The 115,343-nt window shown below is 57.5% G+C and carries 81 protein-coding genes and 1 riboswitch (2 of these 82 only partly in view); of the genes, 47 read left to right on the forward strand and 34 right to left on the reverse strand.

Annotated features, from left to right (window positions below; genetic code table 11):
* A protein-coding gene (locus tag OHL20_RS18570; protein WP_263384653.1) for a SpoIIE family protein phosphatase crosses the window boundary here: on the reverse strand, positions 1–1,933 show its 5' portion. Its footprint begins 656 nt before the window's first position; 1,933 of the gene's 2,589 nt are visible here — the first part of the coding sequence; its start codon is at positions 1,931–1,933; its stop codon lies beyond the left edge, outside the window.
* Between the two features lie 44 nt (positions 1,934–1,977).
* Here OHL20_RS18570 and OHL20_RS25285 point away from each other — a divergent pair, with 44 nt between their 5' ends.
* On the forward strand, positions 1,978–2,064 hold the full coding sequence (locus OHL20_RS25285; protein WP_396272585.1) for a DUF3738 domain-containing protein: 87 nt from the start codon (positions 1,978–1,980) through the stop codon (positions 2,062–2,064).
* 301 nt (positions 2,065–2,365) lie between these two features.
* Complete coding sequence (locus tag OHL20_RS18575; RefSeq protein WP_263384654.1) at positions 2,366–3,331, forward strand: TIGR03435 family protein; 966 nt, start codon at positions 2,366–2,368, stop codon at positions 3,329–3,331.
* Positions 3,332–3,427: 96 nt separating this feature from the next.
* Here the strand turns inward: OHL20_RS18575 and OHL20_RS18580 are convergent, their stop codons facing one another.
* Positions 3,428–4,201, reverse strand: a complete 774-nt coding sequence (locus OHL20_RS18580; RefSeq protein ID WP_263384655.1) for a TIGR03435 family protein — start codon at positions 4,199–4,201, stop codon at positions 3,428–3,430.
* Positions 4,202–4,554: 353 nt separating this feature from the next.
* Here OHL20_RS18580 and OHL20_RS18585 point away from each other — a divergent pair, with 353 nt between their 5' ends.
* The 5 genes from OHL20_RS18585 to OHL20_RS18605 all read left to right on the forward strand — a co-directional run bounded on the left by OHL20_RS18585 (position 4,555) and on the right by OHL20_RS18605 (position 12,778).
* Positions 4,555–5,688, forward strand: a complete 1,134-nt coding sequence (locus OHL20_RS18585) for a TIGR03435 family protein (protein WP_263384656.1) — start codon at positions 4,555–4,557, stop codon at positions 5,686–5,688.
* A 63-nt stretch (positions 5,689–5,751) separates the two neighbouring features.
* On the forward strand, positions 5,752–6,615 hold the full coding sequence (locus tag OHL20_RS18590; protein WP_263384657.1) for a TIGR03435 family protein: 864 nt from the start codon (positions 5,752–5,754) through the stop codon (positions 6,613–6,615).
* 109 nt (positions 6,616–6,724) lie between these two features.
* The gene (locus OHL20_RS18595) at positions 6,725–7,543 is read left to right on the forward strand and encodes a TIGR03435 family protein (protein WP_263385047.1); all 819 of its coding nucleotides are present in this window, start codon (positions 6,725–6,727) and stop codon (positions 7,541–7,543) included.
* Positions 7,544–7,625: 82 nt separating this feature from the next.
* Positions 7,626–10,634, forward strand: a complete 3,009-nt coding sequence (locus OHL20_RS18600; RefSeq protein ID WP_263384658.1) for a carboxypeptidase regulatory-like domain-containing protein — start codon at positions 7,626–7,628, stop codon at positions 10,632–10,634.
* Positions 10,635–10,636: 2 nt separating this feature from the next.
* On the forward strand, positions 10,637–12,778 hold the full coding sequence (locus OHL20_RS18605; RefSeq protein WP_263384659.1) for a VWA domain-containing protein: 2,142 nt from the start codon (positions 10,637–10,639) through the stop codon (positions 12,776–12,778).
* An 867-nt stretch (positions 12,779–13,645) separates the two neighbouring features.
* Here the strand turns inward: OHL20_RS18605 and OHL20_RS18610 are convergent.
* Positions 13,646–14,473, reverse strand: coding sequence for an oxidoreductase (locus OHL20_RS18610; RefSeq protein WP_263384660.1), 828 nt, complete (start codon positions 14,471–14,473; stop codon positions 13,646–13,648).
* 139 nt (positions 14,474–14,612) lie between these two features.
* Between OHL20_RS18610 and OHL20_RS18615 the strand changes: the two genes are divergently transcribed.
* From OHL20_RS18615 to OHL20_RS18635, 5 genes are all read left to right on the forward strand, one after another.
* On the forward strand, positions 14,613–15,497 hold the full coding sequence (locus tag OHL20_RS18615) for an AraC family transcriptional regulator (RefSeq protein WP_263384661.1): 885 nt from the start codon (positions 14,613–14,615) through the stop codon (positions 15,495–15,497).
* Positions 15,498–15,666: 169 nt separating this feature from the next.
* Positions 15,667–15,948: a PDDEXK nuclease domain-containing protein gene (locus OHL20_RS18620; protein WP_263385048.1), complete on the forward strand. Its 282-nt coding sequence runs from the start codon at positions 15,667–15,669 to the stop codon at positions 15,946–15,948.
* 167 nt (positions 15,949–16,115) lie between these two features.
* Complete coding sequence (locus OHL20_RS18625; RefSeq protein ID WP_263384662.1) at positions 16,116–16,655, forward strand: hypothetical protein; 540 nt, start codon at positions 16,116–16,118, stop codon at positions 16,653–16,655.
* Between the two features lie 697 nt (positions 16,656–17,352).
* Positions 17,353–20,667, forward strand: coding sequence for a carboxypeptidase regulatory-like domain-containing protein (locus tag OHL20_RS18630; RefSeq protein WP_263384663.1), 3,315 nt, complete (start codon positions 17,353–17,355; stop codon positions 20,665–20,667).
* A gap of 74 nt (positions 20,668–20,741) precedes the next feature.
* Positions 20,742–22,283, forward strand: a complete 1,542-nt coding sequence (locus tag OHL20_RS18635) for a M81 family metallopeptidase (RefSeq protein WP_263384664.1) — start codon at positions 20,742–20,744, stop codon at positions 22,281–22,283.
* Positions 22,284–22,883: 600 nt separating this feature from the next.
* Here the strand turns inward: OHL20_RS18635 and OHL20_RS18640 are convergent.
* On the reverse strand, positions 22,884–23,516 hold the full coding sequence (locus OHL20_RS18640) for a TetR/AcrR family transcriptional regulator (protein WP_263384665.1): 633 nt from the start codon (positions 23,514–23,516) through the stop codon (positions 22,884–22,886).
* Positions 23,517–23,633: 117 nt separating this feature from the next.
* Between OHL20_RS18640 and OHL20_RS18645 the strand changes: the two genes are divergently transcribed.
* Positions 23,634–24,467, forward strand: a complete 834-nt coding sequence (locus OHL20_RS18645) for an SDR family NAD(P)-dependent oxidoreductase (protein ID WP_263384666.1) — start codon at positions 23,634–23,636, stop codon at positions 24,465–24,467.
* Between the two features lie 1,290 nt (positions 24,468–25,757).
* Here the strand turns inward: OHL20_RS18645 and OHL20_RS18650 are convergent.
* Entirely contained in the window at positions 25,758–26,546 is a 789-nt protein-coding gene (locus OHL20_RS18650; protein ID WP_263384667.1) for a TIGR03435 family protein, read from the reverse strand.
* A 1,112-nt stretch (positions 26,547–27,658) separates the two neighbouring features.
* Here OHL20_RS18650 and OHL20_RS18655 point away from each other — a divergent pair.
* Positions 27,659–31,354, forward strand: a complete 3,696-nt coding sequence (locus OHL20_RS18655) for a carboxypeptidase-like regulatory domain-containing protein (protein WP_263384668.1) — start codon at positions 27,659–27,661, stop codon at positions 31,352–31,354.
* Positions 31,355–31,965: 611 nt separating this feature from the next.
* On the forward strand, positions 31,966–32,619 hold the full coding sequence (locus tag OHL20_RS18660) for a helix-turn-helix domain-containing protein (protein WP_263384669.1): 654 nt from the start codon (positions 31,966–31,968) through the stop codon (positions 32,617–32,619).
* A gap of 6 nt (positions 32,620–32,625) precedes the next feature.
* Here the strand turns inward: OHL20_RS18660 and OHL20_RS18665 are convergent, their stop codons facing one another.
* The 3 genes from OHL20_RS18665 to OHL20_RS18675 form a co-directional block, all read right to left on the reverse strand.
* Complete coding sequence (locus OHL20_RS18665; RefSeq protein WP_263384670.1) at positions 32,626–37,179, reverse strand: glucoamylase family protein; 4,554 nt, start codon at positions 37,177–37,179, stop codon at positions 32,626–32,628.
* A 64-nt stretch (positions 37,180–37,243) separates the two neighbouring features.
* The gene (locus OHL20_RS18670; RefSeq protein ID WP_263384671.1) at positions 37,244–39,070 is read right to left on the reverse strand and encodes an ABC transporter ATP-binding protein; all 1,827 of its coding nucleotides are present in this window, start codon (positions 39,068–39,070) and stop codon (positions 37,244–37,246) included.
* Positions 39,071–39,184: 114 nt separating this feature from the next.
* The gene (locus OHL20_RS18675; protein ID WP_263384672.1) at positions 39,185–39,952 is read right to left on the reverse strand and encodes a class I SAM-dependent methyltransferase; all 768 of its coding nucleotides are present in this window, start codon (positions 39,950–39,952) and stop codon (positions 39,185–39,187) included.
* A gap of 185 nt (positions 39,953–40,137) precedes the next feature.
* Here OHL20_RS18675 and OHL20_RS18680 point away from each other — a divergent pair, with 185 nt between their 5' ends.
* The 7 genes from OHL20_RS18680 (at position 40,138) to OHL20_RS18710 (ending at position 49,282) form a co-directional block, all read left to right on the forward strand.
* On the forward strand, positions 40,138–41,613 hold the full coding sequence (locus OHL20_RS18680; protein ID WP_263384673.1) for a M28 family peptidase: 1,476 nt from the start codon (positions 40,138–40,140) through the stop codon (positions 41,611–41,613).
* Positions 41,614–41,641: 28 nt separating this feature from the next.
* Positions 41,642–43,039, forward strand: coding sequence for a dipeptidase (locus OHL20_RS18685; RefSeq protein WP_263384674.1), 1,398 nt, complete (start codon positions 41,642–41,644; stop codon positions 43,037–43,039).
* On the forward strand, positions 43,039–43,686 hold the full coding sequence (gene mobA, locus OHL20_RS18690; RefSeq protein WP_263384675.1) for a molybdenum cofactor guanylyltransferase: 648 nt from the start codon (positions 43,039–43,041) through the stop codon (positions 43,684–43,686). The genes OHL20_RS18685 and mobA overlap by 1 nt, the downstream gene beginning before the upstream one ends.
* Before the next feature lie 199 nt (positions 43,687–43,885).
* Entirely contained in the window at positions 43,886–44,698 is an 813-nt protein-coding gene (locus tag OHL20_RS18695; protein ID WP_396272437.1) for an ABC transporter ATP-binding protein, read from the forward strand.
* Positions 44,699–44,980: 282 nt separating this feature from the next.
* A complete protein-coding gene (locus tag OHL20_RS18700) occupies positions 44,981–46,495 on the forward strand; it encodes a sugar transferase (protein WP_263384676.1) in 1,515 nt (504 codons plus the stop codon).
* Between the two features lie 16 nt (positions 46,496–46,511).
* Complete coding sequence (locus OHL20_RS18705) at positions 46,512–48,167, forward strand: NAD+ synthase (protein ID WP_263384677.1); 1,656 nt, start codon at positions 46,512–46,514, stop codon at positions 48,165–48,167.
* Positions 48,168–48,220: 53 nt separating this feature from the next.
* On the forward strand, positions 48,221–49,282 hold the full coding sequence (locus OHL20_RS18710) for a DsbA family protein (protein WP_263384678.1): 1,062 nt from the start codon (positions 48,221–48,223) through the stop codon (positions 49,280–49,282).
* 162 nt (positions 49,283–49,444) lie between these two features.
* On the opposite strand, the gene OHL20_RS18715 is transcribed toward OHL20_RS18710, so the two are convergent.
* Both OHL20_RS18715 and OHL20_RS18720 read right to left on the reverse strand, forming a co-directional pair.
* Positions 49,445–50,164 (reverse strand): alpha/beta hydrolase, encoded by a 720-nt coding sequence (locus OHL20_RS18715; RefSeq protein WP_263385050.1) that lies wholly within the window; start codon positions 50,162–50,164, stop codon positions 49,445–49,447.
* 504 nt (positions 50,165–50,668) lie between these two features.
* Positions 50,669–51,388, reverse strand: a complete 720-nt coding sequence (locus tag OHL20_RS18720; RefSeq protein WP_263384679.1) for an FG-GAP repeat domain-containing protein — start codon at positions 51,386–51,388, stop codon at positions 50,669–50,671.
* Between the two features lie 817 nt (positions 51,389–52,205).
* Between OHL20_RS18720 and OHL20_RS18725 the strand changes: the two genes are divergently transcribed.
* Entirely contained in the window at positions 52,206–52,856 is a 651-nt protein-coding gene (locus OHL20_RS18725) for a CatA-like O-acetyltransferase (RefSeq protein WP_263384680.1), read from the forward strand.
* 204 nt (positions 52,857–53,060) lie between these two features.
* Here the strand turns inward: OHL20_RS18725 and OHL20_RS18730 are convergent, their stop codons facing one another.
* Positions 53,061–54,368: an NCS2 family permease gene (locus OHL20_RS18730; RefSeq protein WP_263384681.1), complete on the reverse strand. Its 1,308-nt coding sequence runs from the start codon at positions 54,366–54,368 to the stop codon at positions 53,061–53,063.
* A 66-nt stretch (positions 54,369–54,434) separates the two neighbouring features.
* Here OHL20_RS18730 and OHL20_RS18735 point away from each other — a divergent pair, with 66 nt between their 5' ends.
* From OHL20_RS18735 to OHL20_RS18755, 5 genes are all read left to right on the forward strand, one after another.
* Positions 54,435–54,968, forward strand: a complete 534-nt coding sequence (locus tag OHL20_RS18735; protein WP_317890971.1) for a sugar O-acetyltransferase — start codon at positions 54,435–54,437, stop codon at positions 54,966–54,968.
* Positions 54,965–55,471, forward strand: a complete 507-nt coding sequence (locus OHL20_RS18740; RefSeq protein ID WP_263384682.1) for a cupin domain-containing protein — start codon at positions 54,965–54,967, stop codon at positions 55,469–55,471. Before OHL20_RS18735 ends, OHL20_RS18740 begins: the two co-directional genes overlap by 4 nt.
* Positions 55,472–55,724: 253 nt before the next feature.
* Complete coding sequence (locus OHL20_RS18745) at positions 55,725–57,080, forward strand: hypothetical protein (protein WP_263384683.1); 1,356 nt, start codon at positions 55,725–55,727, stop codon at positions 57,078–57,080.
* Between the two features lie 109 nt (positions 57,081–57,189).
* Positions 57,190–58,959, forward strand: coding sequence for a hypothetical protein (locus OHL20_RS18750; protein WP_263384684.1), 1,770 nt, complete (start codon positions 57,190–57,192; stop codon positions 58,957–58,959).
* Positions 58,960–59,055: 96 nt separating this feature from the next.
* Complete coding sequence (locus tag OHL20_RS18755; protein ID WP_263384685.1) at positions 59,056–60,204, forward strand: acyltransferase family protein; 1,149 nt, start codon at positions 59,056–59,058, stop codon at positions 60,202–60,204.
* Positions 60,205–60,866: 662 nt separating this feature from the next.
* Here OHL20_RS18755 and OHL20_RS18760 read toward each other — a convergent pair.
* On the reverse strand, positions 60,867–62,468 hold the full coding sequence (locus OHL20_RS18760) for a tetratricopeptide repeat protein (protein WP_263384686.1): 1,602 nt from the start codon (positions 62,466–62,468) through the stop codon (positions 60,867–60,869).
* A 96-nt stretch (positions 62,469–62,564) separates the two neighbouring features.
* Here OHL20_RS18760 and OHL20_RS18765 point away from each other — a divergent pair, with 96 nt between their 5' ends.
* Complete coding sequence (locus OHL20_RS18765; protein ID WP_263384687.1) at positions 62,565–63,563, forward strand: tetratricopeptide repeat protein; 999 nt, start codon at positions 62,565–62,567, stop codon at positions 63,561–63,563.
* Positions 63,564–63,653: 90 nt separating this feature from the next.
* Here OHL20_RS18765 and OHL20_RS18770 read toward each other — a convergent pair whose 3' ends face one another.
* Positions 63,654–67,247: a TonB-dependent receptor gene (locus OHL20_RS18770; protein WP_263384688.1), complete on the reverse strand. Its 3,594-nt coding sequence runs from the start codon at positions 67,245–67,247 to the stop codon at positions 63,654–63,656.
* Positions 67,248–67,605: 358 nt separating this feature from the next.
* Here OHL20_RS18770 and OHL20_RS18775 point away from each other — a divergent pair, with 358 nt between their 5' ends.
* Positions 67,606–69,315, forward strand: coding sequence for a CRTAC1 family protein (locus tag OHL20_RS18775; RefSeq protein WP_263384689.1), 1,710 nt, complete (start codon positions 67,606–67,608; stop codon positions 69,313–69,315).
* Between the two features lie 19 nt (positions 69,316–69,334).
* Here OHL20_RS18775 and OHL20_RS18780 read toward each other — a convergent pair whose 3' ends face one another.
* Both OHL20_RS18780 and OHL20_RS18785 read right to left on the reverse strand, forming a co-directional pair.
* Positions 69,335–70,198 carry a 3-keto-disaccharide hydrolase gene (locus OHL20_RS18780; RefSeq protein WP_263384690.1) on the reverse strand — a complete coding sequence of 288 codons (864 nt, stop codon included), beginning with the start codon at positions 70,196–70,198 and terminating at the stop codon, positions 69,335–69,337.
* 235 nt (positions 70,199–70,433) lie between these two features.
* Entirely contained in the window at positions 70,434–70,832 is a 399-nt protein-coding gene (locus OHL20_RS18785) for an MGMT family protein (protein ID WP_263384691.1), read from the reverse strand.
* Positions 70,833–71,169: 337 nt separating this feature from the next.
* Between OHL20_RS18785 and OHL20_RS18790 the strand changes: the two genes are divergently transcribed.
* Complete coding sequence (locus OHL20_RS18790) at positions 71,170–74,256, forward strand: TonB-dependent receptor (protein ID WP_263385052.1); 3,087 nt, start codon at positions 71,170–71,172, stop codon at positions 74,254–74,256.
* Positions 74,257–74,328: 72 nt separating this feature from the next.
* Here OHL20_RS18790 and OHL20_RS18795 read toward each other — a convergent pair whose 3' ends face one another.
* The 5 genes from OHL20_RS18795 to OHL20_RS18815 all read right to left on the reverse strand — a co-directional run bounded on the left by OHL20_RS18795 (position 74,329) and on the right by OHL20_RS18815 (position 80,397).
* The gene (locus OHL20_RS18795) at positions 74,329–75,138 is read right to left on the reverse strand and encodes a 3-keto-disaccharide hydrolase (protein ID WP_263384692.1); all 810 of its coding nucleotides are present in this window, start codon (positions 75,136–75,138) and stop codon (positions 74,329–74,331) included.
* A gap of 150 nt (positions 75,139–75,288) precedes the next feature.
* Entirely contained in the window at positions 75,289–75,699 is a 411-nt protein-coding gene (locus tag OHL20_RS18800; RefSeq protein WP_263384693.1) for a hypothetical protein, read from the reverse strand.
* 87 nt (positions 75,700–75,786) lie between these two features.
* On the reverse strand, positions 75,787–76,845 hold the full coding sequence (locus OHL20_RS18805; protein ID WP_263384694.1) for a LacI family DNA-binding transcriptional regulator: 1,059 nt from the start codon (positions 76,843–76,845) through the stop codon (positions 75,787–75,789).
* 58 nt (positions 76,846–76,903) lie between these two features.
* Positions 76,904–78,904 carry a PAS domain-containing sensor histidine kinase gene (locus OHL20_RS18810; protein ID WP_263384695.1) on the reverse strand — a complete coding sequence of 667 codons (2,001 nt, stop codon included), beginning with the start codon at positions 78,902–78,904 and terminating at the stop codon, positions 76,904–76,906.
* Between the two features lie 23 nt (positions 78,905–78,927).
* Positions 78,928–80,397 carry an ATPase domain-containing protein gene (locus OHL20_RS18815; protein ID WP_263384696.1) on the reverse strand — a complete coding sequence of 490 codons (1,470 nt, stop codon included), beginning with the start codon at positions 80,395–80,397 and terminating at the stop codon, positions 78,928–78,930.
* Between the two features lie 167 nt (positions 80,398–80,564).
* Here OHL20_RS18815 and OHL20_RS18820 point away from each other — a divergent pair, with 167 nt between their 5' ends.
* Together OHL20_RS18820 and OHL20_RS18825 are read left to right on the forward strand one after the other, a co-directional pair.
* Complete coding sequence (locus OHL20_RS18820; protein WP_317890972.1) at positions 80,565–82,541, forward strand: YjhG/YagF family D-xylonate dehydratase; 1,977 nt, start codon at positions 80,565–80,567, stop codon at positions 82,539–82,541.
* 97 nt (positions 82,542–82,638) lie between these two features.
* A complete protein-coding gene (locus OHL20_RS18825) occupies positions 82,639–83,478 on the forward strand; it encodes a fumarylacetoacetate hydrolase family protein (protein ID WP_263384697.1) in 840 nt (279 codons plus the stop codon).
* A gap of 49 nt (positions 83,479–83,527) precedes the next feature.
* Here OHL20_RS18825 and OHL20_RS18830 read toward each other — a convergent pair whose 3' ends face one another.
* Positions 83,528–84,346: a hypothetical protein gene (locus tag OHL20_RS18830; RefSeq protein ID WP_263384698.1), complete on the reverse strand. Its 819-nt coding sequence runs from the start codon at positions 84,344–84,346 to the stop codon at positions 83,528–83,530.
* Positions 84,347–84,466: 120 nt separating this feature from the next.
* On the reverse strand, positions 84,467–85,213 hold the full coding sequence (locus OHL20_RS18835; protein WP_263384699.1) for a Crp/Fnr family transcriptional regulator: 747 nt from the start codon (positions 85,211–85,213) through the stop codon (positions 84,467–84,469).
* Between the two features lie 122 nt (positions 85,214–85,335).
* Between OHL20_RS18835 and OHL20_RS18840 the strand changes: the two genes are divergently transcribed.
* The 6 genes from OHL20_RS18840 to OHL20_RS18865 all read left to right on the forward strand — a co-directional run bounded on the left by OHL20_RS18840 (position 85,336) and on the right by OHL20_RS18865 (position 94,270).
* Positions 85,336–86,721 carry a phytoene desaturase family protein gene (locus tag OHL20_RS18840; RefSeq protein WP_263384700.1) on the forward strand — a complete coding sequence of 462 codons (1,386 nt, stop codon included), beginning with the start codon at positions 85,336–85,338 and terminating at the stop codon, positions 86,719–86,721.
* Entirely contained in the window at positions 86,718–87,602 is an 885-nt protein-coding gene (locus tag OHL20_RS18845; protein WP_396272445.1) for an NAD-dependent epimerase/dehydratase family protein, read from the forward strand. The genes OHL20_RS18840 and OHL20_RS18845 overlap by 4 nt, the downstream gene beginning before the upstream one ends.
* 195 nt (positions 87,603–87,797) lie before the next feature.
* On the forward strand, positions 87,798–91,259 hold the full coding sequence (locus tag OHL20_RS18850) for a TonB-dependent receptor (RefSeq protein ID WP_263384702.1): 3,462 nt from the start codon (positions 87,798–87,800) through the stop codon (positions 91,257–91,259).
* 90 nt (positions 91,260–91,349) lie between these two features.
* Entirely contained in the window at positions 91,350–92,369 is a 1,020-nt protein-coding gene (locus OHL20_RS18855; RefSeq protein WP_263384703.1) for an acetamidase/formamidase family protein, read from the forward strand.
* A 148-nt stretch (positions 92,370–92,517) separates the two neighbouring features.
* Positions 92,518–93,615 (forward strand): PAS domain-containing sensor histidine kinase, encoded by a 1,098-nt coding sequence (locus OHL20_RS18860; protein WP_263384704.1) that lies wholly within the window; start codon positions 92,518–92,520, stop codon positions 93,613–93,615.
* On the forward strand, positions 93,608–94,270 hold the full coding sequence (locus OHL20_RS18865; RefSeq protein ID WP_263384705.1) for a response regulator: 663 nt from the start codon (positions 93,608–93,610) through the stop codon (positions 94,268–94,270). The genes OHL20_RS18860 and OHL20_RS18865 overlap by 8 nt, the downstream gene beginning before the upstream one ends.
* Before the next feature lie 43 nt (positions 94,271–94,313).
* Here the strand turns inward: OHL20_RS18865 and OHL20_RS18870 are convergent, their stop codons facing one another.
* Positions 94,314–95,654 carry an alpha-amylase domain-containing protein gene (locus OHL20_RS18870; RefSeq protein WP_263384706.1) on the reverse strand — a complete coding sequence of 447 codons (1,341 nt, stop codon included), beginning with the start codon at positions 95,652–95,654 and terminating at the stop codon, positions 94,314–94,316.
* 197 nt (positions 95,655–95,851) lie between these two features.
* On the opposite strand from OHL20_RS18870, the gene OHL20_RS18875 reads away from it, so the two are divergent.
* On the forward strand, positions 95,852–96,757 hold the full coding sequence (locus OHL20_RS18875) for a DMT family transporter (protein ID WP_263384707.1): 906 nt from the start codon (positions 95,852–95,854) through the stop codon (positions 96,755–96,757).
* Between the two features lie 71 nt (positions 96,758–96,828).
* Positions 96,829–97,239 (forward strand): hypothetical protein, encoded by a 411-nt coding sequence (locus OHL20_RS18880; RefSeq protein WP_263384708.1) that lies wholly within the window; start codon positions 96,829–96,831, stop codon positions 97,237–97,239.
* A 2-nt stretch (positions 97,240–97,241) separates the two neighbouring features.
* Here the strand turns inward: OHL20_RS18880 and OHL20_RS18885 are convergent, their stop codons facing one another.
* Positions 97,242–97,520, reverse strand: coding sequence for a hypothetical protein (locus OHL20_RS18885; RefSeq protein WP_263384709.1), 279 nt, complete (start codon positions 97,518–97,520; stop codon positions 97,242–97,244).
* Positions 97,521–97,546: 26 nt separating this feature from the next.
* Positions 97,547–98,335 carry a dienelactone hydrolase family protein gene (locus tag OHL20_RS18890; RefSeq protein WP_263384710.1) on the reverse strand — a complete coding sequence of 263 codons (789 nt, stop codon included), beginning with the start codon at positions 98,333–98,335 and terminating at the stop codon, positions 97,547–97,549.
* A gap of 161 nt (positions 98,336–98,496) precedes the next feature.
* On the opposite strand from OHL20_RS18890, the gene OHL20_RS18895 reads away from it, so the two are divergent.
* Entirely contained in the window at positions 98,497–99,324 is an 828-nt protein-coding gene (locus OHL20_RS18895; protein ID WP_263384711.1) for an SCO family protein, read from the forward strand.
* 9 nt (positions 99,325–99,333) lie between these two features.
* On the opposite strand, the gene OHL20_RS18900 is transcribed toward OHL20_RS18895, so the two are convergent.
* The 3 genes from OHL20_RS18900 to uvrB form a co-directional block, all read right to left on the reverse strand.
* Complete coding sequence (locus OHL20_RS18900) at positions 99,334–99,972, reverse strand: YdcF family protein (protein ID WP_263384712.1); 639 nt, start codon at positions 99,970–99,972, stop codon at positions 99,334–99,336.
* Between the two features lie 59 nt (positions 99,973–100,031).
* Positions 100,032–101,015: a DUF3300 domain-containing protein gene (locus tag OHL20_RS18905; protein ID WP_263384713.1), complete on the reverse strand. Its 984-nt coding sequence runs from the start codon at positions 101,013–101,015 to the stop codon at positions 100,032–100,034.
* A gap of 120 nt (positions 101,016–101,135) precedes the next feature.
* On the reverse strand, positions 101,136–103,124 hold the full coding sequence (gene uvrB, locus OHL20_RS18910) for an excinuclease ABC subunit UvrB (RefSeq protein WP_317890973.1): 1,989 nt from the start codon (positions 103,122–103,124) through the stop codon (positions 101,136–101,138).
* 30 nt (positions 103,125–103,154) lie between these two features.
* Between uvrB and OHL20_RS18915 the strand changes: the two genes are divergently transcribed.
* Entirely contained in the window at positions 103,155–103,742 is a 588-nt protein-coding gene (locus OHL20_RS18915) for a histidine phosphatase family protein (RefSeq protein WP_263384714.1), read from the forward strand.
* A 123-nt stretch (positions 103,743–103,865) separates the two neighbouring features.
* Positions 103,866–105,974, forward strand: coding sequence for a TonB-dependent receptor plug domain-containing protein (locus OHL20_RS18920; protein WP_263384715.1), 2,109 nt, complete (start codon positions 103,866–103,868; stop codon positions 105,972–105,974).
* A gap of 11 nt (positions 105,975–105,985) precedes the next feature.
* Here OHL20_RS18920 and OHL20_RS18925 read toward each other — a convergent pair whose 3' ends face one another.
* From OHL20_RS18925 to OHL20_RS18950, 6 genes are all read right to left on the reverse strand, one after another.
* A complete protein-coding gene (locus OHL20_RS18925; RefSeq protein WP_263384716.1) occupies positions 105,986–107,260 on the reverse strand; it encodes a voltage-gated chloride channel family protein in 1,275 nt (424 codons plus the stop codon).
* Positions 107,261–107,274: 14 nt separating this feature from the next.
* A riboswitch (Fluoride riboswitch) is annotated at positions 107,275–107,343 on the reverse strand.
* 5 nt (positions 107,344–107,348) lie between these two features.
* Entirely contained in the window at positions 107,349–108,047 is a 699-nt protein-coding gene (locus OHL20_RS18930; protein WP_263384717.1) for an HAD family hydrolase, read from the reverse strand.
* Positions 108,048–108,092: 45 nt separating this feature from the next.
* Positions 108,093–108,773, reverse strand: coding sequence for a hypothetical protein (locus tag OHL20_RS18935; RefSeq protein ID WP_263384718.1), 681 nt, complete (start codon positions 108,771–108,773; stop codon positions 108,093–108,095).
* Positions 108,774–109,257: 484 nt separating this feature from the next.
* Positions 109,258–110,109 (reverse strand): DUF4097 family beta strand repeat-containing protein, encoded by an 852-nt coding sequence (locus OHL20_RS18940; protein WP_263384719.1) that lies wholly within the window; start codon positions 110,107–110,109, stop codon positions 109,258–109,260.
* A gap of 103 nt (positions 110,110–110,212) precedes the next feature.
* Complete coding sequence (locus OHL20_RS18945) at positions 110,213–111,421, reverse strand: efflux RND transporter periplasmic adaptor subunit (protein WP_263384720.1); 1,209 nt, start codon at positions 111,419–111,421, stop codon at positions 110,213–110,215.
* A 107-nt stretch (positions 111,422–111,528) separates the two neighbouring features.
* Positions 111,529–112,104 carry an elongation factor P gene (locus OHL20_RS18950; protein ID WP_263384721.1) on the reverse strand — a complete coding sequence of 192 codons (576 nt, stop codon included), beginning with the start codon at positions 112,102–112,104 and terminating at the stop codon, positions 111,529–111,531.
* Between the two features lie 179 nt (positions 112,105–112,283).
* Between OHL20_RS18950 and OHL20_RS18955 the strand changes: the two genes are divergently transcribed.
* The 3 genes from OHL20_RS18955 to dnaE all read left to right on the forward strand — a co-directional run.
* A complete protein-coding gene (locus tag OHL20_RS18955; RefSeq protein WP_263384722.1) occupies positions 112,284–112,748 on the forward strand; it encodes an SRPBCC domain-containing protein in 465 nt (154 codons plus the stop codon).
* Positions 112,749–112,844: 96 nt separating this feature from the next.
* Positions 112,845–114,332: a SulP family inorganic anion transporter gene (locus tag OHL20_RS18960; RefSeq protein WP_263384723.1), complete on the forward strand. Its 1,488-nt coding sequence runs from the start codon at positions 112,845–112,847 to the stop codon at positions 114,330–114,332.
* A 62-nt stretch (positions 114,333–114,394) separates the two neighbouring features.
* Positions 114,395–115,343, forward strand: partial view of a DNA polymerase III subunit alpha gene (gene dnaE, locus OHL20_RS18965; RefSeq protein WP_263384724.1) — the start only. It continues 2,597 nt past the right edge of the window; the window shows 949 of its 3,546 coding nt (coding positions 1–949); it begins with the start codon at positions 114,395–114,397; its stop codon lies off the right edge, out of view.

Consider the following 115,343-nt stretch of genomic DNA (forward strand, 5'->3'; position numbering starts at 1 on the left):
TGACACCCGGAATGGCCGGAATGATCTGGGGAAAGAGCCGCTGCTGGACCTCGCGGGCGATCTCGATCTCGCGATTCATGCGCTCACGCTGCGAGGCCTGGCTTGCAAGGGTCTGAACGAGTTCGGCGACTTCGAGGGTCAGGCCAGTCTGGGCGGCAACGGATTGCAGGATGCGAAGGTCGGTGGGAGTGTAGGCCTCCTCTGACCTCTTCGAACCGAGCGCGAGCAGACCGAGCAGACGCGTGCGCCCCGACAAGGGGAGCAGGAGTTCGACGCTGATCTGGCGGAGGAGCGCCTGCTCGCCGGCATCAGCCTCGGTGAACCATTCTTCAGGACGATCGCGGTAGAGGGTTGCGGGTTGATTCGTTCGTTCGAGATTCAGAATAGTCGCGGACTGCGGAGTGAAGGAGACTCCGCCGTCGAGATCCATGCCAAAGGATTGCTGGAGGTAGAAGGTGTTGGTGCCGCGGAGCATGATGGCGATCTGCGGGACATGCAGGACCTCCGAGATGCGTCGGAGGACGGTGTCGACGAGTGCATCTTTATCGGTGAGCTGACGGACCTGCTCAGAGAGTTCGCTGAGCACGATTTCGCTGTTGTAGGCCTCGCGGAAGAACCTGCGATCAAGCCAGCGTTGCAGGCGATGGCTAAGGCCGTCGCGCCGTAGAAAGACTTGAAAGAGCGCACCGATGCAGACTGCCAGGAGAACGAAGGTGAGGACCTGATGTTGTTTGCGCTGCATCATCGGGAAGATGAAGTGGATGATGACGAAGGCAACGACTGCGATTTCGATGACGAGGATTGTGGCGCGGGCGAGGAGATATTTGGTGCCCATGCGGAGGAGGATGCGGACGTCCATGGCGCGCTGGACGATGAGGACGTAGGCGAGGGTTAAGGGAAAGAAGGAGTCGAAGGGAATGATCGCGACGAACCAGTTTCCGTGATGCGGGTCGAAGCCGAAGAGGGGTGCGATGGCAAAGATGAGGAGCAGGGGACCGAGAGTGAGGGCGCTCCCGATAGCCAGAACTCGCAGGCGTCGACGTGCGTCTGCGGTCGAGGCTGTGCGGAGCTTATCGATCAGCGCGACGAGGAACAGAATGACGCAGACAATCTCCAGACTGGCCGTTACGTGGTCAGCCAAGACCTGAAGTGACATCAGTGGTCGGATGAGGTTGACGGAGAGAATCTGTCCTGCGTTGAAACCGATTTCGAGAAGAGAGACGCAGAGGCCCACCGCTAAAATCAAGTATTTGAACCAAGGAAAGCGCAGGTCGGCTCGCCAGCGTTCGGGAAAGAGGAAGCCGAACCAGAGAAAGGCGGGAAAGGCTGCGGACTGGATGATGCTGTTCCAAAGAAAGAGGAGCAGGTACCAGGGATGTGGCCAGAATCTCCAGTCGAGATTACCGTAGAGGGTCTCAGGCAAGGTAAGGAGCAGGAGGGCAAGCCAGGCGTTGAGATCGCGCGGAAGGGCGGCAACGATCCAGTATCCGGCAAACAGACTAAGCAGAGGCACGCCCAGAATGGCGATAAGAAAGGTGAGCAACTTGCCGATCGTCCAGTCCGGACCTTCGCGGGGGGCTAGCTGAAGATGGGCAGTTCGCGTGGTCCCGGAGGGTGATCGGACAGAAACTTCAATGGTCTGGCCTGGACTGGAGCGTTGGAGCAGGTCATGGATCTGGGCGTACCCAGTAAACGGAGTGCCGTCTAATGCGATCAGGAAGTCACCCTCGGAGAGGCCACCAGCCTTCGCTTCTTTATCGAGCCTCTGGAGGGTCTGCCCGTCATCGCGGAAGTTGAACGGATCGTTTGCGTAGCGTCCGGCGTGGAAGAACTCTTCGCGTAGAGCGATGGTTCCTGTGATGTAGTACGTCATGCTGATCGCGGCAAAGACGATGAGCAGAACGTACGAACCTAACCTGGACTTGCTCTTCATGGGTCCCGAATCCTCGTACTTACTTTACGGTACAGAACTAGTCCATGGGTGACTTCAAACGGGCACTGCAAAACTTCCTCGACCGGCCGGTCGTAGACAAAACGGGGCTTGCGGGTCAGTTTGATTTTTGATCTAAGCTTTATGCCTCATGAGAACGTGTTTGGTGGGCGGGTTCACCTGCCGACAGTGGACTCGGGTGCGACGGCGCCTGAGCTTTATACGGCGATGTAGGAGCAACTTGAGCTGAAGCTGAGCCCATTTATAGGACAAGTGTAAGTGCTGGGTGATCGATCATATCGAGCGACCTTCGCCGAACTAATTATTCTGAAACGATTCTGGCAATGCCAGATCAAATGTCCCGAAAAGGTGAGATGTAAAGGTCCACTTCTTCGGTCCTTCATTGCGCTATTCTTCACCTCTGAGTTCATTTCCATGTGCCGAACCTTCGTCATCCTCTGCATTCTTGCTTTCGCCTCTGCTTTCGCCCAGAGCTCGCCTAGCCGTGCGTCGCCTGCCTTCGACGTCGCTTCAGTTCGGCCCAGCAAGCTGAACTCCCCGGCGCACAGCAACGTTCCTCTCGACGCCGGTAACGTGTACGCATTGATTGGCCCAGACGAAACGCGGAGCGCCGCTGGCGGATTGTTCATCGCGACCCACCAAGCGTTATGGCGTTACATCACGTTTGCATACAAGCTTTCCGGGACACAGGAGCTTGCTCTTCGCTTCAATATGTTTTCCGGTGCACCAAAGTCCGGCGCGCCCTTCTGGGTTACTGGCTCCTTCGACGCTGCGCCGGAATACTTTGACATTTCGGCGCGCGCACCGGCCGATACGTCCATGGACCAGATGCGTCTCATGATGCAGGCTCTGCTTGCCGACCGCTTCCATTTGACGATCCACAATCTCTCCGCCAACACTCCTGTCTTTGCACTTGTTCTTGCGAAACCCGGCTTTACCGGCCCCAATCTTCAGCCTCATTCCTCCTTCGACACTTGCGGTGTCCCTACTCCCGATCTGCCGCCTCATAACGCCGCGGCCTTTGTCATGGGCGAACTTCCGCCCGTCTGTGGCGTCATCGCACACGTCGCGTCCTCCGCCCCCGGCCCGCATTACGGTGGCCGCGCCGTTCCGCTCTCCCTATTGGTTACCTCAATCCCGACGATGACTGGACTCGCTGCGATGCCTCGGCCCGTCGTCGATCAGACCAACCTCTCAGGACTTTACGACTTCACGTTGAACTGGATGCACGACCTCACCGGGGAAGAAGGTGCTGTCGCTGACAACGCAGCCAATTTTCGCACCGCTCTCAAGATCCAACTCGGCTTGGAACTCAAACCGTCCCATGCCCCCATCGGCTTTCTCATCATCGACCACGTCGAGCGACCCTCGGAAAATTAGACGGGGAGAATGATGCGTCCGGCGGACGCCGCGGCTTGTCGCCGCAAGCGGATTGATGCTTACTTCTGGACTAGAGCACCGAAGACGATGAGTTGACTAGTTCGACGTAGGTGTCTCATCGACATGGTCAATGACCAGCGTATCCACACTGACCTTTTCGGGCTTGAGTCTCAGTCCGAGTTGTTCTTCGAGGGCCGTAAAGAACGATGGAAGATCTGTGTCTGTGCTGCTGTCAGGCGCGTAAGTGAGGTCGACGTTGAACGTACCTGAAAGACCGGTGTGGTCGACGACTGGAGTGTGCTCCACAAGGGCGAGAAGGCCGGCAAGTCCACTGAGAGTCACACCGCGTCCCTGGACACGGCCCGACGAGATGAAGTTCTGCGAGGGCTCACCCGCTTTCTGTCCCTGCGTCACGGAGTCCGCAGCGACAGCGTGCAACTTCGGTCCATTCTTACTTACAAACAAACCGTAGCCGGAGAGCTCACGCTTGCCTGGATGCACTTTGAGGTGGAACCGCTCGTTAAGCAGTTGCTGCATCATCGGACGAACCGAGTCTGGTGTTAGTGGGCTTCCGTCTGCGGCCGTCGCACGAAGGTCATAGTAGGCGTCGACCGCACCGTCACCACCGTCGATGTAGTTGAGTTTGTACGCCATCTGGATCAAGATACGCAATGGAACACAGGTGAGCTCGTACTGTGAGCCACCAGGTGGCAGCATGCTGAAGCACCCTGGCGTCAGATGCGAAGGTCGAATGGATGCGGCCCCGAATGCAGGCTGTGGTGGGGCAGCAAGCTGCTGGGCCTGAGCCGCTCTCCAGATGAGCCCTGCGACCATCACGATCTGCAACGAACTAAGAATACATTTGCGCATTGAATTCCAAGGCAGAGAAACGCTGATGAGGCGCCGTTCGCTCACAGAAGGTCGCGAGTCCCGACTGCTCTCCATCATCGTACCGACCCGCTGGTTAGTTTTCCAGTGGCTCTCCTGCGTTTCAGGACAATCGCTTCGCCTGTGCCTTTTCCAGATTCCCGTTTTCAGCTAGATGCACGGGATCACACGAACAGGATTGACGGGAGAACTATCTTTGATCCATTTTCATATTCTTCGCTTACTTTTTCAGGTAGCTCGTTGTCCAAGCGACATAGCCAGCACATGCGACTCATCTTTTCGGTTCTGGAAGGATTCTGTCACGGGACGAGAAGAAACTTTAAGGAGATATGTCGATGAAGAAAGTTATACTTTGCCTCCTTGCTTGTGTCGTGTTGCTGGGGGCGGCCCTACAAGCACAGGATATCGTCGGTAACTGGCAAGGGATACTGAAGGCAGAGAAAGATCTGCGTGTCATTCTGATCATTGCAAAGGACAATGGAAAGCTAAAAGCCACGATGTACAGCATCGATCAGGGTTCGATGGCTTTAGGGGCTTCTGCGGTGACACTGGATGGTGCGACCCTGAGGTACAAAGTAGACATGATCGGCGGCAGCTACGAAGGAAAACTCAGTGCGGATGGGAAGGTCCTGACAGGAACATGGTCGCAGGGAGCGACACCGCAGGCAATAGTTCTGGCACGCACTACGAAGGAGACAGCCTGGGAGATCCCAACACCTCCTCCTCCTGCCAAGCTGATGGCGGCGGATGCAGATCCGTCCTTTGAAGTCGCTACGATCAAGCCAAATAATACGGGCGCTACAAGCATGCAGCAGCTCACGCTTAATGGACGTGACTTTCAGACCCGCGCCTCGTCTCTCGCAGACCTGATTGCCTTCTCCTATGAGGTTCAGGCAAAACAGATTGTCGGTGGTCCCGACTGGATCTTCAAGGATCGTTTCGACGTTGCGGGTGTGCCAGATCAGGAGGGCGCACCCAACCCACAGCAGGTGAGGACGATGATTCGCAAGCTGTTGGCCGAGCGATTTAAGCTTACCTTCCACAAAGACAAGCGAGAGATGTCGGCGTTCGTCGTCTCAGCCAGCAAGGGAATGGAGAAGCTAACGCCAACCCAGATGAATGGATCGCTTCCTGGAATCGGTATGAGACCCGCGACTGGTGGAATGACGCTAATGGTGCGCAACGGCACGATCGGAGACTTCACCGGCTTTCTGCAGACCCTTGTGCTGGACCGACCTGTCGTGGACAGGACCGGCCTAAAGAGCAAATTTGATTTCAGTGTCACCTTCCTGCCTGATGAAACCCAATTCAATGGTCACTCTCCGGTCGCAAAGCTGGCTGATGGCGTTGAACCGGCTCCAAGCCTGATCGAAGCGCTGTCGCAGCAGGTTGGGCTAAAGATGATCGCGGAGAAAACCGCTGTCGAGGTCATCGCGATCGACCATGTGGAGCAGTCATCTGCAAACTAGGTGTAGCCAACACCGCGCTCTTTGATAGCAATGCGCGCTTACCGCAGCAACGAGGCTTTCAGTATGACCGCTTCTTTTCGTCGCATGATATTTCTTGTTGCTGTTCTTGCGTTGGCTCTCCCACTTGCACGTGCGCAGGATATGCCCATCATGGTGGACACGTCACCGAAGTCAACTATTCCTGATGCCAGTCTGCCACAGTATGACGTGACCTCCGTCAAAGAGCATCCGTCGGGCGAGCAGATGATGCGCATCATGAACAAGCCCGATGGCTTTAGCTGTACCAATATCCCCCTTAAGAGTCTGGTTGCCAACGCGTACGGTATCCGCCAGGATTTGATTTCTGGTGGCCCCAGTTGGGTGGGTTCTACCGGCTTTGACGTTGAAGCGAAGGTTGCTGGTGCCGATGTGGAGGCCTTCAAAAAGCTTACTCCGCGGCAACGCAGTGGACTACTTCAAGCATTGTTAGCGGATCGATTCAAATTGAAGATTCATTCCGAGACGAAGGTTCTTCCTTTGTATGACATGGTCATCGCGAAAGGCGGCCTGAAGCTTAAGGCGTCGGCACCGGTCGAGGCTTCGGCGGAAGCAGTGAAGGACCCGGAGGCGGCCAGGCATCGTGGCATGATGACGATGGGGCCCGGTATGTTCAAAGGAGAGGGCATCTCCATCCAGGCCGTGGGCAATCAGTTCTCCTACATCATCCACTACACGGTAATCGATAAAACAGGTCTTACGGGAACATATGATGTGAATTTGAAGTTCAGTCCTGACGATGCCGGGCCTCCGACAGGCGACACCTCTGCCGAGTCCAGCCCTACGATCTTTACGGCAGTGCAGGAGCAACTCGGACTGAAGCTGAATGCGACGAAGGGTCCGGTCGAGACCCTGATCATCGACCATGCAGAACAGCCTTCCTCAAACTGAAACGGAATAGAGACTTCAATCGAATTATTTCGTCTTATAGCTATAAGACTGCATTCATGAGGCTTCCGCTTTGAGAGTGAAGACGTTTCGAACCATGCGCACCGGTGGAATGTTGTTGTTAGCAGGAATAGTGCACCTTACGTTCTTTCATGATCCGCTGCGAGGACAGAACTCATCCGCTCCCATAGTTGTTGGCCGCGATGTACCCACCGCGACGCCTGCCTTTGATGTCGTATCGATCAAGCCGAATAACACAGGCAGCGGAAATGTCAGTACCCGTACGAGCGATGGTCACTTCGATGCCTCGAACGTTTCCCTGAGGATGTTGATCCTGAATGTTTATGACCTCAAGGAGAACCAGCTTACCGGATTGCCTCACTGGGCCGAATCCGATCGCTTCGATATCAAGGCTAAGATCTCGGAGCCCGATTCAGCAGTGATGAAGCATTTAACGCGGGAGCAACGGCAGGGGATGCTGGAGGTCATTCTGCTCGATCATTTCCAATTGAAGTTCCATCATGAACTAAAGACGCTGCCCGTATACGAGATGGTTCTGGTCAAAGATGGTCCGAAGTTCAAGGAAACAGCCGCAGCGGAGATGGCCAGCGAAACCGGAGTCAACGGTGTACGTGCGGGTAGTATAAGCATCCACAATACTCAACTCTATGCCACAGGTGTACCCCTATCCGATCTGGCTGCACAGCTCTCCGGTCAACTCCATCGCATCGTGATCGACAAAACAGGGCTAAACGGCAAATATAACCTGTCGCTCGCGTGGACACCGGACGATACACCTCCCGGACAGGAGTCAACAGCGCCCACGCTCTTCACGGCGCTCCAAGAGCAGCTGGGCTTGAGGCTGCAGTCAACTAAAGCTGATGTCAAAATGTTTGTTGTTGATTCAGCCTCGCTGCCCGGTGACAATTGATCATTCCATACGAAGACCAAATTGTTGTGAATACCTCGACGCTGGTTGGTTTAGCCTTTCCTCCTCGGAGACTGAGAACATAATGATAGATATGTTCTTGGGGTTGCGAGTCAGCAGGCATCTCCGTTCTGCCTTCCTGCTTACATGGTTTGCCATATGCGGGTCTGCTTACGCGTCTGAACAACACGGCCAGGTGACATTCAACGAGCTTCCTGTTCCAGGTGCAACCATTACGGCGACACAAGGGACGAAAAAGGTTAGTACCGTCTCCGATCAGGATGGCTACTACAGCTTCGCCGATCTTGCCGACGGCACATGGAAGCTCGATGTCACGATGTCGTTCTTCGCTGCGCTCGGTCAAGAAGTTACAGTCGCACCTCATACGGCCGGCATCAAGTGGGAGCTCAAAATGCTTACGCTTGATCAGGTGATCGCACAGACGAAGATCATGAAGGCCGAGGCACCGGCGGTGCTTCCGCCTGCTCCAATCAACGCTGAAAAACCAGCCGCTAAATCGGGTGAAACTGAAGCGATGAAGGCACCCGAAGAGCCACCGGCCTCAAACGATGGCTTCCTCGTCAACGGCAGTGTGAACAACGCAGCCACCTCTCAGTTCACGCTGGCGCAGGGCTTCGGAAATACCCGCAAAGGGAGCAGGAGCCTCTATAACGGTGATCTTGGTGTCATCTATGACAACTCTGCGCTGGACGCGCGACCTTATTCGCTTACCGGCCTCGATACGCCAAAGTCCTCATACAGTACGGTGACCGGGATTGCGACCTTGGGCGGGCCCATCCGCATCCCGCACCTGCTGCCCCGCGGACCCAACTTCTTTATCGGGTACCAGTGGACACGCAATCGCTCCGCGGCCACCGAATCCGGTTTGGTGCCTACGCTCGGGCAGCGCAATACCGCTCCGATCGATGCGGTGGCACAGGCACTGCTCGCTCTCTATCCACAGCCGAATCTTAGCGGCAATGCGAACTACAACTACCAGACTGCGATTCTCAACAACTCCCATCAGGATGCCCTCCAGTCCAGGCTCGATAAGAGCGTCGGTCGCCAAGACGAGTTCTTCGGCGGCTTCGCTTTTCAAAGTATACGAGCAGACAGCTCGAGCCTCTTCGGTTTTCGAGACACAAGCGGAACCCTGGGCCTGAACGCAAACGCGAGCTGGCAGCATCGCATGAACCATGGTGTATATACCACCGTCGGTTACAAATTCAGTCGCCTGCGCACACTCATCACGCCGTACTTCGCTGGCAGCACTAACGTCGGAGGCAATGCGGGAGTTTTGGGAATGAGTCAGGCCCCAACCGATTGGGGCCCGCCGACGCTCATTTTTTCGAGCGGCATTGCTACCCTTACCGATGCGCAAAGCGCTTTCAATCGAAACCGCACCGAAGCGGTCTCACCGTCTCTCCGCTATTACCGTGGGCGTCATAACATCACGCTGGGTGGGGATTTTCGCAGGCAGGAGTTCAACTACCTGACACAGCAGGATCCACGCGGAACTTTCACCTTTACGGGGGCTGCCAAGGGTTCGGACTTCGCAGACTTCGCCAGCGGTACACCCGATACCAGTTCGATCGCTTACGGTAACGCCGACAAATATCTCCGTCAATCCGTCTATGACGCCTACATCACGGATGACTGGCGACTCCGGCCGGAGTTGACCATCAACATCGGGGTTCGCTGGGAGTATGGTGCACCGATCACGGAACTGAAAGACCGACTCGTCAATCTCGACGTCGCTCCCCACTTCACAGCCGTGACCCCGGTACTCGCCAGTGACCCCGTGGGGGCGCTTACAGGAGAATATTATCCAGACTCTCTGCTGCGGCCTGATCGCAATGCAGTCGAGCCTCGCCTCGGCATTTCATGGCGTCCCATTCCCGGTTCTTCGCTGGTGGCGCGCGGGGGCTATGGCGTCTACGCGGACACCTCCGTCTACCAAGCTACTGCCCTTCAGCTCGCGCAGCAGTCTCCTCTGTCCAATACACTGCAGGCACAGAACAACAGCTCCTGCCCACTCACCTTGGTTACCGGACTTCGCCGTCAGACATGCACTGCCACGACGCCCAACACCTTTGCGGTCGATCCTAATTTTCGTGTCGGCTATGCCCAGACGTGGCAACTTTCGCTACAGCGCGATCTGCCCGCAGCACTCCAGATGACCGCCACCTATCTCGGGGTGAAAGGAACTCGTGGTGTGCAGGAGTTTCTTCCGAACACGTATCCTCTTGGGGGAGTCAACCCTTGCCCCTCCTGTCCGTCAGGCTTCGTCTATAAGACATCAAACGGCAATTCGACGCGTGAGGCTGGCAGTCTGCAACTTCGCCGCCGTCTCCGCAGCGGCTTGACGGCATCCATGCTCTACACCTATTCGAAGTCACTTGACAACGACTCCACGCTCGGCGGACAAGGTGCCACTGTATCGACGTCATCGACGCAAAGCACGTCGAGCGCTGCTGCCCAAAGCTCGCCAGAGGCGAGTGTCGCTCAGAACTGGCTTGATCTACGAGCCGAGCGCGGTCGCTCCACCTTCGACCAGCGCCATCTGCTTACAACTACATTTCAATACAGCACCGGCATGGGTATAGGCGGAGGCACACTGCTCGGCGGTTGGCGCGGCCGCTTCTATAAGGACTGGACGGTCGGGGGTCAGATCGTCGCGGGTAGCGGTTTGCCAGAGAACCCTGTATATCTTGCGGCAACTAACGGCAGCGGCGTAACCGGCAATCTTCGTCCCGACCGCACCTCGACTTCGATCTACTCCGCAGGTGGAGGCCGCTTCCTCAATGCCGCGGCGTACACCGCACCACAGCCAGGGCAGTGGGGAGATGCAGGCCGCAACTCCATCACCGGACCTGGCTCGCTGACCTTCAACGCGTCGCTCGCACGCACCTTCCGGATCGTCAAGAGTTACAACCTCGACGTCCGTGTCGACGCAACCAACCTGCTCAATCATGCCGTATTCAGCAGCTATAACACCACCATCAATCCGTCGCTTGTCAGTCCGGTCTTCGGTCTTCCAACATCGACCAATCCCATGCGCAGCCTGCAGACAACCGCGAGGTTGAGATTTTGACGATGCGCTCATTCTTGCAGCTTCTTACTCTTGTCTGTCTCGGCAGCGCCTCCTGCATTGCCCAAACCATCGGGCAAAATAAAGCGCCTGGCTCCTCTGACACCCTGACGCTCTCCGTGCGTACCCAGCTTGTCGTCGAAGCGGTCACCGTCAGGGACAAGGACGGCAAACCAGTGGAGGGGCTGACAGCGAACGACTTCACCTTGACTGAAAATGGCATACCGCAGAAGATTCGTTTCTGTGAGCATCAATCCCTGCCGAGCACTGCTGAGCCCCTGCCCGCGGCAACACCCAAGGAGGAAAGCCTCACCATCTACAAGCGCCTTACCCGGACACAGCTTGCACCCGAAGCTGCCGAGAACCTGCGGTATAAGGATCGCCGACTGCTCGCACTCTACTTTGATATGAGTGCCATGCCACCAGGGGACCAGCTTCGCGCGTTGAGCGCCGCCGAAAAGTTCATCAGGACCCAGATGACCTCGGTCGATCTCGTCTCCATCCTGCGGTATCAGGGTGGCTCCGTCGATGTGCTTCAGGATTTTTCGGCCGATCGTAATCGCCTCCTCAGCATTCTCGAGACGCTTGTCATCGGCGAGGGGCAAGGTTCGGTGGACTCGATCGACGATGCAAGCAGTGCTGATACCGGCGCTGCGTTTGGCCAAGACGATAGTGAGTTCAATGTCTTCAACACCGATCGCCAACTCTCCGCTCTGCAGACTGCAGCCGGCATGCTGGGTGGCCTGAACGAAAAGAAGTCGCTCATCTACTTTGCAAGTGGGCTGCGGCTGAGCGGCACAGACAACCAGGCCCAACTCCACGCGACGGTCGATGCTGCCATCCGCGCCGGCGTCTCTTTCTGGCCGATTGATGCACGCGGCCTTGTCGCGGCAGCTCCTCTGGGGGATGCGACACAAGGCTCACCTGGCAATCAGGGAATGTACTCCGGCACGGCGGCACAGGCCAACACCGCTAACTTTCAGCAGTCGCAGGATACCCTCTTCTCGCTCGCCGGGGACACTGGGGGCAAGGCCCTGCTCGACTACAACGACCTCACGCGAGGCATCGTTAACGCTCAGCAGGCCATCTCCGATTACTACATCCTCGAGTACTACGCCACCAATGCAACACTCGATGGCCGTTTCCGCAAAATCAAAGTCACCGTCAATAAACCGGCGGATGCAAAGCTGGATTTTCGTCAGGGCTATTACGCTGGCAAGGAGTTCGGAAAATTCAACGTCGCCGACAAGGAGCGCCAACTCGAAGATGCTCTTATGCTCGAAGATCCCATCACGGAACTTACCGTTGCCATGGAGATCAATTACTTTCAGCTCAACCGCGCCGAATACTTTGTCCCAATTGTCGTCAAGATCCCCGGCCGCGAGTTGGCCCTCGCGAAGAAAGGTGGTGCCGAGCACACGCTGATTGACTTCGTTGGAGAGATTAAGGACATCTACGGCGGGAACACAGTAAGCAACGTTCGTGACAATGTAAATATTAAACTAACCGACGCTACTGCGGCCGAGCTGGCGAATCGCCCCATTGAGTACGAGTCAGGCTTTACGCTGCTCCCCGGGAAATACACAATCAAGTTCCTTGCCCGCGACAACGAAACGGGTCGTATCGGAACCTACCAAACGAACTTCGTCATTCCAAATCTAAACCGGGAGACGCAGCGTGTACCTGTGAGCTCCGTCGTTCTGAGCGGTCAACGCGTTGATCTCAAGGATGCGTTATACGACGCAATGAAAGGGAAGGACGCAGCGAAAGCGGCTGCGGTCAACCCTCTGATAGTGGACGGCAGAAAACTTATTCCAAGCGTGACGCGAGTATTTAATAAAGGGCGTGAACTCTATGTCTATCTGCAGGCCTACGAAGAGGGAACAGGTCAAGCTGCTGCCACCTCCAAGCCGATCGTTGCCTACGTCAGCTTCTATCGTGATCACGTGAAAGTCTTCGAGACACAGCCGTTAGCAATCACATCAGCGGCAACCGCAAAGCTTGCCACGACCCCGTTAAGCTTCAACATTGCTGTCTCGCAACTGCCGCCCGGCGAATACGACTGCCAGGTGACGATACTCGATCCTACAAGTGGCAAGGCCACCTTCTGGAATGCACCGTTGAAGTTCGTGCAGCAGCATCCCTAAGTGAGCGCAAGAGCGTTCTTCAATCGAAGGAACAGCACACTCTCAGTTCTCCGTAGGCGCTTCGAGGTGGTCGATTACTACTACCGGAGATGCGCTTTACCCCTAATCAGCTTCAATCCCAGTTTTCTCGCAACGCCGAAAACAACCCTGGATACGGCGCATTTGTTTTGGGTAGCTGCTCAATCCGGTAGCCGTTGGCCCTGAAAACATTCGTCGTGTACGCAGGAACTTCATCGTGAAGAGGAGGTCCCAGCAGGAGACATTCTGATTTGCGAAGATAATCTCACGATGTTCAGCAAGAATTTGTCCCAAATCGAGGACTTCAACGAACGGCGCGGGGAGCTTCGTCACCGTTATAAAATTTGGTCCCGGGCAATCATGAGTGCTTCCTTGAATCGAACCCTGCACGGCGATCACTTCTCGACAATGCTAACGTGCTGATCGACGAGGGCATTGAGATCGAGAGCTGCGACATCGAGTACGGGAGTTGCCTTCAATTAAGCTTCATGCTTTTGGCCACGTTCATGGGGCCACGGTCTTGTCGAGCAGGACGATGTTACATTCGCTAATGTCGCGCTCAGGGGGCTTCTTGGCGATCTTGAGCACGTTCCAAAGGGTGTTGCGAATGCCAAGCAAGAGAATCTAATATTTGATCATTCCTCCGGATACCCGGAGCGGGGTAAAACTAAGATCAGGAAATGACTTGGCTTGTGCAGCTATCGGTTATATTCGCGCCTTGACGAATGGGTCCTTATGGACGCTTTTGTGTCCAGGGCCTCTTCCCGCCAGTTGAAATTGATAAACCTGAAGCAGCAGCGGCCACACCCGTTCGCCCCTCGCGGGAAAGATGCGACCGCGTCCCGCAAGTTAGAAGTCAGTTGATACCGACACAGACGTCCAGTGCTGCGTCTCTGTCGTATCGCGAGCAATACGGTCATGCATTCTCTCCACTGCGTCGCTGCCCATCAGCAGATGTGCTGGCTGCTTCTCCGCCGCCACCAACTGCAATAACGCTTCCGCCAGCTTTCTGGGGTCACCCTCCTGCGTCTGGTGCTTCCCGTCCAGCCACGCGCGCATCTGTTTCACGCCGCTTTCATACTCCGGCAACTTCGCGTCGACATACTGCGCCGAACTGCTACCCAGAAACTCCGTGCGGAAGAAACCCGGTTCCACGCATGTGACCTGAATGCCCAGCGGTTCCAACTCCATCGACATCGACTCCGACCATCCTGCCAGCGCAAACTTGCTGCTGCAGTACAGCGAACTCAGGCCGAATCCCTGCAGGCCCGCAATGGACGAGATGTTGAAGATACGTCCGCTCTTCTTCCTGCGCATCCCCGGCAACACCGCACGAGTTACATGCATGGCACCGAACAGGTTCACATTAAACTGATTCGTCACGTCATCGACACTCGCCTCTTCAAACGGTCCGAAGTGCCCATAGCCTGCGTTGTTCACCAGGACATCAACCGTTCGAAATTTGGCTATCGCCGCATTCACGGCTGCCTCTGCATCGACCGACTTCGTCACGTCCAGATTCAGCGCCAGAAGATTCTCCTGCTCGCCCAACGCCTTCATCACTGCGCTGGCGTCGCGTGCGGTTGCGACTACCTTCTGCCCTGCGGCTAATGCGGCCTTTGCGATCTCGAGACCCAACCCTCGGCTGCTTCCTGTAACAAACCAAACTTTGCTCATTTCCATCTCCTCCTTGAACGTCTTACAAGAAGATAAGCTGCAAAACCGGGCAACCGGTAGAACGATCCGGGCTACACATTGCCTGATCCGCTCAAAGTTTCTGAGTCGACTTCGCTCTCAAGTAGTCTCAAAGAGACGAATGCAGGAACTTGCAGCCATCCTCGCGCGCCATGCGACCGACAACGTGATATCCACGTCGGTCCCTGGCCTTACGCTCTACCACTTCAGCCGCCGCCAATCCGCGAGCATGCCGCTCATTTACACACCGATGGTCTGTGTCATGGCCCAGGGAGAAAAGCACGTCGCACTCGGCAACCGCATCTTCCGCTATGCAGCGAATGACTATCTCATCTCTTCGCTCGACCTGCCGGTGACAGGCACGATCCTCCGCTCGTCTGAAAAACATCCATACCTCTCTTTCAGTCTTGCGATTGAGCAAGTTGCGCTCTCAGAGATGGTTCTGAACCTACCCGCGCTCTCGGCGGCAGAGCCCGCCTGTGCCCTCGCTATCGGCAAGGTCGACGCACCGCTTTACGATGCCTTCCTTCGTCTCGTCCGCCTCCTCGACGAACCAGCGATGATCGCCACGCTCGCGCCTCTGATCACGCGCGAAATCTTCTACCGGTTACTGCGCGGACAGCACGGCTCCATGCTTCGCCAGCCCTTTGCGGACAGCGGTCGCACCGCGCAGATCGCCAATGCCATCCGCTGGATTCGCAGTCACTTCGACGAACCTTTTTCATCGGAGACACTGGCAGAGGCCGTGCACATGAGCATCCCCTCGCTCAACCGTCACTTCCGCGCCGTGACCGCTATGAGTCCGTTGCAATACCAGAAGCACATCCGCCTGCAGGAGGCCCGTCGGCTCCTCATTGCTGAAGGGCAGGATGCAGCCACAGCAGCCTTCAACGTCGGCTACGCCTCGCCTTCCCAATTCAGCCGCGAATACGTGCGCGCCTTCGGTGCGCCACCCCGCGCCGACGCAGAGCGCCTCCGCTATGCCCCGGTCTCCGCGGTCGCCTGATGATGCACAAAGAGGGGACCCGACGGGTGTCGGCTTGAACTGGTCCTCTAAGCAAGTAGAAGAGGACGGCTGAAACAGTAGTGATCCCCCTAGAAGGGTGTGTATCTGTCGGTTGAAATACCGTTGCGAGAAAGCTTTGAGCCTCGAATGAATACTCGTTCTCGACTTGGTGTTCTACAACTTTCTCCTAAAACGCTTTGTCCTCTTCGATATCAAAATCAGAGACGCCGATGCACCAGGATATCGGTCAAATGGACATGATGTTCTCATGATGGATGACCTGAAGCGGGGTTCCGATGACAACCCTACGGTGGGATCATCCGTGTGCCAGAAAGACGCTTCCATGGGCCAATATTCAGTTCTGCAGGAGAATGAGCTGCTCTTTGCGAGCCGCTACGAGCCGGTGCTTCTGTCCGAGAATGAATTGAGGGCGGAACTGGGGCGAGAGTGAGCACAGTTTCGCAAGTGGAAACTCCTGACGCTGCAAAGAGCCGCGGATCGTCAGATCGACCTACGCAGGGTAAGGACGTTATTATGCGTCGAAGACGCCAGAAACTCCATGGCCTCGGGCACGTCTATTACCTAGCATCACAGCCGCCTACTGTCTTGGAGAGAAACATGCCTCCCCGCTTACCGAAACTCCTCGCCAGCTTCTTTCTAATAGCCAGTCTCGCCGCCTCCGCCCAGATCATTCGGCTCGGTGCGCCGAAGAAGAGCTCTGCCGACGTCGGCGTGAACACTGTCCAGGCTCCCGTGCCAACCCCACTGCTCAACGGGAAAAAAGCATTCATCTCCTACGAACTCGGCGACGTCACCGCCTTCCCCGATGCCTATAGCGGAGGCCCAGAACGCGCCTACGGAGAGTTCTACTCCGCCATGAAGACTTGGAACCGCTACAATCTCGTCGCCGATCCCAACGAGGCCGACGTGGTATTTGCCGTCCGCTTCGTAGACCCACCAAACACCGTCCCTCAGATTCGCATCGGCGTGGCCGATGCCAAGACACACATCACTCTCTGGGGCTTCGTCGAACAAGTCGACTTCAAATTTCGCAAGAAGAACCGTGACGCCGCCTTCACCGACTCAGTCAAGCTCCTAGTTACCGACATCCAGACCCTGATTGGCCAGGACGCCACACCTCAGCCCGCGAATCCGTAGTGAAGTTCTCTCGACAGTTCTATTTCGAAAAGAACGCTTGAATGACCAGCCAGCACGCGCCGAAGCTCCAAGTGTAATGCTGTCGGTAATCTGATTGTTGTTTTGGTCGCAAAGCAGCGTAAGTTCTTGAGAGCGTTTTGGCTTAACTACACCTGCCTCCAAAAGTGTCACCACTGGTGACACAAAGATATTCGGAAGCACTAAGCATCTTCAAAGACGCCTATGCTATTGAATTTCTGGGTCTTCGTCCAGAGCATCCTGAAGCCGATCTGCACCAAGGCTTGCTCGGCAAACTGGAGGATTTCCTAATCGAGTTGGCCGTGACTTCTGCTTCGTAGGCTGAGAATATCCGCTCCAGGTCGGTGAAAGAGATTCCGTTCTGAATCTCGATCGAAACTCCGAAGGCTTCACGAACAGCCCAGCATCGGTGTATTGCTTGCGCTAGCAAGAATGACGAGGTGGTTGCGTTCGCGCTAAGCTTCACAACTTCTATCTTCAGAAACCCTACGACAGATAATTCCTCAAATCACAGCCCAAGAGAGAAATCAGTAGCTTCTACTCATTCACTTACCCATAGACTTCATGGAACAGATGAACTGGTTAGATGGTGCGCTACACTAACAATCAAACTCATACAAAGCATTGGGCAGATCAGGACGCTGAGCCAGCATTCATTAAATTGAAGTAAGGAGAATCTATGACTGTAAAGCCATTTACCTCGCTTCTGGACAGACATGTCGCACGATCCAAGCGAACACTTTCTCTTTCATCCCGCTGCAACCTGGGAGCCTTTCTTCGCGGGGCCGTTCTCACGGGGACGCTTCTGGCAAATACCTTTGCTGTTATTCCCGCTTATGCTCAGGCAACAACTGGCGACGTTGTGGGCACAGTAATGGATGCGTCTGGCTTGGTCGTCTCCCATGCGACTGTGGAGCTGACGAACCTTGACACCCAGGAGAAGCGCACTGTCGTCACGGACGATTCCGGTCAGTACACCTTTAGCTTGTTAAAACCAAATCGATATTCGATCATGGTCACACGCGCCGGATTCAAGAAGTCGACCATCGATTCGTTCTCCCTTGCGGCCGGCGACCGCGCTCGCGAAAACTCCAGCCTGCAGGTCGGCTCAGAGGATCAAGTCGTCGAGGTAGAAGCACACGCGCCGGCGCTTCAGTCTGACAGCTCCGTGGTGTCGACGACCATCACCGATAAAGCGACCCAGGATCTTCCGCTGAATGGTCGTAACTACATTAACCTCGTCCAGGTCGTGCCCGGTGCAACGGAGGGGCTTAATAATGGCCTCGCCAGCGGCAACCGTCCAGACGATCGCCGCCAGACCTCCTCGGTTTCCATCAATGGTCAAGCAGATGTGATTAACAACCAACTCATCGATGGCATGGACAACAACGAACGTGTGATTGGGTCGATTGGCGTTCGGCCATCGGTTGAATCCATCCAGGAGGTCAGCGTCCAGACGAACACCTTCACGGCAGAGGTAGGTCGGTCTGCAGGCGCGATCATCAACGTCATTACGAAGTCCGGCACCAACGGCTTTCATGGATCTGCCTATGAGTTTTTCCGGAATACGGTGCTCGATGCGAACCCTTATAAGTTTGGCGCAGCCATCCCACGACCCAAGTGGAACCAGAATCAGTTTGGCGGAAGTCTCGGGGGCCCTATCCAACGTGATAAGACCTTCTTCTTCGGAGACTATGAGGGCTTCCGTCTAGTCAGGGGACAGAACCCCACTCAGACTACTGTTCCGACTGCCTTCGAACGAGCAAACCCCGGCAATTTTACAGACAATCCGGCCATCCCGGTTGCCGGACGGAACGTGAGTCCGGCGCTCTTCGACAAGGTAGGGCAGCAGTACTTTAATCTCTTCCCCTTACCGACGAGCTCTGCGCTCACAAACAACTACACCGTTGCTCCGGGCTATACACAGAACGCCACAACGGTCGATGCCCGTGTCGACCGTCGCCTCGCTAACTCTGACCTGCTGTTTGCGCGCTACACCTACAACGCTGTAAGCACGAATATTGGCGGTCTCTTTCCAACGGTCACCGCAGGAGGTCTTCCAGTCTCTCCCGGCGGCAACCAGGGAAGCTATCCAGGCGCGGCCTTCAGCAACGCGCACCAGGCGCAGCTGGATTACATCCACACCTTCACGCCCAACACGCTGCTCGAACTCAAGGCTGGCTATACGCTGCTGCATACCGCGCAAAACCCTATTGGCTTCGGACAGGGCGTCAATACCGCCTTCGGTCAACCCAATATCAACATCAGCGACAGGACGCAGGAACTGGCGCCGGTCACCATCAGCCAGGGAGCCAATCTCGGCTTTCACCCTCCGATCATCTACCTGGAAAATACATGGCAGTATCTCGGAACCCTCAACTGGAATCATGGAAAGCACAACTTCAAATTTGGTGGCGGGATCATCCGTCGGCAGGACACTTCCACGCAGACCGATTCGGCTGCCGGCACATGGACCTTCAACACGTTCTCCGATCTGCTGACCGGAACGTTTACGAACGCGTCGCGCAATGCAATTCTGATCGCACCGCACAATCGCAGCTGGGAGCCGCATGCCTTCGTTCAGGATGACTGGCACGTCGCGTCGAGCCTCACCCTCAATCTTGGTATTCGCTGGGACTACTACCAGCCCTACACTGAGACTCGCAATCAACTCTCAAATTTCGATACCGACACCGGCACAATCGTCGTCGCAGGAACGTCCGGCGTCAACAAGTATGGCAACGTCCAGCCGGACTACACAAACATCGCACCCCGCGTAGGGTTCGCTTACAGCGTGATGCCGAAGACGGTGGTTCGCGGAGGCTTCGGCATGACCTACGCACCCGAGAATCTGACCTCCGGTTCTGCGCTGGTGAACCAGCCCTTCACCGGCTCCTACGGCCCATGCTCCACGGTCTTTGCTGTGGGTACGTCGACGGGTTGCGATCCAGCCTTTGCCCACTTTGCCGCGGGACTACCGCTGCCTACGCCACGCAGCGCAACGAACCCCTCGGGCTCAGTCAGCGCAGCGCTCGATCCTCACTTCAAATCAACGTATCTCGAACAATTCAACCTGACCGCCGAGCGTGAGTTCGGTGCCACCGTGATCAGTCTCACCTATGTCGGCGAACTTGGACGCAGGATGGCCTACTATCTGCCTGATGCCAACACCTTTGCTGCAAATACAGGCGTCGTCGGTGGCTCGGGTCTGCGCCTCTACGCCGCCACATCGCCGAACGTGACCGCCGTGCCGCTCTTCACCGCGAAGGGAATTGGGTCGTACAACGGGCTGCAGTTCGTCGCCAAACGCCGTCTGACGAAGGGACTTGACCTGTCCTTCAACTACACCTTTGCGCACGGGCTCGACGACTCCGAGGCCATCAGCAACGATGGCGGCGACGGCTTTGGATCCGTTCCTTCGCAAGTGTCGACACTCGAGTACGGAAACTCAAACCTCGATGTCACGCACCGCTTTTCGGGAACCTTCAATTACGCTCTGCCATTTGGCAGCAGCCTGACTGGTTTCAAAGGCATTCTCGCCAAAGGTTGGCAGACCAACGGCCTCGTCTCCTGGAACACGGGCCTGCCGTTCTCTGTGACCAACCTCAACAATGTCGGAGGCACCCGGCCCGGCACGACAAACTCCGATCGCCCCAACCAGATCGCCGGTTTGAAGGTCAGCCATCCCTCCGTAACCCAGTGGTTCAACACGGCTGCATTCCATGCGCAGACCGCGGGCACTGTCGGCAACGAACATCGTGACCAGGTGCGCGGACCCGGTCTACAGCGTGTCGATCTCTCCCTCTTCAAGACGTTCCCCATTACGGAACGCTTCAACTTCGAGTTCCGGACGGAAGCCTTCAACGTACTCAACACGGCACAGTTTGCCTTTCCGAACGCTCAGCTTGGAAATGCTGCAATCGGCACCATCACCAGCACGGCAAACTCCTACAACCCGCGTGTGGTGCAGTTCGCCGGCAAACTGCGCTTCTAACGAATGCCCAAGGGCAGATCCGTACGCCGGGTCTGCCCTCTCCTCCTAGGATATACCGCGGAGTCTTACCCATCATGCGTAGACGATCTTTTCTCAGGACTGCATCAGCCGCTGCTCTGCTCGCCCCGGCATCGCTTCGTAGCTACGCAGTCGGTCTTACAGGAGCGAACACTCCGCGCATTGCCTTCGGCGGCATCGGCATCGAGTGTAGTACCTACAGCCGCATACGGGCTCGCATGGAAGACTTCACCATCCTCAAAGGTCCGGCGCTGTCCGATTCGAAGCGCTTTGCCTTCATGAAAAACTATCCCGTGCCCTTTATCCCGACAGTCGTTGCCACAGCTGTACCCGGAGGTCCAGTCGACAAGGCAACCTACGACAGCATCAAGGCCGATTTTCTGGGACAGCTGCGTGCGCTCCTTCCACTCGACGGTCTCTTCCTCCCCATGCACGGTGCCATGTTCGTCGACGGCATGCAGGATGCCGAAGGCGACTGGATGGAGGCAGCCCGCAAGGTCGTTGGACCGGACTGCCTGATGTCCGCCTCGTACGACCTGCACGGCAACGTCAGTCAGCGTGTTATCGACAATCTCGATATGTTCTCCGCCTTTCGCACCGCGCCGCACATTGACTATGAAGCGACCATGCAGCGAGCCTGCGCCATGCTCCTTCATTGTCTCGATCAGCACATTCGCCCGACGCTCGTATGGGCTCCCATCCCGGTGCTCATGCCGGGTGAACGCAGCAGCACGCAGTGGGAACCCGCCAAGCGACTCTGGGCAGAGGTGCCGAAGCGGAACGAAGAGCCCGGCATCCTCGACGTCTCCCTGCTCGTCGGCTATGTGTGGGCCGATGAGCCTCGCTCGACCGCTTGCGCCGTAGTTACAGGCACAGCGGTCGTCACGGAGAAGAAGATCGCTATCGATCTGGCGCAGCAGTATTGGAACGCCCGCAGAGAATTTAAGTTCGGCACGGAGACGGGGACCATCGATGAATGCATTGAGCGCGCCATGAAGGCGAAGGCGCACCCAGCCATCATCGCCGATTCAGGTGACAACCCGACTGGTGGCGGCAACAGCGACCAGTCGGAAGTCCTCGCCCGTCTACTGCACTTCGGTGCGCAGAATGTGGTTTTTGCGGGTATTACCGACAAGCCCGCGACCGATGCCTGTTACAGCGCTGGAGTCGGCGCGACGATTCCACTTTCGATCGGTGCGACCCTTGACCCTCTTGGCAGCAAGCCTGTCCACGCGACTGCTAAGGTTATATTTTTGCTCACAGCACCGACAGAGCGCCAACGCGAGGCGGTCGTGCAGATTGAAGGAGTGACGCTTGTCCTCTGCGCTCAGCGAAGGCCTTACCATGACATGGTGGATTTTACCCGCCTGGGTCTTCAGCCCACCTCCTACAAAATCATCGTTGTGAAATCAGGGTACCTTTCCCCAGAGCTGGCACCAATTGCGAATCCGAGTCTAATGGCTTTGTCAGACGGTGCTATCAATCAGGACATCGTTCATCTGCCGAAGAATAAGTTTCGTAAACCTTCATATCCCTTTGTCGAGGATCTCACCTTCAACCCTCAGGTGTTTACCTCTGCGCGTGCGCCTCAAAGCTAGAAAGACGGGCGAGTAAGTTCGATCGCTCCGAGCAGGCTTGTGAAGAGGGTCTCTCGTTTTGCCGACCGCCAATTATCTGCGAAAAGGTTGAGTGCTGTTTGCTTCAGTTGGTCTGGCAAATAGAGTGTTGTGGCTTTTGGATACTAGCCCGATCGCTGTTCTGACGTCAGCGCTTACGCTATTTATCTCCTACATATTTACACTCAATCACTCTCAAGCAAGATCTATAGCTCCTCACGGTTCTCGTTGGTCCCCTGCGCGCGGTCCGTAAGGAAGTCATCTGGAAATCTGTCCTCGTCGATTGCACTGAAGTTCACGCCTGCCACCGGGCGACTCGGAAAGGATCAGGTCACCATTTCGGGACCACGACGAATTCCTGCCTCTTTCGCAATCTTGGAAGTCGGAGCGCTTAGTCCCTGCGTAGCGATGATCCGAGTTGCTGCCAACAGGAGAGCAATCCGTTTCTCGTCAGTTCGCGGTCTTGACATTCCTAGAGCATGTTGGAAAGCGTCTGGTCAGTCAACTATTGGTGTCCGGAACCTCCTTGAACTTAGCGCAATTCCGGTCGGAGAACCGTGCCTGCAACCGAGAGGCCGACTCTTAGGTACTGATACCTTTCTCACCCGTCGCTCCGTAACGGAGACCATCCACCAGAAGCGCGACTATTCTGCGTGCATAAGCGGGCTCTTTGTCGTGGGATACCCTGCACAGGTTGGCGACAGCATGCAGCAGCTCTTCGGCATCAACACCAGAGCGCACCGCGCCCGCCGCAATCGCAGCATCCAGCAGACCCGTCAATGCAGGAAGTAGGCGTGTATTGAAAAGACGCGGGAGAGCACTGTAGGCCGGGTCGCCGGAGTGTAGCGCCGCTGCGAGCCCACGTTTGGTGGCAATGAAATCTACAAAGCGCTGCATCCAGCGGGCTAACGCGTCACCCGGCTCGTATTGGCTCGACAATTCAAGCGCAGCATCCGCACAGGCATCCACTCTGCTTTGAAATACCGCCTTGATAAGGTCTGAGCGCTGCGGAAAATGACGGTAGACCGTTCCGAGACCGACACCTGCGCGTTCCGCTATCGTTCGGACTGGAGCGTCGACGCCCGCTTCCTGAAACACCTCCTCGGCCGCTATGAGGAGTGAAGTCATTTTGCGCTGTGCGTCAGCACGCAGTGGGCGAGGCGCCTGGGGCTCGGGATTCTTCTCAGTCGCGAGCGAGATGGTGGTGTTTTTCATGGAGGGCCATTTGCAATCGGAACTATGTTCCGTTTATTATATGGAACATGGTTCCGGCTACACCGAAAGTCTATCAGATGCAGTCTGGACGAAGCGATCTAGAAATGGAGAAGTACATTGGCAGATAAAGTTTGGTTTATTACGGGTACTTCCAAGGGATTCGGACGTGTTTGGGCAGAAGCCGCACTAAAGCGTGGTGATAAGGTCGCCGCAACCGCACGTACGTTGGAGAGCGTCACTGATCTGCAAGAGAAGTACGGCGTAAACGTTCTGACGTTAGAGCTCGACGTGACGAAGCCGGATCAGGTAAAGAGAGCAGTGGCGGATGCACACGCTCACTTCGGAAGACTCGATGTGGTGGTCAACAATGCCGGCTATCCTTTGCTCGCCGCGATCGAAGAGGCGAGCGCGGAGGATATTCGAGCTCTCTATGAGACCAATGTTATTGGCACGGTTTCCGTGATCCAAGCAGTCTTGCCCTTGTTGCGAGAGCAAGGGAGCGGCCACATCATTGGTATCTCAAGCACGCTTGGTCATGTGACGATGCCACTGATCGGCTACTACTGTTCGTCGAAGTGGGCATTCGAAGCGATTCACGAGAGTCTGGCGATGGAGGTAAAGCCTTTCGGAATTACAGTGACAATCGTAGAACCGGGGGCCTATGCCACCGAGTTCGGCGGTCCATCGTCCGGAAAGACTGCTGCGAAACTCGACATCTATGCAGATATGAAGGAGAAAATATTTGAGGGTTTGAAGACTATGGAACGAGGCAATCCCGCCGCCACGCCGGACGCTATGTTCAAGTTAGTGGATGCTCAGAACCCGCCGCTCCGCTTGTTTCTTGGCAGCCATAATCTGTCGCAGGTACGTGCAGCCTATGCTGACCGGCTAGCGACATGGGATGCGTGGCAGTCAGTGGCAGACTCTGCTCAAAGCATCTCGAAGGAATAAAGTGGAATGAGCAAACCGACCAGGTGCCGCAACTTGGTAGGATTCATCCTGATAAACGCACTTCTCGTCAGCCACGGAAACTGACGAGAAGTTGACTTTTCGAGGGTTGACTCATGGCGTCTGAATTTGGAGGTTGTTCTAGTCGGGAGATGGCTGATTGAAATGATCGCAAGACTGACGATCTTGTCATCCATGACACTGAAGTAGCTTGTCAGAATCAGCTCTGCAGGGAGGCTGGTCCTGTCATATGTGCTGTCGTAGGTACCAATGAGAATCGTGTCACCGTAGTGATCAAGTACCCCTCGTACGTCAATGGTTAGTTGGTCGCCGATCACCTCCTCTGCACCCAACCTTGGATAGCGTCAATGTCGGCGATGTGCCGACAGTTGTCACTGGTATACGCGTCCTTGGAGAAAGTGGCCATGATCTCATCGTTGTCATGCGCGTTCATGGCCTTAACGTCTGCGGCGAGGCCGCCTTCATCTCGATTGACATATTAGGTTCCTCCTTCCGAGGTATGACCACCATCGGAGCTGGCGCAAAGGGAGAGTCAAGACACAATCGAGCATTTGACACTCCACTAGGGGGAGACTCGAGGCTCTAGGTATTTTAGAATCACTCGCAAGTGAGAGATGATGAAGAACCTGATGAAGGTGGGCCATCCAACCTGACAGGCCAGATACACCTTTTGACCAAGACGGTTTGCCTTGGACCTCGCGACTTCGCTGGGATTACTCCTATTTCGGGTCGCCGCGATCTTATTTCTCCTCGCCCTGCTGCTCCGAATTTACTTGAGCCTTTGGCTCGTCTCTAAGGGGCGGTCGGCAATATCGCTCACTATGTACCTGATATTGGCCGCGATCTGTGTGCCGCTTTTCTTCTCAGAGTTCACTGCGCATGGCACGCTCTCCAGAGTCGGTGACGGGCTGAGCGCCTTGATCGTCGTTTTGTGGCTCGTGGCTGCGTTTACGCTTAGACGGGCTTGATGCTCTACTACTCCGAGCGCGAAGGAATCCGTTCCCACTCAAGCCTGCTCTAATCGCGGTCTTTGCACCTTGGTTCGTTGGTGCACAACTAAGAGCGGATTTTCCGTTGGACGACTCGGGCAAGCTTGCGCTGGGGTAATGATACTGATGGTCTGAGCAGCGAATTGAACACTTCCTCGAACATCGGGTTTTCGGCAACTACGGTTCTATTTTTCCGCAAACCCGTTTCCAGGAACTACGGTTTAACATGGTGTCTCACGGTGGAGAGGATAGTGTGAGCGTGATGCAGTGCAACATACGGACCCTAATCTACTCGCGGGTTCATGGCCTCATCTACTATCATCGTCGACACCCTACCCCGCGTCGCCTCAAGCTTCAGGCCTAGTTGTTCTTGAATCGCAGTAAACAGCGGCGGATTCTGTGCGTCGTCCGGAGCCTTCGGCACCTCGCCTCCATACTGCGTTTGATCCTGCGCGAACTTCAAATTGAAATCGTACTTCACGGTGAGACCCGTCCGGTTCACCGTAGGCCTGTCCAATGTCGCCCGCTGCAGCATCGCAACAAAGTCGTCCATCGTGACGCTATGCGCCGGAACCTCGATCCGGTCCGGATACACCACTCCAATAATCTTTGGTGGGTCGTCCGGAATCGCTGCGACCTTCAACTTTGCGCCGCCCTTTGCCACGCTCAGCGCATAAATTGCCATCTCCTGGTCTTGACGATGAAACTTCAGTCCGAACCTCTCCAACAGCAGCGCCCGCAGCATCTGCGTTTGTTCCAGCCGCGTCGGCGCAACCTCTCCCGGCGTTATCGCTTCGATGGTAAAGTGTCGTGAGTCCATCCACTGTGGTCCGCCCGAAATTGTTCGCGGATTCATGTCATATCCCAGGGCTATCAGGGCTTTCAGCGTAAAGTTTGTCGCTACCCATCGGTGCGTCCCATCCATCCGGAAAAATCGTCCGGACTTCGCATCCGGATCTACGGGCTTCACCGTCGCCACTTCAAACGCGTCGAACACTTGTGTATTGCTCGGCTCCTGCCCAGCCGCGGCCAGAGAGCATCCAATCACAACCATCGCGAAGAACCGCCTCATAACCCACCTTAGCGCCATTATCCCACCGATCCATGTCGAATCGCATCGCATCCGGAGGTAACGGATCGCTGACGGGCCCGCAGTATTCGGCTCTTTTTGGACGCTGACCGAACCAACTTCCTGCAAAGTCGGTTTATCGGAAAATTGGGTAGTTATTGTCGAAATCACCGTTTTCAGGGAACTGCCGTATCGGAACTAGCTTTGGCATTCAGAAGGTCTGGCAGAGGGCCGATGTATCCATCGTATTCATTGGCGGCTTCTAGAGTGTCGTTCACGCCTATCGGGTCCCATTCGGACGTGAGAATCCGCCGAGTTGCCTCCCGCTCCTCTCGCGACTGCTCTGTGTCGCCCATACTGATCATTCTCGCAAAGCGACGTTCCCGCAAAGTCGTTGGCGGCACCATCTGTGCGATAGAACCGCATCATTCCCCTTGGATCGCTCATTCCGCCAAGGATCAGGCAATCTGCGCCGAGCGCGTCACCAAGATCTGTGAGTTCTCCACTCGCATGCTCCATACAGGCGAAACGCTTGTAGAAGAGGGGTGCAATCTCAAACCGCCTGGATCGGCATATCGCTGATTGCAAAGGCGGCAGTCGGTGGAAGGGCTAAACAGCGAGTGCGGAAAGAATGTGCCAGATCAAGCTCGTCGCTTCTTCTCGAAGGGAAGCACAACCCCTTCAATTCCGCTCCAGTTTCTACGTCCCGCAAAATCAGCTATCCGGCAATGCAAGGCGCGTGCCAGTCATTCGGAACGCCTCGGCCATCGATGACCCTTCGGCAAACAGGTTTCAGGCAGGACGTTGTCACTGTTCTTTCATCCACACTAGGAACATAGGCTTTGAGCTTCCGTCGTCAAAGCGATTCAACTCCGTCAACCGTGGCACAAACGCGTGAATAAGTCCATTCATCGCCACAAAGAGGTTATTCATCCTCAACGGAAACATTTCTCCTTAGGTTGACGTCTAGCATGAACAAGACAAGAAACGTACAAGCCTAGGGCGCGAGCGAGGTTTGCTGGCTGTTGCTAAGGATAACGAAGCCACATTAATCATGTCGCAGCGAAGAAACAATCGTTTGCGGCAGTGTCACCTATTTTCTAAGAGGAGCCATCATGCGCAGAAGTCTTCGAGGAATTATGCTTTTTGCCGCACTGTTTGTCGTACCTGCGATTATTTACGCGCAAACCACGGCAAGCGTGAACGGTACCATCTCCGACCCATCGGATGCAGTCATTCCTGGCGCCATAATCCTTCTGGCGAACGCCTCCACCGGTGTCCATTACGAGGTCAAGTCGGATGCGGCGGGTTCCTATCGCTTCGCGAATGTTCCTCCGGGCCCGGGCTATTCAATGCAGTTCAGCGCTCAGGGCTTCTCTCCGCTTAAAGTCAATGACATCTATGTAAACGTTGCAAATTCGCGTTTGCAAAATGCGAAGCTGAGCCCAGGAACCGCAACGGTTGAAGTGCAGGTCGTCGATACGTCAGACGTGACGCTCAACACGACCGACGGCAGCGTCGGCAACAACTTCCAGATATCGAAGTTGCAGGACCTTCCCGTGTATGACCGCAGTTCGCCGGGCGTGCTGTTTACCTTGCAGCCCGGCATCACATCGAGCGGCGCAACCACCGGCGCACGTACCGACCAGAACAATGTGACGGTCGATGGCCTGGACGTAAACGACGCCTATAACGGCGGTTTTGCCATCATCACCAGCGGTGCCCCGGTCGACTCGATCCAGGAGTTCCGAGGCACCACCGCCGGGTTCACTGCGGCCAACGGCCCTGGAAGCGGCGGACAGTTCCAGCTCGTAACCCGCAGCGGCACAAACCAGTGGCACGGCAACATCAACGAGTATCACCGCGACAACTCCACCACGGCGAACAACTGGTTTAATGCCAATGCCGGCGTTCCGCAGCCGGAGCTGGTCCAGAACCAGTTCGGCGGTTCCGTCGGCGGCCCAATTCTGCACGACAAGCTTTTCTTCTTCTTCAACTTTCTGGGCTCGCGTATCGCCCAGCAGTCAGCGCAAGAGCGTACTGTTCCTCTGCCCTCGTTCGCTGCGGGCACTATCTCTTACATGAACAACAACCCGGGCTGCACCGACGCTACTCGGCAGAACACTACCCCCAACTGCGTCTCCTCACTCTCGCCCGCACAGGTACGGCAGATGGACCCGGCTGGCGTGGGAGAAAGTCCGCAGATCCTGGCCCTGTTCAAGAACCGCTACCCGGCACCAAACGATCTCACCTCGGGTGACGGGCTAAACAGTGCTGGCTTCCGCTTCAATTCGCCTGTGCCAGACAATCACACCGTCTATACCGGACGTGTCGACTATGGCTTGACCTCGAAGATCAAGATCTTCGGCATCGGCAACGTCTCACGTGAAAACCAGGTAACCGGCGCACAGCAGTTTCCCGGCGATGCGCCATCACAACAGTTCGTCGACCGCAGCTATCGGTATGCAGCCGGCATGAACTGGGAGATCAGCCAGTCGAAGTTCAACCAACTTACCTACGGAAGCGTCGTCGCGGACTATAACTACGCTCAACCCTCCAATCCCGAAGGACTCTACCAGATCGGCTTTGGTAATGGATTCACGCCCACGCTCGTTGACAATCCTTACTCCAGCCCCTCGGGCTCATCGAATCGCCATGTGGTCACCTCACAAGTGAATGACAACTTCACCTGGAACCTGGGAAACCACCAGATGCAACTGGGCGGCTACTTCAAGTGGATTCACTTCATGGTGGACACGACGAGTGGGTATGACGGGTACAGCATTGGTCTCGGCGGCCACATCTTCAGCACGCCTGGTCTCGAGCCTGCGAACATCCTGCCGTCGGATAGCACGGCATCGGAGTACTACGACAATGCCTTTGTCTCTTCGCTAGGGCGTGTTGCGAGCACCAGCGGCACCTTCAACTATGACGCTGGCGGCAACGTGCTGGCGCAGCCTTCTTCCTCAGCTCGCAAATGGCTCGACTTCCAGACGCAGCCTTACATCAGCGATAGCTGGAAGATCAAGCCGAATCTCACGATCAATGCTGGGTTGAACTACCAGTTCTTTACCGTTCCTTACGAGACGCAGGGGCTTGAAACTATTCAGACAACCGGTTTCGACGAGTACTTCGCAGCACGCGAGGCGCAGAGTGCTGCCGGCGCGAGTGGAAATTCTGCCGTGCCGTTTGTAACGTACGTGCTTGGGGGCAAGAAGAACAACGGTCCTGGCTTCTACAAGTCGAACCTCCATGACTTCGCTCCCCACGTCGGCTTTGCCTATAGCCCAAGCTTCGATTCATCCACTGTCTTCAACGGCAGCGCGAGCATGGTGTATGACCGCACCGTTATCAACGCGATTCTCAATCAGCAGATTCAGTTCTCCTACCTGTTTCAGCAGAATGTCACGAATCAGAATGGCAATAACTCGGATGCTACCGGTTCCGTCGGAACCGATCCGCGCATTGCCAGTGCACCGACCGTAACGGCTCCGGCTACACCCAAGACTCCCTTTCAACCCTGGGTCACCGCCGGTGTTCCCGTGGGTCTGCAGGGAGGTCAATTCAACACGACGGTCGATCCAAACCTCAAGACGCCGTATTCCATCCTGCTCAGCTTTGGGATGCAGCACCAATTCCAAGGGTCTATGGTGCTCAAGGTCAACTATGTTGGTCGCCTCGGCCGCAGGCTGTTGGCGCAGGCCGACGCAGCCCAGCTTATCGACTTTACGGATGCTGCATCGCAACAGACGATGAACCAGGCAATGCAGAACATCGAGCGTGAAGTTCGCGCCGGAAGGGACCCGGCAAACCTGCCTGCGGAACCATGGTTCGAGCATCAGCTGCCTTCTGGTTATAACGGTAAGCTGCCAAATAAGACCTCGGCTGCCGCTTCCTCTAACCCTAACCTGGTCGAGATTGGCGACTTTGCCGATTTCATCCAGGCGCTCTCTCCCAACCTCCAACCTAACGTGGGAATGTCCGCCCAGTTCGGCGAAAATACCATTTTCACCAACAAGGGCTTCTCGAGCTATAACGGCCTGCTCGTCACGCTGCAAAAGAACCTCAGCCATGGCATACAGTTCGACGTGAACTACACCTGGTCGCATTCTATCGACAATACCTCGGAGGTTGCGGCCGACGGTGCGGCCAGCGGATACGGGTTTGTCTGCGATGCCGTGCATCCGCGCGAGTGCCGTGGCAACTCTGACTTCGACACCAAACACTACCTCACCAGCGACTTCACTTACTCACTGCCCCTTGGTCGCGGAAAAGCCTTCTTCGGTACTCTGCCGCGGGTAGCCGACGAGCTGATCGGTGGCTGGAGCGTGAGCGGTATTCCATCGTGGCACAGTGGTCAGGCGTGGTCGCCGCTCTCGAATGCCTTCGTCGCCGGGTTCTCAAACGATGCGCCGGCAATCTTCAATGGCGATACACATGCCGTCAGGCGTGGCATCCATAAGGAACCCAACGGTTCGGTAAGCGTCTTCGCTGATCCTGCTGCAGCAGTTGCAGCGTTCTCCGGGCCGGTGGGTCTTACTATCGGAAGTCGCAACATTCTCCGTGGACCCCAGTACTTCAACATGGATGCGGGACTGGCGAAGACGTTCGCGCTGATCCCGGACAGGAACGTTAATTTCAAGTTCCGGGCAGACGCATTCAACGTCCTCAACCATCCCAACTTTGACGATCTCGATTATGGAAGCTATGGCGGGAATGACAACATTACTGCTACAACCAACTTCGGCCAACTGACGGCCACGAATGGAAATCCTCGCGTGCTGCAACTCTCAGGCCGTATCGAGTTCTAGGCTTCTTCCTGATCAACCAATCAAAGGCTGCGAGGAACCTCGCGGCCTTTTTTCTCGCAACGATTGCGAATGGGAGAGCATGGAGGCACAAAATGCCCAAGCCAGGAACTATTGTGAGAGGTCGACGCTATTCCTCGTGACGTTATCCTCCTTGCACTGAGTTCAGAGGGTTTAGGAGCGTTCAGATTGGCGAGCGAAATCGCAGCCAATCCTCCGAAGAATGGAACGAATTGATTCCCAGGAGGCGCCTTCTAGCAACGAAAACCGACCTTCGCCATGGAAACTTCACGCTATGGCAGCGAAATCCTTTTCAGGGCGACCCTCTCACAACACTATCTCGTTATATCTGCCCTGAATGCGGAACGCCCATCATTCCCCGGTACAGCCGGTCAGAGTGGACGCCGCAGCTTCATGGAGGCTGGTATTTCATCGGAATTTTGAACGGAGGCTATAAAGTCTTGAGGAAGGCGATGCCGTGCGATCGATGTCCTGTTCAGCAGACGGAAGAATACACGCCATTTTTCAAAGACTGAGTTTGTCTTAGCAGGTGCCAGAGTAGGTGACATCGCCTTTTCGTGGAGATCTTCACTCTTATGTAGTGAGGACCTTGAATGATGACCGACGAACTCACTACGATGAACGAAACAGATATGGCGGTACCGATTGAAGAGGTTAATGCCGACTCTGTCGAACAGATGATTGAGTCGAACTCAGTCGGCGCTCGCATTAAGCAACTGAGGCTCAAGCGGTCGATGGGGTTGGTGGAGCTAGGCGTCAAGACAGGCTTGTCAGCCAGCTTCCTGTCCCAATTAGAGACAGGCCGTGTTGTGCCAACCCTGCGCAATCTTGCACGCCTTGGCCTGGTGTTCAATAAGGATCTTTCGTACTTTTTTCAGCCGGATCAGCACAGTTTTTTCAGGGTCCAGCGGAAGAAGGACCGTGTTCGTATCCCGCAGCCAAGAGCGGCCAACCCGTCGCACCTTGCGGAGAGTTTTGGCATCCTTGTGCCAGACCGGAGCCTTGGGCCATGTATCGCGGAGTTCTTTCCGAACCGGGACGTGAATCCGTTCCGCCCTCAGATGTACCAAGGGCACGAGATGGTCTACCTCGTTTCAGGATCTTTGGAGATAGAGTTTGGGAGTCGTCGAGACACGCTCCATGCCGGAGATGTTGCCTATTTGGATGCCAGCACGGCGCGCGTCTTCCGCTGTGCCGGGGACGAGTCAGCAAAAGCGCTGATTATCAGTGTTCCGCTTCGGGTCTGACATCGGCTAGACAGCTTCCACAGTGTCTGGTTCGACCGCGTGAGGGTCTTTCTGGGGAGGAACCTTTGCGAGTGCCTTCAGCGTGTCTTTACTGACCGGCTTCTCGTGGAGGAGGAGCTCGGCGGCGCGGACGCGTGGGTTGGCATGGAACCATCGCTGAACGATGTTGTCGCGCAAGAGGTTGAGCAAGGCTAGCAGACTCATTCCCTGATGGTGGGCCATCCATGAGCGAACGAGCTGCGGTTCGCGCCCTTCCATGTAGTCGGCTGCTTCGTAGAAGCCGTAGGCTCCCAGCCAATCAAGTGAGGCCATCTTGCGAAGGTTGGCAAGGGCGTCTCGGCGAAGGAGTGGTAGCGCGAGGAAGGATGCATACGGGGCGATGACGGGGCCGTCCTCTGCGCCATACTTCAAGGCAAGGGCCGGGATGCCGAAGGCTTGGTAGCCATAACGTCCCAGAGAGTCGGTTTTGGCGAAGCCGGATTCCGAGATTCCCCAAGGTATGTTGCCTCGCTTCAGTGAGCGGACGTGATCCCTCTGAATGCGGACGGCTGACTCGAGCGAGCGCGAGATGAGGGTGTTGGGAAAGGTCTGCATCCAGAGCGAGGGCATCAGGTACTCAAACATGGTGCCCGTCCAGGAGAGCAGGGCAGCGCGACCATTGACGAGGACGTGTGAGCGATCAAGACGAAACCAGGATCGCTGTGGGATGTCACCCTTGGCTACAGCCAGGAAGCTGGCGATCCGGGCCTCGGAAGAGAGCAGGTCGTAGCAGGCCGAATGAACCTCGCCTTTCGGTCCGTCATAACCGATCGAGAGGAGTTGGCGGGACTCGTTGAAGAGGAAGCCATACTCCATGACGTCGGCGAAGTAGTACGCCTTTGCGGCGACTGATTCCATGTCGGCTTGGAGCTTGGCGAGGTTATCCTGTGCGGAGGCTAGCAGTGTCCGCAGGGTCGCAACAAGGGAACGGATGGATGAGCCGTCGGTGAGTAATCGGTCGGCTTCGATGAGCCGGGTATCGAGCGAGCGAGCGTACGTAACGGCGTCGAGTAATGTGGGGATTTCGTCGTCCTCGGAGTTGCGGACGATGAGCTTCGGCAGTTCGAAGACCTCTGCAAACTGCGGCAGCAGCCAGGGCGCGTAGTCGTGAATGAAGCCTTCCAGTTTCGCGTGACGGCGCGCTGCTTCAAGGGTGATCCAATCCGCATCTCCCTCGGGAGCTGGCGAGGTCTGCTCAAGCAGGAGCTTGACGCGTGACCGCATGTCCGTTGTGCTGCGATGTCTCTGGTGAATATCGTGGGCGCTGCTTGACCTGCCCGAGGTGGTAGCGAGCATCTGCTCTATGCCGGCGAAGGAATCGCATGAAAGGATTGGTCGCTTGAGAAGATCGAGTGCGCCAGTATGGAGCGTGTAGAGGGAGGCGGCGAGGTTGCCGCTATCGACCGCCGAGACAGTGAAAGGCGGAACGGCCTTGAGGGTCTCGATGTCGTACCAGTTATAGATGTGGCCGCGCACCTTCTCCAGACCGTCGTAGGTGTTGAGCGTGCCGAGCGAGGCTTCGGCAAATTCGGGCAGGGTGAGGAAGCCGAACTCGTACGCTGCCTGGCGGGCGTTGAAGAGCATGCCAAGGTTGGTTGGCGAAAGCTTGCGGACTTGCAGCGTACCCTTTTCCTCAACATTGTCCGGAATGAGCCAGTGATTTTTGGCGTCGCCGAACTCGGCAAAGTAGCGCCAGATGAGCAGCGCCTGTTGCCGGAGAAAGAGAGTATCGGAGGCGGAGAGCGGGCCTTCGGTGCGACGCGGTGATGAATCGAGCCAAAGCACAAGCAGAGGAGCGATGGCCCAGATGACAAGCACCGGTGCCGCGGGCACTAGTGTGTGGAGGAGATCGTGCCGGTGCGTGAGGAAAAGGCCCGCAGCGATGAGTATGGCTACGATTGGCGAGAGTTGGAGATAGAGGTCGAGCGATGTCGTGGTCTTGCCGGATTCGGCTTGCGCCGCCGTCTCCCACTCGAGGAGATACTTGCCAGAGAGAAGTCGGCGCGCGGTGGAGCGAACGATGGCGTCGACTGAGAGCAGCATCTGGTGTGGCAGGAAGGCAAGATTGATGAGTGAGAAGCCGAGCGAGGCCCAGAGGGTTGAGAGACCATCCTGCGCGGTGCCGACGCTGGCTTTGAGCAGAGCGCGACCAAGCGCGAAGCCGAACTGGACGAGGCTTGGCAGGAGCAGCAGCAGGAGGACAGCTACGGTCCAGTAGCGAGCTCCGCCGGGAAGGAAGAACCATCCGAAGACCAGGAGCAGAAAGGTGATGGGCTCAACGAGCGAGCGACGCAGGTTGTCGAAGATCTTCCATCGCGAGATGGTGCTGATGGGGTTCTGAACGAGGTGGCCGGACTCGTCAGGAACGCGACTGAAGAGCCATTGAGCAATCTGCCAGTCGCCGCGGACCCAGCGATGCTTGCGGCGAGCGTGGGCGGCGTAGCGCGATGGATAGTCGTCGATCACTTCAACGTCTGTGACGAGGCCGGCTCGAACGTAGGCTCCCTCGATGAGGTCGTGCGAGAGGAGGGCGTTCTTGGGGAAGCGGCGGTTCAGCACCTCGTGAAGGATGCTGACCTCGTAGATGCCCTTGCCGGTGAAGATGCCTTCGCCGAAGAGGTCCTGGTAGACGTCGGAAACGGCCCGCGTGTAGATATCGAAGCCGGTCTCGCCGGAGTAGATGGCAGCGAGGCGAGATCGCGAGGCCGAGTCGACGCTGACCCCTACGCGCGGCTGGAGAATGCCGTAGCCGTGCGTGACGACGCGGAGCTTCGGATCGATGATGCCCTGATTTAGAGGATGAGCGAGGGTGCCGATCATCCGGGCCGCGGTGCTGCGGGGTAGCTGTGTGTCGGAGTCAAGCGTGATGACGTAACGGATGTTGTCGAGCACAGCAATCGGACCGGCCTTGACTGGAAAGCTGTCAAAATCGCGCAGGATCAGATTGTTCAGATCGAGGAGCTTACCGCGCTTACGCTCCCAGCCCATCCATACGCCCTGCCGTGAGTTGAAGACGCGATAGCGATGCAGCAGAAGGAAAGCGCCGCCACGCTGGCCGCTGTACTTCGCGTTCAGATCGTTGACGTACCGCGTCGCCAGAAGAACGAGAGGATGCTGGTCTTCGGCGGCGGGCTTGGCGACGCTGTCCGGCATGTCGGTAAGAAGGCCGAAGTGCAGGTTTGGATCCTGGTTCGAGAGATAGCGTGCTTCAAGTTCTTCGAAGAGTTCGCGAACCTGCTTTTCGCTGAGGAGGAGCGTAGGTACGACGACAAGCGAGGTCGCCTCGGTGGGAATGGACTTTGAAAAATCGAGCTTAGGCAGCGCCTCAGCATGAAGCAGGGCCGAGACGCTGCTGTTGACCAGATCCACAGCACCTTGCGTCACAGGGAGCAGGGCGAGCAGAAGAGCCCCAATGACAGGCCAAAATGCATTGTGCGGAATGAGAGCGACAATCAAAGCAGCGATCAGGAAGATGGAGAGGAAGAAGATGCCGAGGATGTAGACATCCTCATTGTTCTCGCGGAGGAAGGACCGGAACCGCTCGAGCGGTGGGGCGTGGTAGCCGATGCGCTGGCGGAGACGCGGCAGGCCCTCGGCGAAGAGATAGAAGCCGATGTGACGCTGGCGGAAGTGACGCCGTGGGTCCGCATCGGGGGTCTCAGCGGAGATTTGAGCCATCGCGAGTGCGGCTTGTGCGGTCTCGAGTTCGCTCATGTCAGCGTGCTTCGCCAACTCGGCGATCCGCAGGTGATAGGTGTTGCGAGTCTCCTCTTCCATGCGGTCGAAGACGCCGGCGGGATCCTGCCGAAGAGTTGCGTCGAAGGGAATGAGGGGCTCGAGGACGGTTCGCCACTCGTACTGATTGAGGCGGCGGAGGCTGTGAAGCGGGGCGGAGAAAGGGGACTGCTCGATCGGCGGAAGCGGACCTGCGGCGAAGGCCTCGTCAGCTCGGTCAAGGATGAACTCCAATAGCGCAATCTTGAGGGCCACCGGCAAAACAGCGATCTCCTGCAGGAGCAATGCGTCGTGTCTCTCAATCTGTCTTACGTAGAGTGTGAGGGACCCGGCGGACCAAATGCCTTTTGCAGCAGCGAGGTAGCCCTCGGCGAGCGCCATGATGCGGGGAATGTCGCTGGTCGCGGAGGGTATGCGCACATGGGGCAGGCGAAGAAAGGTTGGAGTGGCGGTCTTCGCTGACGTTAGGACGGAGTCCATCATGCGCGTGCTCTCAAGCAGTTCGAGTTGCGGCGTCAACTCCTTCAGGGAGGTGTTACGACGGCAGACGCGAAGGCGGAGTTCGAGGCGTGTGGCAAGGTCTTTGAGGCGTTGCGGAAGGCTTGTGGTTTTTCCATCCGAGGGCAGCAACTCCCATTGGACGATAAGCGCTTCTGCGTGATGGCGCAGATGATCGTCGGTGACAGAAGGTTTTTCGGGCAGGCCTTCCGTAGGAATCTGGACCGGGGGTGGTGCCTGGTGGCCGGAGTTTTCAGCCGTACCGTGATCTGGGGCAAACGAGGCCATGAACGCTTTTCCTTTCTATTCCGATGCTGCGAAGCTGGTACTTTGTCGCAGTGTGGAGTTGCGTTTATCGGTAGCTGGCAGCCTGCATCTCGAACATTCCTGCGTAGACGCCTGCGCGCTCCATAAGTTGCAGGTGATTGCCCTCTTCGATGAGGCGGCCTCCGGCGAGGACGACGATGCGGTCAGCCATCCGGACGGTGGAGAATCGGTGCGAGATCAGGAGAGCCATCTTGCCTTCAGTGAGTTCGGCGAAACGCTCGAAGACCTCGAGTTCGCTGCGAGCGTCGAGGGCGGCGGTCGGCTCATCGAGGATGAGGAGGTCGGCGTCCCGGAGATAGGCCCGGGCGAGCGCAATCTTCTGCCATTCGCCACCGGAGAGTTCGACGCCTCCCTCAAAGCGACGGCCGAGAACCTGGTCATAGCCGCCAGCAAGCTTCGCAACGACGGTGTCGGCGAGGCTCTTGTGGGCGGCCGATTCGATGTCGGCCTGCTGGTGAGGCTGGTCGACACGACCCACGGCGATATTTTCCCGGGCGGTCATCTCGAAGCGCATGAAGTCCTGGAAGATGACCCCGATGTGCCGGTGCAGATCCTCGAGGGAGTACTCGCGGAGATCAACTCCGTCGAGCAGAATACGTCCTTCTGTCGGGTCGTAGAGCCGGGTGATCAGCTTGACGACGGTTGTCTTGCCCTGGCCATTCTCGCCAATAAGGGCAATGCGTTCGCCGGGATGCAGGTGAAAGTTGAAGTTGCTGAGAACGGTTCGGTTGGTACCGGGGTAGGTGAACGATACGTTCTGAAACTCGAAGCCGAGTTTGATTGGCTCGGGCGCCTTCAGACCATTTGGCTTCGAGCGCACGGTCGGTTCCATCTCGAAAAACGCGAGGAGATCCGTGAGGAAGAGCGCCTGATCCGCGATACCGGATGCGGTGGAAAAGACCTGCTGGAGATTTGAACTTGCCTGCTGGATGGCCGCAGTGAGGAAGCTGAACTGGCCAAGGTCGTATCCGCTGTTGAGCGTGCGCCAAATGACGTAGACATAGGCGCCGTAGTAGCCCAGCGTTCCGATGATGCCGAGCAGACCGCCGACGATCAGTTTTGAGCGGGAAAGGGCTACATCTTCTACGTAGATCTGGTCGGCAAGCGCCTGAAAGCGGTCGGTGAAGAATTTGTTCAGGCCAAAGAGCTTGACCTCCTTCGCGCCCTCGCGGCTGCCGGCGACCTGGCGAAGGTAGTCCATGGTGCGTTTGGCGGTGGTCTGGCGGAAGTTCTTTGCGTAACCCAGAAAGGCGTAGTGGGTCTCTCCAAGGAACGACGGGATAACGCCGAGAGCAAGCAGAAGGATCAACCACGGCGATGCCCAGGCGAGTGCGACAGAAAAAACCAGCGTGGTGATGACCTGCTGGAAGAGTCGGCCCATCTGCTGGATCATGGCGAGCCGGTCAGTCGCCTGAACACGAGCACGCTCGAGCCGATCGTAGAAGACCGGATTCTCGTAGGTGGTCAGATCGAGCCGGGCTGCCTGCTCCATGACCCGCACGCTGACGTGCTGGGTGTAGCGATTGGCAAGGAGCGAGTCCGAGTAGTCGATCGCACGGGTGATGAGGCCGAGGCCTACGTTGAGGACTACTTCAGCAGCGACCAGCTTCCAAAAGAGCGGATCAAGGGGCTGATGACGGAGGACCCCCGCAATATCCTGAATGATGAGGGCTGCGACCTTCGCGATACCGTACGGAAGTACCGCAACAACAATGCGAAGGATGAGGCCCCAAGTCACAACGGAGGGTCCGGACTCCCAGAGGATGTACAGCACAGGGGGCATATTGCGGAGGGCGCGGAGCCGCTCCCGCCATGGGCTTTCCTGCTGTACCTCGGCTTTTTCTTCGGTCATTCGGCCTATCTGAACGGAACAAGATTTGGTGGTCTGCTTATGTGATGCCGAGATACCACCTCTTGTTGGATAGTACGGGAGATTAGAGTGCCAGCCCCCACATCGTCCTCAGATTCATCGAGTTGCGTGGAAGCGCAGACGGACGTAGTCGGCGGTCCATTCATCGTGGAGGTCGGCCAGGATGGGCCGAAGCAGAGCGACTGTCCGCTCGACGGCGAGAGCACGGTCTGCTGCTGGAAGGAGGTCGAGGATGCCGTTGCGGAAGGTATTAAGCCAGATCGCCATGCCATCCGCACCACCGGCCAGTGGGGTCGGGCGAGGAATGAGTTCGAGCGACTGGACCGTGAAGCCCGCTTGCTCCAGAAGATGGCGGTAATGAGCCGGAGAGGGAAAGAAGGAGGCTGCGGCGGTCTCGGCGTCGATGCCGAAGGGTTCAAGGACGGCCTGAAGTGCAGTACGGATGGCGGCGATGTTTCCCTGGCCACCCATCTCGGCGACGAATCGGCCACCCGGTCGCAAGGCACGGTGGACGCCATCGAGGACGGCTGTCGCGTCAGTGATCCAGTGAAGAGCAGCGTTCGAGAAGACGGCATCAAATTCGGCTTCATAAGGAAGAGCCGTGGCGCTCTGATGGTCGACATTGAGTCCGCGAGCGCGAGCGGCTGCGACCATCGTGGGCGATGCGTCGACTCCGGTGACGATCGCGCCAGTTGCCGCCAGCCTCTCCGTGAGCGCGCCATCGCCGCAGCCGAGATCGAGGATATGCTCTCTGGGCTGCGGAGCAAGGAGTTCGAAGACTCCACCGGCCATGTTGGCGACGAAGCGGCCATGGGCGGCATAGGCAGTGGTGTTCCAGGTTTGACCGATGGTAGAAGTGGACATGGATGATTGTGGCTTGCGCCGAGTCATATAGCGAACAGGATAAGAAGTTCTAACGCCGGGATAAGACCCGGTGGCTATGCAGGTGGGAGTCGATTAGGATGGGCAGGTCTGGATCAGTGTGTTTGGCACCAGCCAGACTCCCGAAAGGCTGCCCAATGCAAGTAGAGGTGGCAAGGAGAACGTGCATGTCGAAGTTCTGGAACGGTCGTGATGCAATCGCGCAGGTGAGCCTGTCTGTTGTCTTGCTGGTGCAGGCTGGCTCCCTGATGGCGCAGTTGCCGTCTTTCAAGATTCCCGGTACGAAGAAGAAGCCGGACGCGAAGGCCGGGCCGCAGTTTCCGGCATGGACGGTAAAGCCGGAGTGGGTCAAGGCGCATGAGCAATTCCTCGCGAGCGACGCGCTTGCGGGTCGAGGCAGCGCAACGCGGGATGAAGAGATTGCGGCCACCTATGTGGTGTCGGAGTTCATGCAGTATGGCCTCACCCCCGCCCCTGGCTCGCAGGGCTTTCTGCAAAGTATTGACGTTGTTGCGCCGACGCTCGACGGCAAGGCATCGCTTGCGGCTGGCGGCGTGGTTCTGACGGAGGGCGACGACATGCAGGTGCTGTACTCGACAGGCACGAGTGTGTCCGGTTCCTTGCAACGCATCCCGGCATCTGAGGTGGGCAAGACAAAGGGGAAAAAGGATGCGGTCGTCGTCCTCACGGGTGCTCCCCTAAGCGGAGAGACGCTCCAGGGTGTGATTGGCACGCTCTTCAAAGAGGGTGTGGGCTTCGTGCTGGTGCCGAAGAGCGAAGCGACGCAGAAGTTCTTTGATCAAATCGGTGGTAAGACGCGGGTGCCGGTTAAGCTGAAGGACGATGAGAGCGCCGCTCATGGAACAACGCTGGCGTCGGTCAGCGAAGCGGCGATGAAGGGTCTGGATACCGTTCGTGAGGGTGCGAAGGTCACGCTGACCATTCATGCGGAGATCAAGCCTCGGCAGACCTTCAATGCGATCGGCTTTCTGGCGGGCAGCGATCCATCGAGTGGAACGATCCTGCTGACCGCTCATCTCGATCATCTCGGTGTGGGGGCGGCTGTCAATGGCGATGCGATCTACAACGGCGCGAATGATGACGCGGCGGGGACGACCGCCGTTCTGGAACTGGCGCATGTACTGGCTGCAGGGCCGAAGCTGAAGCGCAGCATCCTCTTCGTCTGCTACGGCAGTGAGGAGTCGGGTGAGTTGGGGTCCGAGTATTTTGGCAAACATCCACCGGTCCCGCTCAAGGATCTGGTGGCCAATCTGGAGTTCGAGATGATTGGCAATCAGGACCCCAAGATGCCGCCGGGAACCTTATTGCTGACGGGCTTTGATCGCTCCAACCTGGGTTCCACGTTGAAGGAGCATGGCGCAAAGGTCGGGCCCGATCCTTATCCGGAGCAGCACTTCTTCGAGCGGTCGGATAACTACCAGTTGGCGCTCGAGGGCGTTGTTGCTCATACGGCTGCCGGGTGGGGCACGCCGCTGACCTACCACCAGCCGAACGACGATCTGGCTCATCTGGACATCAACTTTATGACGGCGGCGATTCAGTCGCTGATCGATCCGCTGCGATGGCTGGCGACGAATGAATTCAAGCCAGCCTGGTTTCCGGGAATGCAGCCAAAGCGATAATGCGGTTTAGACGTTGGAGAAGAGGACTATGGGTCAGGTAGAAGCTGCAGTTGAATTTGCTCATGCGCAAGGGCCGCGGTTCGTTGAGGAGTTGAAGGCGCTGTTGCGGATTCCTTCGGTCTCGACCTTGCCGGAGCACGCGGGCGATGTGCGGAAGGCGGCGGAGTTCTGCGCGGAAGAACTGAAGCGCATCGGCATGGACAACATCCGTCTGATCGAAACTGCGACCGCGGAGCGAACGGGTGGACATCCGCTGGTCTATGCGGATCACCTCCACGCGGAGGGTAAGCCAACCGTACTGTGCTATGGCCACTATGACGTTCAGCCTGCGGAGCCGCTCGACGAATGGAAGTCGCCGCCGTTTGAACCGACCGAACGGGATGGAAATCTCTACGCGCGTGGCGCGGTGGATGACAAGGGGCAGATGTGGATGCACATCAAGGCGCTGGAATCACTGCTGGTTGCAGGAGGCGGCAAATTGCCGGTCAACGTCCGCGTGATTCTTGAAGGCGAAGAAGAGGTCGGTGGAGAGGGAATCGCCAGCTACCTGCGGGATCATGGCGAGGCGCTTAAGGCAGATGTAGCGCTGGTATCGGATACGGAGATGTTTGCACCAGAGCTTCCGACGTTGTGCGTTGGCTTGCGCGGGATGATCTATACAGAGATCGAGGCTCGTGGCGCGAGGACGGACCTGCACTCGGGCATGTACGGTGGCGCCGCCCCGAATCCGTTTATCGCCCTGGCACAGGTGATTGCGAAGCTCAAGGATGAGGATGGCAAGATCCTGATTCCTGGCTTCTACGACACGGTTCAGGTGCCGACCGCCGATGAGTTGAAGGCTTGGACGCAACTGCCGTTCGATGAGGAGCACTATCGTGCGACCGAGGTTGGTTCTGTTGCGCTGACCGGGGAGCCGGGGTACAGCGTCATGGAACGGACATGGGCGCGACCGACCCTCGACGTCCACGGAATGCCCGGCGGCTTTATCGGTACAGGCGCGAAGACGGTCATTCCCGCCAAGGCTACGGCAAAGGTTAGCCTGCGGTTGGTGCCCGATATGACGCCGGCCGAGAGCTTTGGTCAATACAAGGCATTTGTGGAGTCAATTACGCCGAAGGGAATTGAACTTGAGGTACGGCTCATCCACTCCGGCGACCCCATCGTGGTGAGTACCGACAACGCGTATGTGCGGGCGGCGGTGGCGGCGATGCGGGAGGTCTTTGGGAAGGAGACCGTCTTTGTGCGAGGCGGGGGATCGATCCCGGTCGTCGGCGACTTTGTGCGCAACCTCAAGATTCCGACGGTTCTGATGGGCTTCGGGTTGCCGGACGACAATCTGCATGCCCCGAATGAGAAGTTCCACCTGGCGAACTTCCACAGGGGTATCGAATCGATCGTACGGTTCCTGGTTGGCGTGGGAGTGTGATGGCACCGCTTGCGATCAGCGGGTATGTCCTTGCTGGCGGGAAGAGCTCCCGGATGGGGCGGGATAAAGCACTTCTCGAGTTGGACGGGCATCCGCTCGTGGAGCATGCGGTCCGCAAGCTGCGAACATTCTGCAGCGACGTTCACATTCTGAGTAGCCAGCCAGAGCTCGAAATCTTCGCACCACTGGTAGCCGATATCCACCCCGGTTGTGGCCCGCTCGGAGGAATCGAGACCGCGCTGCTCCACGCCACGCACGCGTGGAGCATCTTCCTTCCGGTCGATATGCCCTTTCTCGAAGCAGACTACCTTGCACAATGGGCAGCGGGGGTGATCGCCGCACGCGATGCACGCCTGGCCTTGTTTACAGTCGGAACAAGACCGCAGCCAACGCTCTGCATGTTGCATCGAGAGCTGACGCCCTTTGTGGCAAGCGCCATGGCTCGAGGCGAATTCAAGCTGAATCCAGTGCTTGAGGGGGCAGCGCAGAGTCTCGTTACGGACAAGCGGCTAACTATTGATACGGTTTTTCTCAATCGGCAGGTGCCTGAGGGGGACATGTTCACGAATCTCAATACGCCGGAGGAGTTTGCTCTGGGGCGGCAGCGTTGGAAGGCCGAAACGCTCCCGACCGGTAGTGCATCATAAGAGGTATAGACAGCAAAAGATTTGAGGCAAGCGGATGAGCGAGCAGGACGACGCACTCAATGGATCATCGAGGACGGGCACGGTGAATGAGTATTCGCGCGAGCCGGAGTCGCAGAGAGCCAGGGCTGATTCGTCTGAGGCATCTTCGCCCCTGATGGCAGACGTCTCCGAAGAGGTGGCGCCTGCGATTGAGGAGTTTATGGAGCAGGCTGCCCAGCAGAACGAGGCAGCTGCGGACGAAATCCCGGACGTCAAAAACAAGCCGGGTTCATATATTTCCTTCGAAAACGTTTCAAAGGCCTTTGGCGACTTCGTTGTGCTCGAAGACGTCAGTTTTTGCGTCAACCCGGGCGAAACGCTGTGCATCCTGGGCAGGAGCGGCGTCGGTAAATCTGTATCGCTCCAGATGTTATTAGGCTTCCTGAAGCCGGACGCTGGAATGATCCGCGTCGCGGGTGAGAATATCTGCGGTTTCAGCGAGCCACAGTTGCAGGCAATCCGCCGCAAAGTGACCATGGTGTTCCAGAATGGAGCGCTCTTTGATTCAATCTCCGTTGGCGAAAACGTCGCTTTCCCCTTAAGAGAGCGGGGGGAGTTGGGCGAGGAACAGATCTTCCAAGTCGTGCGGGGTCTCCTGGAGATGGTTGGCGTCGCCGGAATGGATCATCTCCTGCCGTCCGATCTCTCAACAGGAATGAAGCGTTCTGTGGCGATTGCGCGGGCCTTGGCAGCCCAGCCGGAAGCTATTCTCTATGACGAGCCCACGACGATGGTCGATCCGCTGATGGCACACCTCCTCGGAGATCTCATCGAACGGCTCAAACAGCAGCTTCATCTCACGAGCATCGTCGTAACCCACGATATGAGATTCGCGAAGAAACTGGCGGATCGAGTTGTGTTCCTCCACCAGGGAAAGGCGCGCTTTTTTGGAACGATGGCAGAGATGGAGCAAAGCGATGACGAGGTGCTGAAAGAATTCTTAGCGCTGGACGAATTAGTGTTACCGAAGTAACCTATGCTTAGTGGCTAAAGTTAGCAAAGTGGTATCTTGCTGGTTGACAGAAGCACCGTAGAATAAGTGTTCAAGCAATACTCAGTGCTATCAACAACTTGTCACCGTTCTTTCAGGTCGTTGCTTCAATTTCTGCTGCGACTTGTGCTGCGCCAGAGCGACGCGCACCTGAGATTTCCATGTAGGTCTGCGGCTTTTTTCCCAATGTCGTGTTTGATCGAACATCACGAATGTTGTGAGACGACAAAATCGGTTGGGACTGTTTGAAAGAGGCTTTTGCTTATGGCAACACCGGACTACCTGCAGCAGGTGATTGTTTCTGGAAGGCGCCGTACGGCGGGCAGCGGTAAACGCAGTTCTGCGATGTTTGGCATCTTCCGTCGGCCTTCGGTCACCAGCCTTGTGTGGGCTTCTATCGATCTGATGACCGCTTTGCTGGCCAGCATCATCGCATTTCGTATCCGCATCGCCATGCCGTCCTTTGTTGAAGGTGTTAAGACTTCACACCACCTGTTTCCCAGTTCTCCGCATGTCTTGATCTCGTACATGGGTTGGTATGCGATCTGCCTTATTTTCTTCTCGCGGTCGTACGGTCTCTATGGACCGATACAGAACCGAGGAGGTTTGCACGAACAACGAATGACTCTGCAGGCGTCTTTAGTTGCAGGACTCCTATTGTGCGGAACGCTCTATCTGTCGCGCGGCCTGATCATGTCGCGAGCGGTCGTCATTATGACCGTCCTGCTGAGTGCGCTGCTGCTATGTGGCCGAAGAGCGATCTGGCGAAGGATGGTCTATAGCCGCTATCGCGAAGGTCTTGAGACACGAAACATCCTGATCGTGGGAGCAGGGCGGGTTGCACACGCGCTACGTAACCACCTCGAATCGTTGCGCCACATGGGTTTCAGATTCAAGGGTTTTGTAGCGCTTACCGAGCGTGAGGCGGAGTCGGGAGATGCGGATGTCATCGGCGATGTGCGGAACTGCCTTTCGCTGGCGAGATCCCTTTTTGTGGATGAAATCTTCTTCTCGGTTCCAGCCGATAAGAAGCTTGTTATTAGTCTGGTCGAAGGTGCACGTGCTGCAGGTATCGACGTTCGCGTTGTACCCGATCTTTACGACGGGCTGGCGTGGAACGCTCCGATCGAGTACATCGGCCAGTTCCCAACCATTCCCCTGCACCGCCGAGATTTTCCGCTCGGATCATTCCTCTTCAAGCGCATTCTTGATATCTCGTTGTCGACCTTTGCTCTGTTGGCTGCATCGCCGATTATGCTCGCAATTGCAATTGCGATTCGGATGGATGGCCCGGGGCCGATCTTCTACCGTGCTCAGCGAATCGGGCGCAAGGGTCGAACATTTACCTGCTTCAAGTTCCGGACTATGGTGACGAACGCAGATAAGCTCAAAGCCGATCTTGAGCACATGAATGAGCGGGCAGGCGTGCTCTTCAAGATTGCTGACGATCCGCGCGTGACCAAGATTGGCAAGATGCTGCGCAAGTATTCGCTGGACGAACTGCCGCAGTTCTACAACGTGCTTCGCGGCGATATGAGCGTAGTCGGACCGCGACCTCCGATCGCCTCCGAGGTCGAGCAGTATGATCTGGCTCACCTCCGCCGGCTCGATGTGCTGCCGGGAATTACTGGGCTGTGGCAGGTTGAAGCGCGGCAGGATCCATCGTTCGATAGCTACATCTCACTTGACTCTGCTTATGTCGAGAACTGGACGTTGTGGTTGGATTTGAAGATCTTGGCGCGAACGATCGGTGTCGTGTTCAGCGGGACAGGCTCGTAGACGATAAACTAGTGCTGTGAAGATTGCACTGGCTCAGATTAACCCGACGGTGGGGGATTTCACCGGCAACACAGCGAAGATTCTTGCGTATGCTCGGCGAGCTGCCGAGGGTGGCGCTGCGCTAGCGGTGTTTCCTGAGCTGTCAGTCTGTGGTTATCCCCCGGCTGACTTTCTCGAAAAGACTGCGTTCATCGCTCGGGCGGAGCAGGCGGTGAGGGAGCTTGCCGCCTGGACGAGCGACTCCGGCGTGGCGATTCTTTGCGGAACCGTGATGCGAGCGACGGGGATGGAAGGGAAGCGGGTGCGCAACGTCGCAGTGCTGCTTCAGTGCGGCGTGATGAGCTTTGTTCAGCAGAAGGCGCTGCTTCCGTTCTACGATGTCTTCGATGAGCAGCGATATTTTGAACCTGCGATGGAGCAGGCGCTGACTCTAGTGGGTGAGCAAACGCTGGCGATCACGATCTGCGAGGATGCCTGGAACGATAAGGGCTTCTGGCCGCAGCGCTTCTATCCTCTCGACCCGGTTGAACGGCTGATGGCTGGTTGGAACGCTGACGGGCCGCGGGTCATTCTGAACATCTCGGCGTCGCCCTACTGGCAGGAGAAGCGGCAGGTTCGCGAGGAGATGCTTGCGGCGCTGGCGCGGCGTCATGGCGCGATGGTCGCGATGGTGAATCAGGTTGGCGGGAACGACAGCCTGATCTTCGATGGTTCGTCGCTGGTGATCGGAGCCGATGGAGAAGTGGTTGCGCGGGCTGCTTCGTTTGCTGAGGATCTGGTCTTCTTCAACACGACGGCTGCGTCAAGTCAGGCGGCTAATCTGGGGCAGGAGGTGGCGGCGACCTGGGATGCGCTTGTTCTGGGGACTCGGGATTATGTACGGAAGTGCGGGTTCTCGAAGGCGCTGATCGGGTTGAGCGGTGGCATCGATTCGGCGCTGGTAGCGGCGATTGCGGTGGAGGCGCTGGGTGCGGAGAACGTGATGGGTGTCGGGATGCCGAGCGAGTACTCGTCGCCTGGCTCGAAGGATGACGCGCGGGTGCTGGCGGAGGCACTTGGGATTCGACTGGAGATGCTGCCGATCCACGATGTCTTCGAGGCGTACCAGGCGACGCTTGAACCTCTGTTCGCGGGAACGCCGTTTGGTCTGGCGGAGGAGAACCTGCAGTCGCGGATCCGTGGCGGCCTGCTGATGGCGCTCTCGAACAAATTCGGAGCGCTGGTGCTGACGACCGGAAACAAGAGCGAGATGTCAACTGGATACTGCACCCTATATGGCGACATGGTCGGTGCGCTGGCAGTGATCGGCGACGTGATGAAGACGCGGGTGTATGCGCTGTCTGCTTATGCAAATCGCGAGCGCGAGGTGATTCCGCGAACCACGATCGACAAGGCTCCTTCGGCGGAGTTGCGGCCGGAGCAGAAGGACACCGATTCGCTGCCACCTTATGAGGTGCTTGACCCGATTCTTGAGGCTTATGTTGAACGGTATCTCTCTGCCGAGCAGATTGCGGCGGAGCAGAGCGTTGATGTTCGGCTTGTACGATCGGTGCTGCAGTTGGTGGAGCGAAGTGAGTACAAGCGGCAGCAGGCTGCTCCAGTGTTGAAGGTGACGCGAAAGTCGTTCGGCATGGGTCGACGATTTCCTATAGCGGTGAAGGTTCAGGTTTAATGAGTGCAGGTTCAATTGCTGTTCGCATGAGGCGGCAGCGGAAGGCAGGGTTCTTGATTCTCAAGCATGTGATTTCGAGTGCGGTTCTGGCGAGTTCTTTTCTTGGTACGGGCTTAGTGGCCCAGACGGCGGTTCCGAAGCCTGCTGCGCCTCCTGCAGCTCCTCTGCAGTTGCAGAAGATCGGCGAACAGGGCAAGGCGGTTGATCCGTTCCCGGCTACGAATCCCAAGTTCTTTACGGCTACGTCGCCGACGACCGAGACGGTGAATGCGTTTCTGAAGACACTCTGGGGCTACGACTCCAACCGCATCTGGCGCGTTGCAGCGATCCAGACGACGGCTGCTGCGGGCGTGAGCAAGGTCACGATCTTTGTGACTGAGAAGACGCCGAACGCCAAGATACAGACGACGTCATTCTTTGTGCTGCCTGACGGTAAGCACGCGATTGCGGACCAGTCAGGCGTTGTGAACTTCGGTGCAACGCCGTTTGCTGATCTGCGCAAGACACTGCAGGATCGCGCGGACGGACCGTCGCGCGGACCAGCAAGCAAGGAACTGCTGCTCGTAGAGTTCTCTGACTTGCAATGTCCGCACTGCAAAGAGGCACAGGGCACGATGGATCAGCTGGTCAAGGACTTCCCGAACGCACGTGTGGTGTACCAGAACTATCCGCTGGTCGACATTCATCCCTCGGCGTTTGTAGCTGCGGCTTACGGCGTTTGCGTCGCCAAGCAGAAGAACGATGCGTTCTTTCCCTTTGCGCAGGCTGTGTTCGACACGCAGGCTATGTTGACTCCTGAGGACACGAAGAAGACCCTTGATGCTGCAGTGACAACGGCCGGGCTCGACCCTGCTGCCATCGCTACCTGTGCGGCTACCCCAGCCACGAAGGACGAGGTCAACTCTTCGATCAAGCTGGCCCAGGACTCCGGGATCGACCAGACGCCAATGCTTTCGGTGAACGGACATGTGCTGCCACTCGGCGGCATACCATACGAAACCTTGAAGCAGATTGTGGCCTACCAGGCGGAACTCGATGGTGTGACCACAGGAGCCACGTTGACTGGAGTTCCGTCGCTCAAGCCACGAACCACTCCTCCACCGGCTAAGCCTTAGGTCCAGCTAAAGCATTGCATCTGCTGGACTTGCGGCTAATTTTTTCATTCTAAACAGAAAGGCCCAGCGTATCGCCGGGCCTTCTTCTAATTAGCTAAGCGTATTAGGCGCTACCTAATTCACTGGTCAGTCTCGGTCAGCGGCACTAATTCAGGTTGCGTGCTACTGCTGATGCAAAACCCCAATTGTGAGCATCCACTTTTCCACCAGTTCAGGCCATGCGGTTACGGGAAGCTTGGTGCGCCGCAAGCCGAAGGCATGGCCTCCCTGTGCGTAAAGGTGCATTTCGACTGGAACTCCAGCCTGTTTCAGACCTGCGTAATAGGCGAGGACTTGCTGGACGCCATCTACGTCGTCGTCCTCATTCTGGAGGAGAAAGGTGGGCGGCGTCTGCCGGGAAAGATGACTCTTTACATCTTGCTGCAGAGCCAAACTGTTCTCACGTGATGAAAGATGCCCAGGGTAGATCGCTATGGCGAAGTCCGGTCGGCAGCTTACATCGTCCGTTGCGTCCATGCGAGGGTAGATGCGTTTGTCGAAGTGGACGCTAGTAGCCGCTACAAGGTGACCGCCCGCAGAGAAGCCGATGACGCCGATCTTGCGCGGGTCGATGTGCCACTCAGCGGCATGACGCCGAGTCAGGCTGATCGTCCTTTGAGCGTCGTCCAGAGCTTGCGGAGCCTGGGGATATGCACCTGATTTCGGAAACTTTGACGAACCGGGGACGCGGTATTTCAAGAGCACACAAGTAATTCCTCTTGCTGTAAGCCAATCACAAACCTCAGTCCCTTCCAGATCCATCGCGAGGATCTGATATCCCCCTCCGGGGAAGACGATCACGGCTGCTCCAGTGTTACCGGTCTTTGGGGGATAGACGGTCATAGTCGGCACAGAAACGCGCTCCTCCGATGTCCAGGGTTTTCCGGCTACCAGATTAGAGTCAACGTTTACGGAGTACTCCGGACCGCCGTAAACGACAGGGTGGGGCGCGGCTCCGGGCCATATCGGGACTTGCTGGTGCCCCTGCGACGGTTGCCATGGCGGGAGGTGTTGTTGCGCGACTGCGGTCGCACTCAAAAGAGCAGACGCTATAGCACGCACGGCCAATCCGCGGAAGGAATGTGGCATGAGGTACCTCTGCGGCTCCCACCTATGGAAAGGTCCGGGCTGCTTTTCTTTATTGAGTTGTCATGAGCGACCTGAGAGGCGCCTACCATCCGAGGATAAGGGATTGCTGCGAAAGTGTGATTAATGAAGCTGGTTCGTGGCCTCTGATTCTGACTTCGTTCGGGAGAGGGGAACGAAGGCGCGGCACGGATCAGTGCGGATCGTCTGGACGCAGCGTCGCTTCGGAAATGACAGAAACTGCGGGTCCTTCGAATTCGCTTAGGTAACGCAGTGGGCGTTCGGGTCGCGGACGCGGCTTAGGAGAGGTGCGGGGGTGAAGGCTCCGGCACCGTTGCCGAGCATGACATCGAAGGTGTCGCCGTCGTCGCTGTCATAGACGATGGCTAGATCCAGGATGCCGTCGCCGTTGAAGTCGGCTGCAGCGACGTGGGGGCTGGTGCCCATCATCCGGAGGGGGGAGGACCATCCGGACTGGAACTTACCCGAGTTAGTGCCGAGGAGGATAGTGATGTTGCTGGCGTGTGCGTCGGAGACAGCGAGGTCGGGGATGCCGTCGTGGTTAAAGTCAGCTACGGCGATCGAGACGACGGAGTCGAAGTGAGCTATGTTGCCCGCGGGGGTAAGGTTTCCTGCGCCATCGCCGAGGAAGAGGGTGAGCGCGCCGTCCCCGTCTCCTACGATGAGATCGGTATTGCCGTCTTTATTGAAGTCACCAGCGACGATGTCGCGCGGTTCTGAGCCGAGGACAGCTTTTGCGGAGGCCTGCCTGAAGGTGCCGTTGGGCTGGCCCATCGAGACGAGGAGCTGGGACGGGGTCGCTTCGGCTCTGTCGGGGATGCCGTCGCGGTTCAGGTCGGCTGTGACGATGAGGTGTTTCTCTAGGTCGTCATCTGACTGGCCGTGGGCGGGAATGGCTGTCGCGAATACGAGGATGGCTGCGAGGGCTAAAAGCTTCGGGTTGGTATTGCGGGTGGCCATGTGTTTCCCCTGTTCGATAGGGTAATTCCTAGAGGGGATAGTTCGCCAGTTTGTCGTTGGACGGGGAGTAGGCTTGACGCCGATCTGAGGCACGCAAATTCTCTTCGTAAGTGACAGCGAGAGGATTACATTTCTGGCTCTTGAATCTTTCTTAGCTGGAGTGTTTGTAGGAGCAGCGAAGCATAGCGGCAAATATCCTCGTTAGTTGGAGTTGTCGTGGGTGATCGCAGCGCGTCTTAGTTTCCGAAAGCGTCGTTTTGCGGGAGGGTGATTTAGACCGGCATTTTGGCTGCGCCGATTTTCATGGCCATATGCCGCCATTGGGAGAAACCAGAGATGTTGCCCAAGCAATCCGCGAGGAAAGCGCACGCAGATCAATGAGCCGCTTACTGTCACAAGCGGCTACCATCGTGACCGCTGTCGCTCTACTGGACTTTGTATCGTGCCTAATTGCGGATTACTACCTCGGGGGCGATGCTGTAAACGGTAAGATCGTCGGTGACCGATATTACCTCTGGGGACCGTACCATGGAATCAAGACATTCCACGAAGTGAGCCATGCTGTGTTCACCTTTAGCCGTTGGCAAACTTATAGCCTGTTCATTCTTTGGCCGCTGATGTTTGTTCTGATAATCGCTTCTAAATGGATATCGAGACGCAGCGGATTCTGAGCTTTAGTCCGCCGTGTATGAAGTTCCCTGAAAGTCGGTGTTATCGGCAATCTCGGTATTCCAGATGACCGGCGGAGTCGAAATTAGCGATCGCGCCGTTTGCAAGAGACGCGCAGTGGAAAAGGACTCCGATTTAACATACGAGCATGGAACAGATCATGGTCGGGAACAAACAAGAACTCAACCTTGAGACTTGGGAACGTCGCGCTGCCTTTGAGCTTTTCAAAAACTTCACCGAACCCTATCACGGTGTCTGCCTTCGCATCGATTGCACAGCAATCTATCAGTTCGCGAAGAGGCATAACCTCTCTTTCTTCCTGTCGCTTCTTCATCGCTCCCTTGTGGCCGCCCATCAGGTTGAGAACTTCAGGACACGCATCGTGAAAGGGAAGGTCTGGCGATATGAGCAGATTCATGCTGGCAGTGCAGTCGGACGCGCGAACGGTACTATCGGTTTCGGACATTACCAGTTTTACGAGCAGATTTACGACTTCGTGCGAGAAGCCTCGGTCGAACTTGATCGGGTGCGTGGGAGGGATGACATAGAACACTATCCGGAGGCTAACCTGATTCGTTTTTCGATGCTGCCCTGGTTTGACTTCACATCGATCTCACATGCACGCGACTTCTCTCGCGAAGACTCCGCGCCTCGCATCACCTTCGGCAAGATGACCGAGTCAGGTGGACACCGTAGCATGCCGATATCGATCCATGTTCACCATGCGTTGGTCGACGGACTCCATGTGGCACAGTTCATGGAAAAGTTTCAAGAAGCCCTCGACGCACCAGACAGCTAGATCAGGGAGGAGGGATCGGGCAGTCTACTTCGAATGAGCATTTCTATTCCTGCCGCGATTATCTTGTACTCGCTGAGACGACCGTTTCATCTTGGGATGGAAGTAGACGCAGGTTGCCTTCGGAAATGACAACCAGAAATACAAGGACAACCGCAGGCTCTTCGACTTCGCTCAGGATGACAAAACTATGGGTGGTCGGGAGGTTCAGGCATGGGAGAGATAGAGGAAGCGGAGGAGGAAGAGGGAGGCAAGGAGGTAGAGCATCCAGTCTTTGCGGGTGGCGCGACCGGTGAGGAGTTGGAGGGCGGCGTAGCTGGTGAGGCCGAAGGAGAGGCCGTCGGCGATGGACCAGGTGAGGGGGATGGTGGAGACGGTAAGGAAGGCGGGGATGGCGATGTGGGGCTTCTCCCACTCGATGGTGCCGAGGCCGGTCATCATTAACCCGCCTACGAGGATTAGGGCTGGGGAGGTCGCGAAGACAGGGATGGTGCCGACGAGCGGGGCGAGGAAGAGGGCGAGGAAGAAGAGGATTCCGGTGACGATGGCGGTGACGCCGGTGCGGCCTCCGGCGGCTACTCCGGTGGCGGATTCGACGTAGCTGGTGACGGTGCTGGTACCCGCCATGGAGCCGACTACTGTAGCTGCGGCGTCGGCGAAGAAGATGCGGTTGAGGCGTGGGATGGTGTGGTCGGGACTGATCAGCCCAGCCCTCTGCGTTACAGCGACTAGCGTCCCGATGTTGTCGAAGAGGTCTACAAAGAGGAAGACGAAGATAATCTCAAATCCGCCGATGTGGAGGGCTGCGGGAATGTCGAGGTGGAAGGCTGTACTGCTGATGGCACCGATGTGGAAGGGCGCGGGGTTCCAGGTGACTTGGTGGCAGACTATGCCGAGGAGCATAGTGCCGAGGACGCCGATGAGCATGCTGGCGCGGACTTTCAGGACTTGCAGGATGGCGATGAGTAAGAGGCCGAAGAGGGCGAGCGCTGTTTGCGGGGCACGGACGTTACCCAGAGTGACGATGGTGGCGGCGCTGGGGACGATGATGCCTGCATTGCGAAAGCCTATGAAGGCGATGAAGAGGCCGATGCCTCCGCCAACGGCTGCGTGGAGCTGGTGGGGGATGGCGGCGACGAGTTGTTGACGGATGCCGGTGAAGGTGAGGATGAGGAAGATGATGCCGGAGAGGAAGACGGCTCCGAGGGCGGCGGGCCAGGGAATGCCCATCTTCTGGACGACGGTGTAGGTGAAGTAGGCGTTGAGGCCCATGCCGGGGGCGAGGGCGAGGGGATAATTGGCGAGTGCTCCCATGAGGATGGAGCCGAAGGCGGCGCAGAGGCAGGTGGCTGCGGTGACAGAGGCGATGGGCATGCCGGTTTGCGATAAGATCGCGGGGTTGACGAAGATGATGTACGCCATGGTGATGAAGGTGGTGAAGCCAGCGAGAGTCTCGGTGCGCCAGTTGGTGTGGAGGGCGGCGAAGCGGAAGTGGCGTTCGAGACGGGTGCGCATGCGGGCGAGCCACCTTGGGTATCAGAAATTTTGAGGTAGGTTCAGCATAGCGTGAGAGGGTGCGGCGTGACAGAAAAGGAAAAGATGCTTTGCGGGGAGCTGTATGACGCTGGCGATCCCGAGTTGATGCGGGAGCGGCTGTCTGCGGAGAAGGTGGTGGCTGCGTATAACGCCGGTGCACCGTCTGCAGCGCTGGAAGGTTTTCTTGGTGCAATCGGGGAACGATCTACGCTGCGGGCTCCGTTTTATTGCGACTATGGATACAACATCTTCCTGGGCGATCGGGTGTTTCTCAACTTCGGTTGCGTGCTGCTGGATGTGGGCCGGATCGAGATTGGCGACGGCACCCAGATTGGGCCGATGGTGCAGATCTATGCGGCGGATCATCCGCGCGACCCGACGGTGCGGGCGCAGGAGCTTGAGAATGGGCGGCCTGTGGTGATCGGCAGGAATGTCTGGATCGGTGGCGGTGCGATCATTCTGCCGGGTGTGACGGTGGGGGACGATGCAGTGATCGGAGCGGGAAGTGTGGTGACGCGGGATGTTCCGGCGGGTGCCACGGTGATGGGAAATCCAGCAAGGATAAAGGGGATGCAATGACGGCGGAAGAGGTAAAGGCGTTGCTGGGATTGGTGCCGCACCCGAAGGAGGGTGGGTGCTTTGTGCGGACGTACGAAGCTTTGGAGAGTGTTCCGGCGGCTTCGTTTCTGGATGGACGCTATGCGGGAGCGAGGAAGACGGGGACGGCGATCTATTACCTTCTGGAGCCGGAGACGTTCAGCGAGATGCACCGGCTGCAATCGGATGAGGTATTCCACTTCTACATGGGCGATGCGGTGGAGATGCTGCAGCTTCTGCAGGATGGGACCGGGCGGGTGGCGGTGATTGGGACGGATCTGCAGCGCGGGGAACGGCCGCAGGTGGTGGTGGAACGTGGTGTGTGGCAGGGAGCGCGACTGCGGCAAGGCGGGGAATGGGCACTGCTGGGATGCACGGTCAGTCCAGGGTTTGAGTTCGAGGATTATGAGAGTGGGAGGCGGGAGGAGTTGGTGGCGGGCTGGGGTGAGTTTGCGGAAATGATCGAGGGGCTTACGCGGGAGTAGGCACCTCGGTTCACGGGGATCGTTGGGTTATGGGATGTGCCACCCAGAGGTATGCACAATGTGCTGAGCTGGCGAGCTGGTTTTCCTGCTTACATGCTGCATCCGGTACACTAGTCCCACCCAGGTGCGGATTCCTTTTCCAGAACGTGTACCAATCTTCCCCGCTATAGTCTTCGCTCTCGTGCTGTGCTCTCTCCAGCAACTTGAGGGTACTACTCTCATTTTCAGCGCATGCACGTTCGGCTTCATCGTTGTGGCTACGTTAGCTTTCAACGTGGTGGGGGGACTGACCCGACCTTCAGGCGGGTATATTGCCGCCTACACCCTTCTGGCTGTACTCATCGGAATCTCGTACAAAGTTCTTATTGGGGAGCCCGGGCAGAGTAATCTTCAGCAACCCGAACTCACGATCGAGGTGTACCTGGGAGCGATCACCGCGATGGGTGCGGCTGCCTACCTTTCGCGACGCTTCGTCCTGAACAAACCACTCATTCGTCAGTTCAAGTCGAACGCGGATATGGGCCGCGCTGCGTTGAGCTGTTCCGTGATCGGCATCTTCGCTAACGTCTATTTGGCTGCCCGCACCTCGACCGCTGAAGCCGGCTCTCTTCTTAGCGCTCTCGAACAGTTGAATGCGTTTCTGATTATTGGCATCGTGGCAGGAATGATCTATGAGATCAGAAGGAGTGGGGGTAGACGAAGCCTCAACCTCGTCACAATGCTCGCTTGCATTCTCACGTTTGTATTGGGTGTGATTACATATTCCAAACAGGGAATCTTTACTGCGTTTGTCTGCTGGATTCTTGCCGTCGCTTCGCAGCGGTATAAGGTGAGCCTCTTACAGATTGGCAGCCTCATCCTCGCGGCAGGCTTTATCTCGTACTACCTTGTACCGTACAGCCAATACGGTCGATCGTTCCGCATCGAAGGTGGATCCTTCAGCGAGAACCTCAAAATAAACATCCTCTTACTTTCAAACCTGGATAAGGTACGAACCGCCTTCAAAGAACAAAACGACGATCTCTACACCGGTACGGATTTCAGTCGCTACTATAACGAGCCTCAAGGTCTGGCGGACCGCCTCCAGATGATTACGCCCGATGACCTCATCGTCAACTACACGGCGCATGGTGGAGTCTTTGGCCTGGAGCCCACGATCTTTGGATTTGAGAACCTTATTCCCCATTTTATCTGGCATGATAAGCCGATTATTGGCTTCGGCAATGTCTATGCCCATGAGATCGGGATGATTTCGGACGAGACCGATACCACAACGGGAATCTCCTTCAGTCCGGCAGGCGAGGCTTTTCACCAGGCGAAGTGGGCAGGCATCTTCATTCTGCTCCCCATCTTGCTGTTCTTTTATTTTCTTATTGTCGATTCGGTCTGCGGCGACACGCGTTCTTCGCCCTTCTCATTGCTAGTCATGATCGGAGCGCTCCATTCGGCTCCGGAAGGGGGCGTGGGTGAGATCATTCGTGGTCCGACCGTTGAAATCATGGGTCTAATATTGCTGTCATCTCTCGTCATTTACCTGATGCCCCTTATCGCTAATCTCATCTTGGGTCCAGTCAAGGCCGATTACGAAGCGCCTACAACGTACACCTAATCCTTGACAATTTCGCGATCGTTGCGGTCCAAGGATTAGAAGTTGCGGGTCATCACGGTCGGGTACACTTGTAAAAGTGCGAAATCACCAAAAATTCTGGATCTTTCCTTTGACCGTTGGTCTTGCAGCTTGCTTTGGTGTTTTTGTACTGCCCCTTTTGCTTCCACCTGCCCGGGTCGCGGCGATCTCGGTTTCAAACGCAACAGGCTTCAACAACAAGATCGCAGCAGTTGTTATTGCGTTTTGTGCGCTCGTGGTTTTCCTGATCTCGCTGCGCCTTGGGGATAAGTCGTCCGAGCAGGCGGGTGTACCGGATATACGTCCTCTTCGACGGTCCGCGTGGATGGGCGCGGCGCTCTTTGCAGGCCTCTACACCGCTTGTTTTGGGTGGCTGATCAGTAATTCCGATCGCCGGTATCCGGTCGACGTCGACTACTTCATCCATCAGATGAGCAGCAGCACCTTCTTCCACCGTCAGCTCTACACGTCGATCGAGTTCCCCTACGGTCCGTTGCTTTTCTATCCCCCCATCCTGCTTCATACGTTGTTCCGGGGACATCTCTCTCTGCAGTGCTGCTACTTTATCGTTCTGGTACTGCACCAGGTACTTGGTGTGTCGCTCCTGGCGTACCTCGTCAATTATTTTCCGATGAGTCGATCCTGGAAGATCTTTGCCATGTCGTGCTTTGTGCCGTTCACGCTGCAGCCAATTTTCGGCGTGAACTATACGCTGCTCCGTTTCACTCTGCCCCTGGCTGTTCTCGTCTTCAGCGCGCGTCAGGGCAAGGTCTGGATGACCTGCCTGCTCTTCGGTCTGGGACAGATGTTGACCCTCGCCCTGTCGCCAGAGATGGGCTTTGCCTTCGGGGCCGGCGCATTCTGCTATGCAGCGCTGCAGTGTTGGCGGAAGGGAAAGACCTGGCTTTCCGCCATCGTCGTCCTGCCGATCGGTGCGGGTCTCTTCCTGCTGATCGTCGGTGCACCCTATCTTCGAATGCTTAGCCTGTTTGCAGGCGGGGTCTTTAACTTTATCGTCGAACCGCTGCCGTATATCGTTGTGTTCCTTTTTGCAGCGATATGGTTTGTACCCCGGATGCTTGCCGCTCGCTGGACCAGCGATCAACCAGAGACCGTTTTGCTGGGGTCGTGTTTCGTGGTGTCGATGGCTCTTGTGCCCGTGGCGCTTGGGCGCGCCGATCCAGAACACGTGTTCTTCAATGGAGTGGGCATATTCCTGCTGGCGATGGTCGCTCTCTCCACGGCACCACGCTGGCAGCAGACGGTGTGGGGGATAGGCACTGCGGGAACGATGGCACTCGGACTTGCGCTGGTGTACCACCTGTTCCTGCCAGAACTTCGGAGCACCCTGTACCGGGATATCGTCACGTTTCGCTCGTCCTATGTGATAAATTCCATCCTCAACGCCGCAGGAGAGAAGCGTTGGTCAGCGAGTTCGCGCGACAAGCTGGATCATCCGGTATTCGAAAGCTTCGACATCGCCACGCTGGAGAAAATTGTCGATGGCAGCCCGGTCGCGGCGCCACTCGAGATTGGTCCAAAGACCGAACTCATGCTCGCACAGCATGGACTCTATCGTCCGGACGCCTACTACTTTACATGTGCTGTTCTGGACGACAAGGCGGAGGCCCGTAAGATCGCCGAATTGAACCAGGCCCATTGGGCATTGCTGCCGACAGGGATCGAATTTCACGTATCTGAGGATCAGGGCCTTATCAATTCGGTCAGCGGAATGCAGTTGCACTACAGGCAACGATGGACGCCATACGAAGTGGGTCTTCTCTTCAATGCAAACCTAAAGACTCGCTGGGAGCCGGTTGCTCAGATCGACACATATACCCTTTACCGCAATCGAAGCTAGACAGTTGGTCGTATCGCTTGCGACAAGTTCGTTAGCCTCAATCTCAATGAAAGAGTTACTATAGTAACCATATTCCATGTGGACTGTCAGGTGTAAATGAACGATCAAGTCGTGGTCCGTGGACATGTACCGGCACTTGACGGTGTCAGGGGACTCGCCATTCTCCTCGTCTTTCTGTTTCATTCGATGAACGGAAATATCGAATCGGTCGGTTGGTTTAGCTGGATAGCCACTCGCGCAGTCGCGATGGGCTGGACAGGTGTCGATCTCTTCTTTGTGCTATCTGGTTACCTGATTACAAGAAGCCTTTGGCCCGGCAGAGGGGCAGCCAACTACTACCGCGTGTTCTATGGCCGGAGAGCACTCCGGATATTCCCTCTTTACTACGCCGTGCTGATCGGAGTGCTGATGGTTGCGGCCTGGAGACATGCGCCCTATAGCTTCGATACGCAGATTTTGTTCTGGCTGAACCTTTCCAATCTTGCGACCGCCTTCGCGCCCTCTCTCATTGGCTCATTGAGTTCATTCTGGAGCCTGGCGATCGAAGAGCAGTTCTACTTCATCTGGCCTTCTATCCTGAGGCACATTAATGAAAAGTATCTGGTGAGAATAAGCATCACACTTATCCTGATCCCGTTAGGTCTTAGAAATCTTCCGACCATCCCGCATCTGTTGATGCGTTGGCCCGACCTTGTCTACCGATTGACGTTCTTTCGGGTTGATACACTGGCCGCTGGCGCGCTTCTTGCCTTTGTGACGCTGAAACATCCAGAGGCATTGCGACATCGTGCGACGATCCGAGCGATGTTTTGGGGATCAGGTCTACTCTACGGCTTACTCTGCTTCGCCAAGCAACCGAGCCATTTACACGTCGTACGGTTCGGATACACGCTGCTGCTCGTTTGCTTTACCTCGCTTGTTGCTCTTTCGCTTTCAGGCAGCGGGCCGCTGACGGCTATTTTTTCGAATAAGTGGCTTAGAAGGATGGGCGATTACAGCTACTGCTTTTATCTTCTCCATATTTTTCCGATTATCTATCTGATCCACAGACCATGGATACGCGCCGCAGTGACTTCGAGGCTGCACCTGTCCGTCAACCTCGTTGCGGTCTTGATAGCTCTAGCTCAATTTGGAGTTACGTTTGCACTTTGTGCGCTGTCGTACCATTTCATTGAGCATCCACTTTCGAAGCTCAAAAAGCACTTCAAATTCAGGCGCAGCAACGAGAACGTGATGCATGCGTGAGTACGAAGCAGCAAAAGCACCGCGCGTGGAGATGATCCACCAGTCGATCAGGCGGTGTAGTTTCTTCCTTGGCCGATTGCGGACAGTCCCTTCCGGTACGTGATGGAACTTCGATCCGCCGGGACGTGCTTCTGCGTGGAGGTCGAGGGGAAGGTCTTCTGGGAACTGCTGTTCTACGATGGCAATGTCTTCGGCGAAGTCCTGGTAGTTGAAGTCGAGCGTGGCTTCGATGGGTGCGTCCTTGTCGAAGTTGCGGCAGATCGGAACGAACAGGCACGTCTTTCGGGCTGAGACGGGCGATGCCACGTTCATGATGTGCAGCAGACCGCCGCCCGGAAACTCCACCGTGAGCTTCGCGGTGAACGGACGAAAGACCTCGAAGCGCCGATGCCACATAAAGCCAGGCGGGTTGAGGTGCTTGTAGGCGTGAGAGTAGTTGCTGACAGTGCTGATGTAGTCGGCCACAAAGCCTTGCTCCGTCTTCGCCACTTTGTCCGACTCGGTGAAGGTGCAATCCCGAGGAAGAATCCCTGCGCGCAGAGCGCTGGCGACCAACAGCTCAGAAGCAGGGAAGAAGAAGGTAGAGGTCGCCATAAATCCTTATGGATGCACGCGGCCTCTTGAATCAATTCACAAACGCTACGCAGCTTCGAGAGATTCTCTCAGTGTGGCGCTTCAGGCTTCGGGGCTTCTTCGGCACGTGTGCTGATGATGCGCATCATCTCCTGATACTGCTCTTCGCTCTTGTTCTTGATCTCGTCGAAGCGCTTCGACTGCTCCTCCTGGCGCGGATCGCTCTGACGCGCATAGAGCTGCAGGAGACCGAAGTTCGCCGCATAGTTCTCCGGGTCGAGCGCAATGGCGCGATCGAAATAGACGCCTGCGGGGGAATAATCGTGCTTCATCAGGGAGACCTGACCGAGCTCTGCAAGCACGTCGGGCCGATCTGGACCAAGGGTGTTCGACTGCTCCAGCTCCTGCTTTGCGCTGTCGAGATTACCCTGAACACGAGCAATCCGTCCGAGGTAGTAACGCGCGTCTGCCGCAGTGGACTGGTGAGCGACAGCCTGCCTGAGCCAGACGGCGGCAGAATCATAGTTCTTGGCGCGAAAGTAGCTGGTTCCGATCGAGAGAAGCGCTGCGGGATCTGATGGACGGAGCGTATGGTACTTCTGCAGGTAAGGCAGCCCCTGCGTTGCGTCCTGCGAGAACGAGGAGACGATACCCATGCCGAAGTTATATTCCGCATTGTTGGGCTCCAGCCTCACTGCCTCCGCCATGGCCTTGCGCGACTCGCCAAGCAGTCCCATCCTGATGGTGAGCACCCCGAACTCATAAGCAAAGCTTGCGTCGTTGGGCTGAAGGTCCCGGGCGTGTGCGAGGTAGCCAAGGGCACCCTGGTAGTCTTTCGCAGCTTTCGCAACGCGGGTGAGATCGATGAGGATGGCGACGGAGGAGTGACTCTGGGCGAAGGCTCGCTCGAGCGTCGCGCGGGCGGGAGCAAGTTTTCCTTCTCCCTCCTGCGCGAGGCCAAGGATGCGAAGACCCTCGGGAGAGAGAGGATCTCGATCATTTGCCGCTGCGAAGATCGTTTCGATCAGATCGGCTCGGTGCGCCGTGCGCAGGGCTGGTAGTACCTCCATGGCGTCCTGCTCAGTCAGGTCCTGAGCAGCAATGATGGCTGCTGCGGCCTTATCGGTTCCCGCAGGGTGGTTGAGTGCGGCTTCATCAGCGCAAAGCACGATCTGGGCACCGATGCGGCCACGGTCAGCTTCGCTCAGGCGCTCGAGATGTTCCATCGAGAGTTGGAAGCTGTGATCCCACATGAGCAGCATGGCCGCCTGGTAATTTGCTTCGGGATTGCCGGGCTCTCTCCGCAGAAGCTTGTCATAGATACGGAGCGCCGAAACTCTTGCAGCTTTGTCTGATTCCGCAGACTGTGTGTAGACGCGGCCGAGGTTCAGATAGGCGCTCGTGAGGCCCGGAGCATGCGCGACTGCCGCGGAGAATGCCTTGATCGCGAGATCCGCATGTCCCTGCTGTATCTCGATAACTCCACGTAGATTTTCCAGACCACCGTCCGCTGGGTATTTTGTGATGGCAGTGGAGATGAGTTGCTGTGCGCCTTGAAGATCGTTCTGCTGGATGTGCTGTTGAATGGTGATCAGCATCTCGCGATATGGTTCGTTAGAAGCTTGTGCGATCGCTGATTGCTGGAGGAATAGCATGGTCGCCACGAAGAAAAGCATTCGTTCGAGAACCATGCGCTTCCACCGTACTTGTCGGCGTGTGCACTCGGCTCTTCGCTGCGGGTAGCTGGGCACTATCTCTTCTCTCTTCTGTCCACTAAAATCATGCCCATGCACGTACCGAAGCCTCGCATTCTCGTCGCTTTCGCACTGGGAATGCTGGTCTGCGGTGGTGGCGTAACTTACTCGTCTGCCCAGACCAGTAATGATGCGCCAATAGCGTTAATCACGCCGCCTTCATCACTTGGTCTTACTCCAGAGAAAGTATCTCACTTGAAAGCTGCGTTTGCCGGACAGGACTACGTTACGGCTGAGAGGATTTTGCTTGCCGAGATCGAGCGAGATCCACACTCCGCGCGTTCCGCCGCTCTCCTGGCTTATGTGGGGAGCGTCTACTATTTGAATCGAGATTTCCTGCATGCGGCGATTGCCTGGAAAAAATCGAATGTGATCACTCCGCTCGATCCGGGGCTTCAGTTCTCGCTGGCCATGGCGTATCTCCAGATCGCTCATGCTGATTGGGCGCGGCCAGTGCTCGAATCGCTCTTGGCGCAGGATAGGAAGAACTCACTCTATACCTACTGGCTTGGACGTCTTGACTACGACGCGCACCGCTATCCCGAGGCGATCGTTCACTTTCAGGAGGCGATCAGCCTTGCGCCAACGTTCTCGCGGGCATACGACAACCTGGGGCTCTGCTACTTTTACCAAAACCAGAACGAGTTAGCTGTTAGCAACTTTGATAAGGCAATCGAGTTAGATCGTAACTCCGCTCATCCTTCTGCGTGGCCTTACTTGAGTCGCGCTGAGACCCTGCAGTTCATGGGTAAGCCTGAGAAGGCGGAGAGTAGTGTCCGTGAGGCTATCCGTCTCGAGGCGCAGCTTGCGGCAGCTCACTACCGCCTCGGAAAGATCCTCGAAGATGAAGGTCGTTTGGAAGAGGCAGCGTCAGCGTTGGAGGAGGCGATCCGAATCAATGCAAGATACGCTGAGGCTCACATCGCGCTGGCGCAAATCTACAACCGGCTCAAGCGGAAAGAAGCAGCGGACAAAGAGGTGGAGATCTATCGCGGGTTACGTGCTGATGCCAATGGCGCCAAGGTGCAGTAGTCAGCCTCCACTCTGGCAAAAAAAAGAGCTGCCCGGTAAGAGCCTTAGCTCTTGCCGGGCGGCTTTGTTATAGAGCGACGAGTTCGAGACTTAGAACTCGAACCGTCCCACGAACTGAATCGTTCGTGGAGAACTCACCGCTCCGTTCCACTTACCGAACGAATTTCCGGAAGCAGCTACATCGGTAACGAACGCATAACCCGGGCCACCATTGCTGCTGCCCTGGCTAATGAAGTAGTGATTGTTGAAGGCATTGAAGAAGTTCGACTCAAACCTCAAGTTCAATCTCTCGGTAATGTGAGTGTTCTTCGTAAACGCTATATCCAGGTTCCTATAGCTTGGACCGTAGATGGTTGAGACTGCCTTCCCCAGACCGGTATAGCCGAAGGAAGAGAAGTCATGCTCAAAGGCATTGGGGTTGATGAGCTGACCGTTATCCGTAACCGGGTTGAAGCTGTTCCGGCCATGCAACAGTGCCGGTTGGCCAGACAGGACTCCGGGAATGCAGTTCTCGCGGAACTGCGGAACCAGCGTACTGGTTGTGCAGGCCGAAGAGTAGAAGGAGAAGGGAATACCGTACTCGTAGCGAAAGATGGGGCTTGTCTGCCAGCCGCCAACCAGCGAATTGAGCAGGCCCGCCGAGTTGAGAAAGCGCTCGTTATGACCGAAGGGCAAGTTATAGACGACCGCAACCGATCCTGTTGCAGGGACGTTATCCGGAGCGATGGCATACGCGCGAGCCTCGTCGTAAGGCGAGAAGGATCCGCTGTTGCCGCCTGCGCCGAGCCCGGCGTTTGCACCGGATTGAGTGTTGTTCGAGGCATCCGTGAACATCTTCTGGAGCGTCAAGGAACCAAGAATGTACAAATGACCCTGGAACCGTCGTTCTACCTTCGCCTGGAACGAGTTATAAATCGAGTTTCCATGCTGCTCGTTCAGCCCGCCCAGCGTGCCGCAATACTGCGGGAATGGTAGAAGAGCCTGAGCGATCGTAGGCGCGCAACCGGTCATCTGAGCGTCCCAGTTGATGTACGGCTGAGAGATCCCGTGGGCCGCGAAGGCTGCCGGGCCGCCCGCATCGTTGTAGTTGATCGCCAGCGCGCTGCCGAGTGCCGCAAAAGTTGGATTGAAGGGATTCAGCACATTGATGGGGTTCAGCGCGGAGGGCAGGTGCGTACCCTTCGTGCCGACGTACGAGACGCTGAGCAGCGTGTTGCTAGGAAGCTGACGCTCGACCGTCAGGTTCCACTGCGATGAGTAGGGCCTTCTGTTTCCGTCCAGAGGACGGTAGAGCGAAGGTGTCTGACCATTATCGAAGCCGGAGGATATATCTTTCGTGACGCCAACCTGGCTCTGCGCGATACCCGTACCTAGATAGATCGCTGGTGTCCGGAAGTTGCCAACCGACGACTCATTCAGGGTCAGGTTCTTATTGAAGCCGTCCTGTGCGAGACCACCGCCCCAGCCAGGATAGAATGCCTGGCCAAAATAAATTCCATAGCCGGCACGGACAACCGTCTTATCGTCGATCGTATATGCCAGGCCAAAGCGCGGTGCGAAGCCTTTCTTGAAGGCGATCTCAGGATAGCGAGCACCATAGCTTGCTGCACCGAATCCAGTTCCCGCGAAGGCGAGCCGGCCTGGAAGTTCTGATCCAGAGGCGGTTATGGCATCTGGATTGCCGCCGATCGGATCGATGAAGGAAAGGTTGTCGTGCTTGTCTACAAATGGGCTGATGTAGTCCCAACGCAGGCCGTAGGTGGCAGTAAGCTTTGGACTCACGCGCCATGCGTCACCAATATGAACTGCCCAGCCCGTCTGCCGAGGATACTTTGCCGCGATATTCAGGTAGCCTACGTTGGCGCTTGCGGTTGCACCGAGATAGAAGCTGGCGACAGCATCTCCGGGGCACGATGAGTTAGCGCAGCCTGAGTTGCCGGTGGTGTCTGGCTGGAAGTTGAAGGTGCCGCCCTGGTTGCCAGAGCTATGAATGCTCATGCCAGCCAGTTTGTATTCGACGCCTGCACTGATCGTATGCTTGCCCCGGATCAAGGTAGCGACATCGTTGACTGCCCACGTTCCACGGGTCGTCAGGTTGGCAGCCGAGTTCGGTCCGGCGTTGTTGCCGAGTTGGCTATACCCTCCGCCAAAGGTCATCTCGGGCAGGTAGGTGGTGTCGGCTACTCCTGCAACGGAGGGCAGCGCAGCTTTACCGTTGAGCGCGAAGTAGCCTTCGTTGCGGCTCAGGTAGCCGACGGTGGCGTGATTGGTCAGGAAGCTGGAGAAGTTGTGCTCCCAGTTGAGGCGCTGGATCGGAGCATTCTCGGGGCTGGCAGGCGATGCGGTTGAGAGCGCTACCGGCAGATCGCTCTGTGCGTTTACGCCGGTGTACTGCCACCAGAAGGTGTAATAGAAATGATCTTTGGCGCCGGCGTTGACGTCGACTCGCCAGAAATAAACGTTCTCACTATTCGTCAGCGAACCCTGACCGGAGTGGGGGATGAAGTAGTTGTTAAGCTGACCTCCGTTGGTCGGAGTGGGAAGCGCCGCGAGAAATGCTTTGGCGATCGGGTCCTCGAAGGCCGGGTTGATCACATTTCCTGGAATCGCCGTGCCTGCCAACGCGCCATACTTGGTCGGGTCATTCGGGTAGTAGAGCTGGCTCCCGACGGAGCCGAAGTTACCAGCCCGCTCTGCTATCGGGGCGACCGATAGTGTTGCTGAGTTTGCAGAGCCGTGGTCCTGAAAGCCTTCCCAGTTGAAGTAGAAGTAACCCTTCACGCGGTCGTTCGCATCGTGGTACTTCGGAATCCAGATCGGACCGCCAATATTTGCACCGAAGTCGTTCTCTTTATCAGCGGGCTTCGACGCGGCGCCGTACTGCGATGCGTTGAAGAAATCGTTGCGCAGATACTCGTAGGCCGCGCCATGAAACCGCTCGCCGCCGCTCTTGGTTTGGACGATCAACTGGCCTGACGTGGAGTTTCCATACTGGGGGTCGTAGTTCGAAGCGAGGATCTTGACCTCGCTGGTGATATCCGGAGACATGCCGAAGTCGGTCTGCAGTGCCACCATGCCGCTCTGGTTCATATAACCCTCAGAGGCAGTAGCACCATCGACCAACGCTTCGTCTCCTGTCACAATGCCGCCATTGGTGCGGGAGTTGTAAGCGTTACCGCCACCACCCGTGCTAACGCCGGGCATCAGGATGGCAACCGTTACCGAGGATCGGGGTGCACCCGAGACGACAAGGGGAAAGTCCTGTAGTGTTTCAGGACTTACGCCGCCACCCAGGGTAGCGTTGTCGTAATTGATAAGCGAAGCGTCGCCATTCACAGTAACGGTCTGGGTTGACTGGCCCACCGACAGCGGGATCGTGACCCGGGCAGACTGATTGACGGCGAGTTGAATGCCGGTCCGTCGCTCCGACTTAAAGTTGGGTGACGTTATATCCAGGTCGTAGAGACCAGGGGTCAGGTTGCGGAAGTTGTACTCTCCACTGGCGTCCGACTCGAAGTTCTGCTGAAATCCTGTCGCTCGATTGGTTAGCGTGAGCTTGGCGCCGGGTATCGCGGCGCCACTTGGATCGGTGACCACTCCGCCGAGCGAGGCGTTTGTGTCCTGTGCGAATCCTCGCGGATTAAGTGTCGGTAGAAGGACACCGAAGAACAAGATGAAAGGCACATTCCTGCGTTCAAAAGTCTGCGTCGCATTCGATCCCCCAATTTACTGCCTATCGCTTTTTGCTATCTGTCGCAACTGGCTGCGTTGCTTGATTCTGCCGCTTGATCCTATTCGTCGAAGGTCGGACTGCCCAGTTACTTTGCGCTCGAATGAACGAAAACACATAGCTCTGTTTGGCAACGTTTACATTGACTTTGGAAGAACATACGCAATCTACCCATAAGCTGTAGGTATGTCAACTTGTTAAAACACTTTGCAAGAAAGATAAGGTTACCGGTAACTTTCCGGTAACTGAGCAGTCCCTCCCCTCTGCCTTGCTGTCCGTCTCTACATGGGGAATGCCGTGTAAACTTAGCCGATGCACCGACCCAGCAGACGAGAGTTCGTTTCCGCTCTAGCGGCGACGGTGCCTCTTGCCGCTCTACGTAGAATGTTTCCCGCCACGATCGCTCCACCGGTCAAGTCGTCGATTACAGCTCTCTTCGAACCGGTTCTCCCAGCGCAATCGGGCATCATCTGGTCCCATGTCAACGGCCGGTCTCCGGCGTACTATCTGCCTGAGACAACCGGGGCCGGATGCGCTTTTCTCGACTACGACAACGACGGCTGGATGGACATTTTCCTCGTCAACAGCGGCGCATGTGATTTCTTCACACCGGCCAAGCCACTTCGTAACGCGCTTTATCGCAATAATAGGGACGGTACCTTTACGGATGTAACCCTGAAGGCAGGAGTGGCTGATGCTGGCTACGGGATGGGTGCAGCCGTTGGTGACTATAACAACGACGGTTTGCCCGATTTGTTCGTGACCAGTTACAACCGTTCGATCCTCTACCGAAATAATGGGGATGGCACATTCACCGACGTAACTCTGAAGTCCGGCATCAGCACGCCTGGCTGGGCGTCGAGCGCGGTCTGGTTCGACTACGACAACGACGGACGTCTCGACCTCTTCGTCTGTCGCTTCGTGGAATTCGATAAGGGGTCCAACAAGTTCTGCGGCAACGAAGGTACAGGCGAGCGTCACTACTGCATACCGCGTATCTATCCACCGACGCATAGCTGGCTCTTCCACAACAATGGCGACGGTACCTTTACGGACGTATCCGCCGCGACGGGAATTAACGCGAAGGCAGGCAAGGCCTGGGGGGTTGTGGCCACCGACATCAATAACGATGGCCACATGGACCTCTTCGTCGCCAACGATACCGTGGCTAACTTCCTCTGGATGAACCACCAGGGAAAGTTCAAGGACGAGGGTCTCGAAGGTGGAGTAGCCTACAGCTCCGACGGGCATCCAAGGTCCGGCATGGGCGTCGATGCAGCCGACCTCGACCAGGACGGATGGCAGGACCTGACCGTCACCAACGTCGACCAGGAGATGTACTCCGTCTATCACAACAATAAGGACGGCACCTTCGACGACCTCTCGCCCATGAACGGTATCGGGGCTGCGACCCGGTCCATGAGCGGATGGGGCCTTCGCTTCTTCGACTACGACAACGACGGCAACCTCGACCTCTTCATTGCCAACGGCCATCCCGACGATCAGATCGAGGTCCACTCCGGCAGCGTCACCTACCGTGAGCCATTGCTCCTCTTTCACAACGATGGAGTGACCCTTAAAAACATCAGTGCTTCAGCAGGGCCGATCTTTCGCGAGTCGCTCGCCGCTCGTGGACTGGCACTGGGTGACTTCGACAATGACGGAGCCGTGGACGTCCTGATCTCGACGAATAACGGCGCACCCTTGCTGCTTAAAAATCTGGCGGCCAAAGGCAATCATTGGCTCGGGCTAAAGCTCGTAGGGCGCAAGGCCAACGTCGATGCCATCGGCGCCCAGGTAACGTGGAAGGCTGGCACGCTGAGGCGATCGAGGCTCAAGTCGGCTGGTGGAAGTTATCTCAGCAGCCACGATCCTCGCATGGTTCTCGGCATCGGCACACATACAAAGCTGGATCAGCTTGAGATTCGCTGGCCTGCTCCAAGCACCCGCGTCGACACCTTCACGGAACTTCCCATCGATCGCTACATCACCATCATCGAAGAAGAGGGAATCGTTCGTTGATGTGGAGCGCGCAGAGCTCTTAGCTCGGCTTCAATGACTTGATCTCGACTCTACGGAACCAGATCTCGCCGAACTCAAGCTCGATGGCAATCTTTCCGCGAGAGAGCGGAAGGAACTTTCCTGCATTTTGTGGATCGGGATATTCCAGGTTGTATGCCGAATTGACGGTCCTTCCGTTAACGATGTGAGCGGAACGGTTCCCTTGCCAGATAACCTCCACCGTGTTCCAGCCATCGAGAATCTCGAAGTTTCCGTCCTTGATCTTTCGGGAGTAGGCCGGCTCGGGTCTACCAGCATCTTGTTTCGGCGCTAAGGATGATGAAGGCGGAGTGGACCATCCGTTGGCGCCTAATGTCTCACCAAAAAGGCCGTTCGGATGATCGTCCTGAACGCCCCGGGTCCCGACCATAAAGTAGTCGCCGACGTCACCCTCCTCAATCTGGCATTCGACGCAGGTCGGCCAGACCTTGTCTTCACCCACGAGGCCATAGAGCATACCGTTATCACGCTTTGCGAACTCTCGCGGCGCAAAGCGCTTCATGCCCCACTTGTATTCAAGGCGAATATGAACATCTTCAAACTCTTGGTTGGTCGCGAGATAGCCGGGCTCAGCAGGTTCGCCGCCCTCTTGATTTCCCATGATGTGGAGCATGCCCTCCTCCATCGTGACCATCTTGCGTTTCTCTGCAACGCCTTTGCCCGACCTCTGCAGCATTGTGTACCAGCCGCTGAGGTCGCGGCCGTTCAGGAGCGACATCCAGCCATCTGCGCCAGCTTTCGGTAGTGCGGTAGAGGCGGTTTGAGCCGAACTCTGTTGGTCTACGAGAAGTTGCCCCATGGCTGCTACTGAGCCAAGCTTCAAAAAGTGGCGACGATTCATCATGTCTCCTGCGAAACGGGTAAGTTCCATCGCCGATTCTAAGGCCGCGTTCTTGTGACGACTACGGACCCAGCCAGACGAAGATAGCACTTTATACTCGTATCTCTTTTAGAATCTTGTATTTGCGTATAACTCATTTAGAAGTCTATATTTGCGAGCAATTAGAGCAGGTAAGTAGCTCATTCTAAGTTGGTTGCGCTCAACATCTCAACCCGTTTTTTCGCCCCATGCTAAGCAATCACCGCTCCCACACGCGCAGCGAGCATTCATACAAACTCATATTCACACGCTTGCCCTGAAAGCGCACCCCTTCCGATTCGAGCCGCAATCGCTGCTCGATAGCGGCTGAACCGGGAAGCTTGATCTCGCCTGATACACCGAGAACCCGATACCAGGGGAGCCGGTCGGGAGGATCTGTTCGCAGCAATCGAGCCACGGCACGGTGGTAGAGCGGATAGCCTGCCGCTGCAGCGACCTTTCCGTAGCTGCTTACCTTACCAGCCGGAATGGACAGAATGACCCGCCGGAACGCCTCATCCCGCAATTCATTCGCCCGCGCACCCTCGCGCAACATCCTGCGCTTCATCTTCGCAGTCGAAGGGGGAGGGTCAAACGGATTTGAAGAGCGTCGGGTCATAGCGTCCTTCAGAGCATGCTCAGTCCATTCGAGCACTTCTGTCTACGCCGTCCAGCTTGCGGCTGGATATGGCTGCGCATCAGCATGACGTGTCGTAAGTCTCTCAGTAGACCTACTTTGATGGAGAGAAAAGTTACGTACGTAGATGAACGCAGCGCACGTGGAGGTTACAAACGCGTGACAATTCAGAGCTCCTTCTGCTGTAAAGTTGAGACATCTTCCCTAAGAACTACGTAAGACCGGCTGCCGACCGCCGGTGGTTTCTTTCTCAACATTCGTGCTGCTTCGAGCAGCGCAACGCGAGGCAACTGTCATTCAGGAGACGTTAGTGAAGTCCATGTTCAAAGGTATGTTTCTCACCCTCGCACTGAGTTCTGGTTTTGGTGTGGCAATGGCGCAATCAACGGCAAGCGTCTCAGGTACGGTGACTGATTCCACCGGTGCTGTAGTGCCAAACGCAGTCGTGACCATCCATGGCAATGCGACAGGCGCTGAACGTAGCACGGTGAGCGATAGTGCCGGATCGTTTACCGCGCCTTCGCTGCAGCCGGGAAGCTACACGATTGTGGTGACGGCTGCGGGGTTCAGCAAGTTTACGGCGCAGCAGGTGACGCTTGAGGTAAACGCGACCGCGACCGTGAATGCGAAGCTGGGGATCGAGAGCGCAGGCGAGACGGTGCAGGTAGAGAGCAAGGCGGCACCGATCGAGGCGCAGACCTCTACACTTGGGCAGGTTATCGATCGCGAGACGGTGCAGCAGATTCCGCTGAACGGACGCCACTTTCTCGATCTGACGAACCTAACGCCCGGCACGGTGATTCCGCCGGCAAATGGCAATCTGACAGCTCCCAGCCGCGGCCTTGGTGCGAACTCGTTCGATACGGCAGGGAACCGGGAGGATACGAACAACTTCCAGGTGAACGGCATCAACCTGAACGACATGACGCAGAACCAGATCACGTTCCAGCCGTCGATCAACACGACGTCAGAGTTCAAGATCATCAACTCGACCTTCAGCGCGGAGTATGGGCGCAGCTCAGGGTCGATTGTGAACGTATCGACGCGCTCGGGTACGAACCAGTTCCACGGCGAGGCGTTCGACTATCTCCGTAACAACTACTTCGACGCTCGTAACTTCTTCAACCGGAAAGGCCCTCTGGCTTCGAATCGGCAGAACCAATTGAATCGCCATAACTTTGGCGGTGCGCTGAGCGGACCGGTGTTCAAAGATCGCACGTTCTTCTTCCTGAGTTACGAGGGTCTGCGACAGAAGCAGGCGATTCTGCTGACAAGCAACGTCCCGACACTTGCGCAGCGCAACCTGTTTGCCACGAGCCAGGCAGGACCGGCGTGGGCGCAGATTATCAGCACCTTGCCGGTTGGCGTTGAGAGCACTCAGAATGGCGTGACGACTGCGGTTGCGAGTGGGTCCTCGCCGGGACCGGTGAAGACGGACCAGTTCAGCGGTGATCTCTTCCACAACATCACGAAGGTCGACACGCTGCATCTGTATTACGCGTGGCAGCAGGACGCACGGACGGAGCCGAACCTGCAGGGCAATTCTGTGGCGGGATTTGGCGATCATCGCGGAGCGCATCGGCAGATTGGGACGATCAACGAGATTCACGTCTTCTCGCCAGCGGTGGTGAATGAGGCGCGCGTCGGGTTCAACCGAATTGCCATCTCGTTCAATGAGAACTTCCTCGGTCAATCGAGCACCTACGGAATCAACAATGGCGTGGCGCTGCCGCTGGGGCTTCCGCAGATCTCGGTGACGGATCTAAACCTGAACTTCGGCGGACCGAGCGGATTTCCGCAGGGCCGCTTTGTGACGACGGGTGTCTTCTCGGACACGCTGAACTATATCGTTGGAAAACACTCCTTCAAGTTCGGTGGAGAGTTTCGACGCTTTGAGGGGAACAACTTCTCGCAGACGGCCGGGACGATCAACTTCACAACGACGCCGAACTTCATCAACGGCCTTGCGAACACCTTCAGCGGCAACGCTTCGAACGTGGTGAGCCGGATCTTCGACAGTTCGGCTGCAGGATTTGTGCAGGATAGCTGGAAGATTACACCGCGCCTGATCGCAGAGCTTGGGCTGCGTTTTGAGTGGAACGGAACGTTTACCGAGGGAGCGAATCGCTTCGTCAACTTCCTCGCGGCAAGCAATACGTTGCAGCAGGTGAACCAACCGTACAACCAGAACTACAACTACGATCCGCGCGTCGGCTTTGTGTACGATCTGTTCGGCACGGGCAAGACAGTGGTCCGCGGCGGCTTTGGCTTGCTGGCCGATCAGCCGAACGAGGGCGTTGCTTCAGGGCTCGCGGGTAATCCGCCGAACTCGACGCCGGTGAGCTTGACGGGCGGCGGACTGGATGTGCGAACGCTTTACTCGAAGGCTGCGGTGAGCGGACTTGCGCCGAGTGCGGTAAATCCAAACTATCGCAATGCTTATATGGAGTCGTTCAACCTGAATGTACAGCAGGATGTTGGCTTCGGAACGGTGCTCCAGGTTGGTTATATCGGATCGAATGGGCGGCATCTGCGTGTGCCGTTGAACCTGAACCAATTCACGTATGCTCCGGGCTCGACGGTTGCAAATCGACCGTTCAAGACTTTGTCGGCGGCCAGCTTGATTCGCCCGGGTGCGGCCCTGGGGAACATTACGCAGATCAGCTACGCTTCGATGTCGAGCTACAACGCGCTTTGGGTCACGGCGCGGAAGTCGTTGCGCGGCGGTCTGGAATTGAACGCGAGTTACACCTTGTCGAAGTCGCTGGACGACAACTCGCTTTCGGGCAACGGGCTTCAGGACAGCACGAATCCTGCAAGCGATTATGGGCGTTCGGACTTTGACGCTCGTCATCACTTCGTGTTCAGCGGCGTCTGGACGTTGCCGTTCCACGGAAATCGATTGAAGGATGGCTGGCTGCTGGCGAATATTACGCAGGCACAGTCGGGCAATCCGCTGAACGTCGTGACTTCGAATACGACCTTCACGGGGAGTGGCAATATTCGGCCGACAGTGTTTGGAAAGTATTCGACGAGCCGTGGCGCCGTGCTTACAAATGGAAATATTCCATTCATCAACGCCACAGTTTGCGCTACGCCGAACGTTGCGGGATGCACCTTCTTGACGCAGGCCTTTGGATTTGGAACGCTCGGAAGGAACTCGCTGGAAGGTCCGGACTTCTCGGATACGGATCTTTCGCTGCAGAAGACGACGAAGATTGCGGAGCGGGTAAACCTTGTTCTGCGGCTTGATTCGTTTGACCTGCTGAACCATGTGAACCTGGGTAACCCGAACCTGACGGCTTCGACCACGGGAACATTTGGCCAGATTACGGCGACGCGGAACCAGGTTGGCGATGCTGGATCTTCACGGCAGTTGCAGTTCGCAGGGAAGATTACCTTCTAAGCTGATCACGAATGAAATGCACAAAGAGGAAGCCCGGCTCGACGCCGGGCCTTCCTCTTTGTGTGTGACAGGTTATTGGAGTTTGCGAATCCAGATGTTGCGGAAGCTGATGGGTTCGCTCTTGTCGCCGTGGGCCTGGAGCTTGATGGGGGCGGTGTCGTAGGCCTTGTAGAAGGGCTTGCCGACGTAGAGGGTTTGGCCAGTGAGCTGGAAATGGTTCTCTACGATGATGCCATTGAAGAAGACGGTGGCAAAGGCAGGGGTTTTGACGGAGCCGTCGGTGTTGAAGGTGGGGGCGGTCCAGACGACGTCGTAGGTCTGCCACTCGCCGGGCTTACGGTTGGGGTTGGCGAGCGGGATGGCCTGTTTGTAGATGCTGCCGGCTTGGCCGTTGGTGTAGGTCTTGTTGTTGTAGTTGTCGAGGATCTGGAGCTCAAAGCCAGCGTCGCCGGGGCCAGTGGAGGCGAGGAAGACGCCGGAGTTGCCGCGCGCCTGATCGGAGCCGGTGATGTTGCTGGGGATTTTCCACTCGATGTGAAGCTGGTAGTTCTTGAAAGATTGCTTGGTCTCGATGTTGCCGACGCCCTTCTCCTTGCTGACAGTAAACATCCCGTCATGAACATCCCACTTGGCGGGGGCGTGGTCGGCGGCGGAGACCCACTGGTCGAGATTCTTGCCGTCGAAGAGGACGACGGCGTCGGAGGGCGGTTCGCCGTAAGCGGCCCCGGGGGTGACGACCGGGGGGACGGGCTCGTAGACTTCGGTGTCCTGATGCTTGGGAGCGTTCGGGTCTGGAGGGGTGGTCGGCTGCTGCGCGGCTAGAGGAGCGGCGAAGGCGAGGAGGGTGACGAGCTTGAGGAGCCTGGAATCGTGTGCTTGCATGATGTTAGCGAGGATACACCTCGGTCTCAACATCTACAGCAGACGATAGCGGTACCGAACGAAATCCTCCTTTCTTAAAAAGACCTCTTTGTTATGAAAAAGGGCAGCGTCCATCAGATGGATGCTGCCCTTTTACTTCCGCGCAGTTGCTTAGTGGCGGTCGTGGTCTACGTGGCCCTGGTTGTCGTGGGACTCGTTGCCGTGGAAGTTCTGTGCGTGTTGGGCGTCGCCCAGATGGTTGCTGGGGTTGGGGTGCTCGTTCTGTTTGGGGATGGGGCCGTGGTAGCCGTGGCGGGTGTCGAACTGGTTGTTGACGTGGCCGTGGAAGTTGGCGGGGCCGTGGAACCAGCGGCCTGCTCCGATGAAGGCACCGCCGCTGAACCACTCGGGACCGTAGTAGCCGTAGGGGGAGCAGCTATAGGGGGCGTAATCGTAGTAGCCGTAGGGGCATGAGGGTGGCGTGCCGATGTTGATGCTGATCTGGGCCTGTGAGACCGGGGCTGCCGCTATAGAGACGAGGCCTGCGCATGCTGCGAGAGCCAGGTATTTGAGACCGTTCATAGAGTATCTCCCGGGTAAGAGACGAGGGTGGTACTCCGGAAAGTTGCGGAATTTCGCAGAAGGCTGTGGATTGTTAGCTGGGAAGGCCTATTTGGCTCGGCTCTTTTTAGGTGCGGAGTGAAGACCAGCGGCGGACTCGCGGACGACCAGTTCGGGTTCGAAGGGGACTACTTCAGGGTAGGGATCGTTGGGGCACTGGATGCGGGTGATGAGAAGTTTAGCGGCGGTCTGACCCATGAGGTAGAGGGGTTGGGCGATGGTGGTGAGGCGCGGGTTGGAGAAGCGGGCGGCATTGATGTCGTCGAAGCCGATGACGGAGATGTCTGCGGGGCAGTGGAGGCCTACGTCCTCGATGGCCCGGATGGCGCCGATGGCGGCGAGGTCGTTGAAGCAGAAGATGGCGGTGAGTTCGCGGGTACGGGCGAGGAGTTCGCGAACGGGCTGGTAGCCGACCTCGGAGGAGAGGGAGGTCTGCTGGAGGTAGAGGCAGAGGTCGGGGCGGACGGGGAGGCCTAGCTCCTGGGCGGCGGTGAGGATGGCCTGCCAGCGGAGTTCGGTGTCGGGTACGAAGGGCTGGCCCTTCATGAAGGCGATGCGGCGGTGGCCGAGGTCGTAGAGGTGACGGAGGGCCTTGGCGGCGGCGCGGGTGTGGTCGAGCTCGAGGTTGGAGACACCCGGCGTGCGCGAGTGCGAGGAGATGCTCACGACGGGGATGGGGAGCTTATGGCGAAGCTCGGTGTTGACGACGAGGAGGCCGTCGATGGAGCGGTCCATGAGGAGCTGGGGATACTCCTCGATGAGGTCGGGGCGGTAGAGGTGGGAGACGGTGTAGGAGAGGTATCCCTCCTGCAGGAGGCACTGCTCGACACCGGACATGACGGTGGTGAAGTAGCCCTCGGAGAGCTCGGGAACCATGACGCCGATGGTGTTCGAGAGGCGTGTGCGGAGCATGCGGGCGTGAACGTTCGCGCGATACTTGAACTTCTTCGCGGCATCGAGGACGCGCTGGCGGGTAGCAGGCGCGATGGACTTGGCGACGGGCGAGTTGTTGAGAACGATGGAGACAGTCGCCGGGGAGAGGTCGAGGTATTCAGCGAGAACCTTGAGGGTGACGGGCCTTGGTGCGTCGGGGGACTTCTTTTCCATTGAACTGCTTGTCCTTTTTCAAACCGGGGAAGGGCCTGCGGATTTGTGGGGAACAGTGTTACATGTTTGACGTCCCGATGGAGGCGGGTGCGACGGCGGCGGCGAGGGAGATGGTGCTTTCGGAGTCAGGAGTGGCCGACTGCGTGGGGAGGAAGAGGCTGAAGACGGTGCCACTGCGGCCCTCGCGGGTGGAGGAGAAGACCTGGAGGCGGCCGTGATGTTTTTCTACGATACCGAAGGAGATCCAGAGACCGAGGCCGGTGCCGTTCATCCCCTTGGTGGTGTAGAAGGCTTCGAAGATGCGCTGACGGGTCTGCGATGACATCCCGTGCCCAGTGTCGGCGATAGTGATGCGAACGCCGGGTTCGTAGGTTCGCCAGCAGCGGGAGTTACTGGTGCGAACGATGAGACGACCACCGGTACGCATGGAGTCGATGGCGTTGCCGATGAGGTTGTTGAGGACTTGGCGGATGTCTCCCTCGTAGCAGGTGACAGGGCTGGCCAGGCGGTGCTGGAGGTGGAGGGTGATGTGTGAGTTTGCGAGGCGGCCTTGGTAGAGGCCGAGAGCGGGGGAAAGAAGGGCTTCGGGCGTGATGGCGCGGGGGCGTGTGGACTGCCGATGAAAGCGGAGTGTCTGGGCGACGATCTGGGAGACGCGCCGAAGCTCCTCATCAGCCATGTCGAGGAAGCGGTGGATGTCGGGGAGCGGGGTCTCCTCCTGGCGAGCGATGTATAGAAGGTTAGTGACGGACTCGAGAGGATTGTTGATCTCGTGCGATATGGAAGCGGCAAGGCGACCGACGACGGCGAGCTTCTCGCTTTGGATCAGGGCTGTCTCGGCCTGCTTCTGGCTGGAGAGATCGGTAAGGAAGACGGCGACCTCGTCGAAGCCAGCGGCGGAGGTGGGTGAGGGAATGACGATGGCTCCGACAAGGACGGGGACGAGGCGGCCATCTTTGGCGCGGTATTGCTTCTGGTAGGAGTCTGCTGCGCCGGTGGCTTTGAGCTGCTCGACGGCGTGGCGGTCGGCTTCGGCGAACTCGGGTGGCGTGATGAGATCCCAGCGCAGGAGACCGGCGTGGACCTCCTGCTCGGTGTAACCGAGAAGCTTGAGGATGGCCGGGTTGGCGTAGGAGATGCTGCCTTCGAGGTTGCCAATGATGACGCCGACGATTGCTTTTTCGATGAGGCGGCGGAAGCGCTCGTCGCTACGGCGCAGGTCGGCGTCGGCACGCTTCTGGCGGTCGATGTCGGAGAGGGCCACGACACCACCGGTGACGATACCCTCTTCGTTGAGGATGGGCGCGGCGGCGAGGCTGATCCAGGCGAGGGTACCGTCTCCGCGCTCGTAAAGATAGTCTTCGGGGGGAATCGGGTGACCGGCCTCCATGGCGCGGGGCAGGGGAAACTCTAGAGCTTTGACGCGGCTGCCGTCGGCGTGGAAGGCGGCCCACTTGCCGTGCGATTCCATGTCGGGCGTGTCGATGACGGGGTGGCGGGTGATGCGTTCCAAGCTGCGATTGCCAAAGATGATTTCGCCGTCAGGCTTGGCGAGGATGACGCCTACGGGCAGATGATCGAGGACAGCTTGAAGAGTCTCTCGTTGCTCTTGAAGATCCGCGAGGGCGTGATCGCGTTCGTACAAGGTGTCGCGAATCTCGTATTGCCGCTGCCGGGCGCGGAGGGCAGCGCGCAGGCTGCTGACGAGTGTAGCGGTACGGATCGGGCGCTCCAGCAGAATGGGGGATCCAAGCGGCAACTTCTCATATTCAATGTGCTGGCTGGGCGAAGCTTGACGGAAGCTGCCCGTAAGAATGAGGACGGGGAGGTCGGACCAGGATGGCTGGCCTTCGATCACACGACTTAGCTTCTCGACGAGGCTGGGAGTAAGGGCTTCTTCGGCTACAAGGAGCGGGCCTATAGGCTCATGCTCCATGTGACGCTCAATCTCCTCGAAGTCTGTGCAGATCTCTGCGGCGAGGCCATTCTGTTGCAGGGCCTGATTGATGAGTTCGGCATCGCGACCTGTGGGTGCTATGATGCGGACAACCAAGCTCATGTTCGTGCTCTCCGTTCCATGACTTAGTTCTTGTGCTCCGCAAGATCGGGTACTCCGGTCAACACGCCGCGGAAACTTCTGAGTGGTTCACCGATCTCTACACCGTACTGGCTCATGCTGAGTTCCCGCAGTGTGCGCTCGTGATGGCCGGCGCGCTGCTTGACGACAGAGATGGCCTGGCGAATGTCACCCTCGGCTTCAAAGTAGCGAAGGAGGACAACGGTGTCCGCAAGGTAGCTGACGTCGATATCGGAATGCATGCTGCCCACGAGGCCGTGCTGGGTAAAGACGAGAATCGTGACGACGCCCTTTTGATTGAGGTAGGCGAGAAGTTCGTGAAGATGGAGGGTCAGGTCATTCTCGCCGGGCATCGCCATGAGGAAGCCGTTGAGGCTGTCGATGACGACGACGCGGGTATCTTTCTGCTCGACGTCGCTGCGAATCTGCCATGCAAATTCTCCGGGGGAGAGCTCGGCGGGGTCGATCTGGGACATGGCGAGGGTGCCGCGCGCAACCTGCTCGCGGACGTTCATACCTAGACCTTCAGCGCGATCCTGGGCGATGCGAAGGACCTCGTCGAAGGCGTAGACGATAGCCCGATCCCCACGCTCCGCAGCGGCGTGAGCGTAGGCAATGGCGAGGGTCGATTTGCCTGTGCCGGAGGGACCAATGAGGAGCGTAGAGGAGCCGCGGTGGATACCACCGCCGAACATGAGATCGAGTTCGGGGAGGTTGATCTTGATGCGTTCCCCATCGAAGGTCGCATCATGCTCGCTTGCTACGAGGCGGGGATAGATGTGGAGGCCGCCTGTTTTGATGGTGTAGTCGTGACAGCCCTCTCGATAGGCACTGCCGCGCAGCTTGATGATTTCGACGTGGCGACGGGTGACGCCGTATGACCGGCGAACCTTCTCGAGACGAAGGACGCCATGCGCGATGCTTTGGAGCTGCATGTCGCTACCTTCTGCGGTGCGGTCATCGAGGAGAAGCACGGTCGTGTCGCGGCCGGCAAAGAAGTGTTTTAGGGCAAGAAGCTGGCGACGATAGCGCATGGTATCCGCGGCGAGGAGGCGAAGCTCGGAGAGGGAGTCGATCACAAGGCGGTCCGGGCGGGTCCGGTCGATAAGCTGCGTCAGCTTCTGGATCGTGCCTGCCAGCTCGACCTCACTGGGATGAAAGACGGTGTACTGCTGGTCGGGGCTGAGGCTGGCTTCGGCTGGAATGAACTCAGCGATGGGAAGCTCGGCGACATCCCAGCCATGAGAACGGGCTGAGGCATCCAGCTCCGACTTGGACTCAGAGAGTGTGACGTAGAGGCCTTTTTCGCCCGAGCGTACGCCTTCGATGATGAACTGCATCGCGAGCGTGGTCTTGCCAGTGCCGGGATCGCCTTCAAGAAGATACATCTGTCCGGCCGGCAGTCCGCCAGAGAGAATGTCATTGAGTCCACTCACGCCTGTATTGATGCGGTCAGGTTGTGCTGCTATTTCCATAGTTGTAAGAGTTCCGTTTGCTTAGGAGTGTAGAGCTGCTAGCGGTGCTTCGCTCATTGGATGGCATAGTGTCTGAGATAGATGTTCAGAGGCGGAACGTCCTCATGCTGTCCTACATTTCATCTTCGGTTTAAATGCGCGACAATCGGTAGTGCGGTTGGTGAGGTGTGGAAATCGAGACGATCGATATAGCGCGGGTGCTGGAGAGTGATGGTGCATTGTTCGCGGAGACGAAGACGCACGCGGCGGGACCTGAGGGAGCACTGCCTATCACTGCGGAGATGCTGCTGACGCAACCTTCGGGCAATTTGTTCGGGCTGACCCAGAATGCCGGAATGGGTTGGGAACCACAGCGGTTACTTGATCCGGAGTTCCTGATCTTGAGTACGCACGGTGGGATGCGTGCAGCGGATGGGACGCCGATTGCACTGGGATTCCACACAGGACACTGGGAGGTGGGGCTGCTGGTGGCTGAGGCCGCACGGGAGTTGCGAGGGATGCGCGCAGTACCGTTTGCCGGTGCATGTACAGATCCTTGTGACGGCAGGACGCAGGGAACGGCGGGGATGTTGGACTCGCTGGCGTATCGGAATGATGCGGCGATGGTGCTGCGGCGATTGATGCGGTCGTTGCCTACTCGCAAGGGTGTGATTGGGGTGGCAACGTGCGACAAGGGACTCCCGGCGATGATGATGGCCCTGGCGAGTTCGGGCGCGCTGCCGAGCATCCTCGTGCCGGGCGGGGTGACACTGCTGCCTGAGAATGGGGAGGATGCTGGGAAGGTGCAGACGATTGGTGCGCGATTTGCGCAGGAGCAGATCAGCCTGCAATACGCGGCGGAGATGGGCTGCCGGGCGTGTGCGACGCCGGGCGGTGGATGCCAGTTTTTAGGTACAGCGGCCACGGCGCAGGTAGTCGCTGAGGCATTAGGGCTTTCGCTGCCGCATGCGGCGCTTGGGCCTTCAGGGCAGCCCATTTGGCTGGATGTTGCAGCGCGGTCCGCGAGGGCTATGCTGCGGATGATGCAGATGGGGATGGGTACGCGGGATGTGCTGACGGACGCGGCGGTGCGTAACGCGATGGTCGTGCATGCAGCGTTTGGCGGGTCGACGAATCTACTGCTGCATGTGCCAGCGGTGGCACATGCGGCAGGGCTGCGGCGACCGGTTGCGGCGGAGTGGGCTGCGGTGAATCGCGAGGTGCCGCGACTGGTAGATGCGTTGCCGAATGGGCCGGGTAATTTTGCGACGGTGCAGGTGTTTCTGGCGGGGGGCGTGCCGGAGGTGATGCTGCATCTACGACGGGCCGGGCTGCTGGATTGCAGCGTGAAGACTGTGACAGGGGAGACGCTCGGGGCGAATCTGGATTGGTGGGAGGGAAGTGAGCGGCGTACGGTCTTGAAGGAGAGACTTAGGGCGCTCGATGGAGTGGGTGCGGATCAGGTGATTATGTCGCCGGATGGTGCAAGGGCGAAGGGAATGACGGCTACGGTTTGTTTTCCAGCGGGGAATCTTGCGCCTGAAGGCAGCGTAATCAAGAGTACGTCGATCGATGCTTCGCTGATCGATGAGAACGGCGTCTATCGGCATGTGGGTCCGGCGCGGGTTTTTATCACCGAGGCTGTTGCTATCGATGCGATCAAGCATGGCGCTGTGGGGCATGGCGATGTCGTTGTGCTGATCTGCGGTGGGCCAAAAGGTGCGGGGATGCAGGAGATCTATCAGATCACCTCAGCGTTGAAGAACCTGCCGTTCTGCAAGCATGTAGCAGTGCTGACGGATGCGCGGTTCAGTGGGGTGTCTACGGGAGCTTGCCTGGGTCATATCTCGCCTGAGGCCTTGGCAGGCGGGCCAATTGGCAAGGTGCTCGAGGGCGATGTGATCGAGATTATGGTGGATCGGAGGGCGCTGCATGGGACGGTGAATCTTGTGGGCGAGGGTCAAGAAAGTTTTTCGGCGGCGGAGGGTGCTCGGCGTCTGGCGTTGCGTGCGTCGCGTGCGGATCTGAAGGAGCACCCGGATATGCAGGACGACACGCGACTCTGGGCAGCTCTCGTGCAGGCGAGCGGTGGCGTGTGGGGTGGTTGTGTCTATGATGCGTCGGCGATTGCGTCGCAGCTTGCGCGGGGCGAGCGCGTCGGCTAAACATGCTTTAGAGGTGTTGGGTTAAGAAGGTAAGATCAAGGCGCGGTCGGGAACGCGCTAGTCTTCGTTTTCGGCTGTGATTCTTGAGGGGGAAGCTTTGAAGCTTTATCGGACGCTGGATGGAATATTTGTGGAGGAGGGAGGCAGCTTCTTTACGCTTTCTGGAGCGGACTTCTGGACTTCGGAGTGGGATGATCTGCTGGCGAGTGACGACCTGCTGGAGCGAGCCCGCAAGGCTACAGAAGGCGCGGTGATCGCCAATTTCGATATAGAAGATGCTTTGAGCGTGGCGCATAGCCAGGAGGTTTGGGCGGCAGGGGTGACCTACTTCCGAAGTCGGAACGCGCGGATCGAAGAGAGCAAGGATGCGGGTGGCGGCGACTTCTATGATCGCGTGTATGCGGCGGTACGGCCGGAGCTTTTCTTCAAGGCGAATGGGCGCAAAGTAATCGGGCCGGGCGCGGGGGTGAGGATTCGGTCAGATGCTACGTGGTCGGTGCCCGAGCCGGAGTTGACGCTATTTATCAATCCCAAGGGTGAGATTGCCGGGTACACGATTGGCAATGATATGAGCTCGCGCGATATTGAGGGGGAGAACCCGCTGTATCTGCCGCAGGCAAAAGTGTATGACGGAAGCTGCGCGCTAGGACCGTGCATCCTGCTGGCGACGAGGCCGATGCCGCGGACTACAGCTATTTCGATCTCGATCTCGCGGGGCGGCTCCGTGGTGTTTGAGGGAAGCACGACGCTGGCGGAGTTGAAGCGGGATTCTAAGGAGTTGGCTGCGTTTCTCTTTCGGGACAACAGCTTTCCGCAGGGCGTCTTTCTGATGACGGGAACTGGGATCGTGCCGGACGATGACTTTACGTTGGAGAGTATGGACGTTGTGCGGATCTCGATCGAGGGGATCGGGGTGTTGGAGAACTTTGTGAAGTAGGCGGCTGGCCTGCGCAAGGCGTCTTTCGCGCAAGCCCGTGCGACCAACCTTAGAGACTAGCGAGGACCTTCGGCGGATTGAGCAGTGCATCGACACGCAAGGTGAGCACAATGGCTGGCGGTCGCGCGGCGGTGACTCGGGCTACCTGGCCTGCAAGCGAGTCGTCGTGGCAGAGCGTGTCAGCTGGGCACTCGTCGCAATTCAGGCACACTTTTCTTGATGCGAGCGACTGCAGCGGCGGTGCTGTGGGTTCGAGCATGTCGGCGCGCCAGGCGCCTGAGGCGATCGCCGCGGGATGGCCACTGCGGTATTCGACGAAGAGCATGCGGGCTCCCAGGAAGAATTGGCTCAGACCGTAGAGACTGACGTAGCCGGCGAGTGCGAGCGACATGCGGTCAGCATTCCATCCTGCCGCAAAGGGCAGGGTGACGGCAGAGGCTGCAAGAACGATTGACGTTGCGTAGCAGGACAGGCAGCCGTACTGGCGGTGGGTGTCGCGGGCAACGATGAACTCGGCGACGGCGGCCAGGGCGGCTTGTGACGCAGCGAGCCACATCAGCCATTTGAGATTCAAGAGGCCATAGCCTACAAGAAAGAGAAGGGCTCCGGCTACGAGGGCGATGAGCGCCTGGCCGTAGAAGGTATTGCGATGAGTCGCGCGGCGCGGCAGCAACTTGGCGAGAAGGATCATGACACCGGCATCGAAGACGCTGTAGGTCGCGAGGCAGAGAATGGAGAGGGTGATCAGGACGGGGATCGAGAGCATAGTTGCTGTCGCTTGCGGGAGGGTGAGAATTGCAAGACCGGCCAGGAGTGTCAAGGCTCCGCGGATTGCTGAGAACGTCCAATACTCGTGAAAAGCTTTCATGGTGTGTCTCCTCATCCATGAGTTTCAGCTTCTGACGACGATATGGCTGTGACGGCTGACAGCCTGTAGTGTGACAGGCATCACATCTTTTTGGATGATGCTGCCGTACGCTTCAGGTAGTTAGACGGCGAGTTGCTCGAGCAGCTTAGGAGCGAGGATAAGGATGGACGAACCTCGCACTTGAATAAGATTGTCGCGTTTGAACTGGCTGAGGTTGCGGGTGACCGTTTCGCGGGAACTCCCAACGAGGCTGGCCAAGTCTTCGTGGCTAAGGGCCATGGTAAAGCGCATCTCGAGTTTGCCGCAGGCGGCGGCGGTCCTGCCCCAATCGAGCAGGACACCGGCCAGGCGACCTGCGGAGGAGCTTGAAAGAGCGAGGCGACGGGCGTCGAAGAAGGCTGCTTTGTAGTCGTCGGAGAGCGAGGTGGCGGCTTTGAGACCAGCTTCGCTGTTTCTCTGGAGGAAGGCGAGGAAGTCATCCCGGCGAATGCTCTTGACCTGCGTGGGTTGGATGGTTTCGGCAGTCACCTCGTACGGAGTTCCTGAGATGACTGCGCCTAATCCGAGGACGTCGCCGGGCATGGCGATCTTCAGGATAAGGGTCTTGCCTTCTTTGGAGGTGCAGAAGAGCTTGACCTGACCGGTGCACAGGACGAAGACGTTGGTGCTCGGGGCGCTTTCGTCGAAGAGTATTGTGCCTTTCGGCAGCCTTGCTTCGGTGCCCATCGCGGAGTATTCGGCGAGCGCCCGGTCGTCCAGATTGCAGAACATCCGGAGGGAGCGGTACTCACAGCTTGCGCAGTTCGAAGGAGATCCGAGAGTAAACGTCGAGGGCATCCAGAGGTGGGCCTTGGCCACGAGAAACATGGTGCTCTAGCTGCGACTATATACCTCTTGCGTTTTGTTACCGCGTCAACGCCTGTAGCGGCTATAGCTGTCTACGGGGAGGACGGTCGCTTTTGTTGATGAAGGTCCGTTATGGTTGAGGTATGCAGACGGCCAGCATCATCGGTTCTGGACCCAATGGTCTTTCAGCGGCCATTGTGCTCGCCGCAGCGGGCGTTGCGACGACTGTGTTTGAGCGGAATGAGCTGATCGGTGGAGGCTGCTCCACAGCGGAGGTAACACTTCCGAATTTTCGCCATGATCTCGGCTCGTCCGCATATCCGCTGGGCGTCGCGAGTCCCTTCTTCCGGTCATTGCCGATTGACATTCCATGGATTGAGCCGCCCGCTGCGTGCGCTCATCCGCTTGATGACGGTACGGCTGTGATGCTGGAACACTCGATCGACGACACGATTGCGACGCTCGATGCTGGCGATGGTCCCAAGTACCGCTCGCTTCTTGAGCCGCTGACGGAGCGGTTCGCCGATCTGGTCAAGGACATTCTTGGACCGATCCAACATGTTCCGCGCCATCCCTTGCTGCTTGCCCGTTTTGGACTTTCAGCGCTTATTCCGGCCGCGTCGCTTGCACAGTCGCGCTTCAGAGGGCCTCGCGGGCGCGCACTCTTCGCCGGAATGGCGGCTCATTCTGTGCTGCCGCTGGAGGCTTCGGGCTCGGCGGCGGTGGCGCTTGTGCTGATGGCTGCGGGACATGCGAGCGGCTGGCCAATCCTGCGCGGCGGTGCGCAGACGCTGACGGATGCGCTTGCACGTCACTTCGAAACACTCGGCGGTGTGATCAGAACTGAACATGAAGTGACGCAACTGCCTCCGACCGACCTGGTGCTTGCCGACGTTACGCCAACGCAATTGCTGCGGATCGGTGGAACTGCCCTTCCGATCGATTTCCGTCGGAGACTGGAAGGGTTTCGCTATGGTGCGGGCTCGTTCAAGGTCGACTATGCGCTCAGTGCTCCGATTCCCTGGACGGCGCGGGAGTGCTCGCGTGCAGCTACGGTTCACCTTGGCGGGACGCTGGAGGAGATTGCCGTTTCGGAGCGAGACTTTAAGTCGGATAAGCCGTTCGTGTTGCTGGTGCAGCCATCGCTGTTTGATTCGACGCGGGCTCCCGAGGGACAGCACACGGCATGGGCCTACTGCCATGTGCCGAACGGCAGTACCTTCGATCATCTTGAGGCGATTGAGAGGCAGATTGTGCGCTTCGCTCCGGAGTTTCCGGACTGCGTCCTGGCTCGTCGGATCTCTCCTCCGGCCGCGCTTGAGAGTTGGAATCCGAACCTGGTGGGTGGAGATTTATCTGCCGGAGCGATGAACCTCGCGCAGATTGTGTTTCGTCCGACGCGCTCTCTCTATCGGACGCCGGTCCAGGGGCTGTTTCTTTGTGGAGCTTCCACTCCGCCGGGTGGTGGTGTACATGGGATGGCCGGCTTCCATGCGGCCCAGAGCGCGCTGAGGCAGGGAGTGCGTTGAGCGACAGGGCGCCAACAATACTCATCTTCGGACTTGGGTACGTCGGAGAGAGATTTGCGATGAAGCTTCGTGAGGAGGGCTGGATTGTTTCGACTATCCTGCGTGACGCGGTGAAGGCGAACTACGCATCAAGCCTCGGGCTGAATGTCGTTAGCCTGGCTGACGCGCAAGGCATGCTGGACTTGGCGAAGACTACAGACGCGCTTCTGATCACGGCAGCGCCTGCGGAAGACGGCTGTCCGGCGTATAGGACGCTTTCGGCGACCGTTGCGCAGAATTCGCGTTTGCAATGGCTTGGCTACTTATCTTCTACGTCGGTCTATGGGGATCAGGAGTGTCGATGGACGAATGAAGACTCGACTCTGAAAGCTTGCAAAGGGCCAGGACTCGCCCGCATTCAGGCAGAAGCTTCGTGGCAGCGATTGGCATCTGAACACGACCTGCGGCTCAAGCTCTTTCGGCTGGCCGGAATATACGGGCCGGGACGTTCCGCGCTGAACCGCTTGCGAAAGGGCGAGGCTCGGCGGGTCGTGAAGCCGGGGCATGTTGTGTCGCGGATTCACGTCGATGATGCTGCGCAACTTCTCCTGCTCTCGATTCGTCGTCCAGATGTTGGTTCGATCTATAACGTGAGTGATCTTGAGCCTGCCTCTGGTGCGGACGTTGTGCTGTATGCGGCATGGTTGCTGGGCGAAGTAGCTCCGCCCGAGGTGGCGTTTGATGAGGCTTCACTGCCGGCCGCTGCTGCCCGGTTCTTCATAGAGTGCCGGCGAATCTCTTCAGATCGCGCACAACGGGAGTTGGAATGGAAGCCGATCTATTTGTCATACCGGGAAGGTTTTCGGGAGCTCGCGAAAGCGATGGTGGCGTCAGGGCAGTAGGGCCATTCGGGCTTGTTTCGCTCTATCTCCGTAGTTATACGGAGGCAGTACGGTCGCTTGCCGTACTTATGCGGATTTGAAACAAGTGCAGTTTGCTTCATAGTGAAGGAACCCAGACAAAGAGGTTTCACTATGAAATGGACTGCCCTTTTTCCCTGCACTCGCAGACTTGCATGCGCACTTGGCGCGCTGCTGATGATGAACTCGTTCGCATTCGGCCAGACATCGACGACCGGCGCAATTCGCGGAACACTCACTGATCCACAGGGGGCAGTGATCACCTCCGGCACGGTGACCGTGAAATCGCAAGGCACCGATGCGGTGCGTGTAGCAGCGACCGATAAAGATGGGCAGTTTGCTGTGGGTCTGTTGCCGCCGGGACTGTACACGGTAACAATTGCGGCTCCTGGCTTCAAGACGGAGAATCCGGGTGCGATCACGGTCACCGTGACGGAGACGGCTCGCGTGGATGCAAAGCTGGTGCTGGGCAGCCAGAATGAGACCGTTGAGGTGAGTTCGCTAGCGCCGTCGCTGCAAGTGGAGAATGCAACGCTGGGAACGGTAGTGGACGGTGCAACGATCCGTGAGGTTCCTCTGACGAACCGCAACTTTACACAGGTTTTGACGCTATCTGCGGGTGTGGCTGGGGACGTCAATAACGCTGCAACTCTAGGCAGGGGAACGCAGGACGTCTATGTGAACGGTGCGAGCAGCATCAGTAACAACTTTCACATGGACGGCGCGGACATCAATAACTTCGGTTCGGGGCGTGCGGGCGATTTCGTACAGCAGGCGGGTATCGCTATTCCGAACCCGGATGCGCTGCAGGAGTTCAAGATCCAGACGACGAACTACGATGCGGGCTTTGGACGAGATGCAGGAGCTAACGTCGATGTCGTGACCAAGACGGGATCAAATGCGATTCATGGTTCGATCTGGGAGTTTTTTCGCAATGACATCTTCAATGCGAACGACACGTTCTTGAAGCTGAACGGACAGCCGCGCGCGGTGATGAAGAACAACCAGTTTGGCGGCACGCTTGGCGGCGCGATCATGAAAGACAAGCTCTTCATCTTCGGGTCGTACCAGGGAACGCGGCAGGTGAACGGTCTTAGTGCAAGTTCGCTCGCGAGCAATACGCTCTTTCCACTTACGGATGACCGTAGTGCGGCTGGGATTGCACGGATCGCTTGCCCGAGCGGGAGTCCAGGGAAGAACTGGGCTCCCTTCTTTGGAGGAGTTAACGTAGCGTGTAATGGGTCAAACATCAATCCGGTCGCGCTCAACCTGCTGAATCAGAAGATCGCGAACGGCACCTACCTGGTTCCGACGCCCCAGCGAATTGCTTCGGATACAAATGGCAACCCAATCGGGTTCTCGACATTCAGCATTCCGTCTCACTTTACGGAAGATCAATTTCTTGTGAATACGGATTACATTATCTCCGCGAAGCACACGTTGTCGGAGCGCTACTTCTTCTCGAATGATCCGGAGACTGAGCCGTTCAGCAGCACGGCGGATACGCCGGGTAATGGCGTGACGCCGAAGTACACGAATCAGGTTGCGGTCTTGAAGCTGACTTCAGGAATCAACGCGCATTTCCTCAATGAGGGCTTAGTTGGCTACATTCGCAGTGTCGGTACGCTGCAGACGCAGGCGAATCTCACTGCTGCCCAGATCGGCATGACAGCACCGAGCGACCCGACTTACCCGCTTACACCGATCATCACGACCACGGGCTACTTCTCGCTTGGTGGCGTGAATAACGACGTATCGAGCTCGTATGTCAATACGTTCGAGATCAGCGATCAGATCAGCTGGACGCACGGAAAACAGAGTGTTCGCGCTGGATTTACGGGCGAGAAGAATCAATTCAACTTCAACGATCCAAATAATAAGCGCGGCAGTCTCGGATTTCTTACCTTCCAGGATTTTCTGCTGGGACAGAGCGCGGCGCAGAACGGGTCAGCGTTCAGCAACGTCAGTTCGGCGGGTAGCCAGCAGGGCAGCTACTACCATGCGTATCGCGGAACAGAGATTGCGATGTTTGTGCAGGACGACCTTAAATTGCGACCAAATCTGACGGTGAACGCCGGCGTTCGATGGGAGTTGAACAGTGGTATCAGCGCTGCTCACGGCGAGTTGAGCAGCTTCGATCCGAGCCTGGTCACGCCGTTTCAGCCGGTGCCGGTTGGTGGAACTTTTACCGGTTTTGTAGTGCCAAACAACTATCGGTTGGCGCTACCGGCTGGAATCGAGCGATTGGTCAGCACGAGCCTCGGCAACGACGATATTCCGCTGCATAACTTTGGTCCGCGTGTTGGCTTTGCATGGGAGCCGTTCGGTGCCAGTCAGACTACCGTGCTGCGCGGCGGCTTTGGCTTGTTCTATACGCTGCCGAATGCGAACTCAGTGCTACAGACGTTGGGTAACCAGCCATTTGTCAGTTCGTCCAGCTTGAGCGGTACGGCTGCGGCAGCGTCGACCTTCCAGACGCCGTATACGGTACCGCTTACGCCGGGAGTGTGGCGGCCACGGTCGCAAAACTATACCTTGACCGTGACGTCAGTTGCTCAAAATATCGATTCGCCACTGACCGAGCAGTACAACCTGGATGTGCAGCAGCAGCTGCCCTCGAAGCTTGTGCTTGAGCTCGGGTATGTGGGAACGCGCGGCACACGGCTCGCTGAATCGCGTGCTCTGAACCGTGCATATCTTGCCAGTCCTTCCAATCCGATCAACGGCGTAACTACGAACACGGTCGGGTCGGCCAATCTGCAGGCGCGTGTGCCATACCAGGGATTTACAACAAATGGCGTGACACGCATCGAGACGTACGGATTCTCAAACTACAACAGCCTTCAATCTACGTTGAAGCGGCAGATGAGCCATGGCTTGTTTCTGCAGGCGGCTTATACGTGGAGCAAGGCTATGACGACGGTAACTGGCGGCGACGGGACGAACGGTGTCTTTGCTGGCGGTAGCGGCAACAGCAATGATCCGGATAACCGTTATGCTCGCTATGGACTTGCCGGGTACGATCGGACGAATCGTCTGGTGGTGGCGTATTCATGGCAGCTTCCGAGCCTGGATAACAAGGGGGCGTTCGTCCATGTAGCTACGGGCGGATGGAAGTTCTCGGGTGTCTCGACCTTCCAGTCCGGCAAACCGCTGACCTTCACCGACACTAGAAATGGTACGGCATGGGGCACGGCCAGCCGCGCACAGTACGTTACGGGTATCACAAATAAAAGTGTGCAGAACAAGAACGGCGGATCGATGCTGAACCGTGTGAAGACTAACTCGTACCTCAACCCTGGAACGACGCTGTTCGTTGCGGCTCCTGCGGTGCCATTCAGCGGGCCTGCAGTTCCGGGCAGCACTGGTGTCGGCGCACTGGACTATGGCAACAGTGGTATCGGCGTTGCACGCGGTCCGGGTAACGATAACTGGGACATGGCGGTTGTGAAGACGACACGGGTAGGTGGTCTTCGCGAGGATGCGACGATCGACTTCCGTACGGAGTTCTTCAATGCGTTCAACCATGCGCAGTATGCTAATCCGTCGACGGGTGTTGGAACTGCGAGCTATGGTGTGATCAATGCTTCAGCAGTTGCACCCCGGCTGATCCAATTTGCTCTAAAGTATGTGTTCTAGGATCACTGCAGGTGCGGTGGTTGCCCGGTTGATGAGGCCGTGCGATCAATCCATAACAAGGTAAATGTCTCTTTTAGCTAGTGAGGTTTTATGCGCTCTTCGGCTTTAGTAACGGGTCTTCTGCTGAGTATCTCGCTTCCTCTTTCGGCGGCTGATCATGTTGTCCTTGCCACCCCAACGACGGTCGAATGGGGTCACTACGCTGCCAATGCGAAGCCGGCTGTTACGGTGCAAAGCGGCGATACGGTTAAGATCCAGACGCTTTCCACCTGCGGACCTACGGATCGCCTGATCGCGCGGGGAATCAAGGCGGAAGATATTCCTGCTTACAACGATGCTGTTTACAAGGGATATCCCGAGAAAGAAAAGGGTCCGGGTGGGCATATCCTGACGGGGCCGGTTGCGATCGAGGGTGCAGAGCCCGGCGATGTGCTCGAAGTGCAGATACTCAAGGTGGACATCGATGCGAACTTCGCCTGTAACGGATTCGGATTGCATCGTGGATTCTTGCCGATGGAGTTCCCGTATAGCCGTCAACGGATCATCCCCCTGGATCGGGAGAAGATGATCGGTCATTTTGCTCCGGGCATCGACATCCCGCTACATCCGTTCTTCGGCAGCATGGGGGTTGCGCCGGGCGGGGGAAAGGTCGATAGCGCTCCTCCGTTCGCCCATGCGGGCAACATGGACAATAAAGAGCTTGTTGCCGGGACGACCCTCTATATTCCGGTGGCGGCAAAGGGCGGCTTGTTTGTTGCGGGAGACGGACACGCCGGGCAGGGGAACGGCGAGGTTGACATCACTGCGATGGAGACGTTCCTCACGGGTACATTCAAGTTTGTTTTGCACAAGAACAAGGCGATGTCGTGGCCGCGGGCAGAGACGCCGACCCACTACATCACGATGGGCTTCAGTCCGGATTTGAAGGAAGCTACAGAGCACGCACTGCGGGACATGATTGACTTTCTTGTCGAAGAGAAACACATGACGCGAGATGATGCTTACATGCTTTCGAGCGTGGCGGTGGACCTGGATATCACGCAGCTCGTGGATGGCAACGTCGGGGTGCATGCCATGTGCCCGAAGAACATCTTTACCGTCGCCAAATAGGGCTTTCGTCGTGACGTGACGAGCGGATGGATTGGTTTGATCGCCGGTGAACGGGTTAGCTGCAGGAATTTGCGAATTCCTTTATGCTCGATATACCACTGACATTCAGACCAATCTCACTATCTCCAAGCGTCACGACGAGGACCTTATGAGAGAGCTTGAGTTTTTCGAGACTCACACCATGTTTTCCGACAGCCGTTCGGAAGCGGGAGGTTCCGCTACCTACCTGCGAGCGCTTCTTGAAAACAGCCCGATCGCTATCGTCGTGCTCGACGCCCATCATCGGTACACGATGTGTAATCCAGCGTTTGAACGACTGTTCCAATACTCCCCAAAGGAGTTGGCGACTGCAAACCTGGACGAGTTGATCGCTGGGCCTGAGATGGTTGACGAGGCGCGGAGGCTTAGCCAGCAAACGCTCCAAGGGCGTCATGTGCATACCGTTACCCAGCGTCGGCGCCGTGACGCGATGATGGTCGATGTGGAGATCTACGGGATTCCTCTGATCGTCGACGAGGAACTAGTTGGAGTCTACGGGCTTTACCAGGATGTCACGGATCGCAACAAAGCGCAGACCGCCTTTCGCCAGATTTCGGATCGGCTTGAAAATCTTCAGCAGATGGAACGGCGACGGTTAGCACGTGATCTCCACGATTCAACATCTCAGGAGTTGGCAGTGTTGAACTGGAATCTTACGAGGCTGATGAATCTCGTCGGCGATCGTGACGACATGTTGAAGACGCTGGTGCAGGAGACGAAGGAGATCGCCTATCAGTGTTCGACGAAGATCCGGAGCGCCTCGTATCTGCTCCATCCGCCTCTCTTGGGAGAGGGCGGACTTACGGTGGCGGTATCGTGGTTGGCGGAAGGCTTCGAAGAGCGTAGCGGGATCCGCGTGACGCTGGTGATGAGCGCAGATCTCGGAAGATTTCAGGATGAAGTGGAGATTGCTATCTTCCGTATCGTGCAGGAGAGCCTTGCGAACGTATTGCGGCATTCGGGAAGCCCGGTGGTGAATGTCTTGCTTCAACGCAAGGAGGAGTGGTTGGAGTTGCGCGTGACCGACCAGGGGCGGGGGCATATGCGTGAGGTACTGTTGCAAGCGCGAGACAGCAGGAGCGGAGTGGGCATAAGCGGAATGCGTGAGCGTGCGGAGCAGCTTGGCGGATGCCTTCAGATCTCGCATAGCGATGAGGGAACAACGATCGTCGCGTCGATTCCAACGCAGGCTGGCCGTCATGCCTGAACTGAATGTGCTGATCGCTGATGATCATGAACTGATTCGCCGTGGGGTGCGCGATCTGCTCGCGATGCGGACCCACTGGCGTGTCGTAGGGGAAGCATGCGATGGTGTAGAGGCGGTCGAAAAGGCGGTACGTCTCAGGCCCGACATCGCCATCCTGGATTTTTCGATGCCAAGAATGAACGGGCCGGATGCCGCTGCGATCATCGCGAAGCAGGTGCCCGAGATGGGCGTTATCGTGCTTACGATGCATGACTCTGAGGATGTAATTCGACAGGTTCTGAGGGCGGGAGCCCATGGAATGGTGTTGAAGAGTGACGCGGACCGAAACCTGCTGAGCGCCGTAGAGGCGGTGGCGGCAAAACGGCACTTCTTCACCTCGCGGGTGTCCGAGATGCTGCTCAGCGAGTACATGAAGGCAACGACTGTTCCGGAGTCGAAGAGGGGAGCCCATGCTGCTCCCCTCACACCGCGAGAGCGAGAGGTTTTACGATTACTCGCGGATGGTATGACGAGCAAAGAGGTAGCTGCAAAATTAGCGATTAGTACGCGGACGGTTGAGTCGCATCGTGTCAACATCAATCGTAAACTTGGGTTCGCCTCGATTGCGGACCTGGTTCGATATGCAATCCGGAACGGTATCATTGATCAGAATTAAAAGTGGCGAGTAGCCGCGCTATTGCCACGGCTACCTGCGCGATTTATGAGATTGGAACGTAGATGCAGTACCCGCGCGGTGGAGCGGGAAATTCAGCATTTCCCTCTGCGTCGGTTGTGCGCTCATCGGGATGAGCTTCGTCGTGACCATCCCAGGCTACAGGTTTGAATCTCTGGTTCGCCCACTTGGTTTTGACCGAGGTGCCGGACCAGCTATCGCCCAGATTATTCAAAACATAGACGAGACCGGGTTGATCATTGTTCTCATCCTTCCAGCCGACGCGCTGCATGATGTAGAGGTCGGGGTCGCAGTGAAGAATGTTCGAGTCCCCGCCCGCGTTGGCGTGGTGAACCTGGATAAGGGCATCGATTCCATTGGGCGTAAGAGGACGAGCCAGCCCGTTGTTGTAGTAGTCGAACCAGAAGATGCTCGGATAGCCCTCGTGAACCAGAATGAAAGAGTACGCCATGAGCTTGTCGTTGACGATCATGTCGGCACCCATGTCGTGATTATCGACAAACGTGGCGGCGTGTAGCGGGCGTTTCATCAGCACCGACTCGCCATACGTGAGATTGCGCAGATCGTAGCTCGGCTCATCACAAACTTTCTTCAGTTGATAGCGGAGAGGGAAGTCGAAGGCGGCGATCTGGTTATCGGTATAGCTGTTGACCTTTTCGATCCACTCGTCGATGTCTTCCTGACCCGACCAGTACTCACCTACGACCCAGGGCTGAAATTCTGCGCCGTTTTTGACATACCGGTATTTTGAGAGGATCCCGATCATCCATGCGCCAAAGCCTTTGACGAAGTCGAAGCGAAATCCGTCGAATCCAAGCTCTTCTATAAGGAAGCGGGCATAGTTGAAGAGTTCTGTGTAAACGACGGGGTTTCGATGGCAGAGGTGAGGGAAGCCGGCGAAATTCTCGCCATCGATCATGACCTGTTCATAGCGGCTGGGGTGAAAACAGTTCCAGTCCCTTGGAAATCGGCCACTTTTGGGGTTGAATTTGGTCCATCGCTTCTCGCCATCGAGGGGGTTGATTTCTTCTTCATCGGCCCCTGAATTGTGGTTGATGACCATATCCGCATAAAGGCCCATGCCATTATCGTGCGCTTTCTTGATGAGGGAACGAAGCTCCTCGGAGTTGCCGTACCAGGTCTTGACGCCACCCTTCTGATCGAGGTCGCCGAGATCGAAGTAGTCGTAGGGATCGTAGCCCATCGAGGTGTTGCTGGCAGCCTTGGAGACCGGCGGAAGCCATAGCGCGTCGAAGCCTGCCTTACCTAGATCCGGGACCTTTTCGGCAATAAAATTCCACCATTCGTGCTCTTTATTGTCGAGCTTTGGAGCGTCCCAGTAGAACGCCTGCATCATGACTGCCATGCTGTATCTCTCTTTTGTATGAAGTATGAACGCACGGGGCCGCTCACAGTTCAACATCTGAGAGTCAGACGGCGAAGTGACAAACGACCCTAAACGCTAGGTTCTTCGATGCTCTGCGAGCTTTTCTGGTTGGAGGGCGATCGTCGTCTTTCTCCATCCGGAGTGTTGCACTACGATCAATGGTGCATGGGTACTCTATGAATCGGCGGCAGGGGATCGGTCTTGCGCTCTTCTGCCTGATCGGCGGAAGTGGCTGGCTCCTGGACAATGCGCTGCCGCCTGCGTTGCCAATTTTTGAGCGGACCAGCCTGCATTACTTCGTCGTCAGCCTGATTGTTGTTGCTATGCTGATTGCTCGAAGAACGCCGGTACAGATGCAGACGTTTGCGGCTTTGCGCCTAGCGCTGGCAGGCTTTTTGCTGTTGGGTTTGCCAGAGTTGCTAAATGAGGTGGCTCACGCGACGACTGCAGAGACTCAGGTAGCGCTCTTTGCTCTCGTCCCATTGTTTGTAATCGTTTTGGCTGCTTCGCTCCACCGGGATGCGACGGGCTCCACACGAGGCCGGGCGCTTATGATGCCTGCGCTGATAGGGTTTTCTGGGGCGTTGCTCGTGCTTCCATTTCGATTTCCGTCAGCAAATGCTGGGATCTTCTCGTTTAGCCTTGTCTTCTTTGCTGTTCTCTCCACTGCCTTTGGAAGCGTTCGGATCGCAACTCTTCTTCGCGAATGTCCTGTCCTTTTCGCGACCGCAATCGTGTGCGGGATCAATGCCCTTGCGTTTGGGCTGATTGCTCTAGGACAGGGAATCGTGGTTCCGGCTGCAGGCGAACTGCTCGCGGAGCTTCTTCGTTCTGTATTCTTTGATCTGCCGCTTTTATTGCTGCTGCTGTGGCTCCTTCGGGAACTTCCCCCCGTAAGACTGGCTACGCGATTTCTGCTCATTCCACTTCTCTCCGCGATCGAGGCATCTGCCGTTCTTAGGTCGCCGGTCGATCTTCGAATGGGGGCGGGTATGCTGCTGATGGCTACCGGGAGCACAATCATTCTGTTTTGGCGAGGGGCTGCAGAAGAGGATAGGGCGACGATCCTCGGACTTAACTGATGATCGACCGCCGGTGATTTTCAGGGAAGACGCGCACATTTCAAGAGGACAGCGCAGTACACTTGGCGTACATGGCAGCTTCGATGTACATCGTCGTGGAAGGTGAAGATCCCGGGTACGATACCTTCGTCAACGGCCGGTCGCTGGCTCGGAACGAAGATGCGCTCGAGAGATTGGCGCTACGCCTGGGTGTTCGGCCATTGATCGAGTTTTTCTCGGCTGATGAAAACTCGATGTCTCTCCTCATTGAGGAGGGTGCAGGAAATCCTGACTTGATGAAGCGATTGCCGCCACCGCAGTGGTATTCGGCGGGTGATGGGCTTGCAACGATTGAGGCGCTGCTCCAGGCACTCCGGGACGAGCCACAGCAGCTAGGAACCGAGGGTGCCCAGATAGTCTCAGAGCTGGATGAATATGCCCAGGTGCTGCGAAAGACGGAGCAAACGGGCCTTCGTTGGCATCTTGCGGTGAGTTGGCGCTAGATCTATTCGAGAGTTTCATCCCGCTCGTAGAACGTCTCGATATCGGCTGGGGCCGCCTGAATGTCGAAGCTCGTGAAGAGGTCTGCAATGCGCTCGTTCGAAAAGCCCCGTTCGCGCAAGATTCGAATCTCTGCGCTCAGCAGAATGATGGCCTGTTCAAGCAAGTAGGGGTGCTCATCGGAGACCTCGATCGGCTTCTCAGGTGAACCTGCTGCGTCCTGTAGATCGCGTGCGGCGGTGATGATCTGCGCTGCAGAGTAGGTCTGTTCTTCGTTCGCCATGAAAAGCTCCTGTACCTGTGATGCGTCTAGTGGCGGGTTTCGCCTGCGGCTGCCGAGGGCTTGCTGGTCTGATCGCCTTCGCCGAGCTTGCGGTGAAATAAGTCGAAGACCAGGCTGTGCAGGCTGTGAGCGAGTTCAGGATCGTAGCGGAGACCCTCGTCGCGCATAAAGGCGTGGGCGCCGTTAACCTCATGCCAGCTAAAGCGGGCGTTGAGTTCATTGAGCCGCGTGAGCACCTTCATCCGGCCCTCCGTTGGGATGTGGGGGTCTTGTCGGCCCCAGATCATGAGGAGCTCTCCGGCGATGTCGGCAGCGCGAGCGAGCGAGTCGTCACCTCCTTTGCCAAGCGAACCTTTGTAGATGTCGGTTGCATAGAAGGCTGCAGTGGCAATGACGTCGGCGTTCATAGCTGCACGGAATGCCAGGTGGCCTCCGATGCAGATGCCAAGCGCTCCGAGTTTGCCGGTGCAATCGGAGCGGCTCGCGAGATGGTCGAGAACAGCGCGTCCATCAGCGTCGTATGCGGCCACTTCTTTGGAGAATTTGAGTTCATTGCCACGATCGGAGCCTGCCTGGTCATAGGCCAGAATCGTGCCGGCAGGTTCGAACTCATGGTAGATCTCCGGCATAGCGACGATATAGCCGTGACCTGCAAGCATGGCCGCGGTGCGACGAATCGGCGCCGTGATCTGGAAGATCTCTGAGTAGAAGATGATGCCCGGGTAGCGGCCAGGTGCTGCGGGACGTACGATGTGAGTCCGCATCGGACCTGTCGGTGTGTCCAGCGTTACAAATTCGTCGTTGATGATGATCATGTCGCCCTCGGCGCGGTGAACGTAGCTCTACGCGCGTTGTGTCCATCATAGCGGGTCAGTGTCGCAGGCGTTCTGTCAGCGAAGCGTACGATTGAAGCGAACGGTACGGAGGCATGTTGTCCCGGTTCTCTCGTTGGTTCCTTCTTTTGCTTAGTGTTACGTTGATCAGTGTTGCTGCGACGGCGCAGTTGATGGATGCTAATAAGCCTTTGGGTGCTGCTGCGCAGGGAGAACTGCCGCAATACCTGAAAGATGCCGGGGTAGAGCAGCGTCTCAATCAGCCATTGCCTCTGGCGACTGGCTTCGCTGATGAGGCAGGAACCCCGGTGACACTGGGAAGCCTGCTTCATGGTCGACCGATTGCGCTGGCGCTCGTCTACTTCAAGTGCAAGATGCTCTGTCCGCAGGTTCTGCATGGGATGGAAGCTGGGCTTAATGCGAGTGGCTTTGCTGCAGGCAAAGACTTCGATGTCGTCGTAGCCAGCATTGATCCAACCGATACGCCCGCAGATGCGCGAGCCGCGAAACTCGAATTTCTGAGTGGGACGGCGCTGGCTGGACCTGAGGCAGCATCAGGTGTTCATTTTCTTACTGGGCAAGCGGCTTCCATCGCGGCGCTGAGTGCGGCGACGGGCTTCCATTACGTGCGGGTGCCGGGGCCGGATGGGAAGCTTGACCAGTTCGCGCATTCAAGTGTGGTCATGTTTGCAACGCCCGATGGGCGGCTTTCTGAGTACCTGTCGGGTATCGACTATCCGGCACGTGATGTCCGGCTGGCGCTGGTAAACGCCTCGGGTCGAAAGATCGCAACGATGAAGGATCTTGTGCTTTTGTATTGCTGCAATTATGTTCCTTCTGCCGGACGGTACACGGTCGCGGTGCTCAGAATCTTGTCGTTTGCCGGAATGCTGATGCTCGTCGGAATGCTGGTAGGCTTCTACTTCCTTGCGCGGAGTAGTCGCGAAACTGATAGCGGTGCCGCTGCTTAGACGAACGGTTCAAGGTGAGGGTAGAAACTTGGAGCGTGGAAAGCCGAACAGTCGCAAGCGGAGGCAGTAGTTTGCCTCAGCGCTATAGAAGGCTAGTCTCTTCGCCAAGTCGTACTCAGGTGGCCATCGGGCGGCGCGATCGTGCCACTTGAATTGGAGTGCGGGCTGTTCGCGGTCGAAGGCTTGCATGATGAGGGACGCGCGCGGAAGATGACTGGGCGAGCTAATGATCTCAGCCGAGGACCAGCCATGCTGATGCATGATTACAGCGGAGTAGAAGATGTTCTGAATCGTGTTGGCCGCGCGCGGTTCTTCGATAATCGCTGCGTTGGGAACACCTTGACTCCGAGCGAAGGTAGCCATCACGTGTGCTTCGGTGAAGGAGTTGTGGGCGGCTCCTCCGGTCATGATGAGCGTCGGAGCGATGCCTGCACGATACTCGCGGATGCCTTCAAGAACGCGCTCGCGCTGCTCGGGTGAAGGCTTGCCTTCGGGTGTGGCGGGGGAGCCAAGGACTATCAGCGTATCGAAGCGCTGCTGCGAGGTATCGCCGGTGGGAATGGATCGATAACTGACGATCGCACCGGCCACGAGCAGGATAAGTAGCGCGAGGGCTGCAAGGATCAGGCTGCGGACAGGGTGTCTCACCAGCTCAGATTATCAGGCAGAGCAGCGGTCATTAGGTCAACGACCGCTGCTCATTTGTCCTAGCGACGGCGACCTTCGCTTCGCTGCACTTCGTGATGCTCGATACGCTGTCCTTCGGGACGAGCATACGGTCTGGCGTAGGGATGGACGTATGCGCCGCGATTAACCCAGGTGCGCCCCCACGGACGGCGGTCGATGAGAATAGCGTGATTCGACCATCCAAAGCCTGCTCCGAACCAGCCGTAACGGCCGAAGGTGGTTCCGATGGTGATTGCGGGCCCGAAGCGGATCGCACCACCAACGAAGAAGCCAGGTCGCGGGGCGTAGAAGACGAGACGCGGGTCGTAGATGGGAACGTAGAGGAGTGTGGGATTGAGCGGCTGAATCTCCACATAGCCTCCATCATCTACTACGTTGTCGTACTGGTTCGACTCCAGATAGCCATAGCCTCGCGCATGCTGGCGCTGGCGTTGTACGGCGTCCATCACATCCTGCCGCTGGGCGAGTACAGCGTTACCAAGTTGGGTCACCCAACCAGGGTCCTGGGCCATCATGTCGAGCACGGATGGAAAAGGTAGCAGGGCGAGAACGCTCGGATCAAAGGACAAGTTGTCGGCCTGGATCGCCTGACCGAGTTGATCGCCTGTTAGGTTGCCGTGTTGGTCAGCCCATCCCGCTGCATCGGCGATCTCATTGCCGTAGGTCGAGGCGGTAAGGGTTTGAGCGAGCAGCGGGTCGGGGTAGAGGGCAATGCGAGATACCAGTTGATCGAGCTGCTGAGGCGGAATCGGCGGTGGAGGCGGCCCCTGCTGATCCTGCGGTTGAGCGTACTGACCCTGTGGCGGGTACTGCCCTTGCTGGGGAGACTGGCCCTGCTGAGGGTCTTGGCCCTGTTGAGCCGGATACTGCTGCTGATATTGCGGTTGCGGCTGCTGCCCGTCGGGCGGAGTTGGCGGCTGCCGAACGATCGGAGCCTGCGCGAAGGCCGCGGCCGCAAAGCCGCCAAACGTGATGGTGTATAGGACTCGGCGAATAGTCTTCATAGATCCCCTGTGATGCGGTAAGGCTCCTTCCGGAACTCTGCACGTCCCGCATCCATAGAAGTAGACGTGGAATCGCCCAGGAAGTTGTGGTGCGCGTTGCCCTGTGACGATCTCGTGACATTACGAGAAGAGGAACTCCTTTGTGCGTAGCTCCCGCACTGTGTCCCGCAACTTGGCTGCCTTTTCAAATTCAAACTTCTTGGCTGCTTCGCGCATGTCGGATTCGAGCTTCGTGATGAAGGTGTCCAGCTCCTGCTGGGTGGCGAAGTCGGGAACGCCTTCTGCGTCGTCGGTCAGGTCGGCGTAATCCGCCTTGAGGATTCCGGCCAGTCCCATCTCGAGTGGCCTGATGATCGACATGGGCGTGATGCCATGTTCCTCGTTATAAGCGACCTGCTTCTCACGACGGCGATCGGTCTCATTGATGGCACGCTGCATAGAGTCCGTCATCTTGTCGGCGTAGAGGATGGCACGGCCTTCGAGATGACGCGCAGCTCGCCCGATGGTCTGGATGAGAGAGCCCTGCGATCGCAGGAAACCTTCCTTGTCGGCGTCGAGGATGGCGACAAGCGAGACCTCGGGCAGGTCGAGGCCTTCCCGGAGCAAGTTGATGCCGATCAGTACGTCGTACTCGCCTTTACGCAGGTCGCGAAGCAGCTTGATGCGCTCGAGAGTTTCTATCTCGGAGTGCATGTAGCGACAGCGGACGCCAACTTCGGTGTAGTAGTTGGCCAGGTCCTCCGACATGCGCTTAGTGAGGGTTGTTACAAGAACACGCTGATCTTTACTGACACGATCACGAATTTCTGCGAGTAGGTCGTCTATTTGTCCCTTGACCGGGCGAATTTCGACTACCGGGTCGATAAGCCCTGTCGGTCGAATGATTTGTTCCACTACAACACCGGCTGCCTTTGTGAGTTCGTATGGTCCCGGAGTTGCAGAGACGTAGACGATCTGACCGGTGCGACCTTCGAACTCGTCGAATTTGAGGGGACGGTTGTCCATGGCGCTTGGCAGGCGAAAGCCATAATCGACGAGGTTCTGCTTGCGGCTGCGGTCGCCGTGCCACATGCCGTGAAGCTGTGGGACGGTCACGTGCGATTCATCGATAAAGAGGAGGTAATCACGCGGAAAGTAGTCAAGGAGCGTCGGCGGTGGCTCGCCGGGAAGCCGTCCGGAGAAGTGACGTGAATAGTTCTCGATGCCATGGCAGTAACCGACGGACTTGATCATTTCAAGGTCGAATCGGGTGCGTTGGTGAATGCGCTGCGACTCGACGAGCCGACCTTGCGACTCGAGTTCCTTTTCCCACCACTCCATCTCGGCGAGGATGGAATCACTTGCTGCTTTTTTGCGCTCGGGCTGCACGACATAGTGGGACTTCGGGTAGATCGGTAGCCGCGAGTATTTCTGCTTTACGGTGCCGAAGAGTGGATCGATCTGTGAGAGAGTGTCGATTTCGTCGCCAAACAGCTCGATGCGATAGGCATTTTCGTCATAGGTTGGGTAGACCTCAATGATGTCGCCTCGAACGCGAAAGGTGCCGCGCCGGAAGTCAACATCGTTGCGCTCGTAGAGGATCTCGACGAGGCGGCGCGTGATGTCCTCGCGCTTGATCTTTTGACCCTTCTCAAGCAGCAACAACATGCCGTAGTAAGCCTCCGGCGAACCGAGACCATAGATGCAGCTTACCGAGGAGACGATGATGGCGTCGCGGCGCTCGAAGAGGGTGCGGGTTGCTGAGAGGCGAAGTTTATCCAACTCCTCATTGATGGTGGCCTCTTTTTCAATGAAGAGGTCGCCTGAGGGGATGTAGGCTTCCGGCTGGTAGTAGTCGTAATAAGAGACGAAGTATTCGACGGCGTTGTTTGGGAAGAAGGTCTTGAATTCGTGGTACAGCTGCGCTGCAAGGGTCTTATTGTGCGCGAGAATCAGCGCGGGGCGGTTCAACTCGGCGATTACCTTGGCCATGGTGAAGGTCTTGCCGGAGCCGGTGACGCCAAGGAGAACCTGGTCCTTCTCGCCGGCGTTGAGACCGGAGCAGAGTTCTGCAATTGCGCGGGGCTGGTCGCCCTGCGGTTTGTACGTTGTGGAGAGCTGGAAGTCCATCCCTATAGGATAAGGCTACGGAGGGTTTCGATGGTAGAACTTTGGCTGATTCGACACGGTGAAACAGAGTGGAGTTTGAGTGGAGCACATACGAGTCGTACCGACATTCCCCTTACCGATCACGGACGGCTGCGTGCTGCGGAGCTGAAGCAGTATTTGGCGGGGAAGGAATTTTCCGCCGTGTTGACGAGCCCAATGCAGCGGGCACGCGAGACCTGCTCGATTGCCGGTTACGGCGAGGTCGCGGTGATCGATGAAGGCTTGCGAGAGTGGGATTACGGTATTTATGAGGGAAAAACAACCAAGGAGATCCGTGTCGACCGTCCGGATTGGTCGGTTTGGAAAGACGAGATCATTGGCGGGGAGACCGTCGAGCAGGTTGGTGAGCGCGCTGACGGAGTGATCTCGCGTGCGATCGCCGCGATTCCGCCGGATGCTGAAGGTGCGGTTGCGCTGTTTGCTCATGCTCATATTCTCCGTATTCTTGCGGCTCGCTGGATCGGCCTTACGGCTGAGGGTGGAAGCTTATTTGGCCTTGGCACAGGATCGGTCAGCGTTCTTGGCTACGAACGAGAGACGCGGGTTGTCAGCCACTGGAATCGTGGATTCGAAGGGTAACTGGAAATAATGCTCCTGAAATTGTCATTTGTTTGTCTCGTCTTCGTAGGTCTTGCACAGGCACAAGTGCGAGTACATGGTCATGTCGTTGATGCTTCCGGGAGATCGGTTTCGGGAGCAACAGTGGAGACGACTGATCATCGCGTCTCGACTGTCGCCGATGGAATGGGTGCTTTCGCGCTCGACTTGAACGGTGCGGGGACTGCGGTACTGCACGCATACGGCCAAGAAATGAACTCGGCAAGTGTAACGGTCGCGGTGTCAGATGGAACCGAGGTGCAGTTGGTGCTATCACCTTCTTCGCTGATGCAGGATGCAACCGTTACGGCTACGCGGAGTGGCGTTGAGATGGGACCTGCTGCGGTGACGCAGAGTTCTCTGAGTAGTGAGAAGCTCACGAAATATCCTGCGCTTACGCTGGATGAATCGCTGCGACAGCATGCTGGTTTCGAGCTGTTCCGCCGTTCGAGCGGCTGGATCCAGAATCCTACGAGTCAGGGTGTTTCGCTTCGCGGGCTTGGTTCTACGGCGGTGAGTCGAACGTTGATCCTGGCGAACTCTGCTCCGCTCAATGATCCGTTTGGTGGATGGATTCATTGGAACGAGCTTCCTCCCGCAACGATCGAGGCGGTGACGATTACGAGCGGTGGCGGCTCGGATCTGTATGGTTCGAGTGCGCTTGGCGGTGTGATCGACATCGCTGCAGCGCATCCGCAGGAACCGCGTGCGGATGTCAGTATCGCGTCGGCAGGTGAAGATACGCGGACTGCGAATGGCCGCGGCGATCTTCAACAGGGAAAGTGGCATGAACTGGCTGCCGGTGAGGACTTCCGAACTGCAGGCTACATTCTCACGGCGCCTGCGGTTCGAGGTCCTGTTGATGTTCCAGCGAACGTGCACTTCGAGAACGGTCGCGTTGAGGTCGACCGCACGCTTGGTCTAACAGGGCGAGCGTTTGTGACCGGCAACCTGCTGAACGAAGCGCGGGGCAATGGAACTCCTGTTACGACAAATGGAACACGTTTATGGCGTTATCTTGCCGGTGATGATTGGAGCTCGGGAACGCGCGCGAGCGGTCGTGCAAGGCTGTTTGGCAGCGATGAAGCCTATCGGCAACGCTTCTCGTCTCTTGGTGCCGGGCGACGAGCAGAGACACTGACACGCGTACAGAAGAACGAGACGCAGGAGCTTGGTGCTTCGACCGATGCATCGTTCCATCTTGCCCATATTGCATTCGTCGGTGGTGCGGATGTTCGTGATATCCGCGCTGGCAATCGCGAGAAACCGGCTACAGCGTTGCAGGTTACAACATCGCGACAACGCTTTATCGGCGGATTTGGCGAGGTAATTGCCGAGCATGGTCGATGGTCAGGCGCTGCTTCGATTCGGGTCGATTCGGCTTCAAACCTCGACACGACGATGTTTACGGGGCCAGTCGCAACGGTCATTCCGAACCGGAATGAGATTGTGAGCAGTCCGCGTGTTGGCGTGGTTCGGCAGCTTTCGCGGCAGGTATCGCTGCATGGTTCAGGCTTCCGCGCGTTTCGAACACCGACGATGAACGAGCTTTATCGGACTGGTCAGGTTGGCCAGGAGACGACGCAGGCCAATCCGAAGCTGGTGTCGGAGCGAGCCACTGGCGCTGAAGGCGGTGTCACTGTTGCGCTGCCGCGTGTTGCAGTGCGAGCGACTTACTTCTGGACTGAGATCAATCGACCGGTTGCTGCGGTGGTGATCAGCAGTACAGCGACGTCGATCCTCGAGATGCGGCAGAACCTTGGACAGATCCAGAGTCAGGGTATTGAGACGAGCGTTGATGTGAATGAAGGGCATGGAGTCTCGGGCAGCTTTGGCTACCAGTATGCGCATGCTGTGGTGACGAAGTTCTCAGCGCAACCGACGCTTGTCGGGAACTGGATTCCTGATGTGGCGCGTGAGATCGCTACGGCTCAGTTGCGATTCCAGAATGTGCGGTTTGGCGAGTTGACGCTGTCGGCGAGGAACAGTGGACGCGCGTTTGACGATAGTGCGAATACGTTTGTTCTGCACTCCTTCTTTCAACTCGATGTGTATGGCGAGCGACGCCTGGGACGCGGATTTACGGCGTTTGTTTCGGGGCAGAATCTGCTGGACCGACGAGCGGATGTGGCTCGAACTCCTGTGTTGACGCAGGGAATTCCGTTCATCGCGCAAGGCGGTGTTCGTTATGGTTGGGGTGCGCGGAACAACTAAAACAGTGTTAATTACAAGTTATCTGTGGCTTTCGCGTCGGTGTACTCTTTTGATGTTCCGAGCTTCTGTGCGTGGTAGATGCCTTTGTGGCCGGAGAACAGATAGCTGGTGACGCAGGCGATGGCTGCGAAGGCTCCTGCTTCTGGTCCGAATAGTTCGAGGGCCATGAGGCTTGAGGCGATCGGCGTGTTTGCTGCTCCTGCGAAGACGGCTACAAAACCCATTGCGGCGAGAAGCGACGACGGTAACGGTAAGAAGCTCGAGAGTGCGTTTCCCAGCGTTGCGCCGATGTAGAAGAGCGGCGTGACTTCGCCGCCTTTGAAGCCTGCTCCGAGTGTGACGGTGGTGAAGGCGAACTTTGCTGCGAAGTCGTATCGCGGAAGATGCTGTGAGAAGGCTGCGACGATGGTTGGAATCCCGAGGCCGATGTACTTGCTGGTGTGCGCGATTCCTATGCTGAAGACTGCGATGGCTACGAGCGATCCCCCGATGAAAGGCCGCAATGGAGCGTAGGTTACATGCTTCTTGAAGATGGCTGAAATGGCGTGCGTTGTGCGGGCGAAGAGTAAGGCTGTGATGCCGAAGGCAATGCCTGCGACGATGGCTGCGAGCATGTTGATCGGCGTAAGTGGAGCGAGTTCGGTGACGGTGTAGATGGTGTGGTGAACTCTCCACGCGTGTGTGACGTAATCGGCTGCGAAGGCGGCGAGGAAGCAGGGGAAGATTGCGTCGTAGCCTACGCTGCCGATGGTCAGGACTTCCAGGCCGAAGACTGCGCCTGCGAGCGGTGTGCCGAAGACGGAGCCAAAGCCTGCGCTGATGCCGGCAATCAGGAGCGTTCGACGATCTCTCCTGCTCAGGCTCAGGTGTGGAATGTGGCTGAGGATCAGGTCGATCTGGTCGGCCAGCGATGCTCCTGTCTGAAGCGCCGTTCCTTCGCGGCCTGCGGAGCCGCCGAAGAGGTGCGTGAGCGCTGTTCCGATCAGGATGAGCGGTGTCATCCGGAAGGGAACTGTGGAACGCGCTTCGCGGGCTTCGGCGTGGATCTCGGTGACGATGAGATTGTTACCGGCTTCGACGGAGCGACCGAAGTAGTGATACATCAAGCCGACTACGAGGCCTGCGATCGGCAGCAAGGCGATGATCCACGGATGCGCTTCGCGCGTGCTTGTTGCCCAGTTGAGCATGACAATCAAGAGGGCTGACGCAGAGCCAGCAAGGATTCCGACTGCGATGGCGAGAATGAGCCAACGCGCGGTGTCTTTGAGTTGACGAATGAAAAGCATGGGTCTCCTACGAGCAGATCGTAGGAGTCATCAGCCAGCCTGTTGCCTGGCGGTTATGGCGGAACCCCATCGCCTTGATCCGAGATTATCAATCTATAAGTAAGCGGTCAATTGCTGCTGGCCATTCGGATGGTGCATCGACGGTTGCGTCGGGTTCCGCGGCGGCGAGTGAGTGTGGAGCGAGGCCGAAGGTGCAGCCAAGCGAGCGCGCACCGCAGTTGCGTGCGGTGAGAATGTCTACGTCCGAATCGCCGACCATGAGGGTTTGCGATGGCGTGAGTGGTTTGCCGGAGAGTGCAGCAGCTTCGGCGATGAGGGTTTGCAGGCCTAGCGGATCGGGCTTCTTGGTGTGAAAGCTGTTTCCGCCGTAGTTCTGGAAAAAGTAGCGGTCGAGGCCGAAGTGGGCGCAGATGGCTCGGGATGGATTGACGGGCTTGTTCGTGAGAACGGCCATGAGGATCTTTGGATTCGCGGCTTTGATGGTTTCGAGTGCTTCGAGAACGCCTTTGTAGACGTAGGTGTTGTCGAGCTTGTGAACGTGGTAGTACTCCAGAAAATATGTGATTGCTGATGTTACATACTCATCGTCGTGCCGCTCTCCTGCCGGGTCTCCGAGGGCTCGGCGGATGAGCATGCCGACGCCGTCGCCGATGTAGGTGGCTACCACGGCTTGGGGCAGTGCAGGTCTGCCGAGGTGCTGGAGTGTGGCGTTGACGGCGTTGCAGAGATCGACGCGGGAGTCGATCAGGGTGCCGTCGAGGTCGAAGACGATGAGGCTTAAGGTCATTTGATTAGTTTATGCGGCTGAGGACCGGGGTGGCGGTTGCGCTATCTATCCGTGTGATTCGTAGTCGGGTTCGATGCTGGGTGGGCAGAGGGTGAGGAGTCGGTTGAGTTCGGCGTTGTTTTCTGGTGGCGGGTTGGTTTGGTAGCGGTCGTAGGGGTTGTGGTTGACGGAGGTTCGTTTTCTGGCGGCTCTGGCGTCGATTTCTGCGGTGGCTTTGTCGTATTGGTCGTGTTGTTCCTGTTGGAGGGCGAGGTCCTGGGTGTGGCGGAAGCGGGCGGGGGAGGTGCGGGCCTGGCCTGGTTCGAGGGGTGCTTCGGGGTCTTCGGCGGGGGCGAGGGGGCCGTGGACGGGGTCCATGACGACGTGCTGGACGGGAGTCTTGGTGAGGTCGGGGGTGGTGAGCGGTTCGGGGTCGGGGGGCAGGTTGCAGCCGACGACCTGGAGGCCGTAGAGGAGGAGTCCTGCGGTTTTGGTGTCGATGCGGCCGGCGGCGAGGCGGCGGAGGACTTCGCCGAGGGCGCGGCGGAGGGCGGGGCGGTCCTCGGGGATGTCGAGGTGGAAGTCTTCGGTCTCGCAGGGGGTGCGGCGCGGTGGGCGCGGGGCGGGGATGCGGCTGGTGTGGTGGTAGTAGCAGAAGTTCTCTTCGCGGAGGCTGGGGCTGCCGCACTGGTGGCCCTGGGTGAAGAGGTGGCGGCAGCGGTGGGTGCGGGCTTCGGGCTGGCTCATGTGGTACTCCTATCCCCCCGTACCTGAGTACGAAAGTGTTCAAACGAAAGGACTTGGTGGGGTACCTGTCGGTACGTGGCTGGGGTCACGCTTTGGGGCACGCAAAAAGGCCCGGCTGGTGGCCGGGCCTTTTGCTTTTTACCTCTATTAACAGAATAGCAGGTTGGGGGGTATCTCCCTGCCAACTTTGTTGGCCACATTCTAAAGGGGTTAGGGAGGTCTGGGGCTTGACACGCTTTTTGCTGGTGTTTTTGGAGGTTCATTCTTTTCAGGGGCGGAAAGGCCTATGAATATGGGCGAATGCTGGGGAAGGCAAGCAACGGCAAGGGCAGCGGCTAATGCGGGGGTGTTCGACTTCGCGTTGCTCCGGTCGAGATGACGGAGGTTTTAAGTGGGTGGGCAGAGGCAGAGGCAAGGCAACGGTAGAAGACGGGCTGGAAGGTAGGAGTTTGTATATTCCCACCTCCCAGCATCGTGGTTGGGTTTAGCGGATTTCTATGTCGCCGCTGCCGGTGTCGGCGCGGAGGACGGGGCCGCCGCCGTTGACGGTGCCGGAGACGTGGTGCTTGTTGAGGGAGCCCTGCATGGTGATGGGCTGGGCTACGTTGACGGAGCCGGAGCCGGTGCTGGCGTTGAGGCTGAAGCGGGCGCTGGAGCCAAGATTCATGCGAATGTTGCCGGAGCCGGTTTCGAGCTTCCAGTCGGTGGAGGGGTTACCGGCGATTTCGATGTCGCCGGAGCCCGTCTGGGCCTGGAGGCCACTAGCTACCCCGGCGAGGTGGATGTTGCCGGAGCCGGTGTGGGCGCGGATGTCGCCGGTGGCGGTCTCCTGAAGTTCAATGTCGCCGGAGCCGGTTTCGAGTGTGGCTACGCCGTGGATGCCCTGTGCCTTGATGTTGCCGGAGCCGGTGTTGGCTTTGAGGCTGGCGCCTACGGACTCGATCTGTACGTCGCCGGAGCCGGTGTTGGCGCTGATGGCGGAGGCGTGGGGGAGGGTGATGTCGTAGTCGATGGAGATGTTGCGGTAGAGGTCGTTGTTGCCGTGACGCTCGCCGATGGTAACGTCGTTGCCGGACTGCTGGATGGGCGGATTGTTGGCGATCTGCTGCATGCGGGCTTCGACGTCATTGCTGGAGCCGAACCAGCTGTTGTTGCCGGAGTGGATGTGAGCGACGACGTGGATCTGGCTGTCGGAGCCGGCGTGGAGATGGACGTTTCCGGAGCCGGTGGAGACGGTGACGTTCGGGGTGGAGGCTACGTTGAGGGTGCGGTCGAAGGTGCGGTCGGCGGCGAAGGCGCTGGTGGCGAGGAGGGCGGTGAGGAGGATGGCTTTCATTTGGTGGCTCCTTTGTAGTGTGTGAGGCCGGGGTTGAAGCCCCTTATTGGTGGTGTTTTGTCACAGGGCTGAAGCTCTGTGCTTCCACCTGAAGTGCGCTTATCTATTGCTGGAGAATTACGGTGTCGCCGGGGTTGAGGCCGGCGAGGATTTCAGTTTTGGTGCCGTTGGAGATGCCGGACTTGATGGAGACCTTGCGGCGGCCGGTCTTCTGTTTGGTGTCGGGGACTTCTACGGAGGCGTTGCGATCTTTGTCGTAGAGGACGGCCTGCTCGGGGACGGTGAGGACGTTTTTGTGCTCGTCGAGGATGATCTCGGCGTTGGCGGTCATGTTGGCCTTGAGCTCGCCGCCGGGGTTGTCGATGGAGACACGGACTTCGAAGGTGGTGACGTTATCCTTCTCGACGCCGAGGGGGGCGATGCGGGTGACCTTGCCGAAGAAGGTCTTGTCCTTGAAGGATTCAACCTTGATGCGGGCGGGCTGGCCGAGGTAGACCTTGCCGATATCGGACTCGTCGACCTTGCCCTGGACGTAGACCTGGTGGACGTCGCCGATGGTCATGACGAGGGTTGCGGTCGAGCCGAGGACGAGGATGGAGCTGACGGCGTCGCCCTTTTCTACGTCGCGGGAGAGGATGACGCCGTCCATTGGGGACTGGATGACGGTGTAGGAGAGCTGCTCTTCAAGCTGCTTGAGGGAGGCCTTGGCCTGCGAGACCTGGGCGAGGGCCTGGCGAAGCTTGGAGTTGTCTACGGTGATCTGGGCTACGGCCTTGTCGCGGGTGTTGGCGGCGAAGAGGTACTTCTGCTGGGCGTCGTCGAGAGCCTGTTTGGAGACGACGCCGTCCTTCGCCATTTCGAGGGCGCGATTGTAGGTGTTCTTGTACATGGGGAGGTCGGGCGCTTCGGCGGCTACCTTGTCAAATTCGATGGCGGAGGCGGCTGCGGCGGCGTTGGACTGGGCTGCGTTGAGGGAGGCCTTCTGGGCGTCGACCTGAGCGAGAATTTCGACCTGATCGAGCTGGGCGATCTGCTGACCGCGGTGGACCTGGTCGTTGATGTCCACGTTGAGATTGGTAAGGATGCCAGAGGCCTTGGATTTGACCTCGACCTTGGTGATGGGCTGGACCTTGCCGGTGGCGACGACGGAGCGGGCGATGTCCCCCTTTTCCGCCTTGGCGAGCTGGGAGGCTTCTATTTTGGTGCTGCTGGAGGTGGCTGCGTAGACAACCCCGCCGACGACGGCGAGAGCGACTACAACGAGGCCAATCCAGAGCCAGAGATTACGTTTGCCTTTACGCTGCGTGGTCACGAGACAGATCCTCCGAGATTGAGACGGGATGATTTCCGGATCGTCTCGGAGTTAGGTTACGGAGTGGTGAAGAGATTGGTTCCGTGGATGATGAAATTTATTGGGGATCAGGCTCGACCGGCGAAGTCGCGGTTCTCGGTGGAGACTTTGATCTTCTCGCCTTCCTTGATGAAAAGGGGGACGCGGAGTTCGAGGCCGGTCTCGAGGCGAGCCATCTTGGTGCCGCTGCCGCTGGAGGAGTCGCCGCGCAGGCCGGGCTCGGCGTAGGTGACGTCGAGTTCGACGAAGATGGGGAGCTGCAGGCCGATGGGGTTGCCGTTGTACATGTAGAGCTGGAGGAGGGCGCCTTCGATGAGGTAGTCGAGGGCGTTGCCGACCATGTCGCCGGTGAGGGTGAGGGTCTCGAAGGAGTCCTGATCGAGGAAGTGGGAGCCTTCGCCGTCGGAGTAGAGGTAGGAGGCGTCGACGAAGTTGAGATCGGGCTCCTTGAACTTGTCGCCAGCCTTGAAGGTCTTTTCGAAGACGGCGGAGGTGAGGAGGTTGCGCATCTTGAGGCGGACGAGGGTCTGGCCGCCGCGCGCAGTGGGGGTGGTGATTTCGGCGTCGAGGCAGGTGTAGGGAACGTCTTCGAGCTCGAATACTGACTTGCGCTTGATGTGGATTGCTTCGATGAGTGCGGCCATGGGTCCTTTTAAGCAGGTGCGGAATGTATGCGGGCGACCTGGGTTCTGCGTTCGTTCAAGTATAAGGGGACTGGCTTGCGATGAGTTTATTAGAGAGACGAGGTGGGTGCTTGCGGATAGTGCTGAGTGTGGCGTTGGTTGTAGGTAGCGCGATCGTTGCAAGTGGGTGTGGGGATTCAATGGCTACGCTGAGCCGACTGGCTGCTAAAGGTTCGATCCATGAGGAGGCTCCGGTGACGACTCGGCTGGAGGTCCGGATTATTGCGCCTCCTGCCAAGGTGTGGGCGCTGCTGGTGGATGCGTCTTCGTGGCCGAAGTGGCAGCAGGGGATTGACAGCGTCTCGGTGGCGGGCCCGCTGCAGCGTGGGACCGGCTTTACGTGGGTCGCCGGAGGGACGACGATCCACTCGCAGGTGCAACTCTTCGAACCGGAGCGGCGGCTGAGCTGGACGGGAACGGCGATGACGGCGAAGGCTGTCCATGTGTGGGAGTTGAAGGCGTTGCCGGGAGACCAGACGCTGGTGGTGATGCGTGAGTCGATGGATGGCTTGTTGATGGCGAAGATGTATCCGTCGGCAAAGCTGGAGGCGGCGGACCGGGCGTGGCTGGCTTCATTGAAGCTTGCGGCAGAGCAGAAGCCGTAACGCGGGTTTACTTGCAAGCAGAACCGATTAGGACATTCGGGACGATTCGCAGAAGATGGAAGATGCACCAAAGTCAACTTGGAAGCGGGCCATGCTGTGGATGTACATGATGTTAAGTCGGAGTTGCTGGCAGGGCTGACGGCCGCGCTTTCGCTGGTGCCGGAGGTTGTCGGGTTCGCGCTGGTGGCGCATGTCAATCCGCTGACGGGCTTATATGCAGCATTCATCATCTGCCTGGTGGCGGCAATCTGGGGTGGTCGGCCGGGGATGATCTCTGGCGCGGCGGGGTCGATGGCGGTGGTGTCTGCTGGGCTGGTGGTGCAGCATGGCGTGCAATATCTTTTCGCCACGATCGTGCTTACGGGCATTCTGCAGATGGCATTTGCGTGGTTCCGGCTCGGCAAGCTGATTCGCATGGTGCCGCATGCGGTGATGCTGGGCTTTGTGAATGGGTTGGCGATTGTGATCGCGTCGGCGCAGGTGCAGCACTTTTATGTACGAGCGGCCGATGGACGTCGTGGGCTGATGGCTCCAGGCAAACTGCTGGTGATGCTGGGGCTTATAGCGTTGACGATCGCTGTGACTGTTCTTCTGCCGAAGGTGACGAAGGCCTTTCCTTCTGCGCTGGCAGGCATCCTGGCGGTGAGTGGCCTTGCTTTTGCGTTGGGGATCAAGACGCGTACGGTGGGCGATCTCGCGTCGATCCATGGGACGCTCCCGCATTTCCATCTTCCCGAAGTTCCGTACACGCTGGAGACGTTGCGGATCATCGTGCCCTATGCGCTGATCCTCGCGACGATTGGGCTGGTGGAGACGCTGCTGACGTTGAACCTGATCGATGAGATGACGGATACGCGAGGCAGGCCGAATCGTGAGTCCATGGCGCAGGGTGTGGGGAACTTTGTTGGCGCGCTGTTCGGCGGCATGGGCGGCTGCGCGATGATTGGGCAGAGCATGATCAACCTAAACGCGGGTGGGCGGCGACGTCTGTCCGGAATCGCTGCGGGTGGATTTCTGCTGTCCTTCATCCTTGTGGGCTCGCGGCTGATCGAACGCATTCCGCTGGCGGCGCTGGTTGGGGTGATGTTTGTGGTGGCGGCGGAGACGTTCAACTGGAAGAGCCTTCGCGGGATGGCGAGAGTGCCGAAGCACGACACGCTGGTGATGCTGACTGTGACCGTTGTGACGGTGTTCACGAACCTTGCGGTTGCGGTGGTCGCGGGCATCGTGATCGCGGCGCTTGTGTTTGCGTGGGATCATGCGCAGCAGCTTGAGGTGCAGATTGTGGCTGTGCCCGGTCGGACGACTTACCGGCTACGAGGTAGTCTCTTTTTTGCATCGGCTGCGCAGTTCACCCGGTTCTTTCATCCGAAGAATGATCCGGCTGAGGTCTACCTGGAGTTCGATGAAGCGCGGATCATGGATTCCTCAGCGTTGGAGGCTATTGAAGCCCTGACGGAGCGCTACCGAGCCCAAGGCAAGCTCTTGCATCTTCGAGGCTTGAGCGAGCATTGTGACAAGCTGCTACGACGCAAGGACGGCAGAGTGAGCCTGCTTGCTGTTGAGGATTACGAGACGGTCTAAGGTTGGATTGGGACGGCTTTTCCTCAGATTATAGCGCCGGCTGGAACGCCTAGAATGGGGGTATGGCTGCTGCAGAGTTTACCCACCTCCATCTTCATACTGACTATTCGCTCCTCGATGGGGCCTGCGACGTGGATAAGCTTGCGGCGCACCTGAGCGGCATGGGCCACACGGCTGCCGCGATGACGGACCATGGGAATATCTATGGGGCGGTGCACTTCTTCGACGCGATGAAGAAGAAGGGGCTCAAGCCGATTCTTGGCTGTGAGCTTTATATCTGCAAGAACGATGACCATCGCGCTGCGCCTGAGGGCGACAAGTACAACCACCTGCTGGTGCTGGCGGAGAACGAGGCTGGCTATCGGAACCTTGTCCGGCTGACGAGTGAGGCGGCGCTGCATGGGTTCTACCGGAAGCCGCGGGTCTCGAAGGACTTTCTGGCGAAGCATACGGAGGGGCTGATCGGCTTCTCGGGGTGCCTGGCGGGTGAGGTGAATCAGCACCTGATGGCCGGGAAGTACGACGAGGCAAAGGGTGCTGCGGGTCGGTTCGAAGAGATATTTGGGAAGGGTAACTTCTTTCTCGAAATTCAGGACCATGGGCTGGAGCCGGACAAGGCGGTGTGCCATGCGTTATTCAAGATGGAGCGGGAGTTGGGCATCCCGCTGATCGCGACGAACGATGCGCACTATGTGGCGGAGGACGACTCGCGGGCGCACGAGATCCTGCTGTGTGTGCAGACGGCGGGGAGCATGAATGACCCGAAGCGGTTCAAGTTCGACACGCAGGAGTTCTACCTGAAGTCGGCAGAGGAGATGCATCGGACGTTCGCGCAGAACCCTGAGGTGTGCAATCGGACGATGCAGTTTGTCGATCGCTGCAACCTGAAGATGACGAAGGTGGACAATCCGTTTCCGGACTTTCCGGTGCCGGTGGGCGAGACGCTCGATACGTTCTTCGAGCAGGTATGCCGGGAGGGGTTGGAGAAGCGGCTGAATACGGCGGTGGCTC

Origin of the sequence: Granulicella arctica (assembly GCF_025685605.1) — a bacterium.
GTDB lineage: Bacteria > Acidobacteriota > Terriglobia > Terriglobales > Acidobacteriaceae > Edaphobacter > Edaphobacter arcticus.

Coding starts and splice junctions, on each gene's coding strand:
- OHL20_RS18815 (WP_263384696.1), bottom strand. CDS start 80,397: ATGGAAATAGCAGCACAACCTGACCGCATCAATACAGGCGTGAGTGGA.
- OHL20_RS18700 (WP_263384676.1), top strand. CDS start 44,981: ATGGCAACACCGGACTACCTGCAGCAGGTGATTGTTTCTGGAAGGCGC.
- OHL20_RS18765 (WP_263384687.1), top strand. CDS start 62,565: ATGCACGTACCGAAGCCTCGCATTCTCGTCGCTTTCGCACTGGGAATG.
- OHL20_RS18805 (WP_263384694.1), bottom strand. CDS start 76,845: ATGGAAAAGAAGTCCCCCGACGCACCAAGGCCCGTCACCCTCAAGGTT.
- OHL20_RS18850 (WP_263384702.1), top strand. CDS start 87,798: ATGATGAACTCGTTCGCATTCGGCCAGACATCGACGACCGGCGCAATT.
- OHL20_RS18830 (WP_263384698.1), bottom strand. CDS start 84,346: ATGAAAGCTTTTCACGAGTATTGGACGTTCTCAGCAATCCGCGGAGCC.
- OHL20_RS18640 (WP_263384665.1), bottom strand. CDS start 23,516: ATGAAAAACACCACCATCTCGCTCGCGACTGAGAAGAATCCCGAGCCC.
- OHL20_RS18905 (WP_263384713.1), bottom strand. CDS start 101,015: ATGAAGACTATTCGCCGAGTCCTATACACCATCACGTTTGGCGGCTTT.
- OHL20_RS18615 (WP_263384661.1), top strand. CDS start 14,613: ATGCAGGAACTTGCAGCCATCCTCGCGCGCCATGCGACCGACAACGTG.
- OHL20_RS18925 (WP_263384716.1), bottom strand. CDS start 107,260: ATGCTTTTCATTCGTCAACTCAAAGACACCGCGCGTTGGCTCATTCTC.
- OHL20_RS18630 (WP_263384663.1), top strand. CDS start 17,353: ATGACTGTAAAGCCATTTACCTCGCTTCTGGACAGACATGTCGCACGA.
- OHL20_RS18890 (WP_263384710.1), bottom strand. CDS start 98,335: ATGATCATCATCAACGACGAATTTGTAACGCTGGACACACCGACAGGT.
- OHL20_RS18885 (WP_263384709.1), bottom strand. CDS start 97,520: ATGGCGAACGAAGAACAGACCTACTCTGCAGCGCAGATCATCACCGCC.
- OHL20_RS18685 (WP_263384674.1), top strand. CDS start 41,642: ATGGGTCAGGTAGAAGCTGCAGTTGAATTTGCTCATGCGCAAGGGCCG.
- OHL20_RS18760 (WP_263384686.1), bottom strand. CDS start 62,468: ATGGTTCTCGAACGAATGCTTTTCTTCGTGGCGACCATGCTATTCCTC.
- OHL20_RS18940 (WP_263384719.1), bottom strand. CDS start 110,109: ATGAAAGCCATCCTCCTCACCGCCCTCCTCGCCACCAGCGCCTTCGCC.
- OHL20_RS18720 (WP_263384679.1), bottom strand. CDS start 51,388: ATGGCCACCCGCAATACCAACCCGAAGCTTTTAGCCCTCGCAGCCATC.
- OHL20_RS18865 (WP_263384705.1), top strand. CDS start 93,608: ATGCCTGAACTGAATGTGCTGATCGCTGATGATCATGAACTGATTCGC.
- OHL20_RS18915 (WP_263384714.1), top strand. CDS start 103,155: ATGGTAGAACTTTGGCTGATTCGACACGGTGAAACAGAGTGGAGTTTG.
- OHL20_RS18590 (WP_263384657.1), top strand. CDS start 5,752: ATGACCGCTTCTTTTCGTCGCATGATATTTCTTGTTGCTGTTCTTGCG.
- OHL20_RS18595 (WP_263385047.1), top strand. CDS start 6,725: ATGTTGTTGTTAGCAGGAATAGTGCACCTTACGTTCTTTCATGATCCG.
- OHL20_RS18665 (WP_263384670.1), bottom strand. CDS start 37,179: ATGGCCTCGTTTGCCCCAGATCACGGTACGGCTGAAAACTCCGGCCAC.
- OHL20_RS18855 (WP_263384703.1), top strand. CDS start 91,350: ATGCGCTCTTCGGCTTTAGTAACGGGTCTTCTGCTGAGTATCTCGCTT.
- OHL20_RS18860 (WP_263384704.1), top strand. CDS start 92,518: ATGAGAGAGCTTGAGTTTTTCGAGACTCACACCATGTTTTCCGACAGC.
- OHL20_RS18755 (WP_263384685.1), top strand. CDS start 59,056: ATGAACGATCAAGTCGTGGTCCGTGGACATGTACCGGCACTTGACGGT.
- OHL20_RS18800 (WP_263384693.1), bottom strand. CDS start 75,699: ATGAACGGTCTCAAATACCTGGCTCTCGCAGCATGCGCAGGCCTCGTC.
- OHL20_RS18955 (WP_263384722.1), top strand. CDS start 112,284: ATGGCTACGCTGAGCCGACTGGCTGCTAAAGGTTCGATCCATGAGGAG.
- OHL20_RS18790 (WP_263385052.1), top strand. CDS start 71,170: ATGTTCAAAGGTATGTTTCTCACCCTCGCACTGAGTTCTGGTTTTGGT.
- OHL20_RS18725 (WP_263384680.1), top strand. CDS start 52,206: ATGGAACAGATCATGGTCGGGAACAAACAAGAACTCAACCTTGAGACT.
- OHL20_RS18880 (WP_263384708.1), top strand. CDS start 96,829: ATGGCAGCTTCGATGTACATCGTCGTGGAAGGTGAAGATCCCGGGTAC.
- OHL20_RS18795 (WP_263384692.1), bottom strand. CDS start 75,138: ATGCAAGCACACGATTCCAGGCTCCTCAAGCTCGTCACCCTCCTCGCC.
- OHL20_RS18780 (WP_263384690.1), bottom strand. CDS start 70,198: ATGATGAATCGTCGCCACTTTTTGAAGCTTGGCTCAGTAGCAGCCATG.
- OHL20_RS18930 (WP_263384717.1), bottom strand. CDS start 108,047: ATGACCTTAAGCCTCATCGTCTTCGACCTCGACGGCACCCTGATCGAC.
- OHL20_RS18840 (WP_263384700.1), top strand. CDS start 85,336: ATGCAGACGGCCAGCATCATCGGTTCTGGACCCAATGGTCTTTCAGCG.
- OHL20_RS18635 (WP_263384664.1), top strand. CDS start 20,742: ATGCGTAGACGATCTTTTCTCAGGACTGCATCAGCCGCTGCTCTGCTC.
- OHL20_RS18605 (WP_263384659.1), top strand. CDS start 10,637: ATGCGCTCATTCTTGCAGCTTCTTACTCTTGTCTGTCTCGGCAGCGCC.
- OHL20_RS18875 (WP_263384707.1), top strand. CDS start 95,852: ATGAATCGGCGGCAGGGGATCGGTCTTGCGCTCTTCTGCCTGATCGGC.
- uvrB (WP_317890973.1), bottom strand. CDS start 103,124: ATGGACTTCCAGCTCTCCACAACGTACAAACCGCAGGGCGACCAGCCC.
- OHL20_RS18835 (WP_263384699.1), bottom strand. CDS start 85,213: ATGTTTCTCGTGGCCAAGGCCCACCTCTGGATGCCCTCGACGTTTACT.
- OHL20_RS18680 (WP_263384673.1), top strand. CDS start 40,138: ATGTCGAAGTTCTGGAACGGTCGTGATGCAATCGCGCAGGTGAGCCTG.
- OHL20_RS18585 (WP_263384656.1), top strand. CDS start 4,555: ATGAAGAAAGTTATACTTTGCCTCCTTGCTTGTGTCGTGTTGCTGGGG.
- mobA (WP_263384675.1), top strand. CDS start 43,039: ATGGCACCGCTTGCGATCAGCGGGTATGTCCTTGCTGGCGGGAAGAGC.
- OHL20_RS18650 (WP_263384667.1), bottom strand. CDS start 26,546: ATGAGGCGGTTCTTCGCGATGGTTGTGATTGGATGCTCTCTGGCCGCG.
- OHL20_RS18670 (WP_263384671.1), bottom strand. CDS start 39,070: ATGACCGAAGAAAAAGCCGAGGTACAGCAGGAAAGCCCATGGCGGGAG.
- OHL20_RS18600 (WP_263384658.1), top strand. CDS start 7,626: ATGATAGATATGTTCTTGGGGTTGCGAGTCAGCAGGCATCTCCGTTCT.
- OHL20_RS18740 (WP_263384682.1), top strand. CDS start 54,965: ATGACGGCGGAAGAGGTAAAGGCGTTGCTGGGATTGGTGCCGCACCCG.
- OHL20_RS18695 (WP_396272437.1), top strand. CDS start 43,886: ATGGAGCAGGCTGCCCAGCAGAACGAGGCAGCTGCGGACGAAATCCCG.
- OHL20_RS18580 (WP_263384655.1), bottom strand. CDS start 4,201: ATGCGCAAATGTATTCTTAGTTCGTTGCAGATCGTGATGGTCGCAGGG.
- OHL20_RS18610 (WP_263384660.1), bottom strand. CDS start 14,473: ATGAGCAAAGTTTGGTTTGTTACAGGAAGCAGCCGAGGGTTGGGTCTC.
- OHL20_RS18775 (WP_263384689.1), top strand. CDS start 67,606: ATGCACCGACCCAGCAGACGAGAGTTCGTTTCCGCTCTAGCGGCGACG.
- OHL20_RS18625 (WP_263384662.1), top strand. CDS start 16,116: ATGCCTCCCCGCTTACCGAAACTCCTCGCCAGCTTCTTTCTAATAGCC.
- OHL20_RS18655 (WP_263384668.1), top strand. CDS start 27,659: ATGCGCAGAAGTCTTCGAGGAATTATGCTTTTTGCCGCACTGTTTGTC.
- OHL20_RS18575 (WP_263384654.1), top strand. CDS start 2,366: ATGTGCCGAACCTTCGTCATCCTCTGCATTCTTGCTTTCGCCTCTGCT.
- OHL20_RS18715 (WP_263385050.1), bottom strand. CDS start 50,164: ATGACCGTCTATCCCCCAAAGACCGGTAACACTGGAGCAGCCGTGATC.
- OHL20_RS18810 (WP_263384695.1), bottom strand. CDS start 78,904: ATGAGCTTGGTTGTCCGCATCATAGCACCCACAGGTCGCGATGCCGAA.
- OHL20_RS18870 (WP_263384706.1), bottom strand. CDS start 95,654: ATGGCAGTCATGATGCAGGCGTTCTACTGGGACGCTCCAAAGCTCGAC.
- OHL20_RS18935 (WP_263384718.1), bottom strand. CDS start 108,773: ATGAGCCAGCCCGAAGCCCGCACCCACCGCTGCCGCCACCTCTTCACC.
- OHL20_RS18730 (WP_263384681.1), bottom strand. CDS start 54,368: ATGCGCACCCGTCTCGAACGCCACTTCCGCTTCGCCGCCCTCCACACC.
- OHL20_RS25285 (WP_396272585.1), top strand. CDS start 1,978: ATGGGTGACTTCAAACGGGCACTGCAAAACTTCCTCGACCGGCCGGTC.
- OHL20_RS18950 (WP_263384721.1), bottom strand. CDS start 112,104: ATGGCCGCACTCATCGAAGCAATCCACATCAAGCGCAAGTCAGTATTC.
- OHL20_RS18660 (WP_263384669.1), top strand. CDS start 31,966: ATGATGACCGACGAACTCACTACGATGAACGAAACAGATATGGCGGTA.
- OHL20_RS18675 (WP_263384672.1), bottom strand. CDS start 39,952: ATGTCCACTTCTACCATCGGTCAAACCTGGAACACCACTGCCTATGCC.
- OHL20_RS18785 (WP_263384691.1), bottom strand. CDS start 70,832: ATGACCCGACGCTCTTCAAATCCGTTTGACCCTCCCCCTTCGACTGCG.